This is a genomic window from Salinibacter altiplanensis (genome assembly GCF_002894645.1).
In the GTDB taxonomy this organism is placed as follows: Bacteria; Bacteroidota; Rhodothermia; order Rhodothermales; family Salinibacteraceae; genus Salinibacter; species Salinibacter altiplanensis.
The window spans coordinates 395676-511018 of sequence record NZ_NCQY01000009.1; the positions used below are offsets into that span (position 1 = coordinate 395676).

The 115343-nt window shown below is 65.3% G+C and carries 81 protein-coding genes, 1 pseudogene and 3 riboswitches; of the genes and pseudogenes, 40 read left to right on the forward strand and 42 right to left on the reverse strand.

Annotated features, from left to right (window positions below; genetic code table 11):
• A partial coding sequence (locus B7R93_RS04935; RefSeq protein WP_232798031.1) for an MFS transporter occupies positions 1–987 on the reverse strand: 987 nt, incomplete at its 3' end.
• 725 nt (positions 988–1712) lie between these two features.
• Between B7R93_RS04935 and B7R93_RS04940 the strand changes: the two genes are divergently transcribed.
• Entirely contained in the window at positions 1713–2168 is a 456-nt protein-coding gene (locus tag B7R93_RS04940) for a hypothetical protein (RefSeq protein WP_103019705.1), read from the forward strand.
• 264 nt (positions 2169–2432) lie between these two features.
• Here the strand turns inward: B7R93_RS04940 and B7R93_RS04945 are convergent, their stop codons facing one another.
• The 3 genes from B7R93_RS04945 to B7R93_RS04955 form a co-directional block, all read right to left on the reverse strand.
• Positions 2433–4022 carry a RagB/SusD family nutrient uptake outer membrane protein gene (locus B7R93_RS04945; RefSeq protein WP_232798033.1) on the reverse strand — a complete coding sequence of 530 codons (1590 nt, stop codon included), beginning with the start codon at positions 4020–4022 and terminating at the stop codon, positions 2433–2435.
• 53 nt (positions 4023–4075) lie between these two features.
• Positions 4076–7093 carry a SusC/RagA family TonB-linked outer membrane protein gene (locus tag B7R93_RS04950; RefSeq protein ID WP_232798035.1) on the reverse strand — a complete coding sequence of 1006 codons (3018 nt, stop codon included), beginning with the start codon at positions 7091–7093 and terminating at the stop codon, positions 4076–4078.
• Between the two features lie 133 nt (positions 7094–7226).
• Positions 7227–8309 (reverse strand): LacI family DNA-binding transcriptional regulator, encoded by a 1083-nt coding sequence (locus B7R93_RS04955; RefSeq protein WP_103019707.1) that lies wholly within the window; start codon positions 8307–8309, stop codon positions 7227–7229.
• Between the two features lie 716 nt (positions 8310–9025).
• On the opposite strand from B7R93_RS04955, the gene B7R93_RS04960 reads away from it, so the two are divergent.
• The gene (locus B7R93_RS04960; protein WP_232798036.1) at positions 9026–10603 is read left to right on the forward strand and encodes a sodium:solute symporter; all 1578 of its coding nucleotides are present in this window, start codon (positions 9026–9028) and stop codon (positions 10601–10603) included.
• A 262-nt stretch (positions 10604–10865) separates the two neighbouring features.
• Here B7R93_RS04960 and B7R93_RS04965 read toward each other — a convergent pair whose 3' ends face one another.
• From B7R93_RS04965 to B7R93_RS04980, 4 genes are all read right to left on the reverse strand, one after another.
• Positions 10866–15026 carry a PAS domain S-box protein gene (locus B7R93_RS04965; RefSeq protein WP_103019708.1) on the reverse strand — a complete coding sequence of 1387 codons (4161 nt, stop codon included), beginning with the start codon at positions 15024–15026 and terminating at the stop codon, positions 10866–10868.
• Between the two features lie 389 nt (positions 15027–15415).
• Complete coding sequence (locus B7R93_RS04970; protein ID WP_103019709.1) at positions 15416–17185, reverse strand: fibronectin type III domain-containing protein; 1770 nt, start codon at positions 17183–17185, stop codon at positions 15416–15418.
• Positions 17186–17290: 105 nt separating this feature from the next.
• Positions 17291–20221: a TonB-dependent receptor gene (locus tag B7R93_RS04975; protein WP_103019710.1), complete on the reverse strand. Its 2931-nt coding sequence runs from the start codon at positions 20219–20221 to the stop codon at positions 17291–17293.
• Between the two features lie 233 nt (positions 20222–20454).
• The gene (locus B7R93_RS04980; protein ID WP_232798037.1) at positions 20455–21564 is read right to left on the reverse strand and encodes an NHL repeat-containing protein; all 1110 of its coding nucleotides are present in this window, start codon (positions 21562–21564) and stop codon (positions 20455–20457) included.
• An 899-nt stretch (positions 21565–22463) separates the two neighbouring features.
• Here B7R93_RS04980 and B7R93_RS04985 point away from each other — a divergent pair.
• The 8 genes from B7R93_RS04985 (at position 22464) to B7R93_RS05020 (ending at position 32477) form a co-directional block, all read left to right on the forward strand.
• Entirely contained in the window at positions 22464–22988 is a 525-nt protein-coding gene (locus B7R93_RS04985) for a GbsR/MarR family transcriptional regulator (RefSeq protein WP_103019712.1), read from the forward strand.
• Between the two features lie 164 nt (positions 22989–23152).
• Positions 23153–25963 carry a zinc-dependent metalloprotease gene (locus tag B7R93_RS04990; RefSeq protein WP_103019713.1) on the forward strand — a complete coding sequence of 937 codons (2811 nt, stop codon included), beginning with the start codon at positions 23153–23155 and terminating at the stop codon, positions 25961–25963.
• A gap of 263 nt (positions 25964–26226) precedes the next feature.
• Positions 26227–27612, forward strand: a complete 1386-nt coding sequence (locus B7R93_RS04995; protein WP_103019714.1) for a nicotinate phosphoribosyltransferase — start codon at positions 26227–26229, stop codon at positions 27610–27612.
• 338 nt (positions 27613–27950) lie between these two features.
• Positions 27951–28637: a YiaD family glycine zipper/OmpA-like lipoprotein gene (locus tag B7R93_RS05000; RefSeq protein WP_103019715.1), complete on the forward strand. Its 687-nt coding sequence runs from the start codon at positions 27951–27953 to the stop codon at positions 28635–28637.
• Between the two features lie 90 nt (positions 28638–28727).
• On the forward strand, positions 28728–29843 hold the full coding sequence (locus B7R93_RS05005; protein ID WP_103019716.1) for an MlaE family ABC transporter permease: 1116 nt from the start codon (positions 28728–28730) through the stop codon (positions 29841–29843).
• Between the two features lie 89 nt (positions 29844–29932).
• Positions 29933–30700 carry an ABC transporter ATP-binding protein gene (locus B7R93_RS05010; protein ID WP_103019717.1) on the forward strand — a complete coding sequence of 256 codons (768 nt, stop codon included), beginning with the start codon at positions 29933–29935 and terminating at the stop codon, positions 30698–30700.
• Positions 30701–30733: 33 nt separating this feature from the next.
• Complete coding sequence (locus tag B7R93_RS05015; protein WP_103019718.1) at positions 30734–31768, forward strand: MlaD family protein; 1035 nt, start codon at positions 30734–30736, stop codon at positions 31766–31768.
• 4 nt (positions 31769–31772) lie between these two features.
• Positions 31773–32477, forward strand: a complete 705-nt coding sequence (locus tag B7R93_RS05020; RefSeq protein ID WP_103019719.1) for a PqiC family protein — start codon at positions 31773–31775, stop codon at positions 32475–32477.
• Positions 32478–32481: 4 nt separating this feature from the next.
• Here the strand turns inward: B7R93_RS05020 and B7R93_RS05025 are convergent, their stop codons facing one another.
• From B7R93_RS05025 to B7R93_RS05050, 6 genes are all read right to left on the reverse strand, one after another.
• The gene (locus B7R93_RS05025) at positions 32482–33255 is read right to left on the reverse strand and encodes a CDP-alcohol phosphatidyltransferase family protein (protein WP_103019720.1); all 774 of its coding nucleotides are present in this window, start codon (positions 33253–33255) and stop codon (positions 32482–32484) included.
• 173 nt (positions 33256–33428) lie between these two features.
• On the reverse strand, positions 33429–34727 hold the full coding sequence (gene der, locus B7R93_RS05030; RefSeq protein WP_103027150.1) for a ribosome biogenesis GTPase Der: 1299 nt from the start codon (positions 34725–34727) through the stop codon (positions 33429–33431).
• Positions 34728–34811: 84 nt separating this feature from the next.
• Positions 34812–35627, reverse strand: a complete 816-nt coding sequence (locus tag B7R93_RS05035) for an EcsC family protein (RefSeq protein ID WP_232798038.1) — start codon at positions 35625–35627, stop codon at positions 34812–34814.
• Positions 35628–35827: 200 nt separating this feature from the next.
• Positions 35828–37150 (reverse strand): MFS transporter, encoded by a 1323-nt coding sequence (locus B7R93_RS05040; RefSeq protein ID WP_103019722.1) that lies wholly within the window; start codon positions 37148–37150, stop codon positions 35828–35830.
• 71 nt (positions 37151–37221) lie between these two features.
• Positions 37222–38034 carry an undecaprenyl-diphosphate phosphatase gene (locus tag B7R93_RS05045; protein WP_103019723.1) on the reverse strand — a complete coding sequence of 271 codons (813 nt, stop codon included), beginning with the start codon at positions 38032–38034 and terminating at the stop codon, positions 37222–37224.
• A 584-nt stretch (positions 38035–38618) separates the two neighbouring features.
• Complete coding sequence (locus tag B7R93_RS05050; RefSeq protein WP_103019724.1) at positions 38619–42251, reverse strand: CheR family methyltransferase; 3633 nt, start codon at positions 42249–42251, stop codon at positions 38619–38621.
• A 243-nt stretch (positions 42252–42494) separates the two neighbouring features.
• On the opposite strand from B7R93_RS05050, the gene B7R93_RS05055 reads away from it, so the two are divergent.
• The 4 genes from B7R93_RS05055 to tenA all read left to right on the forward strand — a co-directional run bounded on the left by B7R93_RS05055 (position 42495) and on the right by tenA (position 50106).
• A complete protein-coding gene (locus B7R93_RS05055) occupies positions 42495–44867 on the forward strand; it encodes a heavy metal translocating P-type ATPase (RefSeq protein WP_103019725.1) in 2373 nt (790 codons plus the stop codon).
• A gap of 96 nt (positions 44868–44963) precedes the next feature.
• Positions 44964–45587, forward strand: coding sequence for a metallophosphoesterase family protein (locus B7R93_RS05060; protein ID WP_103019726.1), 624 nt, complete (start codon positions 44964–44966; stop codon positions 45585–45587).
• 181 nt (positions 45588–45768) lie between these two features.
• Positions 45769–49110, forward strand: coding sequence for a PAS domain S-box protein (locus tag B7R93_RS05065; RefSeq protein WP_103019727.1), 3342 nt, complete (start codon positions 45769–45771; stop codon positions 49108–49110).
• A gap of 107 nt (positions 49111–49217) precedes the next feature.
• Positions 49218–49321: riboswitch (TPP riboswitch) on the forward strand.
• A gap of 71 nt (positions 49322–49392) precedes the next feature.
• Positions 49393–50106 (forward strand): thiaminase II, encoded by a 714-nt coding sequence (tenA, locus tag B7R93_RS05070; protein WP_103019728.1) that lies wholly within the window; start codon positions 49393–49395, stop codon positions 50104–50106.
• A gap of 84 nt (positions 50107–50190) precedes the next feature.
• Here the strand turns inward: tenA and B7R93_RS05075 are convergent, their stop codons facing one another.
• From B7R93_RS05075 to B7R93_RS15460, 5 genes are all read right to left on the reverse strand, one after another.
• Entirely contained in the window at positions 50191–50799 is a 609-nt protein-coding gene (locus B7R93_RS05075) for a hypothetical protein (RefSeq protein ID WP_232798039.1), read from the reverse strand.
• Between the two features lie 126 nt (positions 50800–50925).
• Positions 50926–52599, reverse strand: a complete 1674-nt coding sequence (locus B7R93_RS05080) for a b(o/a)3-type cytochrome-c oxidase subunit 1 (RefSeq protein WP_103019729.1) — start codon at positions 52597–52599, stop codon at positions 50926–50928.
• Positions 52596–53117, reverse strand: a complete 522-nt coding sequence (locus tag B7R93_RS05085) for a cytochrome c oxidase subunit II (protein ID WP_103019730.1) — start codon at positions 53115–53117, stop codon at positions 52596–52598. The genes B7R93_RS05080 and B7R93_RS05085 overlap by 4 nt, the downstream gene beginning before the upstream one ends.
• 13 nt (positions 53118–53130) lie before the next feature.
• Positions 53131–53334: a cytochrome oxidase gene (locus tag B7R93_RS05090; RefSeq protein WP_103019731.1), complete on the reverse strand. Its 204-nt coding sequence runs from the start codon at positions 53332–53334 to the stop codon at positions 53131–53133.
• A gap of 176 nt (positions 53335–53510) precedes the next feature.
• Positions 53511–53780, reverse strand: a complete 270-nt coding sequence (locus B7R93_RS15460; protein WP_198598585.1) for a DUF2249 domain-containing protein — start codon at positions 53778–53780, stop codon at positions 53511–53513.
• Positions 53781–53950: 170 nt separating this feature from the next.
• On the opposite strand from B7R93_RS15460, the gene B7R93_RS05100 reads away from it, so the two are divergent.
• The gene (locus B7R93_RS05100) at positions 53951–57142 is read left to right on the forward strand and encodes a basic secretory protein-like protein (protein WP_103019733.1); all 3192 of its coding nucleotides are present in this window, start codon (positions 53951–53953) and stop codon (positions 57140–57142) included.
• 34 nt (positions 57143–57176) lie between these two features.
• Here B7R93_RS05100 and B7R93_RS05105 read toward each other — a convergent pair whose 3' ends face one another.
• The 5 genes from B7R93_RS05105 to B7R93_RS15710 all read right to left on the reverse strand — a co-directional run bounded on the left by B7R93_RS05105 (position 57177) and on the right by B7R93_RS15710 (position 60783).
• Entirely contained in the window at positions 57177–58823 is a 1647-nt protein-coding gene (locus B7R93_RS05105) for an Rqc2 family fibronectin-binding protein (protein WP_103019734.1), read from the reverse strand.
• A 145-nt stretch (positions 58824–58968) separates the two neighbouring features.
• Positions 58969–59229 carry a DUF4113 domain-containing protein gene (locus B7R93_RS16125; RefSeq protein ID WP_232798040.1) on the reverse strand — a complete coding sequence of 87 codons (261 nt, stop codon included), beginning with the start codon at positions 59227–59229 and terminating at the stop codon, positions 58969–58971.
• A gap of 109 nt (positions 59230–59338) precedes the next feature.
• Positions 59339–59584, reverse strand: coding sequence for a LexA family protein (locus tag B7R93_RS16130; protein ID WP_232798041.1), 246 nt, complete (start codon positions 59582–59584; stop codon positions 59339–59341).
• A 34-nt stretch (positions 59585–59618) separates the two neighbouring features.
• The gene (locus B7R93_RS05120; protein ID WP_103019735.1) at positions 59619–60386 is read right to left on the reverse strand and encodes a TIGR00266 family protein; all 768 of its coding nucleotides are present in this window, start codon (positions 60384–60386) and stop codon (positions 59619–59621) included.
• A gap of 109 nt (positions 60387–60495) precedes the next feature.
• Positions 60496–60783 carry a hypothetical protein gene (locus B7R93_RS15710; RefSeq protein ID WP_232798064.1) on the reverse strand — a complete coding sequence of 96 codons (288 nt, stop codon included), beginning with the start codon at positions 60781–60783 and terminating at the stop codon, positions 60496–60498.
• On the opposite strand from B7R93_RS15710, the gene B7R93_RS16200 reads away from it, so the two are divergent.
• Positions 60718–61476 carry a Uma2 family endonuclease gene (locus B7R93_RS16200; protein WP_232798060.1) on the forward strand — a complete coding sequence of 253 codons (759 nt, stop codon included), beginning with the start codon at positions 60718–60720 and terminating at the stop codon, positions 61474–61476. The two genes, B7R93_RS15710 and B7R93_RS16200, sit on opposite strands and share 66 nt — an antisense overlap.
• On the opposite strand, the gene B7R93_RS05130 is transcribed toward B7R93_RS16200, so the two are convergent.
• From B7R93_RS05130 to B7R93_RS05160, 7 genes are all read right to left on the reverse strand, one after another.
• Positions 61410–64031 (reverse strand): bifunctional aspartate kinase/diaminopimelate decarboxylase, encoded by a 2622-nt coding sequence (locus B7R93_RS05130; protein ID WP_103019736.1) that lies wholly within the window; start codon positions 64029–64031, stop codon positions 61410–61412. The two genes, B7R93_RS16200 and B7R93_RS05130, sit on opposite strands and share 67 nt — an antisense overlap.
• A 157-nt stretch (positions 64032–64188) precedes the next feature.
• The gene (locus B7R93_RS05135; RefSeq protein ID WP_103019737.1) at positions 64189–66918 is read right to left on the reverse strand and encodes an adenosylcobalamin-dependent ribonucleoside-diphosphate reductase; all 2730 of its coding nucleotides are present in this window, start codon (positions 66916–66918) and stop codon (positions 64189–64191) included.
• A 232-nt stretch (positions 66919–67150) separates the two neighbouring features.
• Positions 67151–67225, reverse strand: a riboswitch (adenosylcobalamin-variant (AdoCbl-variant) riboswitch).
• Between the two features lie 696 nt (positions 67226–67921).
• Positions 67922–69292, reverse strand: coding sequence for a hypothetical protein (locus B7R93_RS05140; RefSeq protein ID WP_103019738.1), 1371 nt, complete (start codon positions 69290–69292; stop codon positions 67922–67924).
• Positions 69293–69418: 126 nt separating this feature from the next.
• Positions 69419–71251 carry a DNA helicase RecQ gene (gene recQ / locus B7R93_RS05145; RefSeq protein ID WP_103019739.1) on the reverse strand — a complete coding sequence of 611 codons (1833 nt, stop codon included), beginning with the start codon at positions 71249–71251 and terminating at the stop codon, positions 69419–69421.
• Between the two features lie 416 nt (positions 71252–71667).
• The gene (locus B7R93_RS05150; protein WP_103019740.1) at positions 71668–72372 is read right to left on the reverse strand and encodes a TenA family protein; all 705 of its coding nucleotides are present in this window, start codon (positions 72370–72372) and stop codon (positions 71668–71670) included.
• 106 nt (positions 72373–72478) lie between these two features.
• The gene (locus B7R93_RS05155; protein WP_157942199.1) at positions 72479–73906 is read right to left on the reverse strand and encodes a sodium:solute symporter family transporter; all 1428 of its coding nucleotides are present in this window, start codon (positions 73904–73906) and stop codon (positions 72479–72481) included.
• An 89-nt stretch (positions 73907–73995) separates the two neighbouring features.
• Complete coding sequence (locus B7R93_RS05160) at positions 73996–76596, reverse strand: TonB-dependent receptor (RefSeq protein WP_103019742.1); 2601 nt, start codon at positions 76594–76596, stop codon at positions 73996–73998.
• A 139-nt stretch (positions 76597–76735) separates the two neighbouring features.
• Positions 76736–76843: riboswitch (TPP riboswitch) on the reverse strand.
• Between the two features lie 686 nt (positions 76844–77529).
• Between B7R93_RS05160 and B7R93_RS16205 the strand changes: the two are divergent.
• The 6 genes and pseudogenes from B7R93_RS16205 to B7R93_RS05190 form a co-directional block, all read left to right on the forward strand.
• A pseudogene (locus tag B7R93_RS16205) lies at positions 77530–77634 on the forward strand (hypothetical protein); the annotation flags it as partial.
• A 70-nt stretch (positions 77635–77704) separates the two neighbouring features.
• Positions 77705–77848: a hypothetical protein gene (locus B7R93_RS15725; RefSeq protein WP_232798065.1), complete on the forward strand. Its 144-nt coding sequence runs from the start codon at positions 77705–77707 to the stop codon at positions 77846–77848.
• Positions 77849–77999: 151 nt separating this feature from the next.
• Positions 78000–79037, forward strand: coding sequence for an NAD(P)/FAD-dependent oxidoreductase (locus B7R93_RS05175; protein ID WP_103019744.1), 1038 nt, complete (start codon positions 78000–78002; stop codon positions 79035–79037).
• A 115-nt stretch (positions 79038–79152) separates the two neighbouring features.
• Entirely contained in the window at positions 79153–79803 is a 651-nt protein-coding gene (locus B7R93_RS05180) for a CDGSH iron-sulfur domain-containing protein (RefSeq protein ID WP_103019745.1), read from the forward strand.
• 202 nt (positions 79804–80005) lie between these two features.
• Positions 80006–80995, forward strand: coding sequence for a cation diffusion facilitator family transporter (locus B7R93_RS05185; RefSeq protein WP_103019746.1), 990 nt, complete (start codon positions 80006–80008; stop codon positions 80993–80995).
• Positions 80996–81115: 120 nt separating this feature from the next.
• On the forward strand, positions 81116–82885 hold the full coding sequence (locus B7R93_RS05190) for a lytic transglycosylase domain-containing protein (protein ID WP_103019747.1): 1770 nt from the start codon (positions 81116–81118) through the stop codon (positions 82883–82885).
• A gap of 146 nt (positions 82886–83031) precedes the next feature.
• On the opposite strand, the gene B7R93_RS05195 is transcribed toward B7R93_RS05190, so the two are convergent.
• From B7R93_RS05195 to B7R93_RS05220, 6 genes are all read right to left on the reverse strand, one after another.
• Positions 83032–83412: a TM2 domain-containing protein gene (locus tag B7R93_RS05195; RefSeq protein WP_103019748.1), complete on the reverse strand. Its 381-nt coding sequence runs from the start codon at positions 83410–83412 to the stop codon at positions 83032–83034.
• A 37-nt stretch (positions 83413–83449) separates the two neighbouring features.
• A complete protein-coding gene (locus B7R93_RS05200) occupies positions 83450–83767 on the reverse strand; it encodes a DUF2752 domain-containing protein (RefSeq protein WP_103019749.1) in 318 nt (105 codons plus the stop codon).
• A gap of 66 nt (positions 83768–83833) precedes the next feature.
• A complete protein-coding gene (locus B7R93_RS05205; RefSeq protein ID WP_103019867.1) occupies positions 83834–84742 on the reverse strand; it encodes an alpha/beta fold hydrolase in 909 nt (302 codons plus the stop codon).
• Between the two features lie 34 nt (positions 84743–84776).
• Positions 84777–85241, reverse strand: coding sequence for a DUF4385 family protein (locus B7R93_RS05210; RefSeq protein WP_103019750.1), 465 nt, complete (start codon positions 85239–85241; stop codon positions 84777–84779).
• 39 nt (positions 85242–85280) lie between these two features.
• Positions 85281–86285 carry a glycosyltransferase family protein gene (locus tag B7R93_RS05215; RefSeq protein ID WP_103019751.1) on the reverse strand — a complete coding sequence of 335 codons (1005 nt, stop codon included), beginning with the start codon at positions 86283–86285 and terminating at the stop codon, positions 85281–85283.
• Positions 86286–86380: 95 nt separating this feature from the next.
• Positions 86381–86944, reverse strand: coding sequence for a DUF3047 domain-containing protein (locus B7R93_RS05220; protein ID WP_232798042.1), 564 nt, complete (start codon positions 86942–86944; stop codon positions 86381–86383).
• Positions 86945–87625: 681 nt separating this feature from the next.
• Here B7R93_RS05220 and B7R93_RS05225 point away from each other — a divergent pair.
• The 9 genes from B7R93_RS05225 (at position 87626) to B7R93_RS05265 (ending at position 96530) form a co-directional block, all read left to right on the forward strand.
• Positions 87626–88129 (forward strand): hypothetical protein, encoded by a 504-nt coding sequence (locus tag B7R93_RS05225; protein WP_103019752.1) that lies wholly within the window; start codon positions 87626–87628, stop codon positions 88127–88129.
• A gap of 53 nt (positions 88130–88182) precedes the next feature.
• A complete protein-coding gene (locus B7R93_RS05230) occupies positions 88183–89079 on the forward strand; it encodes a hypothetical protein (protein WP_232798043.1) in 897 nt (298 codons plus the stop codon).
• 45 nt (positions 89080–89124) lie between these two features.
• Positions 89125–90270 (forward strand): glycosyltransferase family 4 protein, encoded by a 1146-nt coding sequence (locus B7R93_RS05235; RefSeq protein ID WP_103019753.1) that lies wholly within the window; start codon positions 89125–89127, stop codon positions 90268–90270.
• Positions 90271–90455: 185 nt separating this feature from the next.
• Positions 90456–91679, forward strand: a complete 1224-nt coding sequence (locus B7R93_RS05240; RefSeq protein WP_232798044.1) for an arylsulfotransferase family protein — start codon at positions 90456–90458, stop codon at positions 91677–91679.
• 131 nt (positions 91680–91810) lie between these two features.
• The gene (locus tag B7R93_RS05245; RefSeq protein WP_103019754.1) at positions 91811–92083 is read left to right on the forward strand and encodes a hypothetical protein; all 273 of its coding nucleotides are present in this window, start codon (positions 91811–91813) and stop codon (positions 92081–92083) included.
• Positions 92080–92466, forward strand: a complete 387-nt coding sequence (locus B7R93_RS05250) for a hypothetical protein (RefSeq protein ID WP_103019755.1) — start codon at positions 92080–92082, stop codon at positions 92464–92466. Before B7R93_RS05245 ends, B7R93_RS05250 begins: the two co-directional genes overlap by 4 nt.
• Positions 92463–93545, forward strand: coding sequence for a sulfotransferase (locus B7R93_RS05255; RefSeq protein ID WP_103019756.1), 1083 nt, complete (start codon positions 92463–92465; stop codon positions 93543–93545). Before B7R93_RS05250 ends, B7R93_RS05255 begins: the two co-directional genes overlap by 4 nt.
• A 34-nt stretch (positions 93546–93579) precedes the next feature.
• Positions 93580–94569 carry a hypothetical protein gene (locus B7R93_RS05260; RefSeq protein WP_103019757.1) on the forward strand — a complete coding sequence of 330 codons (990 nt, stop codon included), beginning with the start codon at positions 93580–93582 and terminating at the stop codon, positions 94567–94569.
• 338 nt (positions 94570–94907) lie between these two features.
• Positions 94908–96530 (forward strand): sodium/sugar symporter, encoded by a 1623-nt coding sequence (locus B7R93_RS05265; protein WP_103019758.1) that lies wholly within the window; start codon positions 94908–94910, stop codon positions 96528–96530.
• A 117-nt stretch (positions 96531–96647) separates the two neighbouring features.
• On the opposite strand, the gene fsa is transcribed toward B7R93_RS05265, so the two are convergent.
• Both fsa and tkt read right to left on the reverse strand, forming a co-directional pair.
• Positions 96648–97328, reverse strand: coding sequence for a fructose-6-phosphate aldolase (gene fsa / locus B7R93_RS05270; RefSeq protein WP_103019759.1), 681 nt, complete (start codon positions 97326–97328; stop codon positions 96648–96650).
• Between the two features lie 115 nt (positions 97329–97443).
• A complete protein-coding gene (gene tkt / locus B7R93_RS05275) occupies positions 97444–99474 on the reverse strand; it encodes a transketolase (RefSeq protein WP_103019760.1) in 2031 nt (676 codons plus the stop codon).
• A 680-nt stretch (positions 99475–100154) separates the two neighbouring features.
• On the opposite strand from tkt, the gene B7R93_RS05280 reads away from it, so the two are divergent.
• Both B7R93_RS05280 and B7R93_RS05285 read left to right on the forward strand, forming a co-directional pair.
• Positions 100155–100748 (forward strand): SAM-dependent methyltransferase, encoded by a 594-nt coding sequence (locus B7R93_RS05280; RefSeq protein ID WP_232798045.1) that lies wholly within the window; start codon positions 100155–100157, stop codon positions 100746–100748.
• 136 nt (positions 100749–100884) lie between these two features.
• On the forward strand, positions 100885–101340 hold the full coding sequence (locus B7R93_RS05285) for a hypothetical protein (RefSeq protein ID WP_103019762.1): 456 nt from the start codon (positions 100885–100887) through the stop codon (positions 101338–101340).
• Here the strand turns inward: B7R93_RS05285 and B7R93_RS05290 are convergent.
• Both B7R93_RS05290 and B7R93_RS05295 read right to left on the reverse strand, forming a co-directional pair.
• Positions 101324–102439 (reverse strand): alkaline phosphatase D family protein, encoded by a 1116-nt coding sequence (locus B7R93_RS05290; RefSeq protein ID WP_103019763.1) that lies wholly within the window; start codon positions 102437–102439, stop codon positions 101324–101326. The genes B7R93_RS05285 and B7R93_RS05290 overlap by 17 nt on opposite strands.
• 54 nt (positions 102440–102493) lie before the next feature.
• Entirely contained in the window at positions 102494–104008 is a 1515-nt protein-coding gene (locus B7R93_RS05295; RefSeq protein ID WP_103019764.1) for a calcineurin-like phosphoesterase C-terminal domain-containing protein, read from the reverse strand.
• Positions 104009–104216: 208 nt separating this feature from the next.
• Here B7R93_RS05295 and recG point away from each other — a divergent pair, with 208 nt between their 5' ends.
• Together recG and B7R93_RS05305 are read left to right on the forward strand one after the other, a co-directional pair.
• On the forward strand, positions 104217–106319 hold the full coding sequence (gene recG, locus B7R93_RS05300; RefSeq protein WP_103019765.1) for an ATP-dependent DNA helicase RecG: 2103 nt from the start codon (positions 104217–104219) through the stop codon (positions 106317–106319).
• Positions 106320–106531: 212 nt separating this feature from the next.
• Positions 106532–106990 (forward strand): PEGA domain-containing protein, encoded by a 459-nt coding sequence (locus tag B7R93_RS05305; protein WP_232798046.1) that lies wholly within the window; start codon positions 106532–106534, stop codon positions 106988–106990.
• Between the two features lie 167 nt (positions 106991–107157).
• Here the strand turns inward: B7R93_RS05305 and B7R93_RS05310 are convergent, their stop codons facing one another.
• The gene (locus B7R93_RS05310; RefSeq protein WP_103019766.1) at positions 107158–108774 is read right to left on the reverse strand and encodes a T9SS type A sorting domain-containing protein; all 1617 of its coding nucleotides are present in this window, start codon (positions 108772–108774) and stop codon (positions 107158–107160) included.
• A gap of 675 nt (positions 108775–109449) precedes the next feature.
• Between B7R93_RS05310 and B7R93_RS05315 the strand changes: the two genes are divergently transcribed.
• Genes B7R93_RS05315 through B7R93_RS05330 form a run of 5 tightly spaced genes read left to right on the forward strand, consistent with a single transcriptional unit; the run spans position 109450 to position 115305 of the window.
• Positions 109450–110715, forward strand: coding sequence for an MraY family glycosyltransferase (locus B7R93_RS05315; protein WP_103019767.1), 1266 nt, complete (start codon positions 109450–109452; stop codon positions 110713–110715).
• Between the two features lie 39 nt (positions 110716–110754).
• Positions 110755–111933, forward strand: coding sequence for a nucleotidyltransferase domain-containing protein (locus B7R93_RS05320; RefSeq protein WP_103019768.1), 1179 nt, complete (start codon positions 110755–110757; stop codon positions 111931–111933).
• A 33-nt stretch (positions 111934–111966) separates the two neighbouring features.
• Positions 111967–112254, forward strand: coding sequence for a PqqD family peptide modification chaperone (locus B7R93_RS05325; RefSeq protein WP_103019769.1), 288 nt, complete (start codon positions 111967–111969; stop codon positions 112252–112254).
• Positions 112255–112312: 58 nt separating this feature from the next.
• Positions 112313–113227 (forward strand): phosphoenolpyruvate carboxykinase (ATP), encoded by a 915-nt coding sequence (locus tag B7R93_RS15200; protein WP_157942201.1) that lies wholly within the window; start codon positions 112313–112315, stop codon positions 113225–113227.
• Positions 113227–115305, forward strand: a complete 2079-nt coding sequence (locus tag B7R93_RS05330) for a lasso peptide isopeptide bond-forming cyclase (RefSeq protein ID WP_103019770.1) — start codon at positions 113227–113229, stop codon at positions 115303–115305. The genes B7R93_RS15200 and B7R93_RS05330 overlap by 1 nt, the downstream gene beginning before the upstream one ends.
• The last annotated feature ends 38 nt before the right edge of the window (positions 115306–115343 follow it).

Sequence of the window (115343 nt, forward strand, 5' to 3'; positions counted from 1 at the left end):
AAGGACGAAGCCGAGGCCGGCGCTCACCACGAGCAGCGCACCGGTCCCCCGTTCCGCCACCGGCAAAAAGACGGCGGCCAGCCCGGCCAGTGCGACCAGCGCGCCGGCAAGGACCCGCTCCGTGCCGTCCTGGTCGGAGAGGCGCCCCCCTACATACTGCCCCGCGATGCCCACCGCCAGCAGCCCAGCGTAAACGTACCGGCCCGTCGACACGTCGATGGGCAGGTCGACCGTTACCAGCGGCGTAAGCAGGTCCGGCAGGAAGGTCAGCACGCCGCGGTAGTAGAGCCCTGAGAGAGCCACGAGCACGAAGACCCCCGCAAACCCCGATGCGAAGAGGTGCCGGGTTTCCGCCCCCAGCGCAGCGAGCCCCTCCTTCTCGGAGGAAGGCGACGACGCGTCCTTCCCCGTGGCGCCGTGCGTTCCGACAGCCGCGGTCTCGTCGACGGAGGCCCGCCACGCCGCAACCGCCGCGACGAGGGCGGGCAGGCCGAGCAGCATCGCCACCGTCGCCCAGTCGAGCGCGAGCAGCAGGAGGGCCGTGACGAGCGGCCCCCCCGCGATGCCCACGTTGCCCGCGATCCCGTGGTAGGCCAGGGCCCGTCCCCGCCGTCGCACGCCCGTGCTGATGAGCGCAAGCCCCGCGGGGTGATACACGCTGGCCGCCGCCCCCCATGCCAGCAGCGCCGTCCCGAGCCCCCACACCCCTGGCAGAAGGCCCAACAGCACGAACGCGCCCCCCATCCCCACGAGCCCTCCGGCAATGAGCCGCCGCGCCCCGAAGCGGTCCACAAGAATACCGCCTGGCAGCGCCCCGGCCCCGAAGAGAAAATACCCGCTTCCCACGATGGCCCCCAGGGTTGCCTCCGCCATCCCCAACTCTGCGAGCCACACGGTCATGAAGATCGGGATCGACAGCTCGTAGGTGTGGACCAGCCCGTGGCCCGTCGTTACGAGTGCGATAATGGAGCGGTCGTTGGCGTTCATCGAGGCAGAAATGGGGCGGAGAGATTCAGTGGAGCTCTGCTCACCCGCCAAGGGGAGCGAGAGAGAGCGGGCGATTCGTGTTGCGTGGGACGTATTGCGTACAGGCGTCTCGCGATCCACGGTACAGAACACGAAAGGCGAACCACGCACCCTCCCCACAGCCCTCGCAGTACCGGCCTCGCGTCCCAGGTCTACGTCCGAGAGTACCCCCAGTCGATGCCCATCGGCAGGGCGGGCGGATCGGCCCCGGAACGCCTCCCCCCATGTCACGATCCGAGCGGGCGACTGATCGAACAGCCACTCGGCCGCGGCGGGAGCGCCCCAAAAATTCAGAAGGCGGCTGTGTGCAGGAAACGGAAAACGCCTCCTCCCTCTTTTTCGTCTAGCATCATTTACGTAAAACAACCCTTCTCTCGGTCCTGCGGTGTCGCTTTTGTCTTGGTGCCACGGAGACGAAGCGGCCACGACCACACGGGACGTCCTGGAAAGGGCCCCTTCGGCTCGCTCTCTCCTCCGGTCGTCGGTCACGTAGAATCACGCGTCCCCTGAGCCCTCATGCTTGTCGTGGAGAGCATCGCACAGCCCGGCCTGGGGCATACACTCCGGGTCCCGGGGCGTTCGTGGCCCCGCGGATCGCATGGAGGCGAACAGGGTACCATGAAAAGGAATCATGTTCGACCTGTGTGCTTCCCTCTACGTTTTTGTCCTCAACGCCAGTCCCCGTCATGCGACACCGTCTGCTCACTCTTCTCGTTGCCGGGGTGGTCGCCCTTTTCGCCCCCACGGCCGCCGCACAGTCTTCGAACATCGAAACGATCGAGGGCTCAAATCCCGGGGAGGAGATGACCCTTACCATCACGCCTCACGTTCTGAACGACGACGTATCGGCCCGCGCCGTCGGGATCGACAGTCCCGGCGGCACCCGCTGGGCCCTCACGCTCATCGGCATCCGCCGGGCGGACTCCGTCGGGCTTTCCTTGGGAGACGAGACGCTTCCCATCGAAGACATCAGCCGCCCCGGAGAGGACGAGGTGGGGCCCACCCGGGTGTACCTGTCGCAGAAGACGTTCCTCACGGCGGCCGAGCAGGATGGGGTACACCTCCACGTGGGCGACGCCACGCTGTCCCTCCCCGCCTCGATGCGCACCGACATGCAGCGAATCTTCGACGCCGTCCTCTGACGCCACGCTCGGGCGCTAAAGAGCCGGCCGGCCCTGAATCGGCGGTCGGGCGAATGCAGACTTTGCTGTAGGACTCGGGCATCGGGCCGGGATTGTGAACGGCTACCCATCGACGGCCTGAACGCCATCGACGCGTTCCGGATCGACGATCTGGAGGAGGCCTCAAAAACAAATGGAGGCGAGCCGACACCGGGCCGACTCGCCTCCATCACGTAGTTTCAAGACCGATGGAATGCTTCCCTCTCTACGACAGTGAGCCACCCATCAGCTCCCATCATATCCTGGATTCTGCTCCAGGTTGTCGTTGACCTGGAGTTGAGATTCTGGAATGGGATACAGGTCGCGGAAGCCCGGCGTGGTGGTTCCGTCAATGTCGCCTCCTTTGCCCGCCCACGTTCCGTTCTCCGTGAACTGGTTGGACCGAATTAGGTCGGAACGGCGGTGTCCCTCCCAGATCAGTTCGCGGCTTCGTTCATCCAAGACGAATTCGGGCGTGAGCTCACCGGAGGTAATGGTTCCGCTCTGATCCCCGTAGGCCCGCTCACGAAGGTCGTTCACGAGGCCCACTGCCTTGCTCATGCTCCCATTTCCGGCCCCGCGGGCCACGGCCTCGGCATACATCAAGTACGCGTCCGCGAGCCGAAACATCGGGTAGTCTGTGTCCGGGAAGGTACTGTTCGCCCCCGTCTCCCCCTCCGTAGTGATGTTTTGGTATTTCGGCAGGGCGTATCCGTCCGTGAATTCTGTGAGACTGCCAATCTCCTTGGATTGGCCCTGCGTGAAGAAGATGGCCCGGGCGTCCACGTCCGTCGAGTCCGTCGGGTAGCGTCCCACGACATTCGACGTCGTGCGAAGCCCCCACCACCCACCGCCGAAGCCGTATGTCCCAGCACTCATGGTTCCTCCGCCAATGGCGGCATGACCGAGGAAGGTCGTGCCCCCGAACGTGCGTGTTTGTTCTCCGTCCTGCGGCACAGCGAAGATGATTTCCGGCGACGTATGGTTGTCGGCCTTAAAGTTGTGCATGTACTCATCCGCAAGCTCGTAGCCGGAGCCGATAATTTTGTCGGTGTACGTGACCACGTCCTCGTAGCGGGCCTCTCCAACGTATACTTCGGCGTTGAGGTACAGCTTGGACAGCACCATCCATACCGCCGCCTGATCCGCTCGGCCGTACTCCGCGCTGCCGGGCGCGGGCAGCCGAGCCTCAATGTCCAGGAGCTCCTGTTCGACAAAGTTGAACACCTCTTCTCGCGTGTTCGACGTCGGGGACTGAAGCCCAATCTCGTCCTCCTCCGTCACGATGGGCATTCCGCCAAATAGGTCCACCCCGTGCCAGTAACTAAGCGCGCGCAGGAACCGTGCCTCGGCCCGGAATTGCTGTATACGCTGCCGCATGTCTTCCGCCACTCCCCGTTCGTTCAGCTTTGCCTCCGTCGTCTGCCGGAGAAACTCGTTGACCATCGAGGCCTGGAAGAAGATGCGGTTGTACATGGCCTCGACGAAGGGATTGTCCGGGGTCCACTGTTGTTCATTGAGGGGTTGGATTCCCTCGTCGCCCCAAGCGAGGACCGCTTCGTCCGTCGGGAGCTCTTGGAGTTGCCAGTACGCCCGAACGTACTGGGAAAACCCCTCATCGATGAGCTCAAGGTCCGGATTGCCCGCCGGACCGTCCTGTCCCGTCAGGACCAATCCCCCGTACAGCTTCCCGAGGAAGGCCCGGTACGAAGATTCATCTTGGAAGGCCGTCTCTGGAGAGGCGGAGCTTTGCGGCTCCACCCCGGCATCACATCCGATCAGCCCAACGGCCAGGACCATGAACAAAACGGCTCGAAGCGCTCGCTTGATAGACATAGTTTGATCGGTTTTGGGCATTTCGTACGGAGGATTTCAGTTCTGCGGAGAGACTAAAACTGGACATCCAGGCCTCCCGTGACGGTCCGTGTCCGGGGGAAGACATCGTTGTCAATCCCGACCCCACTCGTCTCTCCAATTTCGGGCTCCGGACCGCTGTAGCCGCTCAGCACGAAGACATTGCTCACACTTCCGTATAGACGGAGCCGATCGACGCCAGGAATCCGGTCGAAGCTATACCCCAGCGTGATGTTGTCCATCTTCAGGAAAGAGGCATCCTCCACGTAGTGGTCGGAAAAATACTGGGGCTGATCGAAATTCGTCTCCAACACCGACTCGTGGAGGTTCGAAGGCGCGAATTCGTCCGCACGATTGTACGTCCCTAGGTTGGACGCAATGTTGTTGTACACGTGGTTTCCGAGCTGAGCCCGGAGAGAGAAGCTCACATCAAAGCCATCGTACCGCACCTGGGAGGTATGCCCAAACGTCCAGTCGGGCTGGGGGCTCTTGTAGGCCGTGCGGTCTTCGGACGTGACCTCGCCGTCCCCGCTCGTGTCCTTGTACATGTCCGCCAAGTTGACCTCTCCGTCCCCGTTGTGGTCCACGTTGTCAGTCAGGGGGTCGCCATTCTCATCCGTCTTGTGACGGAATACGTAGAAGGAATTGACCGGCTCTCCCTCTTGGAGGATTTGGACCTGGTTCCCAACCCCTCCACTGATTCCTCCGGTCCGAACCCCGGAGCTGAAGTTCGTGAGCTTCGTGAGTTCGTTGTCGTTCGTGGAGGCGTTGAACCGCGCGTTGTAGGAGAAGTCCTCGGTTTCGTAGACGGCGGCGTCTACGCTGAACTCAATTCCTGTATTCCGGACGGATCCTACGTTCGTCAGCACCTGATCCGACAGGTTGGCGCCGGCCGGGACGATGCTCGAGAACAGCAGGTCGTTGGTCTCCTTTCTGTAATACTCGACCGACCCCGTAATGCGCCCCTCGAAGAGCCCGTAGTCGGCCCCAATGTTGTAGGAGGTCGTCTCCTCCCACTTCAGGTTCTGATCCACGGCGCTTGGACGGATGGTCGTGAGGAACTCATCGCCAAACTGGACCCGCGCTCGTTGATTGCTTAGCTCGAAGAGACGCGAATACTGGAAGTCGCCGATCTCCTGGTTTCCGGTAATGCCCCAGGACCCTCGAATTTTGAGGCTCGTGAGCGTTTCGGAGAACGGCTCCATGAAGTCCTCATTGTGAACGCGCCAGGCGACGGCCGCGGAGGGAAAGGTCCCCCACCGGTTTTCAGGGCTAAACCGGGACGATCCGTCTCGTCGGACCGTGGCCGTAAGCACGTACTTGTTGGCCAGCGTGTAATTGACGCGACCGAAGCCGGAGATCAGGCGGCTGGGGGTCTCACTAACGAAGGTATTCACCTCAGAGGCAGGGAGCGTGCTGTTCTCTCCGAGCAGATTCGAGGACAAACCAGACGCCGAGATCTCCGGAAATTTGTTCAGGTCGTCCTGATACGAATACCCTGCCGTGACGTCTACCTGACTGCTGAGACCCTCAAACTCGTTTTGGTAATTGAGCGTCGCGTCCAGCAGTCGCGTGAACCGGGTAAAGTTCGCCCGGTCCACCTGGCCCGGATTCGCGGCTTCGACCTGCCCTCGCTCGTTGGTCGGAATGAACCGCTGCCGCTCTCCCGTCGATACGTCGTAGCCCAGATTCACGTCGGCACTGATTCCGTCCACGAACGCCGGGTCGTAGGTAAACTTGAAGTTTCCGACGCTCCGGTACGTATCCCCCGTTTCGTCCTGCAGATCGAGTGTCGCGACGGGGTTGTTCTCTGCTTCGTTTGAGAATTCCCTCCACTCAAAGTACCCCGTCTGCTCGTTGCGTTCGGAAACCACCGGCTGCGTGGGGGCAAAAACGGCGGCCGTCTCAATGACGCTCGGCGCGTACTGATCGTCCGTTCTCGATCCCCGAACGTTGATGTCGAGGTCGAGCCGGTCGTCGAGAAACGGGCGATTGTACTTCACGGAGGCGTTTACCCGCTGGGTCTCAGACGTCCTCAACACGCCTTCCTCGTTCTGGTACCCGAGCGCGATTCGGTATCGATCCCCTTGTTCAGACCCTCCCGAAAAACTCAAAGAGTGCTGCTGACCGAGTGCTCGCTCGAAGATCTCGTCCTGCCAGTTTGTATTGGCGTCCCCAAGATCGCCCGTCAGATTCGGAAACTGCTCACTGATGACCTCGCGGTATTGCCGGGCGCCTAGAACGTTTCGGGTTCCCGTTGTATTGGTGGACGATACCGATCCACTGTAGGAGATTCGGGTCTGCTCACCGTCCCCCTGTTTGGTCGTGATCAGGACCACCCCATTTGCCCCACGGGCTCCGTAGATGGCCGCGGCGGATGCGTCCTTCAGAACCGTGATGTCCTGTATTTCATTCGGGTTCAGAAAATTGAGGGGGTTTCGCCCTTCCGAAAGGCCACCAGGGCTGTGTGGAGTGTCATTCAGCGGAACACCGTCGATCACGAAGAGGGGCCGGTTACTGGCGTTTATGGAGGTGCCTCCCCGAATCCGAATAAACGTCTGTCCGCCCGGCCGTCCCGAGTTGGACTTGATGTTCAGACCAGCAACCTTCCCCTGTAAGAGTCGGTCCGCGCTGACCGTGGGCACTTTGTTGAAGTCCTCACTACTGACCTTATTCACGACGCCCGTCACGTCGCCCTGCTCCTGCTGTCCATACCCGACGACCACCAGCTCGTCGATCTGCTGGGCGGCCGGGGCCAGGGCCACGTCAACCGTCGTGCGCCCCGCGATGGCGACGGCCCGTGACTGAAACCCGACAAATGAGAAGCGCAGCGAGTCCGTGTCAACGGGCACCGCCAGGCTGTACTGCCCCTGGGGCCCCGTGGCCGTCCCGACGGTGCTGCCCGGCACAGACACATTCGCGCCCGGCAGTGGCGAGTTGTCGTCCGCCGATGTGACAGTGCCACGAATCTGTTGCTCCTGCGCATGGGCCGTCCCCACACAGAGGGCCAGGCCCAAGACCGCGAGCGTCAGGATCGAGTGTCGGCATTTCATAAGTCGGATGTTGGGTCGGTGATTCAGGATCGGATCAGGGGGACAGCCGCCTCGTCGGTCCCTGGAAGTAAGCGCTTACACGAAAGCGCTTACATTGAAACAAAAAAGCCAGTGTCCTGGGGGGCATCGTTCCTCACGCCTCTCTCCACGTGAAGCCGGCCGATGCGGCTTCCTGTTCGGGATGGCCGCCGCACGTCCGCCGCACGACGAGTTCCGGGGAGAACACGGTGCTCGACACCGGTCCCGCGTCCGTATCGTCGATGCGTCGCAGGAGCGTTCGGGCCGCCCGGGCGCCCATCGTGCGGGCGGGCTGGCGGAGCGTCGTGAGCCCGGCACACCGGCTCAGCTCAAGATCGTCGAACCCGACGATCGCGAGGTCCTCCGGCACGCGGAGGCCCTGTTTCCGAACGGCTTCCATGGCCCCCAGTGCCTGCATGTCCGACGCGGCGAACACCGCGTCCGGCCGGGGATCGCGCTCAAGAAGGGTCTTCATGGCCCGGTAGCCGCCCTTTTCGGAAAACGCGAATGGCCGTTCGTTGCTCGCAGCGATCAGGTCGTCCCGCACCGTCCGGCCGTCGTCCCGCAGTGCCTGTTCGTAGCCTTTTCGTCGGGCACGGGCCGGAGGCGGGTCGTACTCTACGGTGATGTGCCCGATGCGCTCGTGCCCCAGGTCGATCAGGTGCTGCGTCGCCTTGTATCCTCCCTCTTGGCTGTCCACGACGAACGACTCGAACTGTGGATGGTCGCCATCCGCGAGAACGACCGCCCGGTTGGTCTCCGCCAGGCGATCGGCCCATTCGCCCGTCAGCGGCATCGAGAGCAAAAAAATACCGTCGTTTCGTCCAGGCTGGAGCGCCCGAGCCATGTACGTGTTGAGGGACTCCGGATCGGGCTGCTCATGAATGCGGTCCTGAGGGTTCGCGGGCGCATGAATCGTGAGATCCATGTCCCGGTCCGCGAGGGCGTGCTGGATGCCCCGCATCACGTGCATGTAGAAGTAGTTTGCCACGACCGGCGCCACGACCGCAATCTGGTTCGTGTGCTGTCGCGCCAGGTTCTGTGCCGAAGCATGGGGCCGGTAGTTTAGGGCCGTCGCGGCGTCGAGTACATGCTGCCGCGTGTCTTCACTGACCCCGGATTCGTCGTTGAAGACCCGAGACACCGTCGCCGTCGACACGTCCGCACGCTCCGCGATGTCGTAAATGGTTGTCGACACGGATGAACTGGACGGAACATGGTGCAAGGTTTGATTTCGTAAGCGCTTACACCGTAATACTTTCATAATGCAATGTCAAGTCGAAGCGCTTCTACAGTTTTGCGAGCCGCGTGTGGGCCGTCTCCGATTTGCGGTTTTCTAGGCGGGCGGGCAAAGCAATTTCTAAAAGCTGTCATTCCGAGCGGAACGCTGGGAGCAAGGGCGACCGCATGCTCCTGAGGGACGAAGCGAAGTCGAGGTACTGGGAGCGCAGTGCCCGAGTGCTCCTGGAGTGAATCTCTCAGTACACTGACAAAACCGGCCTCTACGGGCGGTTTCCGCCCGGTCCAACGAGATTTCCAGAGGATGACCCTGCGACGGAAGAGTCTCCTTGAAGAGCGCGGAATCTGCAGAAAAAGGCACGTTGTCCCGGGTCTTCTCTCCGCTGACACCAGAGAGCTCCTTCGACGTCGCTCCGCCCAGGATGACCTCTGCTCAGAAGTTTTGTCGTGTGGTGTGGCACTGCCTGCATCGGGGCGTGTGCTGTGGAGGCAAGGAGGACGCCGTTCTTTTTTCGTCTTGCGTCCCTTCGTCGCCCTTGCTACTTTTTCGAAACCGCTTACATCGGCAGCACAACCGCATGGGAGTTTCCTCGGCGGGTGACGGATCGCCCCTGCCGCAGCGTGTAGTGCCCCCCCAGACGCCTCCTCTGAGTTTCCCGACTCTCATCCCGTCCCATGTCCCCCGACTTTCCGCTTGCAACTCTGGACCTGGCCATCATCGTCGGGTATTTCGCCCTTGTTGCGATCATCGGGTACGTCGTGGCCCAGCGCGTGGAGAGCGGGGAGGACCTCTTTTTGGCCGGGCGCACGCTCGCATGGGGCACCATCGGGTTTTCGCTCTTCGCGTCGAACATTTCGAGCACCACGATGATCGGACTCGCGGGGGATGCCTACCGCACGGGCATCGCGGTGTCGAACTACGAGTGGATGGCCGGCGTGGTGCTCGTGTTTATCGCTGTCTTTTTCGTGCCTTTCTTCATCCGGTCGGGCCTTACCACCATTCCGGAATACCTGGAGAAGCGGTTTGACGTCCGCTCCCGGAAATACTTCTCGGGGCTTACGATCTTTACGAGCGTCATTATCGACGCGGCAGGGGGGGTGTACGCGGGGACCGTCGTACTGCGCACCTTCTTCCCGGAGTTGCCGTTCGTGCCCACAGCCCTCGGCCTCGCCCTCGTCGCGGGTGTGTACACGGCGGCGGGCGGCCTCGCCGCGGTCGTCTACACCGACATCCTGCAGGCCATCATCCTGCTGATCGGCTCCACGTTCATCGCCGGCATCACGTTCGCCGAGTTCAACTTCTCGTGGGCAAACGCCACGGCGCAGTTGCCGGAAAACCACCTGTCGCTCATGCGGCCGATGGACGCGGAGGGCCTGCCCTGGCTCGGCACGCTCGTGGGGGTGCCCATTCTCGGCTTCTACTACTGGGGCCTCAACCAGTACATCGTGCAGCGCATCCTGGGTGGGCGCGACCTGAATCATGCCCGGTGGGGGGCCATGCTCGGAGGGATTCTGAAGCTGCTGCCGCTCTTCATCATGGTGCTGCCCGGAGCGTTCGCGCTGCAGCTGTATCCCGACCTTGGCAACCCCGACCAGGTCTTTCCCACGCTCGTGACGGACCTGCTCCCGGTGGGCGTTGTGGGGATCGTGATGGCCGGCCTCATCGCCGCCATCATGTCCACCATCGACTCCACGCTCAACTCGGCCTCCACCCTGGTCACAATCGACTTCATCAAGCCCGGCCGCGAGGACGTGTCGCCCGAAGAAACGGGGCGCATCGGGCGTGTCACTACCCTCGTGCTTATGCTCGTGGCGGCGGCCTGGGCCCCCATGATCCGCTACTTCCCGGGCCTCTGGAGCTACATCCAGTCTGTCTTGTCGTACCTGGTCCCGCCCGTCGTGGCCGTCTTTTTGCTCGGCGTATTCTGGCCACGCACGAATGCGAACGGGGCGTTTGCCACCCTGGTTGGGGGCCACGCGCTTTCGCTCACCGCCTTCGTCCTGAGCCAAATAGGGGTCATCGACCTGCACTTCACGATCATCGCCGGCCTCCTCACAGCCCTCTGCGTTGGGCTCCTCGTGGTCACCTCGCTTGCCCTGGGCGACGCTCCCGCCGAGGCAAAGACCGACGGCCTCACCTGGGCACATCGTGCATTCGAGACGGGCCCGGCGATGACCTGGTACAAAAACTACCGGATCCACGCGGCCACGGTGCTCGGCCTGACGGCAGTCATGCTCGTCGTCTTCTGGTAGCGGCCGTCGTTCCGCGTCGCTTCTTGGCCGTCGGAGCAGACCGGTAGACACAACGCCGGCCCCTTTTTACGTCAGCGGCCGATTACGTCAGCGGCCGAAGCCCTGGGCCCAGTGGCCGGGGCTCCGGTCCCTTTGCCGAATCGGGCGCGCCTTTCATTGCGAGCCCGGTCGAAGCGCGTCCCCTCCCGAGCGATTGCCCATGGCCGCAACGGCCTGGGAGACGGACGGGCCGGCCGCCCCGTTTCCCGGTGCAGTGCGCACCTTATCCTCCCCGGGTGGTCGCTGGCAATCGGACGGTAAATCGGCTCCCCTCCCCCTTCTCGGTATCCACCTCAATCGTTCCGTTCATCTCTTCGGTCGTCTTTTTCGTCACCGCCAGCCCCACCCCCGTGCCCTCATATCGACGGCTGAACCCCTCGGACGCCTGTCGAAACGGGTCGAAGAGGACCTCGGCCACCTCCGGGTCCATTCCGATGCCGGTGTCTTCCACCTCCAGCCGGACCCCCTCTTCTCCCCGATCGGTCCGTACCCAAACGGTTCCGCCATCCTTCGTGTATTTGATCGCGTTGGAGAGCAGGTTCCGCATTATAATTTGCACCCCTCCCTCGTCGGCCTCCGCCCGAGCGCTTCTCGCCTCCACCCGCAGGTCAATGTCTTTCTCTCGGGCCTTCGGAGCAAGTTCCTCCACGGCCCGCCGGGCCTCGGTGGCCAGCGCAACCGGTTCGGCGTCGAGCTCTAACTGCCCCGACTCCAACTTTGAAAGGTTCAGCACCCGCTCGAGTGTGCCGAGCAGACGCTTCCCGCTTTGTTCAATCCGGTCGGCACAGTCGGGCAGCGGGCTGCCCATCGGCAGGTCAATCTCGGTGGCCTCCGTGCCGGCCACCTCGGCAAACCCGATGATCGAAGTCAAGGGGGTCCGGATCTCATGGCTCATGTTTGCGAGCAGGGCCGACTTCATGCGGCTCGCCTCCTCGGCCTCCTCCTTCGCGTCACGGAGGTCCGCCTCCCGCTCCAGACGATTAAGGACGAGGGAGGCGTACCCGGACAGCACCTCAATCAGGCGAAGATTGAACGGATCGAAGGCCTCGACCTTCGTCCTCCCGATGACCACGACGCCCCGTTGTCCGATGGGAACCGCAGCGGCAGTGCGAAGCTTTCCGTACTCAACGTCGTTGTCGAGGGCCCTCACGTCCTCCGCCACAACCGTATCGCCGGCACGTAGGGCCCGCGCCGAGAGGCTCCCTCCGCCCTTCGACCGACGCTCGGGCGAAGGCACCCCCAGCGCATACTCAGCCGTGGTCTGATCCGGGACGATGCTCTTCCCGTCCACGAATCCCGTGCTGCGGAGAGCGTAGTCGAAAATATTCCCAAGCAGCTCGTGAATGCGGGCAGACACCTCCTTCCGATCTTCGGCGGGGAGGAGACGGCGGGTGGCTTCGTAGAGGGCCTCAATCTTATCTCGACGCGCACGGAGGGCCTTCTCCTGCTCGAGCTCGTCGAGAACCACCGCCGCGTAGCTTCCAAGCACTTCTACCATGTGTCGGTCGAACGACCCGATTGCCTCGGGCTCCTGGGAGGCAACCGTGAGGGTGCCGTGCCGCCCCATCGGCACCACGACCCCGGATTGGAGGTTGCCGTAGTGGCTGGGGCGGGAATTCTGGGGGGCTTCGTCCTCGCGCCTCACCCCCACGTCCTCAATCAAAAGCGTCTCGCCGGACCGATACGCCTCGGCGACGGGGCTCCGGCCGTCCACACGGAACGCCGGACGCTCGGGCACAAACTCGAAGTTCGTCTCGGACACGTGGCCCACCACCAGGTCCCCGTCCTCCACGAAGCGCACCGATACGGCCTGGTAGCCAAGGGCCGTCCGGATGAGGCGAACGAGCACCTGCCCCACGGCCTCCTCGCTGGACGCCCGGATGAGGCGATCGGCCGTCTCGTACAGTGCCTCGATCTTGTCCTGCCGTTCGCGAAGGACCCGTTCGCGTCGCTTCTGCTCGGTCACATCGGTCGCGTGGCCGACGAGCTGCTGCACGTCTCCCTCCATCATCACCGGCGCAATCCGGGTCCTCCAGTAGGTGATGTTTCCTTCGAGGGGAATTTTCTCCTCGTATTGCAGGGCCTCGCCCCGACGCACGCACGTCTCACACTTCGCCTCCATAAACCCCCCGAACTTCTCTCCGAAGATCTCACGGGGAGATCGCCCGGTCACACTTTCCGCAACGCGCCCAAACTTCTCCTCGTAGGCCGGGTTGACGCGCTCAATACGAAACTCGCCGCCGTCCCCCTGAACGTCGAGTAGGAAGAGGGGCTCCTGCGCGTTTTGGAACAGCGTCTCGGTCTGTTGGAGGCGATGCTCCCGCTCCTTTCGCTCGGTGATGTCGCGGATCGTTCCCCGGACGCAGACCACCTCCCCTCCGTCTCGCTGCGGTTCCCCCCGATCACGCACCCACCGCTCCGTGCCCTCATCGGTCCGCAGGCGCAGCTCAAGGTCGTACGGCTCCCCCTCCTCCACGGCCCGGGTGACGGCCTCCTCGAGGGCGTTCTGGTCCTCGGGGTAATACTGTGCGAAGGCCTCTTCGGCCGTAAGCTCGTCCTCCACCGGGTGGTCGTGGATGCGGGAGGTCTGACGGGTGCCCCGGAAGTCGCCCGTCTTCGCGTCGTACTCCCACGCTCCAACATTGGCAATCTCTTGGGCCCGCTCGAACAGGTCGTTCTGGCGCTCCAGTTCCTCCTTGCGGCGCTTCCGCTCGGTGATGTCTGTCGCGTGGCCGACAATTTGTTGGACCTCCCCGTCCACGCGCACCGGTGCAATTCGTGTAAGCCAGTAGGTCGTTCCTCCGTCTAGGTCAATCTCTTCCTCGTACTCGAGGGATTTGGACTGCCGGGCGCACACCCGACACCGGGCCTCCATGAACTGCCCGGATTGTTCCCCGATGACCGATTGGGGCGAACGTCCCCGCACCTCTTCTGCGGTGCGTCCAAGCTGTTGCTCGTAGGCGGGGTTCACACGCCGGTACGCAACCCCAATTTCTTCCTCTGTCCGCTGGACATCGAGAAGAAAAAGCGCATCCTGTGCGTTCTGAAACAGGGCCTCGGTTTGCTGGAGCCGACGCTCCCGTTCTTTTCGGTCACTGACATCGCGGCCAATGCCCACCACCTGACGCCCCCCCTCCGGGTGCTCGATCGAGTTGCCGACAAACTCGTAGACGACGGTCGTCCCGTCCCGGCGCAGAAGCGGGACTTCAACCTGCGCACTGCCGGCCGCGAACACTTCCGAAATCGTGCGTGCCAATCGCTCCTGGTCGTCCTCGGGCACAAAGTCGAGGGCACTCATCTCTGCAATCTCTTCGTCCGAGTAGCCGGTCACCTCGGCGGCGCGCTGATTCCACCGCTGGGGCTGAGCCTCTTCGTCGAGCGCAAAGAAGAGGTCGTCGATGTCATCGAGCAGTCGGTCGGTGTACTCCCGATAACGTTCAAGCGTCTGTCGGCCTTGCTCTCGCTCGGTTACGTCGCGGGACGAGACGACCAGCGCTTCGACCTGTTCTTTGGCGGTTTGCCCCTCCCCAGTCATGGGTCGAATCGTCCCTTCCACCCAGTAGGCCCGCCCCTCCCCGTCTGTCGACCCTGCTTCGTACTCTACGTACTCTCCCTCGGCGGCTCGTTCCACCCACTCGCGCACGTCGTCCCGGTCCTCCTCGTCCCACCAGGGGGTTTCCCAGAACAGCTGCCCGATGACCTCGTCTTTTTCGGCCTCAACGTAGCGGAGCGACGTCTCGTTGGCCTCCAGCAGTGTCCCGTCGGTTCCGAGCACCCCCACCATCATGCTCGGGTCCTGCAGGATTGCCTCGAATCGGCGGGACATTTCTTGCCGCTCCAGGGCAAGACGCTCGTGCTGGTGGGCGCGGCGACGGCGCCCCAGCTTCTCACTGATCATCTGCCGCAGATCGTCCAGTTGACGCTTCTGCGTCTCGGAGAGCGACCGCGGCTCGCGATCCACGACGGAAAAAATGCCGATCGTCGTCCCCTCCGGCGTTCGAATCGGCATCCCGGCGTAAAAGCCCAATTCGCTCTCCTGGGGCAGTGCGCCCGGTCCCGCCTCATTTGCGGCGTCCTCCACCACGAAGAGGCCATCCGTTTCGAGTGCGCGGGTGCACCACGACGCCACGGCACGGCCCTCGGCGCGGCCAAAGCCGGTACGGTCCCTGAGCCACCGCCGGTCGCTGTTCAGAAAAGCCACAAACGCCGTCTCAACATCCAACAGGTCAGCGGCCAGCCGCATCATCCGGCCAAACGCCTCTTCCGCCCGGGCCCCACGAATGTCGTACTGACGGAGAGCCTCGTCTGTCTCTCCCTCCACAGTGTCTTCGAAGATGGGGGCCTCCCCGTTCTGCCCTAAACTCGGAGATGAGAAATCGGTCATGGGGACTCACCTGGAGTCGGAAGAAGCACCGGTGCATCCCCAACATATTGGTTCACGGAAAGTTTAACAACAGCCCTGACCGCCCCTCTCGGGAGGTAGCCTTCGTTTTGGGAGTTGGCTTGCTGATGAGGCTCCCCCCACGGACAGCGACGGAGTTGGGGCAGCCGGGCCCCGATTCTCTGTTGTCCCAGTCACGAGGTGCCTTTCCGGTTTCTGGTCGGTGCTCGACCAATGGACCCGGACGCCCCCAATCAACACGGCGGCGAGGCACGCCCCGGGCGTACGTTTTCGGTGCAATTCGGGGCAGTGCTCCTCGGGTCGGGACCCAGTGTGGTCGTCTCCGGGAATCATCCGTGAGGCCGCGTGGGGAACAGACATCAGGCCCCCAATCAGGGCCGTGCGTACTCGATCGTGTTCTCGTGGGTGCGCTCCGGCATGTCGGCCACGTCGCGTTCGATCATCTCGTTGGGCTCGCTGGGCCGCTTCACGAGGTCGAACGCGTCGTACGGTTCCCCCGTGGCGGTGTAGGACCGAAACGCCAAAGTGTCCCGACTGATGTGGACGACTTGGTAGAGCTGCGTATTCTCGGCGCCGCGCTCCATCTCGATTCCCTCGAACCGCTCCCAGCGGTCCGGCTTGATCTCGTACATCTTCGCCCCGCTCACGGAGTTGACGTAGACGGTCCCACCCTCGGGGGAGCGCGCGCTCACACCCTGCGTCAGGTTTTCCGCCTGGCCTCGGGCGTAGGTGTGGTCGTGGCCCTGCATCACGAGGTCGACGTTGTGCTCGTCGAAGATCGGCCGCCATTCTGTCCGGAGGGCTTCGTTGGTGCGTCCCTCGCCGGACGAAAACATCGGGTGGTGGAAGGTGGCAACGACCCAGCGGATCTCGTCGTCCTGCCGGGCATCCTTGAGCGTCGACCTCAGCCACTCGGTCTGCGTGGCGCGGACGTCCTCGTCGTTGCGGGCGGCCTCCGAGTTGAGGCCGAGGATGCGCATGCCCTGGTGGTCCAGGTAGTAGACCGTCTCCTTGAGGCCCCCCGGCCCGTTCTGCGGCAGTGTAAACTGCGGGCGCCAGTGGACGGACAGCTTCTCCGTGCTCTCCTTCTCCACCTCCATCAGGAACGCGCCGGTGAGCGTGGTGCCGTCCACCGACACGTCCCGGATCGGGTATTCAGTACCGTCCTCGCCGACCAGGGTGGCGGTGTAGTCGGGCGAGCCCTTCTCAATCGTGAGGGTGCCCACGTACTCCCCGTTGTCGACGTTGTAGGCCCAGGTGCCGACCAAGGACGCATCGCTGGACGACGAGGTGGCCTCACTGGTGGCCTCCAGCGGCTCGGGGTTGCCGTCCGGCTCCACGATGGTCCCCGTCATCTCTTGCCCAGAGGCCTCTACCTCCACGTCGAAGGTGTCCCGCGCCGTCCAGTGCTCGTAGCCCTCGTACTCGTGGTTGCCCGGCACGGCGATGTTGGGGATCATGCCCTGGATAAAGCCGCCCCCCTCGTTCCAGTGGCCCCACTCGACGTTGCGGTGGGCGTTGTTGACGAGGTCTCCGGCGTGGAGCATGAAGCTCACGCCGGAGGCATCCGCGTAGGCCTGCCGGACCAGGCGCGACCAGTGGGAGCGCACGTTGTTCTGCGCGTCCCCAAGGTAGATGAAGGAGAAGGGATCCGACCCGTCGGCGGCCGTCTCGGCGTGGATCCACTCGCTCCAGCGGGTGCCGTCGCCGACGCGGTAGGCGTAGAGGGAGTCGGCTTCTAGCCCCTCGAAGGTGACGGAGTGATACTTGGCCGGCACGTTGGCCTGATCCACCTGGTCGGCAGGGAGCGGGGTGGTCTGGGCGGGGACTGTGCGGGCCTCGGTGTAGAAGGAGGGCTCGGCGCGGGCCGGGGCAATCTGGGCCTTCGCGCCGGTGACCGTGGTGTCGGTACGCCAGGTCACGCTGAGGGTGGAGGCCGGGTTCTGGGCCCAGCTCAAGACGATCCGATCCGGGTAGGCACTGGGGGTCGCTGAGGGCAACTCGGAGTGCGAGTGGCCCGTGGCATGGCTGTGGGAATGAGAGGCAGTCCCCGACGTGGCGTCGGTGCACGACACCAGCCCGAAACACAGCGGGACGAGAAGAACGGCGAACACAATGAAGAACGAGGGAGCCTGGCGCATTTGAGAGTAAGGATGGGTCGGAAGAAAACAATCACGCCCCTCCATCCCCGAGACAGGAGGAGGGGCGCGTGACGGCGCGAATGGGCTACGGTGCCGAGGGCCGGGTTAGAACTCCGCCGAGAAGCCGATCGTGACGGTACGGCCACTCAGGAAGTGATAGCCAAGGTTTTCTTCCTGCCCTTCGTACTCCACCTCCGGCTCATTGGTGACGTTCTCGATCTGGACCATCAGGGTCGGCTGCGCCAACACATCGTTGAATTCGTAGCTGGCGTTGACGTCCACCGTGGTGCGCTCCTTCACGTACGTGTCCTCCACCGGGGTGTCGCCCAGGTCCAGCAGGTAGTCACCACGGTAATTTAGCGCGACGCGCGTCTCGAAGCCAGCCTTCTGAAAGTACGGAACGGCGTTGTACACCAGGTCCGCCTGCTCGAAGAACGGGAAGTCGCCCTCACGGCTGGGCACGTCGACCTCCGAGTCGGTCACCGTCAGGTTCGAGTTGAGCCCGAGGCCGTCGAAGGGCGCCGGCAGGAAGACGAACGGCTGCTGGTACGTGGCCTCCAGCCCGAGAATCGTGCCAAGGTCGGCGTTTCGCTCCTGCTCTCGCTGCACCCGATCGAAGGTGCGTCCGTCCCCAAAGGGGTCCTGGACGTTGCGCTCCTCACTCTCGAACTCGTAGATCGGGTTGTCAATCCGCTTGTAAAACCCAGCCACAGACGCCAGCCCGCCACCTTCGAAGTAGTATTCAGCAGTGAGATCGAAATTCATCGCCCGGTAGGGCTCCAGATCCGGGTTGCCCTCGTTGATGCTGGCCCTGAGCTGATTGCCCGTGTCGTTGATCTCCACCTCGCTAAACGACGCTAAGTCGTCGTAGTCCGGGCGGCCGATGGTGTTGGACCAGGCGCCCCGGAATTTGAGATTGTCGCGGGCGTCGAACGTGAGGTGCACGGACGGCAGCACGTCGGTGTAGGCGTTCTCGAAGGTCTCGCTACCAGTCTCGAACTCTCCACCTTCGTCGAACACCAGCTCGAATCGGGTCGAGGAGGTCGACGTATGTTCGAGGCGGACTCCTGCCAGTGCCGTCAGCGCCCCAAATTCGGCCGACGCCATCGCGTATCCCGCGTAGATGCTTTCCTCGTTTTTGGAGTCGTTCTCCGCGTCCTCTTGCGCAACCTCTTCCTCATTGAGGACGAAGGGGCTGTCTGAGTTCCGGCAAGAGCGGTCACCGGAAAAGCGCCGGTTCGACGGAGGGTTGCAGATTTCGTTGAGGAAGTCGCTGATAAAGGCATCGGTGTCGGCAAACGGCATGAGGGAGTTGTCGACCTGAACCGTTTGGACGCGGGGAGCTTGGTAGTCGCCCAGCGTGAGGCTTCCGTCGCCCTCGTAGATGTTTTCGATATCGGCCCCTTTCACTACCTTGTCCCGACGACTGAACTGCCCACCGACCTTGAGGTAGCCCGGGACCTCACTGAGGGTGAACGGCACCTGGACGTCGGTCTTGGCCGAGTAGGTGTTTTCCGTGTTCTCCTCGTATTCGAGGTCGATATCGTTGGCCGTGTAGTTGCTTCCGTCCCGTATGTATCTGGGATTCTCCGGGAAAAAGTCGAAGAGGAAATTAGACATGTCCGCGACGCCAGCGGCCTTTTCGGTTCCCTCTTCAAGCGCAAACTCCCCATCCGGCGAGAAGCCATCGAGCACCCCGCGGGAGTAGGTGCCACTGGCCGACCAGGCAATCGAGTTGTCGAAATCGTGCTCGAATCCGGCACTGGTGCCCCAGAGCGACTCTTCTTCTTCGGTAAAGCTGAGGTCGACCTCTGCGAAGCCCTTGGGAAACCGTGCGCCGTTCTCAAATCCTGCGCCTGCCTCCAGCTCCTCCGGCTGCCCGAGCAAGGCATACTCCATTTCATTGTCGAGCTTCTCTTCGTCGGTATACGTGTAGTAGGGCCGCACGTAGACCGATGTTTGTGCAGAAGGACGCCAGTCGACGCTTGCGTTCAGAGCATATCGGCTTCGCCGGTTGGACTCGACGATCTGTTCCTGGGCCTCCGGAACGTTAGTGGTCGGCAGGCCCTCCTCCAGTGCGTATTCCCAGCTTTCGGCCTTGAGCCCAGAGGTTGTGAAGTCTCGACGGGAGCCGCTCGCGGACACAAGGACGCCGAACTGATCGTCCGCCCCGAACTTGATACCACCAGTCAGGTTGGCGCGGAACGGAGATTTGTTGTCCCGCAGCCCGCTAACCTGCTGGTCGTGGCTGAGTCCACGCACCGAGCCGAAAGCAAACCTTCCGTCGCGGTCGAACGCCGAGAGCGTGGAGATATTGACCGACCCGCCGATGGCATTTCCCGGCATGTCCGGCGTCACCGCCTTCGTGACCTCGACGTTCGATACCATCTCGGCCGGCAGCAGGTCGAGCGCCGTGGCGCGCGACCCCGCAGTGGAAGCCATCGAGTTGCCGTTGAGCGTCACGTTGTTAAGGTTGGCGGCGCTTCCGCGAATCGAGACGAAGCGGCCCTCCGTGCGGTCGTTGCGCATCACGATGCCGGGCAGGCGCTGGACGGCCTCCGCCACGTTTTTCTCCGGCAGGTTGCCGATGTCGTCGGCCGAGAGGGCGTCGACCACGTTCGGGGCCTGTCGTTTCTGATTCACCGACCGCATCTGGCTCTCGCGGAGGCCAGTCACGACGACCTCCCCCGCCTCGGTGACTTCGCTCCGCAGCTCAAGGGTCCGGGTAGCCGTCCGGTCGCCGCGTACCTCCACCGTGACGGTGGTGTCCTGGTAGCTGACGTAGGAGACAACGAGGCGTCGCGTGCCGGTGGGAACCGCGCGAATCTTGAAGCGGCCCTCCGCACCCGTGGAGGCGCCGGTGGACGTGCCATCCACGATCACGTTCGCACCGGGCAGGGGCGTCCCGTCCCCCGCATCGACCACCCGGCCGGCCACGACGCCGGTGGACTGCGCCGCGGCGTTGGGCACGAGCAGCGAGGAGAGAGCAACGAAAAGGAGTGTTAGGAAGAGGATGTATCGACTTTGGTTGGGCATGCGTGGGGGGCGTTGCTGAGGCATGTGCGAGGGATAGGTCCACTGGGAGAACGAGCACCGACGAACAGGACTGAACACCGTTCATGTCCACCCACATAAGTACCAAGTCCAGATTACGCTTGTAGAACCCTCGTATTTCGATACATTGACGGTTCTGTTGTCGAAATGTAAACCCCTGAGCTCAGGCCCTCTTCCTTCCCAGATCTACTTCGAGAGGCCCCGACCGGACGACGTCACCCCGCGGACGACTGGACCGGGCAGTCCCTCGTCAGGCCCAGCGCCTCCGCAATGGCTGCCCAGGCGACGGCCACGGTGCTTCGGTCGTTGTGCACCGCGTAGACGGCCCCGTATTCGAAGTCGCCAAAGGCGCGCTCCGTTACGAAGATGCCGTCGGTGTTGGTGACCGTTTTGCCCTGAAACACCCCGATGTGCGACAGGTCGGTACGGTCGAAGACGTGAAAGGCGTTGCTCTCTTCGGACTGGTCGGTTGCGAGCCAGTACCCGCTATCCCCTCCGCACTCGTAGAGCATGAGGCCCTCCGCCTCGTGCCGAAAATAATCAGACGAGATCGTCGTCCCGGTGAAGGTACCCTCCAGGGTGTAGACCTTGATTTGGGCTTCCCCCTCTTTTTCCTCCGCGATCAGGAGCCGGTCGTGGGCGGGATCGGCCCAGATCGACTCCACCACCTTGAGCCGACCGGGGCCGGACGTGGCGCCGATGTTGCGCACGTGCTGGTGCCGCAGGGTGCCGTCCTCCACGGTAAAGCGAAACTGCTTGACGCGCTGGTCCAGTGCGGACGGTGGCGGGACGCTCCCATCCGGCTCGGAGAAGGCATCGGTGACGTATAGGATGTACGTCCCGTTGTCGCTTTCGTAAACCGTGAGCCCGTACGGCAGCCGAAGGCGATCCTCTCCTTCGCCTGCCGCTCGGTGCCAGTCGAGCGGTGCCCCGAAGGCCCCCAGCGGCTCGAACGAGGGCAACGAAACCACCTGTACGCGGCGGTTGTCACGCTCGACGACAATCATGAGGTCGTCGATCACCGCCACCCCATTGGGACGATCAAATTCACCCAGGTCGCTCCCGGAGCCGCCCACGCGTCGAAGGGGGGCCCCGGTGGTTGCGTCGTGCACCCGAATGACGTCGCCCGACTTTGCGGTCGAGAGCAGCCAGTGCTGGCCGTCCGGCCCGTGCCACACGGCCGGCGTGTCCACGTTGTCCCACGCGTCGCGCGGCGTCTCAAACGCCTCCGCCACCACCGCCGTGTCGCGCACTGCCGGCTGCCCCCTTGCGGCCCACGGAAGCCAGAGGAGCACAGCGAGGAGTAGGGCACCCAGTGCTCGCATACGAGAGGACGAGAAGAGGGCGGAACGCAACATTGGCCGAGAATGAATCACGACGGAGGGAGACAGTGCGAAAAAACCATTTCGCAATGTACGGGTCGGCCTCAGCGAGCGTCTTTTCCGTAGGATTATTTTTCGATTATAGAACCATAACCATAACCGTCAAGGAGACCTCCGTCCGTACGGATGGTCTCTCGTGGGTCGCTCCCTTCAGGTCAAGGAGCCTGTGCGGGCCTTCCTCGCAGGTCCTCGGCTTCGATACGGACGCATGACAATACAGTCATGCTTCGCGCAGGGGGGCTCGTGGGTGCCGCTACGTCACGGGCATGCGGGCCGGGAAGAGCCGGCCCCGCCTCGACCACAAGCGTTGAGTGAGTGCCCCCGCCACGATTGCGACGCCGGATGCGCTCAACGCCCGTGCACTCGACGCCCGCTCGGAGACCCCGAGACGGATCCGGATGTCCCTCCCTTCATCTGGGGGCGCCCACGCACGCGGTCGGACGCTAACGTGCCAGCGTTGAGGCCTTTTCCTCGGCGGTGCCCGGTCATCGCGGGCAGGGATTCGGGGCTGTCTGTGGCGCTGAGCCCGTGGCGGGCGGAGCTGTGCAGACAGGTCACGACCACGGAGGAAGCGGACGGGCCGTTTCACTGGACGGTGCGCAGAGGCGACAAGGCCCGCAAGACCCCTGGATGGTCTTGCTGCGTCGAGGCCGTTCGGGGGCTCGTGTCGCCGCGATGCCTCTCCACGGCACGACCGTTCCCCCAGCCTGCCCCCTAGAAAGCATTGCGCTCCGAAAAAATTGTCAACTTGCAAACCATTCGACGACTTTAACATCTAAACAAGGCCCCACCGACCGCCAGCTTCCAAGCTGGCATCTTTCATCACCGTTCCTACTGAAGACATGACCGAATCGAACGCCCCTTCCCCGATCGAGAAAGAGCTGATCGAAAAGTTCGGCAACATCTACGAGTCCTACGGCCTACGACGCCTGCAAGGGCTGATCGTCGGGCTCCTTCTCACAAAGAGCGAGCCGGTGTCCCTCGACGACATGGTCGAGATTCTCGACCGCTCAAAGGGCCCGATCTCCATTTCCGTGCGGCGACTCGACGACATGGACTACGTGCGCAAGGTGGAGGGCCCGAACAATCGGCGGAACTACTACGAGTCTCACCCCAACATTTTCTTCAACAACTTCAAGTTCAACATGAGGACGGTTCGGGAGAACCGTTCGCTCGCGGAGCGCTTCCTGACCCGGATTGACACCGACGGCGACGAGACCGAGAAGACCCGACGAAGCCTCGAACACATGGAGGCGTTCTACAACCTCATGGAGTCGTTCTTCGAGGACTTCGCCGAGCGCTGGTGGGAGGTAAAGCAGGAACAGCTCGATGCAGACTCCAACCAGGAAGCGGTGCCCCCTCGGTAGCGTCGTTTCAGGCGCGGTCCCGGCCTTCGGGGAACGGGCCCGTGGGGCTGTACGGGCATCCCCCCCCCGAGTAGCTCGTCCGTTCTTCGGGTCGCGAGCCCACCGGGACGGCACTGTCCCTGGCGGACGCGCCCTTCTTCCGTCCCTTCTATGCTTTTCCGTCCATGCGTAGCTCCCTCCTGCTTGTTCTTGGCATTCTCCTCTTCGCCGGGTGCACGACGGTGAACGTCCGCCCGGACGACACGGCCGACGAGCCGACCGCTCCTGCGGCCGAAGCGCCGTCGTCCGCCCCCGATGACGCGGCGACAGAGGGGGACGACGGAGACGACGATCCGTTTGCGTCGTGGGACGACACCCTGGAGGACACCCGGGAGATGGACGGCTTCCTTCCCCTGCACGAGAAAGACGACGGGACGCTCTACGCCGAGATTTCGTCGGAGCGGATGGGAACGCCATTTGGACTGACCCTCCACATCAGCCAGGGAGTAGGGGTGTTCAACCTGCACGACGGGCTGCCCCTCAGCGACACGCGCCTGATGCAGTTCCGCCGCGTGAATGAGACGGTGCATCTCGTCCACCGCAACGTGCGCTTCCGGGCGGACACGGGCCCGATGCGCACCTCCCTCGAAGACAACACGGCCCATTCCGTCGTGGAGGCCTTCGACATCGTCAGCCGCAACGACTCGACCGGGCACCTGCTGATTGAGGTGTCTGACTTCCTCGTGTCGGACTACCCCGAAATTGGCGACCGGCTCAAGCTGTACTTTGGCGGCGCCCCGGCCACGTTTCAGCGGGACAAGAGCCACGTGACGAAGGCCCGGGGCTTTCCCGAAAACACGGAGATCGACGTGTCGCTCACCTATCAGGGCTCGTCCGCGCCCCTGATTGGGGGGGAGGCCGTGCCCGACTACCGGGCCGTGCCCGTGGGGGTGCGGTACTCGCTGTTTGAGCTTCCGGAGACGAGGATGCAGCGGCGCCGCGCCGACGATCGGGTGGGCTACTTCGTCGAGGCGGTGAAGGACTTCTCCCGCGATCCGGCCACCGACCCTCATGTGCGCTACGTGCAGCGCTGGCGCCTGGCCCCCAGCGACACCGCCGCCTACAAGCGAGGCGAGCGCGTGGAGCCGGCCGAGCCGATCGTGTACTACGTGGATCGGACCGTGCCCGAACGGTACCGCAAGTACGTGCGGCAGGGCATTGAGGCCTGGAACGAGGCCTATCGCGCCGCCGGGTACAAGAACGCCGTCGAGGCCCGGATGGCCCCGGACGACTCCACGTGGAGCGCCGAGGACATTCGCTATTCCACGGTCCAGTGGACCGCGGCCCATCAGATGGGCTACGCCATCGGCCCCTCACAGACGGACCCCCGAACGGGCGAAATTCTAAACGCCGATGTCCTCATCTCTTCCTCGCTCGTCCGCGGCTGGCAGGACACCTACAGCCAGGTCACCCCGGGCCCGGAGGCGGAGACCAAGACGGTTCCCCACGGGCCCGTGTCGTCTCATACGCCCGAGGCCCTCCGCGAGATGCTCTCGCCGGAGCTGGCCCGACGGGCCTGTTGGGCAGAGCGGGGCATGGCGCAGCAGATCAACCTGCAGCGCACCCTCCTCCTCGCCCGGGGAACGATTGCGCCCGGAGAGTCCATGCCGACGGACTACCTCGGCGCCGCGATCAAGGATCTGGTGATGCACGAGGTGGGCCACACGCTCGGCCTGCGCCACAACTTCAAGGCCTCCTCGGGCATCCCCAGGGACGAGCTCCACGACGAGAGCTACACCGACGAGCACGGGGTGAGCCTCTCGGTGATGGACTACGCGCCGGTCAACGTGGCCCTCAACGAAGAGAAGCAGGGCCACTACTGGAACCCGACCGTGGGCCCCTACGACGAGTGGGCCATCCAGTACGGCTACATGCCCATCGCTGACCAGTCCGAGGACGGGCCCCTCACGCGAGACGCCCCGCTCGCCGACACAATGGCGGATGAGGTGGCGGGCCTCAGTAAAATCGCGGCCGAATCGAGCGATTCCATGCACCGCTACGGGACCGATGAGGACAACTGGCTGGGCGGCTACGCCGTGGATCCGCTGACGAACGCGTGGGAGCTGGGCAACGACCCGAAGGCCTTCGCCGCGACCCGTGCAGACCTCGTTCGGCAGGTGATGCCGACGCTCGAAGACCGCCTCGTCTCCGAAGGCGAGCGCTACCATCCCCTCCGTCGGGCCACGACCGCCCTCCTCATGGAACGGTACCGGTCGCTTCTTCCCGTCACGAAAACCGTGGGCGGCAGCTACGTGGCCCGCGACCACAAGGGGACCCCCGACGCCCGTCCCCCACTTCGGCCCGTCTCGGCGAAGGAGCAGCGCGCAGCCGTGCAGCTTCTCGTGGAGGAGGCCTTCGCCCCCGATGCCTTCCAGTTCGACCCGGACCGGCTCAACAAGCTGGCCCCGAACCGGCGCTCGCATTGGGGCACCTCCCCGAGCCTTCCCGTCGACTACCCCGTGCACCGCCGCGTGCACATCATACAGCGCAGCCTGCTCCGTGAGCTATTCCACCCGGCTCGGCTGCAGCGCATGATCGACGCCCAGGCCCGCACCCCGGACGGCGCGGGATACACACCGGGGCCCCTTTTTCAAACGATGACCGATGCCATCTGGAGCGAGCTTGGCACGGACGGGGCCCCACCTGCCCCCATCAATTCGTTCCGGCGCCCGCTGCAACGCACCTACGCCGATGTCCTGATCGAGCTCATGATGGGCACCACCAGCTGGATCACCATCACCACGGCCGGCATCGATCAGATCGATGCCCCCGAGGACGTCCGCTCGATGGCGCGGCTGGAACTCACCGAGTTGTCATCCCAGCTCGACGCGGCCCTGGAGGCGCCGGATCTTGAGACGGAGACGCGAGCCCACCTGGCCGAGACGCAGGCCCGGATTGATCGGGCCCTGAACGCATCGCTGACCCTGAGCCCCTGAGCCAACGTCGACGAGCAGTCCCCGTCGGCCCACACTCCGGCGGTTCTCACCTCCCCCCGCCAGTCATCGCCGCACCTTCCAGGAGCGGGGCCCCTGCCCGTCTCGGCGTCCCGTATGGGTCTCCACGCCCGAGCCCCCATCCAGGCCGAGAAAACCACGGGTCGAGGGCATCGTTACTACGTACGACTGGGGACCGAGGCCCGCCTCCCCCTACAGTGCACGGCACCGCCCATCTGTTCTGTTGTCAGGTCTCCCTCACGCTCATGTCGTTCGACTCGTTTCGCCCCGAGACGTCCGCGCTTCACACGGACCTCTATCAGCTCACCATGCTGCAGGCCTACTGGCGGGAGGACATGAAAGCGCCGGCGGTGTTCGACCTCTTCGTGCGCCGGCTGAAGGACCGAAATTACCTGCTGGCCTGTGGGCTGGAGCAGGCCCTCGAGTTTCTGGAGACGCTCTCGTTCTCGGAGAAGGCCCTCGACTACCTCGCCACGCACGACGCATTCGACCCCGCGTTCCTCGACTGGCTGGCCACCGTTGAGTTTACCGGCGACGTGTACGCCGTCCCGGAGGGCACACCAGTTTTTCCGAACGAGCCGCTCCTCGAAGTGGTGGCCCCCATCGGAGAAGCGCAGCTGGTGGAGACGTTTCTGCTGAACCAGCTCACCTTCCAGACGACGATTGCCTCGAAGGCAAGCCGGATCGTGGCGGCCGCCCGGGCCGATGGCACCGACCGGCTCGTGGCCGACTTCGGGATGCGCCGCACCCACGGCACCGACGCAGCGATGAAGGCGGCCCGGGCGGGGTACATCGCGGGGGTCGACGCCACCTCAAATGTGGCCGCCGGGCAGGCCTACGACCTGCCGATTACCGGCACAATGGCCCATAGCTACATCGAGGCCCACGACTCGGAGAAGGAGGCCTTCCGGGCCTTTTCGGACCTGTACCCGGAGACGATCGTGCTGGTCGACACCTACGACACGCTCGACGGCGTGCGCAAGGTGATCGACCTCATGGACGAGACGGACGACGACGTGCGGGTGCGCGGCATCCGGCTCGACTCCGGCGACCTCGGGGCGCTGGCCGAGGCGTCCCGCAGCCTGCTCGACGAGGCGGGCCTCACCGATGTCCTGATCTTCGTCAGCGGGGGGCTCAATGAACACAAGATTGCGGACCTCCTCGACCGCGGCGCCCCGATCGACGGCTTCGGGGTGGGCACCAAGATGGGCACCTCCGCCGACCAACCCGCGCTCGACACCGCCTACAAGCTGTCTGGCTACGCCGGCACGCCCCGGATGAAACTCGCCACTGACAAGTCGAACCTGCCGGGGCGGAAGCAGGTCTTTCGCCAATACGAAGAGGGAACGGCCGTGCGGGACGTCATCGCGACCGAGGACGGACAGGCGAGCGGGGCCCCGCTGCTGGAGCGGGTCATGGCCGATGGGACACGGACCGAGGCGGGTGCCCCCCGCCCCCTGGGGGCCGTCCGGGAGCACGCGTCGGTGCGGCGTGGCGAGCTGCCGCCGCGCCTTCACTCGCCCACCGCTTCGGCTCGGGACTACGACGTCGTCCTCAGCGATGCACTGAAGACCCGACTCGACGACACCCGCGAAACCTTGACGGAGGCGATGGCCGGGGAAGCCACATAGCGGCGGTCGGACGCTCTGTGCCTCCCATCGGCCTGCGTCCCCGCGGAGGCTGCTCCCCCGGACGTTCGGCCCTCTGACTCGGAAGCCCCCCCGAGCGCCTGCCGGTCCGGGGACGGCACTGGGACACGAAGGAGAGACGCCCTCCATGCGAATCGGGACACGACACATCCTCAAGAGCCGTCCGGGACCGCCTGTCTGCGGCCGTGCAGCCACCGACGCCCCTCGGCGGCAACTTCAGACTCGAACTGCCGTTGATAAGAAATCGCAGACGGACCCAGGCACCGCGGGTCCCTGCGTTCTTCTCTACCCTCTTCCCTTTCATTCTTCCTGCTATCACCATGCAGTCCATTCGTCCCTCCGCCCCGTTCCTTCTTCTCATCACGGCCCTCTTCCTCGGCGGGTGCTCGTCGCTGAGCAACACGCAGAAAGGGGCCATCATTGGCACGGGGGCCGGGGGCGCGGCCGGGGCCGCCGTGGGGAAGGCCGCCGGGGGGACCGCCGAGGGCGCCATCATTGGGGCGGCCGTGGGCGGAGCAGCAGGCGCCATCATCGGCAACCGCATGGACACCAAGGCCGAGGAGCTCGACGAGGAGCTCGAGAACGCCGACGTCGAACGGGTCGGCGAGGGCATTAAGGTGACGTTCGACAGCGGCCTCCTGTTTGACTTCGACTCGTCCGCCCTCCGCGACGAGGCCCGTCAGAACCTGACCGAGTTCGCAGAAAGCATGGAGGAGTTTGAGGAGACCAACATTCTCGTCGTGGGCCACACGGACGCCCAGGGCGCAGAGGATTACAACCGAGAGCTTTCGAACCGCCGTGCGGAATCGGCGACGAGCTATCTGGGGACCCTCGGCGTTGCCGCGAACCGCCTGACGTCCGTGGGACGGGGCGAGACCGAGCCCGTCGCCTCCAACGAGACAGAGGAGGGACGACAGCAAAACCGGCGCGTCGAGGTGGCCGTCTATGCCAACGAAGAGTACCGGGAGCGCGTGCAGGAACGGACGGACGCCAGCGATGGCCGGTAGCATCCTCGTCCTCCTCAACACCGGGTTCTCACCGCCGAGCGCCTCTTCCTCCGATCGCCCTCTTCCTTTCCGCGAACCGCATCCGCCGCGATGCAGGTCGAGACGCGCCATGCCGACGAGACACTGGTCCTCGCCCCCGTGGGCGACTGGACGCTCGCCTCGCCTCTGCCCGACGTGCAGGCCGTCGTGGTGAACGCCGCCCCATCGAGTCCCGTAACGGCGATTGCATTTGACACCTCCGAGCTGGGCGACTGGGACAGCAGCCTCGTCACCTTCCTCTTCGAGGTTGCCGACTACGGCCGGGCCCACGGCCTGGAGGTGCAGACCGGTACGCTCCCCGCTGCCCTCGAGCGGCTCGTTGCGCTCTCGCAGGCCGTGCCGGAGGAGGACACGACGCCGGAAGCGGAAGACACATCTCTGCTCGCCCGCCTCGGCCACTGGGGCCTAGCCGCGTACGATGAGGCACACGCACTCGTCACGTTTCTGGGGCGGGCCGTCCGCAGTGTGGGGGCCGTCCTCACGGGACAGGGACGGATGCGCTGGCGCGCCTTCGGGGAGGCCCTGCAGGCAAGCACCGCGTCGGCCCTGCCCATCGTCACGGTCATCAGCCTCCTCGTCGGCCTCATCGTCGCGTTTTTGGGGGCGGTGGTGCTCCAGCGGTTCGGGGCCGACTACTTTGTGTCCTACCTCGTCAGCTACGGCATGCTGCGGGAGCTGGGGGCCCTCATGACCGCCATCATCATGACGGGGCGCACCGGGGCCGCGTTCGCCGCCGAGCTCGGAAGCATGAAGGTGAACGAGGAGATCGACGCGCTGGAAACGTTCGGCATCTCGCCGATCGACTTTCTGGTGACCCCCCGCATTCTGGCGGTGGTGCTGGCCCTGCCCATGCTTACGCTCTACGCGGACGCACTGGGCATTCTCGGCGGCATGGGCGTGGCCGTAACGATGCTCGACCTCACGACCACGCAATTTCTCATGGGCCTTCTGGAACCGGTCGTGCTGTCCGATGCCCTCGTGGGCATCTTCAAAGCCGTCGTGTACGGGGGCATCATCGGCCTCGCCGGGTGCATGCGCGGCCTCCACACCGGAGACGACGCCTCCGCGGTGGGCCAGGCCACCACGTCCGCCGTCGTCACCGGCATCCTCCTCATCGTCTTCGCCAACGCCATCATTGACTGGGCCGCCGCCGTGCTCCAATTTTAAGGGGGGGTACGAACGGCCCGCCCGACGAGCGCGGCCGAGCACTCGCCCTCCAGGCCTCCCGTTCCCAACTCGCATTCTCCGGTTTCGCCGTGTCGTCTCCTCCGTCCCCTCCCGCCATTTCGGCCGAGGACCTCGTGCTCGCCTTCGGGTCCTTCGTGGTGATGGAAGACCTCACGTTTGACGTGGAGTCGGGGGAAGTTTTTGCCATCATGGGCGGGAGCGGGTCCGGCAAGAGCACGTTGCTCAAGCACCTGTTCGGGCAGATGCACCCGTCCGCGGGCACGATTCGGATTGAGGGGCGCGACCTATGGGCCATGAACGCCGACGAACGCGCGGCGATGCTCCGTGAGGTGGGCATCCTCTACCAGGCGGACGCGCTCTGGAGCACCATGACGCTCGCCGAGAACGTGGCCTTGCCCCTCGAAGAACACACGGCCCTCACGGCCCCGGACATCGACCGGATCGTGTCGCTTAAACTGGCCCTCGTCGGCCTGCGCGGCTTTGAGGACTTCCGTCCCCACGAAATCAGCGGGGGGATGCGGAAGCGCGCCGCCCTGGCCCGGGCCATCGCCCTCGACCCCGACCTGCTGTTCTTCGACGAGCCCACCTCCGGCCTCGACCCGATCAGCGCCCGGCGCCTCGACGACCTGATTCTGCAGCTGCGCGACAGCCTCAACACGACCGTCGTGGTGGTGAGCCACGACCTCGAAAGCATCTTTACGATCGCCGACCGCGCGCTCTACCTCGACATTGAAACCAAGACGATGACGGCCCTCGGCCCGCCCGAGGACCTGCGAAGCAACCCACCCAACGAGCGCGTGTACCAGTTTCTGACTCGGTCTCTCGACAATGAATAGTGCCGGGCCCCCGCCCGCTCGACGCTCCGATCTATGAGCCAACGTGTCAGCCCGACCCTTATCGGCCTCTTCGTCGTCGGCGCCCTGGCGCTGGGCGTCGTGGGGGTGGGGGCCTTCGGCTCCGGACACTTCTTCGAGCAGCGGACGACGTTCATCAGCTACTTCGATGAGTCGGTCAACGGGCTCGACGTGGGCGCCCCGGTCAAGTTCAAGGGCGTGCCCATCGGCGAGGTGACCGACATCAATCTGCGCGTCGACCTCGAAAACGAGACGTTTCAGGTGCCGGTGCAGTACGCGATCAACCTCGATCCCGTAACGGACACGACCGGGGCGCGCCTCAACCTTGACGACCCGGCCCTGCTCCGCGACCAAATCGAGGACGGACTGCGCGCCCAGCTGCAGCTTGAGAGCATCGTCACCGGCAAGCTGTACGTCGAGCTCACGTACATTTCCAACCCGGACTCGGCCGTGCTCGCTCAGGGGCCGCCGTCCCGACTCTCCATTCCGACCGAGCTCTCGCCCCTCGCCAAGCTCGGGGAGGGGGCGTCCGGCCTCGTCACGAACCTGCGCCAGTTCGACGTGACGCAGATCAACGAAAACCTGGTCACGTTCCTCGTCAACGCCAACGACAAGCTGGAGGCGCTCGACGCCGAGGCGATCAACCGCTCGGCACTCACCACCATCGAGTCGGTGCGGGAGGTGGTCGAGTCCGAGGAGGTGCGCACCACGCTGCAGGACATGCCGAAGGCCACCGAGCGGCTCCGGGCCACCATCAAGGACGCGCAGTCCCTCATCCAACGGCTCGACCGGGGCGTGGAGCCGACGGCCGACGAGCTCGAAACGACGAGCCGGCAGCTCCGCAAGACCCTGAAGCGCATGCGCCGCACGATGACCGAGGTGGACCAGACCCTGTCCACCGACTCCGGCATCGGCTACCAGATGAACGAGGCCCTCTCGAACCTGTCGGAGGCCACGGAGGCCCTGCGGGTGCTCATCCAGTCCCTGGAGCGAAACCCCAGCATGTTCCTCCGCGGCCGCGAAGAACCCCCTCCCTCGAACGAACAGTAGTCGCATGACCGTGTCTTCCGCTTCCGTTTTTCTGCGTCGGCTCGGGCTGGGGGTCTTGGCCATGGGCCTGGTCGGGCTCGCCGTGGCGGGGTGCGTGCGCCTGCTGGAGCCGCGCACCAGCGACGCCACCTATCATCTCCTCGACGGCGCCTCGTCTCCGGATACAGTCTCGGCAGAGGGATCTTCCCCGGACACAACGGGCCTACGCATCGGACTGCGCACCCCGCGCCTGGCCTCCTACCTCGACGAGACCCGCATCGTGACGCGCCACGACGCCAATACGATCGAATTTTCCGAGTTTCACCGGTGGGGCGAGGACCTGGACCAGGGCATTGGCCGCTCCGTGGCGCGCGCGCTGGAGGCCCGCCCGGGCGTCCGCTCCGTGGAGATGGTGCCATGGCCGCGCGGCGCAACGTTCGACTACCTTCTCCAGCTGCACGTTCTCCGCTTCGAGGGCGTCGGCCCGCGTCCCCCGGGGCCGGACGCCGACGACCAGGCGTCCCCCCCAGAAGGGCATGTCCGGACGCGTGTGCGCTGGACGATCCTCGACCCGGCGGACGAAACGATGCTGGCCCGCGACCGGACCGAGCACCGGACGGCCGACTGGCCGGTTACGGACTACCGCGCCCTCACCACTCGTCTCGGGGCTTCTCTTGGCGTACTGGCCGACAGCATCGGCGCCCGCCTGGAGGCCCTCGACCGTCGGTGACGACCTACGTGCTCTCCCAGTCCAGCCAGCCGGAGAGGCCAAAGTAGAAGGCCGGATAGAGGAACGACACCCACAGCACCCAGTCGCCCCCCCACGCCGGCAGCTCGGGAAAGGTGGGCAGCAGCGCCAGCAACAGCCCGAGCCACGCGAGCCCCCCCACCGTAACGATGGCGCGCCACGGGGACGGAGCCGCATTCGGGTAGACAAACCGGACCGGCACCAGCGTGAGGACCGTGAGCGCAAGCACCGACCCCAGCGACATGTAGGCCCCGACGACGCCGTACTCGACGGCGAGCAGGCCCACGTAGTACGCCACGACGTTCCAGTACGACGGAAAGCCGAGGAAGAAGCCCTCTTCGCTCTGCTTCGCCGCGGTGTTGGCGAACCCGAGGAGGCTGGCCACCATCGCAAGCGTGACCCACAGGCCGTCCCACCCCGGCAGCCAGTCCATCCGCCACACCAGAATGAGGGGGATGAACGTAAACGTCAGGTAGTCGACGATCAGGTCAATGGTCCGGCCGAGAATGCGGGAGGCGTAGAGCTTTACGTCCCAGAGGCGGGCCAGGGGCCCGTCGGCCGCATCGATGAAGACCGCCAGCGTGAGCCACCCGAAGACCCATCGCGGGTCCAGATCCACCCGCACGACCTCCCGCATGGCCAGAAACGCGAACGCCACCCCCGACGCCGTAAACAGGTGCACAAGGTAGGCGCGCACCTTGCGGCCCAGCCGGATCCGTTCGGACCGGTCCTTCAGATCGCTCAAATCGGTGGATCCCATGCGGATCGTGGCCTCTGCGGCGCCGGTCTTGGCGGCCGCACATGCGCAGGAGTGACGATGAATACACGTTATCTACAGATCAAGCCCCGCAGGTGTCCATGACGAACCCGCAACAATAAGCGCGATCTCTCCCCAATTCCGAAAGGGCTCGTGGCCACGACGGGTGCCGGCGCTTACTTCTCCTTGAAGACCAGCGTCAGCGGCACGCCTTCAAACCCGAGCGCGTCCCGCAGCGTGCCCTCCAGATACCGCTTGTAGTCCGTGCGGATGCCCTCGGGGTGGTTGGCGAAGAAGACGAACACGGGCGGGGCCGTGCGCACTTGCGTGGCATAGGTGATGTTCACGAATGCCCCACTGCTCGTGGTCGGAGGGTGCTTTTCGTCGAGGGCCGCCTGGACCACGTCGTTCAGATCACTCGTCTGCACGCGCCTCTCCCGCTCCTCCGCCACTTCCAGGGCCGTGTCGAGCAGCTTGTACACCCGCTGCTTGGTGACGGCCGACACGTACACGAGGGGCACATGGTCGAGCGTACCGAGGTACTGCCGAAGGTACTTTGTGTACTGCTTCATCGTCCCGTCGTCTTTGGGGACGAGGTCCCACTTGTTGACGGCCACCACCATGCCCTTCTTGTGCTCGTTGACCTCCGAGAGCACACTCAGGTCCTGCTTGTGCAGCTCCTCGGTCGCGTCGAGGACGAGCACGCACACGTCCCCCGCCCGGATGGCCCGCTCGCTGCGAACGGTAGCGTAGAAGTCCACGCCCTCAACCTTGGAGCGTTTCTGCATGCCGGCCGTGTCCACGAGCATCAGGTCGCGTCCCTCATACTGCACCACGGACTGCACCGTGTCGCGCGTGGTGCCGGGCGTCTCGGTGACGATGGCACGGTCGAACCCCAGCGTGGCATTCACGAGCGACGACTTGCCCGCATTGGGCTTGCCCACGAGTGAGACGCGCACCCGATCCGTATCCGCCTCCGCCTCGGTGCCCGGAAGCGCGTCGACGAGCGCGGCCATCATGTCGTCGACGCCCCGCTTGTTGGTGCTGCTCACGGGAAAGACCTCCCCAAGGCCGAACTGATAAAACTCGCTCGCCGCCCACTCACGCTCCTCGTTGTCGGCCTTGTTGGCGACGACCATCACGGGCGTTTCGGTCGGGCGGAGTATGGCCGCAATCTCTGTGTCCATCTCCGTGGTGCCGGTCGTCACGTCCACCACGAAGAGGATCACGTCGGCGTCCTCCAGCGCAATCTCGGCCTGCTCGCGGATCGCCCGCTCGTAGGGGTCGTCCGAGCGCGGGACGTAGCCGCCGGTGTCGACGAGGGGGACGGTGTGGCCCTGCCACTCGGCCTCCCCGTAGACGCGGTCGCGCGTAACACCGGGCGTGTCCTCGACGATGGCCTGGCGCGAGCCGGTGAGGCAATTGAAAAGGGTGGACTTGCCGACGTTCGGCCGTCCTACTATTGCTACAAGCACGAGCGTAGGGGAATGGGTGCGTGGGAGAATGGGGGCATGAATGATGGTTCTCCCCCTTTCGCCCATTTCTCCACGCTCCCACTCCTATCGTCGTTCCTTCCAGTCCAGATACAGCGCCCGGGTGCACATGAAGGCCGACTCGGCGGTCTGGGTCGTGAACCAGTAGTTGACGCCCGCCCCCACGGCCGCTCCCGCCAACGGAACCGTCTGTCCCAGCTTGCGCTCCAGGAGCGTCTTCGCAATCTCGCGCGGGAGGTGCCGGTTCTGGTCGCGGAAGGTGCCGGACACGCGCCCCGCGTAGTCGAGGTCGTCGGCAAACGCGGCCGCGGCGACGCTCACCTCGCGCAGCGCCTCGTTGCGGGCCTCCCGCCCCCCGGACGCGGCGACATTGAAGACCGACAGCACCAGCGGTCGAAACATGGGCCCCTCCAGCGAAAAGCCGTAGCTGGCCGCAATCTGCTGGATCAGGCGCAGGTTGATGGTGAAGAGGAGCGGAATGTCGGCGGCGACGAAGGCCGTGCCGGCGAGCCCCGTTCCGCCGCCCCCCAGGGCCGCGAGAATGGTGTTTTGCCGGAAGCGGCTGCGGGCCAGCGCGTCGAGGTCGTCGATGGGACGGTTGCGCAGGTCCTGAACGGCCTCGGCAGGCAGGCCCCGGTCCTCGGCGGCGGACAGGATATCCTCGGACGCGTGGGTCCACTCCGACGCGTCGCTGAGGGTGGACAAGAACTGCTCGATCCGCTCGGTCACCTGGTCCATCTGGTCGGGCGACACGACCTGCTCCACGGCCCAGTCCACCGGCCGCATGGCCCAGTCCATGGCCTGCGACGCCACGGAGGCGTCCGCGTGCTGCCACTCTTCAATCTCGCGGCGAACGGCCTTTTCGTCGTCGGTGAGTCGCATAGCGTTGGACATAGGGGGGAAGAGAGGCTAGCTGCTCCTATAACGGGAGGCGCCCTGAAAAGATGCAGGAGCCCCTCCGTGGAGTACCTCAGGGGGGACGAGAGGAGCACGGCGATTGTTACGAATCAGCCCCCTCCATCACCGGCGCATCTACACCAGCGCTTTCTCCTGAACGATGTTCGAGGAGCCCCCTCTCCCCCTTACCCCTCTTCTCCGCGTTCCAGGACCCCCGCGTCCCAGTCCATCCCCCACCCCACGAGCGCGGCGAGGGCCAGCACGAGCGGAATCGGCGTGACGATCCACAGGATCGGCGCAAAGCCGCCCAGAAAATCCGGCCCCAGCGCCAGCACCGCCGGGCCGATGGCCGTGCCGCCGATAAAGACCGTGTTGGCCAGGCCGCGGATGGTGCCGTGGTGCGCCCGCCCGAAGTAGTAGGCGTAGGCGCTCCCGAGGAGCGCCCCCTGCATGCCCTGCGCGACCCCAAAGACGCCGCCGTACGCCCACACCTCCGCCGTCGTGTCGACCGCCGGCAAGAGCGCCATCATCGCGCCGAAGAGCGTCAGCTGCCCCGCGAGCAGGAGGCGCGGCGGATAGCGGTCCACGAGCCACCCCGTGCCCACGTTGAGAAGGCCCGTCACGACGCCGAGCGGGACGAAGAACTGCGCGGCCCGGCCGCGCGCCACGCCCACCTCTTCCAGGATCGAGAAGTGGTGAAAGAGGAGGCCCGTCCCGAAGCCGGCCGTACAGACGCCCGCCCCCGTGAAGAGCCAAAACGTCCACGTCCGGTAGGCCACCGCCGGGCGAACGCCCCGAATCGCCGCGTCTTCGGCACCGGTCGTCTTCGAGGAGGCCGCACCGGAGGCCATCTCCTGGTTGGGGGACGCAACAGGCGGATCGGGCGAGAGGCCGTAGCGCTCCGGGGCATCGCGGTAGAGGAGCGCCCCGAGCGGCAGCATGATCACCACCAGAAGCCCGCCCATGATCAGATACGTCGTCTGCCACCCATAGGCCTGCAGCCCCATTTCCATGAGGGGCGGGAAGAGGGCCGTGGCCCCGGCCATGCCGACCCCCAGCACGCCCACCGCCAGCCCGCGGCGGCGCTCAAACCACAGGTTCACCGCGTGGTTGTTAACGAGACTGAGCGCCCCCTGCCCAAAGCCCCGCAGGCACATGAACCCCACGAACACGCCGACCCAGCCGCTTACCCAGCGCATCCCCACACAGCTTATCGCCAGCAGGGCAATGAGGGCGACGGCCACCCGGCGCGGGCCGTAGCGGTCCAGAAGCCGCCCCGCGAGCGGCAGGGCGAGGGAGCCAATCACCGTCGCGGCGGTGTAGAGCCACGAGACGACCGACCGGGACAGCCCCAGGTCCTCGATGAACGCGTCGATGAAGAGCGAGATGCCCGCCGTCTGTCCCGGCAGCGTGGCTGCCATCCCGAGGGTTGAGATGCTGAGCACCACCCACCCGTAGTACACCGGGCTCCGCTCCACGAGCACAGACGACACGTTCGAAGACGCCATACTTCAGACCCTACCGACACGACAGCGAGACGCTCTTGCCCGTTCCCTCTCCTCCCTTCTCTCATACCCTCCTAGAGCAGCCACAGCCCCACCCCGCCGACGAGGAAGCAGTAGTAGGCAAAGTACTGCAGATTCCCCCGCCGCACCACGTCGAGCACCACGTAGATGGCCCCGATGCCGGACCCGTACGCCGCCACGGTGCCCAGCAAAAGGGGCACTCCTGCCGTCCCGAGGCCCTGCTCCGCAAGCTCTAGGCCCTTGAGAAAGGTGGCCCCGAGGACCACCGGCAGCAGCATCAGAAACGAAAAATTCGCCGCCCGCTCCGGCTCGACATTCTGGTAGAGGGCCGTGCAGATCGTGGCGCCCGACCGTGAGATGCCCGGGATCATGGCAAACGACTGCGCCCCCCCCACGATGACCGCCTTGATGCCGCTCAGACCCCCGTCCGGGCGCGGCCCGATCCGCGTGAGCAGGAGCAGGACGCCCGTCACCAGCAGCATCGCACTCGTGAGCCAGGGACTGTTAAACGCCTGCTCCAGCGGCTCCCGAAAGAGCACATACGCCACCCCGGTGGGCACGAGCGTGACGAGGATGAAGACGCCGAGGCGGAAGGTGTCGTTCTCGGCGTAGCGCGTAGGAACGGCGCTCGGCGCCCGCAGCCCGGCCCAGGCCTCCCAGAGAAGCTCCGCCACCTCGTCCCAGTACACGGTGAGAATGCTGAGCACGGTGCCGAAGTGAACAAACACCTCGAACGTCACATCGGCGGTCCCCGTGTCGAGCCCCAGCAGGTACTGCCCCAACACGAGGTGGCCGGAGGAAGAGACGGGAATGAACTCGGTGAGGCCCTGGATGAGGCCGAGGAGCAATGCTTCCCACCAGGTCATCGTGGCGACTGGGAATCGGAGGAGAGACGACACTATTGCGAAGCCAACCTACAAAGCACGTGGGCTCCGCCCAAGCCCACGGCGTGAAGCCAGGATGAGGTTGTGGGGGGGTCCCTGTCTACGAGAGCCGGGGTCGTGTGGACATCGATGGTGAACGGCTGCCTGCGCCGCGATTTTCCAGCGTCTATGCCCCCATGCTCTTGGGTTAGATTGGGAGTTTGACCGAAGCGCGAGGCTCCTCTCTGAACGGCGAGACTTCCCACACGGACTGCCTCCGCGTTTCGGACCTTCCCCTCTCCGTGAAGTGAACCGTCTCCACGCCCCTTTCCTCCGTCAACACTCGGTCACACTTCAACACTGTGCGTTGAGCGCGGACGCAGCCACCTTCATGTGCGAAAACCGCAGTCGACGGACGGCAGACCGCCGAAGAACGCCGAGAAGCGGTCATCCGAGGTGGGCACACGCCGAAGACACGCGCCCGCAGGCCTGCAATGCTACCCAACGTTCACGGGTTGGGGGCATCCTCAGTCGCCTGCGACATCGCCCCTGATGGAATCTCGCTGCTCGCTCACCCGGGGCCACCACTACGAGAGCGGCAGGCGGCACTCCACCGCCGTCTCCCCGTTGCGGGTGGCGAGGGCAAGCGAGGCGCCGATGAGGTTCGCCCGGTAGCGCATGAGGTGGAGACCCAGCCCATCATCGGGCGGGTCGTCTTCGTCCCACCCCACCCCGTCATCGCGAACCGTGAGGACGAGATCCGAGTCCTCCCGTCGCAGGTCGACCGCAATGCGGGTGGGGTCGGCGTGCTCCCGGGCATTGGCCACCGCCTCGTGGGCGATGCGGTAGAGGTTCATCGCGGCGCTCTCGTCATCTAGGCGCATCTCCGTCTCGTCGCCCACAAAGTCGCACGTGAGGCCCGAGAAGTCTTCCTCGTCCTCCACCAGATTAACGAGGGCCCCCGCTAGGTGACCGTTCTGGAGCGCCTTGGGGACAAGCATATGGGAGAGGGACCGAATCTGGTCGGCGGCCTCTTTGGTTTTCTCCGTGATGGTGTGGAGGTCTTCCGCTTCCACCGCAGTCTCTTCTTCTTCGAGCTTGTGGGCAAGGGTCTCCGCGCGCATCGTCACGCCCGTCAGCCCCGAGCTGATCACGTCGTGCAGGTCTGCCCCGATGCGGTGGCGCTCCCGGTCGCTGATCTCGATGATTTCACGTTCGAGCTCGCGGTGCTCCGTGACGTCGGTACCGGTCACGATGAAGTGGCGCACCGCTCCGTCGGGCCGCGCCAGGGCCGTAATGGACCCCCGGATGATGCGGAGTTGGTCGCCCTCAGTGATCCACTCCATCTCCACGTCCACCCGCTCGGTGGCTCCGTTCCGGAGTGCCGTCAGGTGCTCCGTCACGGCGTCTCGGTCGGTCGGGGCCACGAGGAGGTCACGCAGGTCTTCCCCCTCCGCTGTCGCAGCCGCGTAGCCCATCTCCTGCTCACACGCGGTGTTGAAGCGGACGATGGACCCGTCTTCACTCAGCACCACGATCAGCGCGCCGGCGGTGTCGACGAGGGCCGACACGAGGTCGCGCTCCTCCCGGAGGCTCTCGGCGGCGTGCTTCTGGGCAGTGATGTCCACGAAGGTCACCACCACCCCGTCCACGTCCTCCATCGGGCTGCGGTACGGCCGGAGACGCATCAGGTACCACGCTCGGCCCTCCTCGACGGAAAGGCCCTCTTCACCCCGCACCTCGCGCTCGATCGGCGTCTGGTCGCCCAACACGCGCTTGGCATCGTCCACCAGCGAGTCGCATTGAATCTTGGGGGTGAAGTCGGTGATCGGGCGTCCCACATCCGACTCCCGGAGGCCGTAGATGTCCGTGATCGGTGGGGTGTAGCGCCGGATTTCCAGGTCCCGACCCAGGAACAGGGTCGCCACCTCCGTCGCCTCCATCAGGTTCTGGAGATCGTTTTTGGCCCGGTCTAGCGCCTCTACCTTCGCGTTGAGCTGCTGGTTGGTGGTCGTCAGCTCCTCGTTGACAGACTGCAGCTGCTCCTTGCTGGTCTGGAGCTCTTCGTTCTTGGCCTGCAGCTCCTCGTTCATCGACATGAGCTCCTCGTTGGCCGTTTCCATCTCCTCGGTGACCGTCTCGTACTTCTCGGTCGTCACTTGGAGCTGCTCCTTCGTGTCCTCCAGCTCCTCCTCGAGGTCCCACTCCCGCGTCGTCGGCCCGGCCTCCAGCTCCGGATCTGCCTCATCCTCCGCCAGGGCCGGCGAAGGCCCGTCGACCTCCTCGAAGCGCACCTGCACGAGGGAGCGGCTCCGGTCGGGATCGTCGACGGGATCTACCTGCACGCGAACAGGCCCCGGCGCGCCGGCCGAGCCGGACATCGGGAGAGTCCGCTCGGTCGTCTCGCCCTTCTGGAACGCCTGGTACAGGGCACTTCGCAGTTCCAACCGCAGCGACGGGGCCGCCTTGTCGAGGAGATTGTGGGTGGGCGTCCCGCCCTCCTGCTGCAAGAATGCCCCGGCGCGCTCCGTGAGGTGGACAATTTCGTGGGTCTCGTCGACGATGACGCTCGCCATCTGTTTCTTCAGCAGGCGCTGGTGGAGGCCCGCCAGGTCCTGCCCCGCGGCCCGAGAGGTCGTGGGCTGCGGGCTCGGCTCCACCACGGTCTCCGAGGGGGGGAAGAGGGGCATGGGCCGATTGCCGTCGGCCCCGGTCGTTCTCTTCAGAATGCTCCGCGTCTCATCGGTCACCGAAAAGAGCGACTGGGCCGGCCCGATCGCCTCCGACGGCCCGAGGAACAGAACGCCGTCGTCGTTCAGGGCATAGTGAAAGAGCCGGAAGACGTGCTCCTGCATCTCCTGGTCGAGATAAATGAGCAGGTTCCGGCAGCACACCAGGTCCAGGTTCGAAAAGGGCGGGTCTTGGGTCAGGTCGTGCTCGGCGAAGACCACCGAGTTGCGCAGCGACCGGGTCACGCGGTACTGATTGTCCTCGCGCAGAAAGAACCGATCGAGGCGGGGCTCCGACACGTCGGCCTCGATGGTGGGCGGATAGACCCCCGTCCGGGCCGTGTCGAGGCCCTCGGGGTCGACGTCGGTGGCAAAGACTTGAAGCTCGGGCGGCACGTCGAGCGTGCGGGCGTGCTCGCGGAGCAGCATGGCGAGGGAGTAGGCCTCCTCCCCCGTGGCACACCCGGCCACCCATACGCGAACCTCTTCGTCGGAAGATTTACCGTCGAACAGCGACGGAATGATGGTGCCGGCAAGCGTCTCGAAGGCCTCCGGCGTCCGGAAAAACCGCGTGACGCTGATGAGCAGTTCCTTGTAGAGGGCCCGGGCCTCCCCCGGCTGGTCCTGAAGAACCTGGAGATAGGCACCGAGGGTCTCCACGTTGGTGACCTGAAGCCGGCGTTCGAGCCGCCGTAGCACGGACGACCGCTTGTAGTGGCTGAAGTCGTGCCCGGTGTGGGCCTGCAGCTCTGTGAAAATCTTCTGGAGGGTGGTCTGATCGCCTGTGGGGAGGGCCTCCTCGGACTCCGGAAGCTGAATGGCATCGGCATTCTGCCGGTAGGCCACCAGGCGCTCCGCGAGCTCATCCGCAGGGGCCACGAGGTCGATGACCCCCGCGTCCAGCGCGTTGCGCGGCATCTCCTTGTGCTCGGCGTCGGCCGGCTCTTGGACCATGGCAATGCCCCCGTAGGTCTTCACCGAGCGGAGGCCGAGGGTCCCGTCCGCTCCGGTGCCCGACAGAATGATGCCGATGGCTTGGCCCTGGTAGTCCTCCGCCAGAGACCCCAGCAGGGCGTCGATGGTGTCGGGCCGGTGGTTCAACGAGCGGTCCGACAGCCGAAGCGTCGCCTCGTCCACTCGCATCTCGTGCTGGGGCGGAATGACGTAGACGTGACCCCGCTCCAGGGGACATTCGTCCGTAGCCGCCTGCACTGGCAGGTCCGTCTCGTGCTGGAGGATCTCGGTGAGGTTGCTCTCGTGGTCGGGCGAGAGGTGCAGCACGACGACGAAGGCCATGCCCCCCTCGCCCGAAAGGCTTTCCTCGCCGGGAAGATGACGGAAGAAGCGGCGGAGCGCCTCGACGCCCCCGGCCGAAGCACCGATGCCGACAACGGGGAAGTCCGGCTCTTCACGGGTCGCAGTGGGCACGGAGGAGGACTGTGGAACCTGATCGACCTCTTCAGGGGACCCTTCGGGAAACGAGGGACTCATGGGACAAATCTTTGATGGCTTTTGCGACGGAACGCCGAAGGCAATAATATGAAAAAACAATAATCCAATGTAGGATTTTTCTTTACCAGGACCGAGAGGGAATGTTGAGCGGCTCAGCCTGCTCTCCTCGATCTACAGGCAACGGGTCCAGGCTCCTACGATTCCTCTGTGACGCAGGCGAATCGAGAGGGGGCCACCGGCGTTGCATATACGGTCAAATTGTTCACCCTTTTACTTTTTCCCATGCCCGCCTGCACCTACTGCGACGCCCCGACCGACGCCCCCGTCACGGCCGACGACGTGGACGGCGTGTTCTGCTGCTCCGGCTGCCTGGAGGCGCACCGCGTCGCCGACGAGGCGGAGCACGAGGGCTGCTGCCACCACGGCGACGGCCACAATCACAACCACGAGGCACACGGGGCCGAGACGGAGACCGCCTTCCTCCACGTTCGGGGCATGCACTGCACCAGCTGCGAGGACTTTATCGAGACGGTCGCCGCGTCGACGGACGGCATCCACGAGGCGGAGGCGAGCTACGCCTCCGACATGGCAAAGGTGGCGTACGACCCGTCCCGGCATGACGAATCGGACCTGCCGGCCCTCCTCAGCCAGGCCGGCTACGAGGCGCACCTGGAGGCGCCGGCGGACGAGGCCGCCGACCAGAACACCGCCGCCCGTCTCATCTTCGGCGGCTTCTTCGGCATGATGGTGATGGCCGTGTACATCGTCCTGCTCTACCCCGTTCATCTCGGCGGCGAAGGCCTCGTCGACCTCGGCGCGGACGGTGGGACGTACATCCTGACGAACGTGTGGGCGTTTACCACCTTCGTCCTCTTCGTGACCGGCTGGCCCACGCTGCGGGGCGCCGCGGTCAGCCTGCGCGTGCTCCAGCCCAACATGGACCTGCTCGTGGGCCTGGCCGCCGTGAGCGCCTACCTCTACAGCACCGGGGCCGTGCTCACGGGACAGACGGACGTCTATTTCGACGTCACGGTTGTCATCATCATGGCCGTCTCGCTGGGCCACTACTACGAGGATCAGGTCAAGCGCCGCGCGACCGATCTGCTGAGCACGCTCACCCGCGAGCAGGTGGACGAGGCACGGCGCACCACCGAGGGCGGCGGGACGGAGACCGTTGCGGTCGACGCCCTGATGCCGGGCGACCGGGTGCAGGTGCGGGCCGGGGAGCGCATCCCGGTGGACGGCACCGTGGCGGAGGGCCGCGCCGCGGTGGACGAGTCGCTGGTGACCGGCGAGTCGCTGCCCGTGACGCGCACGGAGGGCGACGACGTGATTGGGGGCGCGGTGGTGACCAACAACGCCCTCACCATCGAGGTGGGCGACGCCGCCGAGAGCACGCTCGACCGCCTCGTCCACCTCATGTGGAACATCCAGTCGAGCCACCCCGGGGCCCAGCGCGTGGCCGACCGCATCGCGGCGGTGTTCGTGCCGCTCGTGCTGGTGCTGGCGGCCGTCGCGTTCGGGGGGCAGTGGATCAGTGGAACCTCCGCCACGACGGCCCTGCTCACGGGGCTGTCCGTCCTGATCGTCTCGTGCCCCTGCGCGCTCGGCCTCGCCACGCCCCTCGCCGTGGCCTCGGGGCTGCGCACCGCCCTGGAGCACGGCATCGTCATCCGGGACGTGTCGCTCTTCGAAACGGCCCCAGACATCGATACGCTGGCGGTGGACAAGACGGGCACCCTTACGACCGGCGCCATGCAGGTGGTCGACGCCGTCGCCGACGCGACGACGTGGCGGCGCGCCCGGGCCGTGGAACAGCACGCCGCCCACCCGGTCGCCCGCGCCATCGTGGAAAACGGAGAGGCGGTCCCCGCCGGCGACGGCGCCCCCATCGTGGCCACCGACGTGCGCAGCCACCCCCGGGGCGTAGAGGGTCGGATCGACGGGGACCGTGTGCGCGTGGGGCACCCCGAGTGGCTCGCCGCGGAAGGACTGGACATGGGCACCCAGCTGGTCGAGCGGGCGGAGGCGGCCCAGCAAAATGCACAGGTGCCCGTCGCCGTGGGATGGGACGGCGCGGTGGAGGGCCTCATCGTGGTGGGGGACACGCTGCGGGACGAGGGCCTCGACGTCCTGGCGGCGCTCCGGGGCAGTGAGCGCGAGGTCGTGGTCCTCACCGGGGACAGCGCCGCGGCGGCCCGTCCGCTCCGCACCCACGACGCCATCGACCGCGTGATCGCCGAGGTGCAGCCCGCCGAGAAGTCGGACCTCGTCCGCGGCCTGCGCGACGACGGGGCCGTCGCCATGATCGGGGACGGCAGCAACGACGCCCCCGCCCTCGCCGAGGCCGATGTGGGCGTCGCCTTCGGCCCCACGGCCCTCGCCGCCGACTCCGCCGACGTGGTGATCCTGCGCGGCGACCTGACCCATGTCTCGACGGTGTTCTCCCTGGCCCAGGCCGCACGGCGCCGCATCCGACAGAACCTGGCCTGGGCGTTTCTCTACAACGCCGTGGCCATTCCACTCGCCCTGGCCGGCCTCATCAATCCCCTCTTCGCCGCCCTCGCCATGGCCGCCAGCAGCCTCGGCGTCGTCGGCAACTCCGCCCGCCCCCTGCCAGTCCCGGCCCACTCCGCCGATCGGGACACCCCCTGACGGGCGTTCCCACACGACGACACAGGGGGCTCGGCATCGCGACACGACGCACAGCGCACACCGCCAGACGCCCTGTCCCCAACGCCCGCCTCAAACATGAAGCTTCTTCTCTTCAGCGACGTGCACGGCGACCTCGACGCCTGCCGCGAGCTCGTGGACCGCTCGTCCGAGGCGGACGTCGTCGTGGGCGCCGGGGATTTCTGCCAGATGCGCCAGAATCTCCAGGCCCCACTCGACGTCCTGTCCGCCATCACCACGCCGACGGTCCTCGTGCCGGGCAACGCTGAGACGGAGGACGAGATCGCCGGGCAGCTGTCCGCGATCGGCTGGCCCGAGGCCCACGTGCTCCATGGCACCGGCGTCACAATCGACGGCCAGCCGTTTTTCGGGATTGGGGGCGGCATTCCGGTGACGCCGTTCGGGCCCTGGAGCTACGACTTCAGCGAGGAAGAGGCCCGTCGGCTCCTGGCCGACTGCCCGGACGGCGCCGTGCTCGTCTCCCACTCGCCCCCCAAGAACGCCGTCGATCGTGACTCGAAAGGCCAGTCGCTGGGGAGCGTCGCAGTGCGCGAGGCCGTCGAAGCGACAGCGCCCCTCCTGACGGTCTGTGGCCACATCCACGGCAGCTGGGGACACACCGCGACCATCGGACCCACGTCGGTGTTCAACGCAGGCCCTGATGGGGCCATTTGGAACCTCCCTGGGGCGGACGAAACGTAGCTGGCCTGCACGCCTCGGAACGTTTATCTCCGACAAAATTTTAACAAGGTGTGGGTATACATCTATTTGAAGCACATTTATCTCTCTCAGGAAGGCCCGTCTCACATCTTAGGGGCCTGATGATCAGTACGAGGACACGGAGCGGAAACAGTTGTACCTCGACATAGCACCCTATCCCCGTATGGAAGACTTCGGCCAGCCTTCAGGGACGTTCTTTTCCGTACACGGAAACGGCGAGGCCCTGGCGGCCACACCTTCCAACCGGGCCTGTCGGGCCCGTCTCCGCAAGCTCCGGACCGACGAGACGCGGCGGCCCGCCGAAACACTGCGCGCCCTCCTTCGGCTCGGGACCGAATGGCTCGGCGTCGAACTTGGGTATCTCGCTCGCGTCGACGCGACCGCATCGACGCACGAGGTCGTAGAGGTGAGCGGGCCACACCCTGCTGTCACGAAGGGCGATACCACGCCCTTGGGACAGGCCTTCTGTCGGCACGTGATTGTGCGCAACGACGTCCTCGCCGTCGCAAACGCGCCGGAGCGGGGCTGGCGCGACGCCCCCGCACACGAGGGGCCTCAGTTGTCCGCGTATCTCGGGATGAAGGTAGTCGCACAGGGGACCCTGTACGGCACCCTTTGCCTCGTGGACCAGGCTCCACAGCAGCCGCCCTTCGACGAGTCGGACGCCGCGGCGCTCGCCCTCCTCGTGCAGGCCGTAGAACAGACGCTGGAGCGCCGCCAGCACAACAACCGGTCGTCGCAGGCCTCGCCCCGTCTCGAGGCGCTGTTTGAGGAAACGCCCGACATGATTGCCTTCCACGACGCCGAGGGACGGCTTCTCTCGCCCAATCCGCGGCTCTGCGAAATGACCGGGCACGGCACGGACGCTCTCACCGATATGTGCATGTGGGAGCTCGACGTCTCGCTGGACCCGGAAGCGACTCGCGACCGATGGGCCACCATGGCCCCTGGCGATCAGCATCAACGAGAAGGCCGGTACCGGCGAAAAGATGGATCGACGTTCCCGGTGGACGTAGACGTCCGATGTCTCGTCGTCGACGGGGCCCGACAGTTCATGGCGACGGGGCGGGACATTACCGGGCCCAAGCGGGCTGAAAACGCCCTCCACGAGAAGGAGGCCCGGCTGCGCGGGCTCGCCAACAGCCTGCCGGGCGTGCCCTACCAGTTTTACGCCCGCCCCAATGGGGAATGGGGGTACCACTTCGTCGGGGAGAAGGCCGAGTCCGTTCTGGGGCTCTCTTCCAACCCGGACGGGTTTTACGACCGGTTCGTGCAGTGCCTCCCGCCCGAGTACCGCGAGCGGTACGTGGCCAGCACGAGAGAGGCGATCACTGAGCACCGCCCCGCCCGCATCGAAATGCCGTTCGACCGGCCCGACGGCACACGCATCTGGCTGCTCTGTTCTGCGGTGCCCGAGCGCAGGGAGGACGAGACTCTCTTCAATGGAGTGCTTCTCGACATTACCGATCGGAAGGAGGCCGTGCAAGCCATGAAGGCCGAGCGCGACCGATTCGAAACGCTCTTCCACAACCTGCCCACGCCGGTCGTGCACGGCCGGCCCGACGAGGCGGGCCGCCTCCAGGTCCAGACCGTCAACGATACGTTTGAGGCGATCTTCGGGGTCGGCGAAGAGCAGAGTCGGATCGAGGACCTCCAGGCCCACATCGTGCCGCCCGATGCGCGGGACGAGGCGGACTCGACGCGTCGCCGGCTGCTGGCCGGCGAGCCGGTGGACCGGGAGGTGCGACGCGAGACGACCGACGGCGTCCGAGACTTTCGGGTCCAGGTGACTCTCCGGGATGACGGGCCGGGCCCGACGGAAGGATATGCCATCTATACCGACATTACCGAACGGAAGGCAAGGGAACGTGAACTCCGCGAGCGGGGCCGCCTGCTGGAGCAGCTCCGTGAGAACATCACGGACGTGGTGTGGGTGAGCCCGGCGGACAAGTCGGAGATTGAGTTTATCAGCGACGCCTACGAGGAGATCTGGGGCCGCCCGATCGACCAGCTACAGGATCACCCAAATGCCGTGGTGGAGGCGATTCATCCGGCCGACCGCAAACGCGTTCAGGCAGCCCTGCACACCCAGCGCGAAGACCCGGACGCCTACGAAGAGACGTATCGGATCGTCCAGCCCGATGGCGCCGTGCGGTGGGTTCACGACCGGGCCGCGGGGGTATACGACGAGAACGGACGGCTCGAACGCATCATCGGGGTCGCCACCGACATCACAGAGCGGAAGCGTCGCGAGGAGATCCTCCAAGAGCGACGGGAAAAGGTGGAGGCCCTTTACACCACCACGAGCCAGGTGCTTCGTGCCGAGAACAAGGCCGCGGTGGGCCGCTGCATTGTCGATCTCGTCAACGAGGTGTTTGGGGACCCCGTTGTCACCGTTCGTTTCCGCAAGAACGACCGGCTCGTCCCGATCCAGACCTCGCCGAACGCGTCCGACCACCTCCCCGAACCGTCGTCCGTCGGGATCGCGAGCGAGAACGTGGTGGCCGCGACATTTCGGGACGGGCACACGACGGCCTTCGACGACGTGCGTGCCGTCGACGACTCCTTTCACCACGAAGCGGTGCGGGCCACCATCGTCGTCCCCATCGGGACGCACGGCGCCATCTCCGTCGCGGCCCTGGAAACCGGGGCCATCGAGGACTTCGACCGCCGCCTGGTCGAAATCCTGTCGACCTACGCCGCCCTCGTGCTCGACCGCCTCGAATACGAAGGGGAGCTCGTCTCCGCCAAAGAGGAGGCCGAGCGCCTGAACCGGATGAAGAGTGCCTTCCTCGCGAACATGAGTCACGAAATTCGCACCCCACTGACGTCCATCATCGGATTCGCCGAGGTCATTGGGGACGAGGTCGCACCTCTATCGGAGCACTCCACACCGGAGGACTCTTCCGTTGCCACTCTGCATCAGTTTGCCACCCTCATCGAAGAAAGTGGCCACCGTCTACTGGGGACGCTCGATGCGGTGCTCAATCTCTCGCGACTGGAGGCGGGCGAGATGAAACTCGACTGCCTCCCCCTCAACCTCACGGAGGAGGTGCGGGGGGCCGCCGACCTGTTTGAGCCCCAGGGCCACACCGAAGACATTGACCTACGGGCAGAAATACCCGACACTCCGCTCTGGGCCTGCGTGGACGAGGGGGGCCTGCGGATCGTCCTGCAGAACCTGATCTCCAACGCGCTGAAGTACACCGAGGCGGGCGGCGCGGTCCACGTCCGGGCCGGCAGCGAGGGAAGCGATGTGGTCCTGGAGGTCGAGGACACCGGCGTCGGCATGGATCCGGACCGCGTGCCGGAGCTCTTCGAGCCGTTCCGCCAGGAGTCGGAAGGCCCCGGACGGACGTACGAGGGCACGGGCCTCGGCCTGGCCGTGACCAAGCAGGCAACCGAGCAGATGGGCGGCACCATCGCGGTCGAGACCGCCAAGGGAGAAGGCAGCTGCTTCACCGTGCGGTTTCCCGCAACGGAGTCTCCGGCCCAGGACTCGTGACACGTCCCCAGATCCTCCAGAGAAAAGGGTTGTGGAAAGTTCTTCGAAACCCCCCACCGGTTTTCACCAATAGGGTCGACGCTTTCCGCTCTCTTGCGTATCGTTTGAAACGAAGCTAGGGGTGTTCGGCGCCGCACGGCGGCCGGGCTGAGAGAGTCCCTCCGAACCTGATCCGGGTCATGCCGGCGCAGGAAAGCACACGTCTCTCCCGTCCGTCCCTGGGCCTCGGCGCCCCTGGCTTCGCGCCCGTTTCGTCCCTCCTCCCTTTGCGAAGCCACGCCCATGGACCTGACTGCTCCCCTCGACGCCCGCGCCTTCTCACTCCCGCCCTTTGCGAAGGCCTGCCTGGACCACGCCGACGAAACGTGGACGGCGGCCTTCGACCACCCGTTCGTCCACGCTCTCGCCGAGGGCACGCTGGACTCGGACACCTTCGGGTTTTATCAGATGCAGGACGCGCGCTACCTGGAGGCCTTTGCGGACGCCGCTTCCCTCCTCTCCACCCGCTGCACAGATCCGGACGACACGCTCTGGTTCATCGACGCGGCCCGCCTCGCGATCGTCGTCGAGGGGGAGCTCCACGAAGGCTACGGCGAGGCGCTCGGGTACGGGCCGGAGGACATCCGCCAGCTCCAGCTGACCCCAAACAACCGCGCCTACCAGAACCACATGATCGAGCGGGCCCAGCGCGGCACGCTCGTGGAGGGCACGGCCGCCCTCACCCCCTGCCCCTGGCTCTACGTCGAGCTCGGCCAGCGGCTGGAGCGCGAGATGGGCGAGATTCCTGAGGACCACCCCTACGCCGAGTGGCTCGCCATGTACCGCGACCCCGAGTTCAACGAGTACATGGACAACCTGCTCGAACTCCTGCAGCGGTTTGCCGACGCCGCCGACACAGCCGCCCGCACCCGGGCCAAGACGGCCTTCACCACCAGCGTCCGCTACGAGTGGATGTTCTGGGACCAGGCCTGGAATCAACAGGAGTGGCCGGTGTAGTGTCGATCGTCGGCGGACCGCAGACGGCGAACGGGCGCATCTATCTTTTTCTCTCGCCCCTCTTTCCCGCGTGCGCCACACCCACTAGCGCTCCATCTGCACCGGCACGTGCCCGAACGAAATGCGCCGGCGCACGGTGCGAGTGGAATCGCCGTCGTGCTGCAGCTCCGCCTCGGCGGTGAGGGACTGCGGGCGGGCGTTGGCCCCCATCGGCCAGGCGGCCCTAAGCTGCGTCGAGTCGCCAGCGGGCCATGCGGCCGTCTGCACATCGTCGAGCACCGTGCCGTCGTCCGTCTCCAGGGCCCGCAGGGTGAGGCGGTAGGGAGCCCCTGTGCGGTTGTCCACCGCGATGGCGAGGTGGAAGGTCCAGGGCCCCGACGAGTGGGCCCGGATCTGCATCTCCGCCACACGCTCCGTCACGGCGGTGGCCGGCAGGAGGTCGTCCCCGACCCGGAGGGGGCCGTCGGACCGGGCGCTCGGCGCACCCGCGCCCTCTTGCTCCGCGGCAACCGGTGCCGCCTCGTCCTCTCCGCTCAGCAGGTAGCCGCGGACCAGGGTCATCCCCTCAATCCCGAACGCCAGCCCGAACGCGAGGATGAGAAAGAGGCGCACCACCCAGGGACTGGCTGCATCGGCCTCGTCGGGAGCAGACGGGGACGAAGCATCGTCTGGCTTGGGAGAAGTGGAACTCATCGAATAGGGGACCAGGAATCGTCGCGGGTGCTACTGGATGGGGCGACTCCACGCCTCGGCCCCCGCCCTCTCTTCTCCAGAAGTAACGGGCGTCTCCTCCTCAGCGCTCACGCGCGCCTACAGCGCCTACATCGGCGCCGGGAAGGCGCCGGGGGAGAAGAGCCCATCCATGACCATCTCGGCCAGTGGCAGCGAGTAGGCGATGAGGACCAGCACCACGGCCACGCCCATCCACAGCGTCAGGTTGTCCAGGATCTTTGGCGAGTGCTCTGGGCCGGAGAGGGCGGGCGGGATCACGTCGTCCACGTCGGTGGCCGGAGCCCCCTTCCACCACGTGCCCCCGATCACCACGAGAAAGAGAACCATCGAGACGAAGAGGATGGTACCCCCGATGGCCACCTGCCAGTCCATCTCCGCCATCGTGCCGAACGGCACCTCGTAGTCGATGCCCGCATACTGGGGCTCCGCCACACGGCGCGGCACGCCCGCCAGGCCCTGCCGGTGGAGCGCATTGGACATCAGCGTCATCCCGATGAACCACGTGTAGGGCTGGGCCAGGGCGAGATTTTTGAACTTGAGCGCCTTCCCGGTCAGCTGCGGCAGCAGCCAGTAGGTGATGGCCATGAACGTGAGGGCCACCGCCGTGCCCACCGTGAGGTGGAAGTGGCCGGGAATCCAGGCCGTGTTGTGCACCAGCATGTCGATGTTGAGCGAGGCGTTGATCATGCCACTGAAGCCGCCCGCGGCGAACATGATGCCCGCCAGCGCACACCCCACGAACGCGGGCTGCCCCCACGGCAGCGCCCCCATCCAGGCAAAGTAGCCACTGCCCCCCCGCTGCCGGGCCCCGTGCTCCATCGAAGAGATCACCGTAAAGGCTGTCATGAGGCTCGGCAGCAGGATGACAAGCGTCATGATGAGCGCCCACATCTTGTAGACCAGGGTGATGCCCGGGTCCGCATACTGGTGGTGGTAGCCGATGGGGGTGGACAGGAGCAGGAAGAAGATGAACACAATTCGGGCCAGCGGATCGCTGAAGAGGCGCCCCCCCGAGAGCTTCGGCAAAATGGTGTACCACACGAAGTAGGCCGGCAGCAGCCAGAAGTAGACCACCGCGTGCCCGAAGTACCAGAAGAGCGTGCGGGGCAACAGTGGGTCAATCTTCTCGACGACCCCGAGCGACCACGGGATGAGAAGCACCACCACCTCCAGCGCCACGCCCAGCGAGCAGAGGTACCACATGAGCCACGTGAAGATGACCATGTAGGTCTGTAGCGGGATGCGGGCGTCGGGGTTGTCGGCCCGCCACTTGCGGTACGTCCAGAACCAGTCAGCCCCGGCCAGCCAGGAGCCGACGATGAGGAGCGCCGCGCCGATATAGAAGAGCGGATGGGCCTGTAGCGGCGGATAGAACGTGTAGAGGACCGCCGCGCTCATTCCACTGCCCGGCACGAGCCCGCCGAGGATGGCCGTGGCCGTCATGGTCGTCCCCCCCACCATCATCCAGAACCATGTCCACGAGAACGCAGAGCTCTCCGGCTCGCGCTCCAGGGTGCGCGTCACGCCCCACTGGTACAGCCCCGTGATGAAGAAGGTGGTGAACACGAGGCCCAACAGGACACCGTGGCCCGTGAGCACATCGTAGTATTGCACCGAGGACACGAAGCCCCGGAAGACATCCGTGCGGTGTAGGGCCTGAATGAGCCCGAAGAAGCCCCCAATGCCGAGGGCCACGAACGCCACGATCAGGTTGGCCTTGACGATACGCGCCGCTTTCGGGTAGTGGTCGACAAACGTCATTGTGCTATCAAGTTGCTCTCATCAAACTCGGATGGGGGGACGACCTCAATTTCAGCCTGCATGTTGTGGTGGGCCGAGCCACAGTACTGGTGGCAGAGGACGCCGTAGGTTTTCGCCTCCGGGAACCGGGTCGTGAGGGTCGCAACCTGCCCCGGAATGACCGTCGTGTTCAGGCCGCTTCCCGGCACTTCGAACCCGTGCATGACGTCCGGACTCGTCATGTGAAACGTAATCTTGGTCCTGGCCGGCAGGGTCAGGGGCTGGGCGCTTCCCGGTCGAAAGAGGAACTGCTGGGCGAGCATGTAGACCTCATAGTGGTCGTCGCTGATCTTCCGCACCCCCGGCTGGGCAAACGGCCCCTCCGACAGGACGGTCGCGGGATCGACCGTCTCCCCCGTCTCCACACCGGGCACCTTCAGGTCCATTACCGTGAACCCGAAGAGCACGATGCCGATGAAGGCGGCGATCAGGACGAGGGAAAGCCCGATCCAGAGCTTTTCAAAACGATGGACGTGCATGGTCGATCAGGACTTACTCAATGATGTGAGGGGCATGCGTGGCGAACTCGACAAAGTACAGCAGCGCGTACAGCACGAGCAGGAGGACGAAGTATGCCCCCGTGACCGCAAGGGTCCCGTAGGGCTGGAACTCGTCGAGGGGAAGGTCTCGGGCCTTCCCCGACGCTTCGTCCGTCGTGCCCCCCCCGGTCGAGGCCTCGGGTTCATCGGTCGGCATGAGAAGCAGGCACACAGTTCGGGAGAACAGCGAAGGGACGCAGCTCGCGTGGCTCCGGCGGGCATACGTACCGCATTTCTCACAATTATGGTACTACTCAGCGCTTCCGTCCACAACCCTGCCCACTTGAACGACTGGGTGGGGGGTTCCCCCACGTCCCCTTTGAGCACCTGTCTCTACGCCGCGGCCGGGCCCCGCTCGACGCGCACACACCACACACGGGGCCCCTTCGTGAGCGCCCTCCACCGGACCTCTCCTGGCCGCACCTGCTCGATTCGCAGAGACATCTCTCCAGGGTCCACGTCGTCCACGAGCACGAACGACTCCCCCACATCGAGTCCGTCGAAGACCGAGAGGACCGATTCGAGCTTCCGGTCCGCCCGCAACGGGCGAACATCGAGGGTCGTCCCCCCATCACAAGTACGGCTGTCCAGGCGGGCAGCCACGCCAGGAGGTCGGCCATCCACGCCGCCTCTCCGGGGGCCCACGAGGCCTTCCCGTAACGATGTGCCGCCCCGACCGTCCCCATAATACTGCTCTGGCCGCCCACGTTTGTTCTTTCCTCCCCCCCGAAGAAGTCCACACGGTCGCTCTGTCACACCTTCCCCCATCCGCCATGCGATCTTCTGCCCTGATTGCCTCCGTCCTCGCGGTCCTTTTTGGTGGCCTCTTGCCCGTCGGCGCGCCGAGTGCCCAGGCGCAGTACTTCGGGCAGAATAAAGTCCAGTACGACCGGTTCGACTTTCGGACCCTGGAGACGGAGCACTTCGTCTTCCATTTCTACCCGGAGGAAGAGCGGGCCGTGCGCGACGCCGCCCGGATGGCCGAGCGCTGGTACGACCGCCATACAGAGCTCTTCCTGCACCGCTTCGACGAGAAGAAGCCGATCATCTTTTACGCCAACGACGCGGACTTCCAGCAGACCAACGTGACGCCGCAGCCCATCAGCCAGGGCACCGGCGGGCTCACCGAGCCGCTGCGGGAGCGCGTCGTGATGCCCCTCTCAGCGTCGTACGGAGAGACGGACCACGTGCTGGGCCACGAGCTGGTGCACTCGTTCCAGTTTGACCTGGGCCTGAACCAGGACAGCCTCGGCATTCAGCTTCAGAACCTGCCGACGTGGCTCATCGAGGGCATGGCGGAGTACCTGTCGGTGGGCCGGCGGGACTCGCACACGGCGATGTGGATGCGGGACGCGGTGCGCCGGGACGACATGCCGTCGTTCGAGGACCTGTCCAACCCGCGGGAGTACTTTCCCTACCGCTACGGGCAGGCCTACCTCGCCTACCTTGGCGGCAAGTACGGGGACCCGGCCGTCACCGACCTGTTTAAGCGCGGCGGACAGGTGGGGCTCGACTCCGCCTACGTGGAGCTGTTCGGCGTCTCGCCGGACTCGCTGACGAAGGAGTGGGGCCGGGCCACCCGCGATGCCTATCGTCCGCTCATGGAGGACCGCACGCCGCCCGATTCCGCCGGCCAGACGGTGCTCGCCCCGGAGACGAATGGCGGGCGCATCAACATTGCCCCTTCGCTCAGCCCGGACGGGCGCTACGTGGCCTTCATCTCGGAGCGGGAGCTGTTCTCCTTTAACCTGTACGTGGCGGATGCCAAAACCGGAGAGGTGATTGCGGAGCTGGATCAGGCCGGCATGACCGGGCACTTCAACGCACTGCGCTTTATCGACTCGGCCGGCACCTGGTCGCCCGACGGCCGCCGCCTCGCCTTCGTCAGCTTCGAGGACGGGGACAACCAGATTACGATCTGGAACATCGTCGAGGAAGAGATCGAGCAGAGCTTCTCGGTCGACGGCGTCACGTCGATGAAGAACCCGGCGTGGTCCCCGGATGGATCAACGCTCGCTTTCGCGGGCACGGACGGCGGCATCAGCGACCTCTATGTGCTGGACCTGGAGACGGAGTCGGTGCGGCAGCTTACCGACGACCGCTACGCGGACCTCCAGCCGACGTGGGCCCCGGACGGTGAGACCCTCGCCTTTGCGACGGACCGCGCGGAGACGGACTTCGGAACGCTGGCCCCGTCGTCGAACATGGATCTGGGACTGGTCGACGTGTCGAGTGGGGAGATCACAGTGCGCGAGCCGTTCGGCGACGCCCTGCACCACAATCCGCAGTTCGCACCGGATGGGCAGAGCCTCTACTTCATCAGCGACCAAGATGGATTCAAGGACGTGTACCGCATGGACCTGTCGAGCGGGGCGCGCTTTCGTGTGACCCGCCTCAAGACGGGCGTAAGCGGCATCACGGCCCGCTCCCCGGCCCTGTCCGTGGCCGCCCAGAACGGCGACATGGTGATGTCGGTCTTTGCCGACGGCAACTACACCGGGGTCCGTCGTCCCGCCAGTGCGGTGCAGGGCACCCGCCTCCGCCCCCCCACAGCTCGCGCGGCCTCATCGGGGAAGAGCGGGCGGGCGCCAGGGGCCGACACGACAGACGACGGAGCGACCGGCCCCGCCGCCGACACGTTGCGCACCGCCGGTCTCTTGCCCTCTCCTACGGCTCCCACTGACGGCCTCGTCGCGGCGAACCTCCGCGATTCCGAGACCGGCCTTCCGGATGCGTCCACGGACTACGAGGCCGAAGATTACGACCCGACGCTGTCTCTGGAGTCCATCTCACGGGCCAGTGGCATCGGGGTCTCCGTCGGCGGGCCGTTCGGGGGCGGGCTGGCCGGCGGCATCGGGCTCCGATTTGGCGACATGCTGGGGCACCAGACCCTCGGGATTGCCGTGCAGGCCCAGGGCTCCTTCCGCGACATCGGGGGCGGGGTGTCGTACATGAACCAGCGCAACCAGCTCAACTGGGGCGGCTCTCTCAGCCACACCCCGCTCGTCTTTTCCGCAAACACCGTCCCGGTCAGCGATGAGTCGGGACGGCTGACCGGCGTTGCGAGCGTGGTGCAGCGGGCCTTCATCACGTCTGCGGCCGGGCGGGCCTCCTACCCCCTCAGCCAAACGCGGCGCCTCGAATTCTCCGTCTCCGGGACGCGCTACGGCTTCGGAACGAACGTGCGCACGGCGGGCCTCGTCGGCGACAACACGACCGATCAGATCGAGGAGGCCTTCGGGGACCGGGATCCGAAGTACCTCGCGAGCGGGAGCGCAGCGTACGTGCGCGACTTCACGACGAACGGCCTCACGGGGCCGCTGCAGGGCGGGCGGTGGCGGCTGGAGGTGTCTCCCACCCTCGGCTCGCAGAATTTCGTAACGGCCCGCGCCGACCTGCGCCGCTACTTTTACGCGGAGCCGTTTACGTTCGCCCTCCAGGCACTCCACGTTGGCAATTACGGGGCCACGTTCGACGATGAATTCGGCGTCGGCAACGAGTACATTGGGGATTCGTACAGCCAGGGCTTCGTGCGCGGCTACAGCGTCCAGAGCATCGCGAACGGCATTCGCGAAAACGGCGGCTGCACCCGGGTGTCCGACGCCTCGACGACGTCGCAGTGCGCCGAGATCGACCGGCTCTTCGGCACCCGCGCCCTCACGACACGGGCCGAGGTTCGGATTCCCCTCCTGGGGCCGGAGCGCCTCAGCCTGATCCCGTTCCAGTACCTGCCCACCACCCTGGCCCCATTCGTGGACGCGGGCGTCACGTGGACGAACGACCAAGGCCCGGATTTCACCTTCGACACGGACAGCGCCGACACCACGATTCCGGTGGTGAGCACCGGCGTGGCCGCCCGCTTCAACATCCTGGGCAACTTTCTGCTGGAGGCCTACTACGCCCGCCCCTTCCAGCGTCGCGACACCACCTGGGAGCTGGGCTTCCGCATCTCGCCCGGATTTTAGCGTTGACACGTTTGACGTTGGAACGTTCACCGCTTCACTCCGGAAGGCCCGGCTCCACCATGAGCACGTCCTCGCGGTCGACGCGCACCACGCCGGGGTCTGCGCCGGTCGGGCTGGTGACGTACTTGCGTTCGGTGATCATGACCGGGGCCACGGCACTGCCTTTCGACTTGCTGTAGTGGGCGGCAATGGCCGCGGCGACGTGGCGGCGGCGCGGGCCCGGCTCGGCGTCGCGGTTCGGACGGTGGAGCACGGTGTGGGCCCCTGGCACGCCGCGGGCGTGCAGCCACAGGTCGTACGGCTGGCTGGCGTGGAACGTGAGGTCGTGGTTCTGGCGGGCGTTCTTGCCGACCCACACCTCGAAGCCCTCCCCAAGGGCGAAGCGCCGGAACGGGAAGTCGTTCACGGCCGCATCGTCCCGCCCCACGAACGGCGCAAGCTCGGCCTCTCGCTCGCTCCGGAATTGCTTGATGCCGTCGAGCGTGTCGATCGCCCGGAGGTCTTCGAGGAGTGCCTCCGCCCGGTCGGCCCGGTCGATCGTGTCGTTCAGCCGCGCCTCCGCCTCTTCCCGCGACCGCCGCGTGCCCCGAGCGCGGTCGTAGTAGTGCTCCGCGTTCTCGACGGGCGACTTGGCGGGGTCGAGGGAGATGGTGACCGGGGTCCCGTCCTCGAACAGGTCCGGCAACTCCACCTCGTCGGCCCCGTCCGGCACCCGGTCCTGCTGGGCCATGAGCAGGTGGCCCCACCGCTCGTAGCGCCCGGCCCGGCTCTCGCTCTGAAGCTCCTCCATCATCCGCTCGGCGCTCCGGCGCGCGTGTTTCACGGCCGACTCGAGGGCCTCCTCCAGCGGGTCGTAGAGGCGGTGGAAGTGCTGCCCAGCCAGCGTACGCCGCACGAAGTCGGTCACCGCAGCGTCCACCGTCTCGAACTGCTCGGTGGGAGCGTCGGCGCGGTGGCGGAGCGGAAGCAGCGAGAACACGTCCGGAAACGGGCCCGTCCCGTAGATCGCGGGCTCGGGCATGTCGAGGGCCCCGCGGATCTTCAGGGAAGCGTCGAAGAGGGCCCGCCGCTCCACATCCGTGCAGTCCTCGGGCGCATCCGTCGCAACGCCGGCCCGGTGCAGGGTCTCTCGGGCCAGGTCGCCCCCAAAGAGCGACACGGCCGACTGGACCGCCTGACGGGTCTTGTTGCGGCTGTTTTTCCACCGCTCCTCAAACGCCTCGACCGTATCCGGCATCGGTGCCGGGTACGGCTCGGGCGCGTCGGTCCCCACGAGCTCGTCGTGACGCTGGAAGGCCGCGACAATCGTGCCGTCGGGCGCGACGTGAAAGGCGTTGGCCCGCGCGCCGAAGAGCTGCCACAGGATTCGCGCGCCGTCGTCTAGGACGAGCGACACCAGTCGGTCCCGCTCCGCAATCGCGACCCTGGCCACCGTCTGCCCGATCGCGTCCTCGAACAGGGTGGCCACGTTGCGCCGCGCCTTGTGGTACCCGGGGCGGCGGGAGAGGTAGAGAAACGGGCGCTGCACCGAGCCGCGCACCATCCAGTCCTGCTCCGCATCACTCAGCGCGACGGTCAGCTCGTTCTTCGCCTGCGAATAGACATCGCGGACCGTCGTGCCCTCGAGGTCGGGCTGCCACTCGCGGACGAGGGCACGGAGGGTGTAGTAGTTGTTGACCACGGGTGTCGTCGGCTCGTCGAGAAGTTTAGTCTGGCACGACCAGCTAGCGGCAACGGGCCCTCACCGTGCGTTCGTTCCTGCGCGCGGCTCTTCGCCTCCGTTCGTCACCCCACTTCGTGAGTGGCCCCCACGGGAGAGTGCGTTCCTACGCGGTGACCACCGGCAGTTCGTCCCACCGCGTGGTGTAGCGGGGGGAGGTGTGGTCGCGCGTCATCGTCCAGTCCCGCTCGCCCGGCAGGCCCGCCGCCGTAGTGACCCCGTGCTCGCGCAGCGTCTCCTCGCAGCTGACGTAGAAGGCCTGACAGTCGATGAGGGCGATGACGGGATCCACGGGCAGGAGGCAACACAATGGATGGGCCAGCACGAGGAGGCGTAGGGAGTAATACCAGTTGCGAGGGATCACCATGCACCGGACGTCTCGGAAGGCCCGTCGCGAGGCCCGCCTCGCGACGTTCTCTTCCCGTATCATCCACATGAATGTACACAATGACCGTCGGCATTTGGCATAAGTACCCTCACGACACCTCGTGGATCACGTGCCGCACGACGTCTCCATCCGCCGGCTCCACGGCCCGGTCGACCACCAGGACGTCCCCGTCGGGAATGCCCGCCCGTGTCATCGACGTTCCCGAGACCCGCAGGTAGTAGGTCGCCGCTTCGGGCAGGACCGTCGGGGCTGGAGGGAGACGACATGGGCACGGTGAGGTATGCTGAGTGGGGCGTTGCGTCGATGCCTCACCACAATACAAACCATGACACATACCTCAAACATGTATACGCCCCCTCCCGCACCCCTTAGTTGCCGGAGATGACGTCACCGAGGAAACCGGTTCCCCCCGGGCCCTTACTTTCCCCGCGGCTGGCAAACTCGCCGGCCACGATGCGGTCGGCGAGACGGGAGAAGGGGAGGCTCTGCAGATACACGGTGCCAGGGCCGGTGAGTGTGGTGAGGAACAGGCCCTCCCCGCCGAAGAGCGCATTCTTAAAGCCACCGACGAACTCGATGTCGTAGTCGACCCCACTGGAGAACGCCGCGAGACAGCCGGTGTCGATCCGCAGCGTCTCGCCGGCAGCGAGCGTGCGCTCGACGACGGTCCCGCCCGCGTGAATGAACGTCCAGCCCTGTCCCGTAAGGCGCTGTAGGATAAATCCTTCGCCCCCGAAGAGCCCCGCCCCCAGGCGCTTCGTAAAGGCCACCTCGATGTCAACGTTGGCGTCGGCACAGAGGAACGCGTCCTTCTGGCACAGGAACTCGCCGCCAAAGTCATCAAGCTGGATCGGGATGATCTTTCCCGGGTACGGAGCCGCAAACGCAACGTGACTCTTTCCCTGTCCTTCGTGGACGAACGTGGTGATAAAGAAGCTCTCTCCGGAAATCATCCGCTTGAATCCCTTGAAGAGGCCGCCCCCGGTATTGGTCTGCATGCGGATGCCGTCGTCCATCGAGATCATGGTGCCGGCCTCGGCGCGCACTCCTTCCTGAGGGTCGAGCTCCACCTCCACGAGTTGCATGTCGTCGCCCAGGATGTCGTAGTCGATGCCGTCGGTGCGGATGGTACTCATGAGATTGAGGAGTTGGTGTGTGGAAGATGAACGGTCGTGGCACCACGAGCCGCAGCTCGCTCGTTGCCCCAACATACGAACCGGCGGGCACGGAGAGAAGCGCCGACCCTCAGAGTATGGAGGGGCCGGCGCAGGTCTTCGGCTCGGGGGATCCTTCGTCTTCACCGTTTGCTTCACGAATGTTGACGCTTTCCAAGCCGCCCCGAATGCCATGCCCACCCCCAAAACGCGCGCGGAGGAGCACCAGCAGCAGTGGCAGGAGATCGTCGCCGATCCCACCCTTCGGGACCTTCCGTACAGCATCGAAACCAATCGTCGTGGCCAGATTGTCTTGCCCCCGCATAAGAATCGTCATTCTGCCCTCCAGGAAGAGACCCAGAACCTTTTGCGAGCCCACGCGCCCGAGGGACGTCAGCCCCCGGAGTTTGCAATTGCCACGTCGGAGGGCGTGAAGGCCCCAAATGTGGTCTGGTACAGTTCTGAGCGGCAGCACGAGATGCAGAAAACAGGTGATCCAACGACGCTCGCCCCGGAGGTCTGCATCGAAGTGATGAGTGCCTCGAACGACTGGGAAGAGATGGAGCACAAGAGGGCCCTGTACCGGACGGCTGGCGCCGAGGAGGTCTGGGGGGGTGGACGAGGAGGGCACGGTTCGGGTCTTCGGAGAGGAGGAACTGGAGCAGTCCGCTCTGGCCCCCAACTTCCCGGACACGCTTTAAGAGTCTGTTTTAATTTATCTCTCGGGCCCCCCGGGGAGTACTTCCTCGCCCTGCTCGGGGCGCTCCGAGCGGCCTTGACGGGCTGCAAATCGCCCCTTTATTCGGCCGGTAGCACTCTGAAAGCACTTCACTGCACGGCAGCACTAGCTTCGCGTCGCTTCGCTGGCGCTCAGGGCGCACCACTACAGGCCTCGTTCAGGGTGCGATTTTCGCTCCGTCGATTCTTGCTCTCGCGATCCGACCCAAAATCAAAACAGACTCCAAGGCAGACCCGACGTGTCCTCGGCACCACCTGTTTTCTCCATCACGAACCGGGTCCGTCTGTCTCAGCATCAAGTATCGTCTCGTCCGCAGGTGGGCGCAGGTTGTAGCGGTTGCTCATGCTCGCCCCGTAGGCGCCCGTCGTCGCCACGAGCAGCGTGTCGCCCGGCTCGGTCGGCGGCAGGCGGCGGTCGTGGCCCAGCACGTCGCCGGTTTCACAGACCGGCCCCACCACGTCTGCCGTCATGGTGGGCGGCTCGTCGAGGCGGCTGAGGTTGACAATCTCGTGGTGGGCGCCGTAGAGGGCCGGGCGCAGGAGGCTGTTCATGCCCGTGTCGAGCCCCACGTACGCCGCCGCGTCCTTCGTTTTCGTCTGCGTGACACGGGCCAGCAGCACGCCGGCCTCCGCCACCAGGTAGCGCCCCGGCTCCATCCAGAGGTCGTACTGCGGGTGCCGGGCGGCGGCCTCCGCCAGGGCGGCGTCGAGCGTGTCGAGAGCGAGCGGACGGCCGCCCGAGGCATTCGGCACGCCCAGCCCGCCCCCCACGTTGAGCGTACGGACGGCTGGGAACTCGGCGGCGAGGCTGGCCAGCAGGTCCACGAGGCCGGCCCATGTGCTTTCATCCGTAATGCCGCTCCCGACGTGCGCGTGCAGGCCCACGACCGTCGCCCCCGCCTGGTCGACGGCCGTGTGCAGCCGCTCCAGGTCGTCGGGGACGACCCCAAACTTCGACTGGGCGCCCGCCGTGCGTACCTTGCGGTGATGCCCTTCGCCCTGTCCCGGGTCCACCCGCACGAACAGCTCCTCCCCCGCAAACACGTCCGGGTGGTCAACCAGGGGCTGCACGTTGTCGACCGTCACGTGCACGCCCCGCTCGAAGGCGTCCGCGTACTCGGACGGGGCCGCAAAGTTGGGCTGGAACAGGACACGCGCCGGATCGACGCCCGGACACGCCTCGAAGACACGGTCCACCTCGCCGGGCGAGACACACTCGAAGCCGACCTCCTGCCGCTCCAGCAGGCGGAGCAGGTCGGGATGCGGATTGGCCTTCACCGCGTAAAAGGCTCGGTCGACCGAATCGACCCCCTGCACCTCGTCGCTACGGTCGATCACGACTTTCGGATCGTAGACGTAGCGGGGCGACTCGTCGTCGGCCAGGCGCAACAGGGCCTCGCGGCGCTCTCGCCACCACACGTCCGGCGGTTCTTCCGGCGCGCCGTCTTCAACCAGTTCTTGCCACCGCGGCCCAAAAACCGCGTCCGGCGCCCGGTGGCCGAAGAACTGCGCGTGCAGTTCGCGGACGAGACGCGAGGCCTGATCCTCGTCCACCACGAAGCTCATGTTGAGGTCGCTCGCCGCCTGGGTGACGAGGTGGACCTTCTGCTCCTCGAACACCTCGAATGCCGGGCCCAGCTCGCCGAGCAGGGAGCGGATGTGGCGCCCCACGAGGCTGACGATGGCGCACGGGTCGATCAGCTCGGCATCGCAGTACCGGTTCAGGTCGTGCAGCAGCCGGTCGAGGATGTCCGGGTCGAGGGCATTGGCCACCGGGTCGAGCGTCACCGTCACGTTCGACTCCGAGGTGGCCATCAGGTCGACGGACAGGCCGTGGTGCTTGAAGACCTGGAAGACGTCGGCCAGGAAGCCCACCTCCTGCCACATGCCCAGCGTGTCCATGCTAACGGCGGTGATGTCGGTCTTGGCCGAGATGGCCTTCACCTGGGGCCCTACGTCGGGCCCCTCGCCGCTCACGATCGTGCCGTCGAGGGAGGGGGCCTTCGTGCTGCGGACGTGGAGCGGGATCCGGTGGCGCCGGGCCGGGTCGAGGCACCGGGGATGAAGCACCCGCGCCCCCATCGTTGCCAGCTCCTGCGCCTCGTCGTAGTCCAGGCGGCGCAAGAGACGCCCCGACGGCACCTCGCTCGGGTTTGCCGTAAACAGGCCCGGCACGTCGGTCCACACCTCGATCCGTTCGGCCTCCAGCTTCGCCGCGAAGTGAGCCGCGGAGGTGTCCGAGCCGCCCCGGCCCAACAGGACCGTCTCGCCGAGGGCATTGCTCGCGATGAAGCCCTGTGTGAGATACACCGTCTCGGAGGTGTCCGCGAGGTGCGCCTGCAGCACAGGGTCGGCGTGGGACGTGCACGACGCCTGCAGGTACTGTCGGCGCGGGGGGGCGTGCGAATCGCCATTGGCCCGCAAGAACTCGCGGGCGTCGAGCCACTCGGTCGGCAGCCCCCGTGCCGACAAGCACGCGGCCCCGAGGCGGGTCGACAACAGCTCCCCGGTGGCCAGGAGGGCCGCCTGTTGCCGTGGCGACGGCCCCCCGGAGGCCTGAGCATCGTCGACCAGCCGCTGCAGCCGCGCAAGCTCGTCTGCCAGCACCGACTCGGCCTCCACGCCGAGCTCTTGTCCCAACGCCCGGTGCCGCTCCCGGATGGTGTCGAGCGTCGACTCCGGGGCACCCGGCTCGGCAGAGGCAAGCTGTGTACACAGCGTCTCCAGCTGATCGGAGATGCCCTGCAGGGCCGAACAGACCAGAAAGGGACGCCGTCCCTCCGCACGGTGCGTGCGCACCACGTCGGCAATCGTGTCCCACCGGGCCCGGCTTGACACACTCGTGCCCCCAAACTTACAGACGACCCACGGACGACCTGACGTTGCCATTGCACTCCAACTCTTTCCACAAAAAACGACGCGACGCCCTCCACACCGGAAGGGCGTCGCGAAAGACATGTTCGCATGTCCCGACTCCATGTGAGGAGCGCACTTCGGGCGGGGTTCGTTCCACCCGTGGCGTCCCTCTGCCGTCGGGGCGTACGGCTTAGCTGCACCGCGAGTGCCCGCAGTCCGCGCACTCCATGCAGCCCTCGACGTGCCGCACGTTCGCGGAGCTACACTTGTCGCAGGTCACCTCGTGGTCGGTGGCGTGGGCGCGCAGGGCCTTCGCCATCGACTGCCCGAAGGATGCGATCGAGCCCTCGGCCTTCTCCAGCTGCTCCACGAGGAAGTCGATCTTGGAGCCGTGGCGCAGGGCCGTCGACACGAGTCGCGTCTCCACACGCACGTTGTCGGACGGCATGTGGCTGGTGATGTCGCCGATGACGACCGTGCCGTTCGGGCCCAGGAGCGAGTAGTGGCGGCTCTCGTTCTTCCGGATGTAGCCCTCATCGACCCGCTCGCTGGTGTCGCCAAAGAGCGGCGCCTCTCCCTCCGACTTGAAGGCAAAGACTTCGTAGGGATGGTCTTCCAGGAAGCCGACCAGAATGGTCCAGTGGTCGCCCTGATACCGCACGCGGTGGATGGCGCACGGCAGCGTTTCCGGGCGGTCGGGCGCCTCAGTGCGGGGCACCGTCTGGTCGTCCTCGTCCTCGTCGCCGCCCCCGGAGAGCACGGCACTCATGGTGCCGGCCCGGTACGTCGTCACGCCCTTGATAACGCCCGTGTCGTGGGCCTTCTTGTAAAGCTCCTTGAAGTCCTCGAAGGGATAGTCGTTGGGGACATTCACCGTCTTGGACATTGCGGAGTCCACGAACGGCGCCAGGGCCTTCATCTGGGTGAGGTGATCGTCCACGTCCAGGTCGCGGGTCGTGACGGCCCAGTCAGCGTCCGGGTCCCAGGTGCCGTCTGTCTCCATGTGGCGGACGGCGTAGTCTTTGACCTCCTGGTCCTTACAGATGTCGCGCGTCGGGTGAATCTGCCAGTGGGTGTGGCCCGCTTCCTGGCAGCGGAGCACCGTCTCGTCACCCTGCTCCTCGGCGGTCCAGGCCGTCCCGTCGGCGTCGATGTCCTGGCCGACCTCGTAGGCGCCGGGGGACATCGGTGGGCGATTGATCCCCTCGGGCAAGGCCGGCTGCTCGGAGGTACGGATGTAGCTGTGCATGAACACCGGCTCGATGCCGCTCGACGGGGCGTTGCCCAGCGTGGACGTGTTGCCCGTCGGCTGAATCGAAAGCAGGTGGCTGTTTCGGAGCCCCAGGTCGCCGATCATCTCCTTCGTCTTGTCCGAGAGGCGCTGGACGAAGGGATTTGACAGGTACTCGTCCTTGTCGAAGAGCGGGAACGCGCCCTTCTCATCCGCGAGCCGCGCGCTGGCCTGATAGGCCTGGTTGGCAAGGCGCTCCTGGAATTCGCGCATCACGCGGGCCCCCTCCTCGGAGCCATAGCGCGTCTTCATCATCATGAGGGCCGAGCCGTCGCCGTAGTGGCCGAGGCCGATGCGGCGCTTCTGCTGGAGGTTCTGCTGCTGCTCCTCGAGCGGGACGTAGCTGAGGTCGTTGACGTTGTCGAGGAAGCGCACCGCAAGCGGCACCAGGTCGTCGACGAGGTCGTAGTCGATTGTGCCCGCCTCCCGGTCCACGAGCTGCGTCACGTTCAGGTTGCCCAGCAGACACACGCCGCCCACCGGCAGCACCTGCTCGCCGCAGGGATTGGTGGCGTTGATGTGCTCGATGTAGCCCAGGTTGTTTTCCTTGTTAATGGTGTCGACGAAAATGACACCGGGCTCGTTGCGGTTGTAGGTGGAGTCCATGATCCGATTCCAGATCTCCCGCGCCTCGTAGACCGCCGGCTCCCCGGTGGCCGGGTCTTTCCACGTCTTCACCGTGCCGCCCTTCTCCTGGTAGGCCTTCAGGTTGCCGTCCCAGTGCTCCTTGTAGAACTCCTTCTCGTTCTCGTAGTCGGGGAAGCGGAGCGCCCACGTGTCGTCGTTCTTGACCGCCTCCATGAACTCGTCGGTGATAAGAACCGACATGTTGAACTTGTGGAGGCGCCCGGGCTCCTGCTTCGCCTCGATAAACTCGATGATGTCGGGGTGCCAAATGCCCATTGTGACCATCTGGGCGCCCTTGCGGATCTTGTCCTTTACGTCGTCGCGGTCGGACGTCATGCCGGAGCCGGCGACAATCGTGGCGGCCTGCTTGTTCCAGACGTCCAGCATCTGCACTGCGCCCGGTGTCATCGAGCCAACGCCGCCGATGCGCGCCCCGCGGGGCCGCATGATGTGAGCGCAAAACCCGTAGCCGCCTTCACTGGCCAGGATCTTGGCCTGGCGGGTCAGCTCCGCCTGGATCTCATCCATCGAGTCCTGGTCGTGGCCCTGAAAGCCCGACACGAAACAGTTGATAAGCGTGGCCTTGCCGAGGCCCGTGCCCGCGTTGGCGAAGATGCGGCCGCCGGGGGTGAACGGAAACGGGCCGGTGCCCAGGCCCTTTCCGCTCAGGAGCTGGTAGAAGCGCTGGGTCCACACGTCCGTATCGTCTTCGACCTGGGCCATGGCCCGCGCGTTGCGGTACCAGGAGTCCGGCACCCGGTCGTCGGTGCCATACTGGTAGTTTTGCTCGTAGACCTCTTCGGAGATCTCGGTCTCGAAGATGTCGTCGCTCGTTCGGTCGTCGGTAATGAGGTCGCTGTTGGAAAGCTGGTACTGATGCGACCCGTTTCGTCCCGGCCGGGTCTTGACACGATGACCGTTGGAGGCGTGCCCGTTGGTCGATTCGGCCGGGGCGGCCACGTCGGCCGCTGAGGATTCTGCAGAGGAGGGGTTCTGGGACATATCTGAGCGCTCGGTTGGTAGAAAAAGGACCTCGGACGGTTGGCGCGCGTCACGAAGGTCGGGGCGCGCTGAGAGAGGCGGTTCAATGCAAGCCTGCTCCGCGCAGCAGGAGCGAATTGCCCGGAGCGGCCCTGGTCAATGCCATCAATCAACTCGTACGCCACGGACCACATGCCCTTAGGACGCGCAGGGCTCCCCCTCTGGCACAGCGTCCAAGGGGGACGTGATCGCTCTCCAAGCGGGCATTCGGGCTGGAACCGTTGCGCGACAGCACCGGACTTTCACCGGGCTTTCCCCGTAGCAAAAGCCCACCTGTTCGATGGGCTTTTGTCCCATGCCACGACAGCACGACCTTGCAGAGCGCGTGCCTACTAGACGTGCCTTACACGGTAGGTTTCTGGCACCAAAGTATCAAATGGCCGCTGCTCGCTTCTGTTATTGTCTCACTGCTAAACCCCTTCTTCAGCGTCGATGCGTGGAGGTATTACGGGAACGCAGCTTTGTGAATTCCTTGATCCGTATACACTCGGTCTGTGCCGCCGTGGAATCTCACGGAGCCTAGGTCTCCTCTTCGAACGGGCTCCACACACGAAAAATTCTCGTCTGGATCGGACGGGCATCTAGCTTCCGCGCAGGTGAGGAGATGCCCTCGATCCTGGACCTGTTCTTGGAGGCGGGCGAAAGGGGATGGGCATCGGTGGGCACCCCGAATTGGGGAGTCCCCCCACCACGCTCAACCGGGCACCGCACAGAATCGGCGGTCGCTTCTCCTTCTGCCCGGGTGGGAGTCAGGGCTCCCCTCTCTTCCGAAGGGCCACACCTCTCTTTGGCGGTGGAAGCGTCGGGACACCAGGAGACTGAGTGGCCGCTGCTTATTACTGTTATTGATCACTCTAGGAAGTTCTCTCTCGATGCTCGTCCGAACAGGGAGCATGCGGGGACGTCTCGTCGCGAATCATGAGCTGGCTGCCTCCTGTCTCTTGCCCTCTCGACGGCCCCTTTCTTACTTCTCTTTCCCGCCGCCGTACCGGAAGTTGTACGAGATGCCTACCTCGGGCGTCCCGTGCACCACGTCGACCCCGCCGTAGAGGATCACCCGTCCGAGGTTGCCCACGACGCCCGCCGAGACGACGGGGCCCCAGTCGCGCCCCTCCTGTGGATCGATGTGGGCGCCGAGCCCCAGCGCCGGCTGGACGCGCGACTCGAACACGTCGTAGAAGCCAAGGGCCCGAACGCTGAGCTTCTGGTCGGGGCCGTCCTCCAAGACGGCCCTGTTGACGGCCGCCTGGAGTTGGACGCCGCCCCGTGGGTGCGTATAGCCGGAGGCCAGTCCGACGGGGGTATCGCCCCGCCCGTAAAGGCCCACCGTCCCCCCCGCGAAGGCAAAAAGCCCCACGGCCGCCGCAGCCCCAAGTGCGGGAACGGCGAGGTCGGTCTCTTCGTCGTCATCCTCGTCGTCCCCATCGTCCGAGAAGATGTCTTCTGCCCGAGAGCGGCCCTCCGTGTCGGCCTCGTCCTCGCCGTTTTCTCCAGAATCATCCCCGTCCCCCCGTCGCTCCTCCGGTCGTTCGTCTCGGTCGGTGGTCCCGGCCCGCTCCCCATCGGTCGGCGAGCGGCCCACCGGTTCGCCTCGGGGCCGTCGGGTGCGGTCGTCGTCTTGTTCTCGCCCCCCGACGTAGTACGGCTGCGGCGTCCCCCGCCCGCCAACGTAGATGCGTGACCGGGGCGTGTAGATACTCGGCGATCGGGGCGGCTCCGGCCGACGCTCACGGGAATCTTCGTCTCCGGTACGGGGCCGACGTTCGGCGGCGTCGGACACAAAGCCCATGCGCTCCACGACGAGCCCCTCCAGCGTCGCCCCCTCCGAGAGAATGCGACGCGCCTCCGTCGGGGAGGCGTCGAGGAAGACGCGGTCGTGGGACACCGTCACGTTGAACGCAAACCGGTCGGGGACGGGGCGGAGCGCCATGCTGTCCACGCCGACGATCATCTCGGCGCGTTTTTCGCCGTCCACCCGCACGTTGGCCCGGAGCTCGACGTTCGTCATGCGGGTGCCCCTCGGCCGCTCCCGCCAGGGCAGCACCTCCCCCTCATAGAGCACCCGCTCGGCGGGGCGCCAGTTGACGACGAACGACCACCGCGACGTGGTGTCGGTCGCGGCGTACCGGTAGTCAAGGGCCATCGAGTCGACGCGGGGCAGTAGGTATGGCGCATCCGCCCCCATCTCGTCCAGGAGGGTGGGCAGGGAGCGGGGCCAGCCCTCAAGCGCCGCGGTGCCCTGCCCGGCCCTGTTCGGCGCCTGCGCGCGCCCTTGCCCCGACACGGTACACAACAGTACGCCGACGAGCAGCACGAGCCGATGGCCAACAGGCATGATCCGTTGCATGGGCCTCTGATGTCTAAATTTGAAAGCTGGCTCTGGACCTCGTATGGCCGCACAGAGCCATGCATTCGTCACACAGGTCCCGCTACGAGCTCTCCCCCGCGCAGCCCCGCCGCCCTACGCCTGGGTGTGCTCGCGGATCGTGTCGAGGAACGGAGGGCCGTACCGCTCCAGCTTCACGTCCCCCACGCCGTGGATCTCGTGGAAGGCGCTTCGGGTCTGGGGCCGATGCTCTACCATCGCCCGCAGGGTCTTGTCGTTGAAGATGACGTAGGGGGGGACCTCCTGATCCTTCGCCAGCTGGGTGCGCCGCTCACGGAGGGCCTCGAAGAGATCCCGCTCTGGCCCGTCGGCGGGGAGCGGGTCGTCGGAAGCCGTCTTCGGAGCACTGGACGACCCGGGCGAGGCCGCGGCCCCGTCGCGGAAGGCGATCGTCTCACGGCCCTTCAGCACCGGGCGACAATCTTCGGTAAGCGTAAGTGCGCCGTACCCCATCACGTCCACCTCCACCATCCCCTTCGCCACCAGCTGCCGAATCACAGAGCGCCACTCCGCCTTCGACCGGTCGGCCCCAATGCTGTACGTGGAAACGCCGTTGTGGTCGTGTCGCCGCACCTTTTCGGTGTCGTTGCCCAGCAGCACGTCGGTGACGTGGCCGCTGCCGAAGCGCTGGCCGGTGCGGGCGATGCACGAGAGAACCTTTTGCGCGGCCGTGGTGCCCTCCCACGTGTCGGGTGGGCGCAGGCAGTTGTCACAGTTGCCGCACGTGTCCCCCTCCATGTCCTGCCCAAAGTACTTCAGGAGCACCTTGCGGCGGCAGTCCGGGGCTTCGCAGTAGCCGAGCAGGGCGTTCAGCTTGTGGCGCTGGGTCCAGCGGTGCTCGTCGTTCTCGGCGGAGTCGTCGATGAGCTGGCGCATGCGCACCACGTCGCCGCGGCGGTACGCCATCCAGGCGGTCGCGGGGCGGCCGTCGCGCCCGGCGCGCCCGGTCTCCTGGTAGTAGGCCTCCAGCGTCTTCGGCACGTCGAGGTGGGCCACGAAGCGCACGTCGGGCTTGTCGATGCCCATCCCGAACGCTACGGTGGCCACCACGATGAGGCCGTCCTCACGCAGGAAGCGATCCTGGTGCTCGCTGCGCTCGTGGTCGGCCAGGCCGGCGTGGTAGGGAACGGCGGTGTGGCCGTGGTCGGTGAGCCAGTCGGCGGTCGTCTCCACGCCGTTTCGGCTGAGGCAGTAGACAATGCCGTTCTGGCCGGGATGCTCCCGCTCGATAAACTCGTGCAGCTGCCGGCGGGGCCGGTCCCCCTTCGGCTCCACCACGTAGCGGATGTTGGGACGGTCGAAGCCGGCCACGAACCGGTCCTCGTCCGTCATGCCGAGGCGGTCGAGGACGACCCGCTGCGTGGGCGGGTCGGCAGTGGCCGTGACGGCGATGCAGGGCACCCGCGGAAAGTCGGCGCGGAGGTCGGCCAGGGCCAGGTACTCGGGCCGAAAGTCGTGTCCCCATTGCGAAATGCAGTGCGCCTCGTCGATGGCGAGCAGGGACGGACGGGCCCGCGAGAGAAGGTTTTTGAAGCGGTCGCGGGTGGCCCGCTCGGGGGCTACGTAGCAGAGGTCGAGCTCGCCCGCCGTAAGCCGATGCTCCACCGCTTCTCGCTCACGGCGATTCAGGCTGGAGTTCAGAACGGCAGCCGCTACGCCGACCTGCTGCAGGGCGTCGACCTGGTCCTGCATGAGCGAGATGAGGGGGGAGACGACCACGCCGGGGCCGTCCCGCACCATCGCCGGGATTTGGTAGCAGAGCGACTTCCCCCCGCCCGTCGGCATCAGCACGAGCGCGTCCCCACCGTCCACGAGCCGCTGCACCACGGGCTCCTGGTACGGGCGGAACGTCTCGTACCCGAAGACGGACTGGAGGACGTGCGTGGGATCGGCGCTGGTGACGTCCATCGGGCGGAGGCGGCTGTGGTGAAGACGGAGGCGGAGGCGCAATCAGCCCCGCCCCGCGGCGGTGCACGGTGCGGAGGGGCCTGTGCTACTCAGGCGTCCCTAACGAGCGCCGCGTCCCGACGTGCCCGCCCGCAACTGAAAATCGCTTGCTCTTGGCGCCCTGCTGGCCTGGACGGGGAGCTCCACGGCTCCTCCAGGCTCGGGCGGTAGCCCCCACTACAGCCCTCGACCATGCGCCAATTTTTGGCTCATCGATGCTCGCTCTCCCCATCCGATCCAAAATCAACCTACCAGGTTCTTAGCCAAAATGAGCCAGCAAGCCCAAGAAATCGGGCTTGATCAGCGACTGCAGAATTATCAGGAGACAACCTGGAGGGGCTACCTGTCAATTGTGCGGTCCCTGCCCCCCTTCGTCTCTACACGGGCCATGCCTGCCGCGTCCAGGCCTGATCCCAGAACATCCATTCGTAGCGCACGCTCGTCCGGAAGGCCTCCATGGCACGCCCGCATGCGTCCTCCGACTGGCCTTGCGCCCACCGGTCGAGCCGCCCGAGCAGCTTGTCGAGGTCCATCGTCTCGTCGGGGTCCGGGTCGGCGTAGCGGCGGATCCAGTCGGCGTAGGGATGATCGTCGGCCACCGCGCCGCCGAGCTCGTCCCAGATTTCGGCGCCCAGCTCGCGGTAGAGCCACGGGCAGGGCGCGACAGCGGCCAGCGCCTCCAGCCTTGTGCCCCGCTGTGTTCGTTCCAGCATGTGGTTCTGATAGGCGCGATTGGTGGGGGTCAGTTCGAGGCTGCGTAGGTCTTCGGGGCCGTAGCCGAGACGGTCGCCATAGTGGAGATGAAGGGACCGCTCGGTCCGCAGGGCTCGCGTGGCGGCCTCCGTGAACCAAAGCTTGTCGTCCGGGTCTGCACAGCGGGTGCCGATGCGCACGAACGCGTCGGCGATGGCCTCCAGGTAGCGGGCGTCCTGCATCTGGTAGAATTTGAATTTGTCCGAGTCCAGAGAGCCGTCCACCAGCGCACGGACAAACGGGTGGTCGAACGAGGAACCCCAGGCACCAGCAGCATGGTCTAGACAGCGCTGGGGAAAATCGGGAATCCGGTCTACGAGATTGGACATAGGACGTTGTTGTTGAGAAGAAGAACCAGAACGCATCGTGGTTCGCAGCGCGCGAGGATGCTCTACTCTCGCAGATGACGCGTTATCCATCAATCACGTACCCGTCTCACTCGTCGATCGTCGTCACTTTCGCTTGGAGCGTGCTCAGGTCGAAGGCGTCGTGCGGAGCGAGCAGCAGAGAGGTCCCCATCACGAGGGTCGGGACTACGAGTGCAGTCGCAAAGGCTGGCAAGAGGTCGGGCTGGGACGCGCCCGGGGCGGGAAACAGAACGCCTCCCAAGACAAGCCCCGCACCGGTGGCGAGCACGGCTGCCCAGTTCGTGAGGCGGCCGCTTAGAAGCCCCCCGAACACAGGCGCGACGGCGGCGGCGCACACGAGGTCGGCCACGAGGAAGAGATAGAGCACGCTGATGCCCTGTGCGGCGATCCCGAACACCGGCACGGCGAGCGCAGCCGTTGCCCAGCGGGCCACCTGCATGAGAGTACCAGCGGAGACGGTAGGCACGGCTTGTCGCAGGTCCACGGCCACAAGGCTGGCGAGGGCGTTGAGGACCGTGTCGGCACTGCTCATGACGAGGACGAGGCCAAGGAAGACGAGCCCAAGGCCCCCCCCGGACGGGGCCGCGTCGAGCAACAGCCCAAAGAGGGCGGTCGAGGGCGGGTCGGCCACGCCCTTCCCCACCGCCGCCAGCCCGAGCAGGCCCGTCCCCAGCACGGTGATGGCCATGGTCCCGGCCACGGTCGCAAAGCTCACCCGCAGCGCCGCCATGCTGTCGGCCGCGTAGACGCGCTGCCATGTGCCCTGGTTGAAGAGGCTCGCCGCCGCGATCCCGATGACGAGGGCCAGGCCGCCCTTTACGCCGGGCGGGTGCGTCCAGCGTAGCAATTCAGGCGCCCGATCGGCCACGCCTGTCACGAGGGGCGACGTGCCCCCGACCGCCGCGACTGCCGCCACCGCGCCCCCTGCCAGCAGCGGCAGCAGGAGCAGCGATTGCACGCCGTCGGTCACGATGGAGGCGCGCAGCCCCCCGACCGCCGTATACGCGACGGTGGCCACAAGGACGATGCCCGCCGTGATCCACAGCGGCACGTCGGCCACGAGCTGCAGGATGAAGGCCATGCCCGTCACCTGTGCGGTCAGGGCGATGAACAGGTAAAACGTCATGATGCCGAGCGTGAAGACGTGCATAGCCCGCCCGTAGCGGTGCCGCACGAACTCGGTGAGGGAATGCCCCTCGGGCATGAAGGTCCGCAGGCGCTGCCCGAGGGGAATGTAGAGGAGGGGCGGCAGTGCCGACCCAAGGGCGTAGCCCACGATGGCGGGCAGGCCGCCCCACGTCGCCGCCTCCGGCGGGCCAAACAGGATCCACGAGCCCATTGCCGAGGCGAACAGAGTGGCCGTTGTCGCCGTGGTGCCAAACTGGCCTCGGGCCGTCACGTAGTCCTCCAGGCTCTGGCCCGCGCCTGTCCACAGGACGTACCCGAGGCCTACGGCGGCAAACAGTCCGGCACCGACGATCAAGGCAAGAAGCATGGATGTATGGACGGCTGTAGGCGTGGGGGTCTGGAAGTGACGGGGGGACATCTGCGCATCCGCCCCTCTACACGTCTATTCCCGAAGCGTCAACGAAGCGTGTACCGCAGTTCGACGAAGAGGCTGCGGGTCGCGGCGGGGTAGAAGCGCGGGCCGCCCGCTCCCCGAAAGCCGTGTTGAAGAACCTGAGCGTCGAGCAGGTTGTCGACGTTCGCTTGCACCTCTACTCCATCGAAGGCCGATGAGGAGGGGGCCTCGTAGCTCAGCGATACCCCGAGCAGAGCGTACGGGTCGATCGTGTGCTCGTCGCTCTCCTCCTCCACGACCGTTCCGTCCCGAACCGTCGCCGTCGTGCCCCCCGAGTTGTCCACGTACTGCCGCCCCACAGCCTGCACATGCGCCGACGCCGTGGCGCCACGCCACGTGTACGACGTGCGCAGATTGGCGAGCTCTTCGGGCGACGACGCAATGGGATTGCCGTCACGCTCCAGGACCACGGTCATGTCCCCGCGGGTTCGGAATTCTGTAAAGTCCACGAAGCGAGTGCGCGCCAGCATCGCGTTGCCCGACACCGTCCAGCCCGGGAGCACCTGCGCGGAGCCCTCCACCTCCAGCCCCACGTGCCGCGTGCGGTCGGCGTTGCCGGTGCGCGGCGCGCCGAACTGGTTGACGGCCCCGCTGGGCACAATCTCGTCCCAGAACTCCATCCAGAAGAGGTTGGCTGAGAGCCGGTACCGCGGCCGCTCCAGCCTGGCTCCCAGCTCCAGGTCCACGAGCTGCTCAGGCTCGATGAGCGGGTCGTCGTAGTCGAACGAGCCATCCGGGGTCTGCTTGAACTGCGGCGTGGCACCGGCCGGCCCCTCCTGCCCCTCGTACAGCTGCGTGCGCCGGGGCTCGCGGTGGGCCCAGGCAAGGCTCGCGTACGCGCTCAGCGGCCGGTCGGGGTTGAGGGTGACCCCGATCCGCGGGTTGACGAAGAAATACGGCGTTGTAAACTCGTGCGACCGCATGTCCTCCCGGTCGAACGTCTTCTCGTCGTAGAGGCGGTAGCGGCGCCACGTAAGCTGGAGGTCGGCCTGCACGGCCAGCCGATCGACCGGCCGAAACAGGTGGGCCCCGAAGGCTGAGGCGATGATCTTCTCGTTCCGGAACTGCCAGAGGCGCCGGTCGGCGCCTGCCCCCACGATCAGATCCGGAATCTGCGGCCCGGCCTCTTGAATGCGTCCCCATCGCAGCGACCGGTGCAGGCGCGCCTCCAGCCCGAGGGTCGTCTTCGTCGTTCCCTCCTCGTGGACCACCGTCGGAATCCAACCCACCTGATTCTGATCAAGATTCCCCCGGAGAATAACATCGCCCGGCGCGACGTCCCCCACAAGAAAGAGCGGCAGCTGGCGCTCATCGTCCGTAAGCGGATCGCCGCCGAGGCTGAAGTCGTCGGGCAGGCGGAGGAAGTCGGCGGAGCGGAAGGTGCCGTCGAAGTCGAAGTAGCCCTCGCCCTTGATCCAGAAGGCCGTCTGGTCCAGGGCCCAGTTCGGGGAGAACCGCCATTCGTGACGCAGGTGCACCTGCGGAGGATGGAAGCGCTCGGTGTCGCCTGAGGCCGCGCTTGGGTTCTGTCGGCGGGCCTCATCGTCCTCGTTGGCGTCTTTCGGGATGCCCTGAAACGCCAAGCCGTCGTTTTGAACGCCCGCAAAGGCCTGAATTTTGAACGTCGAGCGGTCGCCGTAGCGGGCGAGGCCGCCGAAGAAGCGGTTGAAGTCGGTCCACGCGTTCTCGCGGTAGCCGTCCGAGCTCACGCGGCTGTAGCGGGCGTTGACGACGTAGCGATCCCCCAGCAGGCCGCTGTTGGCCGCGACGGAAAGTCGTTGCGTACCGAAGGAGCCGGTGCCGACACGGGCCCGGGCGTAGGGCTCCGGCTCAAAAGGATCGGTGACGATGTTGATGGCGCCGCCGATGCCCACGGAGCCGTAGAGCGACGACCCGGCCCCGCGCTGCACCTGCACGTCCTCGATGGAGGATTGCAAACCGTAGAGGTTGACCCAGAAGACGTTGAAGTCCTCCGGATCATTCTGCGGAACGCCGTTGATGGAGACGGCGAGGCGGCGCTGGTCGAACCCCCGGATGCGCAGCGCGGAGTAGCCGATGCCGTTGCCGTTCTGGCTGTGGGACGTTACTGAAGGAGTCTCCGACAGGAGCGACGGCAGGTCCTGCACCCCAAGGCGCCGGTCGATCTCCTCGGTCGTGAGGTTGCTAATCGTGACGGGATTGACCCGGGGCTGGGCCCGCCGTGTGGTCACGACGACCTCGTTCCCCGACAGGGCGCGGCGCCGCAGCGCAATCGTGTCGCGCACCGTTTCGCCGGCGGGCAGCGTGAGGCGTTCGGTGTGGCGGGCGTATCCGACGAAGCGGACGACGAGGCGGTACCCACCGGGCTCTACGTCGCGGAACGCGAAGGCTCCGGACGAGTCGGTGGCCGTGCCGTATCGGCGCTCGCCAGACGCCGGATCTTGGAGAAGCACGGTGGCACTCGGCAGGGGATCGCCTGTAAGGTCCTCCCCTACAGGGGCTTGCTCTACGCGTCCGATGAGCGCGGCGCGGTCGTCAGGCTGGGCATGGACGGATTCCCCCCTCCCCATGCCGAAAAGAAGAACGAAAAGAGCAACGAAGAATCTGACGGGAAAGCGAGTCATCGGTCGCGCCCTGCATGTGTGAGCGAATGCATCAAACAGCGGGCGCCGACGGACGCAACAAAAGCAATAAAAAATGCCACCTCCATCGGCGCAGATGGGGGCGGCCCGGAAACTGGAACTGGACACAGGCGCACGACTGAAGGCGCGTGCCAGCATTCCCTACGCCGGTGTGAACCGGATCAGGTTCGAAGGGTACGGTCTCAGCCCCAGACGCGACATGCGCGTCGGGACGCCCCAATAGTAAACTACTCAAATGTGCTTGCCTAGTCACTTGAAGCGAAGCGAGGTGTTTCGGTCGTCGGGTGCCCGCCAGCACAATCGCATCTGATGTTCGGCAGTAAGCACCTTCAGCAGGCAGTCTGGACCCCGGCCTGCCTCCTTCCGCTTGAGTTCCAGCCCAACCGCTCGGCCCGTTTCCTGCTTCCGAAGACTGAGCGCCAGTCGGCACACAACGCCCAAGTTCTGCGCCGCGTATCCGGCTCGCACGCGGCTGTCGTTCTCCAGAAAAGCGACATCGAGCGTCCAACGGAGCTTATTTCAACATGCCAGTGATGGACGACAGACGGACTGCCGCAGGGGGCGCTCCAGATCGGCCTCGAAGCCGGACAGGAACAGCTGGTCTTCGGGTTCGGTCGTTCCGTCGGCGTGATGGTGCTCGGCGCGCACCGGCCGATGACGCGTCGACGGAGAAATTTCTCCAGACCCTACGCCGCATGGTCGCCCAACTGGAGGACAAGAAGCAGTACATCTCCGGCTCTCCGCAGTGGACGGAGGGTGGCGCACCGCGGCAGCTCAGGCGCGGGGAGCCGGACTCGACAGCTGCCCTTGCCGTTCGTCAAGCGGGAACAGAGAAAACGTGTGAGATGACCCGTCCCGACCGACGGATCCGGGCGCTGGACGCTTCCGCCTGAAAAGCCGCAGGTTCCCGGGGGCGTGGCGTTCCTGACCGGGGCGGGCGCCATCAGCTACGCCGAGAGCGTCATGGGCATCGTCGAACACCACGACCTGGGCACCATCGTCGGCCAGCCGACAGCGGGCACGAACGGAAACCTCAACCCCTTCGACCTTCCCGGAAGCCACACGATATCACACGATATACTGGACCGGCATGCGCGTCCGCAAGCACGGTGGGTCCCAGCACCACCTCCTCGGCATCCGGCCGGGCGTGCGGGCCGAACGCATGATTGAGGGCGTGCGGGCCGGGCAGGGCGAGGGGCTGGAGACGGCAGTGGAGGTGCTCCGGCAGAAGTAAGTTAAGCGGGCCCCTTCCGAAGTATTCCCGAACCGTCACGGCCAGGCCTTGACAATCGCACCCGCAGTCCCCTTGCTGTAGTTATCCCCGACGACCGCAGTGAACTGTTCCCGGCCTGCGTTTCTCCCAACCCCTCCTCCCCACACAAAATATGACCGCCAGACTGGGCATCGTCGGCGCCGGAGCCGGCGCCGCGGCCGCTACGTACGTCGTGGACCACGCGCTCCCGGACGCCGACCTCACCGTCTTCGAGAAATCACGCGGGGTCTGTGGCCGGGCTGCCGCGCGGCGGCGCAACGGGCTCGTGTACGAACACGGGGCCAACTACCTTACGGACGACGACGACCGCGTCAACAACCTCGTTACTGAGGAGTTTGACGACGGGCTCGTGGAGGTGAACGGCCCGATCTGGACGTTCGACGCTGCAGGAACCGTCTCGGAGGGCCGCGACAGCGACAAGCGACGGTGGACCTACGCAGACGGCATCACGCGGCTGGCCAAGCACCTCTTCGGGGCCACGGGCGCGACCGTCAAGCGGACAACACGCATCGTCGACGTTCACCACGACGGGGGCTGGCGGCTCACCGACGCCAACGAGTCTACGCACGGCCCCTTCGACACCCTCCTGCTGAACCCGCCGGCGCCCCAGACCGCCGCCCTCCTCGACGAAACCGGAATTGAGGCCGTCGACCAACTCGGCAACGCCGCGGCTGCGGTCGACTACCGAACGGTCTGGACCGCCGTCCTCGGATACGACTTCGAGATCGACGTGCCCTACTACGCGCTTGTAAATGCCGACAAGGAGCACGCGGTCGGCTGGATCGGGCGCGAGGAGTGCAAGCCCGGGCACGTGCCCGACGGCGAAACGGTTCTCGTCGTCCAGGCGAGCCCCGACTGGTCGACCGAGCGGTACGACGATCCGCCCGAGCAAAATATCGCTGTCCTTGCCCAGCACGCCGCGGAGATTGTTGGGGACGAGCGCCTGACCGATCCCGACTGGACCGACCATCAGGGCTGGCGGTACGCGTTGCCGGAGGCGGGCGTCCGGGCCGATGCGGTGCGGGCCGCTGCCCAGAAGGACGTGTACGTGACGGGCGACTGGGTGGCCGGCGAGGCGCGACTGCACGCTGCGGTCCGGAACGGCCTGGGGACCGGCGACGCCGTGGCCGAGGCCCTCCGAGGGAGGTAACGAAAGAAGGAAACGGGGCCGACGAGTCGGAAACGGATTCTCGCCGAACGCCTCCAGACATGGGTCGTATCAACGGCATCAGTTTTTCTTTTCTTCACGCCGATCCCGCTCTGCCATGGACACCAACGTCTACACCTACGAGGGCGACGACGTCACTGTCACTTGGGACCAGGAGCGCTGCATCCACGCCGCGGCCTGCGTGGAGGGCCTGCCGAGCGTCTTCGACCCAGAGCGCCGCCCCTGGGTTGAGCCCGACCAGGCTTCCCCCGACGCTTTGGAGGCCGTCGTGCCGCAGTGCCCCACCGGCGCGCTCCACCTCACCCGAGACGGCGAGGACCCTGAACCGGTGCCCGATGAAAACCGCATCTCGCTGTTTCCGAACGGTCCCCTCCTCGTCCACGGCGACGCGGAGCTCATCGACAGCGACGGGGAGACGCTGCTCACCGATACGCGCATGGCCCTCTGCCGCTGCGGCAAATCGGCCAACAAGCCGCTCTGCGACGGGAGCCACGACGAGGAATTCGAGGACGCCGGGCACATCGCAGTGGATCACCTCTCCCCGCCCGACGACAACGAGACCGACACTGCCCTCCGCGTCCGGGCCACCGAGGACGGGCCGTTCGTGGTCGAGGGGCCGGTTACCATCGAGGGCGCCGACAAGGACACGGTGTCGGGACACCGGGGGGCCCTCTGCCGCTGCGGCGCCTCCGGCAGCACACCCTTCTGCGACGGAAGCCACGCGGAGATCGGATTCGAGGCGGACTGACCCGGGCCCGATCGATTCCGCGGTCTTCGACAGAGATCGCCCCTCATGACTTAGAACGAGAGCGTGGGAGCATGGGAATCAAGCCCCTGTCTCCCTCACGCGCTGCTGGGGCTTCGTCTCCCCCCACTCGCCGGCCCCCGCCCTCCCTTCGCTCTCGCGCTTTCCCCTTCCGCGCGTTCTGCTTCCCCGTCCCTCCGCACGAATGGCCTCGTCGAAGAAGGCAATCTACGCCGCCATCCTCGGCAACTTTGCCATCGCCGTCACGAAGTTCCTGGGCGCCGTCGTGAGTGGCAGCTCCGCCATGCTGGCGGAGGGCATCCACTCGCTGGTGGACACCGGGAATGGCGGCCTGCTCCTGCTCGGCATCCGCCGCAGCAAGCGCCCACCCGACGAGCAGCACCCGTACGGCTACGGCAAGTCGCTCTACTTCTACACCCTCGTCGTGGCCGTCTTAATCTTTGGCCTCGGCGGCGGCGTCTCGCTCTACGAAGGCATCCTCCACACGCTCGCCCCCGGCCACGGCGGCGCCACCTCCGCCTCGATCTTCGGCGTCACGGTCGGCGGCCTCACCCTCAACACGATCGTCCTCGGCGCCGCCATTGTGTTTGAAGGACTTGCCCTTCGCACCGCCCTGCAGGAGTTCAATAAACAGCGTGGGGACACGCCGTTCTTCAAGGCCATCGTGACGAGCAAGGACCCGACGACCTTCACGGTCCTATTCGAGGACACCGCGGCCATCTCGGGGCTCGTGGTCGCTCTGGTTGGCATTCACCTTGCAAGTCTACTCCACATGCCCGTGATCGACGGGATTGCATCCATCATCATCGGGCTCATCCTCTGTGGCGTGGCCGCCTTCCTCATTTGGGAAAGCAAAAAACTCCTGATCGGCGAGGCGGCAGACCCCGAGATTCGGGACGACATCCGCCGGATGGCCCGCGAAGAGGCAGATGGTGCGTCGATCGAGCGCCTCCTCACGATGCACATGGGGCCTCGCACGTTGCTCCTCAACATAGACCTGCGGTTCCGTGACACCCTCGACGCCGACGCCGTGGAGGGCGCCGTCGACCGGCTCGAACGAGCCATTCGGGAGGCGCACCCTTCCATCCGGTACATTTTTGTGGAGGCGGGCTCGATTTCGCGCACCCCAGCCATGGGCCCGGACCCTCCTCCGTCCTCCGATCCCTCTTCGTAGACAATATTCACGGTCGGCGCCGAGGGAACTCATTGACGATGGGCCCTGAATTCCGTATTCATCATTTCTGGTCTCCATCGCCCCTCCTGTCCGCTGTTTCTCGTTTCTACCGCCATTTCTATGTTGACTGCCTTTCCCCGCGCCCTCGTTCGTGGAGCCTGCGCGGGCTTCGTCCTGCTGATCCTTACCGGCTGCGGGGGCCTGCTCTCTTCGCTGGCCCCTCCTCCCGCGCCGGAGCGCGTCCCTCAGGACACGATTCTGGTGGCGGACCAGGACACGACCGCCCTCAATCCGGAGGTCGCCCGGCTGTACGCCCTGGAGTCGGAGCTGCTGGCCGCGGAAGACAGCGTGCGCCGGGCGCATCTGCTCAACCAGGCCATGGCGGAGCTGGCCACCCTGCTCCGTACCCGGCCGGAGGCCCTCGAACGGGGCGTCGTCCGGTCGGTCTACGGGGGCCTCACGGCCGAATATCGGCGCTTCCACGGCTACCCCAGCGACCCGGACTCGACACTCTTGGCCCGGGGGCAGATTTTCTCCGTCCGCGCTCGCCTGTTTGCCTCCCTCGATGACGTGAAAAACCCGCTTCTGGAGGTGGAGCCCGCTCGCCCAGAGGCCACGGTGCAGGACGCCGACATTCCGATGACCTCGAACCGGCTGGTGAAGCAGAGCACGACCGCCCTCGAAGAAGACCCCAGCCAGCACGTCGATCACTGGCGGCGGCGCGTGCAGGTGTACGGCCCCATGATCGAGCACATCCTGGCGGAGGAGGACGTGCCCCAAGAGCTCGTGTACCTCGCCATGATTGAGAGCGGCCTCAACCCCGACGCCCGGAGCTGGGCCGGCGCTGTGGGCATGTGGCAGTTCATGGCCAGCACCGGTCGGCGGTACGGCCTCACCGTCAACGCGTGGGTCGACGAGCGGCGCGACCCAGAGAAGGCCACCCGGGCGGCCGCCCGTCACCTGCGCGACCTGCACGACGAGTTCGGCGACTGGCACCTGGCACTGGCCGGCTTCAACTGCGGGGCCGGCTGCGTGCGCTCCGCCCTGCGCCGGGCCGACGCCGAGGCCCCGTCGTACTGGGACGCCCACGAGTACCTGCCGCGCGAGACGCAGGGCTACGTGCCGATGTTCATCGCCGCGGCCCGCGTGATGGAGAACCCCGAGGCGTTCAACCTCGACCCGGCCGAGCCGGCCTCGCCGCTCGCCTACGACTATGTGCCGGTGCACGGAAGCCGTCTGTCCCTCCACACCGTGGCCCGCCTCGCCGACACGACGCACAGCGCCATCGAGTCGCTCAATCCCGAGCTGCGGCGGGGCCGCGTGCCGCCGTCGAAGGAGCGGTACTACGTACGCATTCCGCTGGGCAGCTACCCGCGCTTCGCCTGGAACTACGCCGAGCTGCCGGACGCGAAGAAGCAGCCCGCCACCACGTACGCCGTGCGCCGGGGCGATACCCTCTCCGAGATCGCCGTGCGCTTCGGCACCTCCACCGCCACACTGAAGCGCCTCAACGGAATCGACGGCGCCATCATCCGCCCGGGCGACCGGCTGGTCGTGCCCGTCCAGGAGTATGCAAGCGCCCTGAGTGCCGCCGAGCAGCAACGGCCCCTGCGCGTGCAGTACGACACCTCGCCCCCCACCCGCCCGCTCGACGCGATTGAGACGGCCCAGGCCCCGCCGGACACGGCATCCGATCCTGCCGACGCGCCTGCTGCCTCTGACGGTCCCGAGACGGCCGCCTCCGCCCCCCGAACCTACCGCGTCACCCGGGGCGACACGCTCGGCGAGATTGCCCAGCGGTTCGGCGTGTCGATCCGCGAGCTCCAGGCCTGGAATAGCCTCGACGGCACCCGCATCCGGCCCGGCCAGCGCCTCCAAATCCGAGATTAGCGCGCCGGAGACGAGACGGCCGAACGTTGGCCCATTGACTCAGCCCCCTTCTCCTGCCCACCGTTCGCGGACGTAGCTCCGTCACGACCACGGTCGGCGGGCCGCCGTCGGCCATTCCTGAACGCCCCAGCCCACAGCTTGGAGGCCTACACGTCCCCCGACTCGGAGGCGCCGTCGTACACCTGCCGGACCGTCTCGGCCGTCTCCAGCGCCACATCCCGATTGTAGCGGAGGGCGAGGTCTTTGTACTTGATGACGTCGTAGATCGTCCCGATGACGCAGAGCCCGCCCGTAAAGAGGTAAACGAGCCCCAGGGCAAACTCTTCCAGGTAGAGCCGGTGCAGCCCGCCGGCCCCAACGAACCCGATGGCCGCAAGGAGTAGGATGTGCACGGGCTCGCGGCGGCGCGAGCGGTAGATGCGAGCGAAGTGCCCGGCCTGCGCGTCGCTCATGTCGTTCAGCAGGCGCGCGACTTCGACCTGTTCGTCGCCGTCGAGTTCGGGGAGGTGGCGAAGCACTTTGGACATGGGGCAGGGGCAATCGGTGCAAAAGAAGACGGACGCCTCAGCGAGCCGGGCGACGCGCCGCCCGGCACAGCGACACGACATGTGCTACGAGCACACCGACGACGGGCCCCGCCAGCGGATGGGCGTTCCACGACGCCGCCCAGTGGCCGCGGGCCAGGTGCGCGATGGCCGTCCCGAGGCCGTCGCCCGGGCACGGCAGGCCCAGGTGCTCGATCAGGCACAGGTTGATGCTACCGGGGGCCTTCGGGGCGATGCTAGCCGCGGCGAGGAGGGCCGCCGCCCAAAAGACCGCTTCGAGCGGGACGGCCCGGAGCCGCTGAATGACGGGCCCGATTGGGTCCTGAGCGGTCGGCATAAAAGCAGAACGGATCGAAGGAGCATTCCAAGGTCTGTCCCTGTCACGCATCGGGCGCCTCAACTGTTACGCACCGCTGCTCTCTCCCCGCTCCAAGTGATCGATGAGCAGCCGATTGACAATCATCGGGGCGTCGTGCTGGACCCAGTGGGTCGCGTCGCCGAGCACCCGGAGGCGACCGTCGGTGGACATCGCCGCGCTAGGGGCCGCCATCTGCCGGCTGAGGGCCACGTCCCGTGCGCCCCACACCACGAGCGTCGGCACATCGATCGGAGCCGAGGGCGGAGTGCTCCGCAGGGCGCGGCGGGCCGCGGCGCGGTACCAGTGCAGCATGCCACGGAGCCGGCCCGGCCGCCGCCACGCCTGCCGGTAGATCGCGAGGTCGGTCTCGTCGAACGTGCCGGGCCGCCCACTCCACCGCAACATCGTGGCGAGTCCCTGCCCGTCATTGCGGCCAAGCAGCCACTCGGGCACGCCAGGCACCTGGAAGAAGAGGGCGTACGTGCTCCGCAGCAGTTGCGTGGGGCTCGTCCGGAGCGTCTTCCGAAAGACGTGGGGATGGGGCACGTTGAGGATCGCGAGGCGCCGCAGGCGTTCCGGATGGGCGTGGGCGAGGTGCCAGGCCACCATCGCTCCCCAGTCGTGCCCCACGACGGCGGCCCGGGCGCGTCCCATCGCGTCGATGACGGCACAGACGTCGTCCACGAGCACGTCCAGGTCGTAGGCGGCCACGGCCCGCGGCGCGTCGCTTCGGTTGTAGCCGCGCTGATCCGGCACGACGACGCGGTAGCCCGCCTCGACGAGGGCGGGAATCTGGTGGCGCCACCCGTACCAGAACTCCGGGAACCCGTGGAGGAGCACCACGAGTGGCCCGTCCTCGGGCCCCGCCACCGACACGTGCAGCCGCACGCCACGTCCCTGAACCCAGCGACGATCGAGGGAGGCTGGAATTTGTTCGACGGGACTCTGCGGCATCATGGAGGCATTCGGAAACAGGCACCGCGGATGTCTACTCAGCCATCGGACTCGCGTCCGGGGCGTACACCTCGTTCTGATGGTGCTCCTTCAGGCACTGGTACGCAGGGTCGTCCGTGAGGGCCCGCCACGCGTCGCGGAAGACGACGGCCGCCGCCCGCTTTTCGGGGGCGGCCCACTGCTCGGGGTCCCGCTTGGTACCGTCATCTTCGTACTTCCGCCCGCCCGAATACTTCGCGTACCGCATGGCCCGCGTGAAGCCCATCCGTAGGTACTTCCGCACCATGTCCATCCCCACGAAGTCGTCCTGGGACCGATACGTCTCGTACCGCGCCCGGAGCGCCTCCACCGACGCCTCCGCGGCGGCCTCGTCTTTGAAGCCCCAGTCTGGGAGCAGCTCGTCCTTGTACGGCTGCACCTTGAACACGCCCTTCTCACTGGAGTCGTACCGGTAGGCCTCCGGATGGGCCCGAAAGTCGGTCTCGTACGCACCCGCCATGGATCAGACGACTGGTTTAGGGGAGTGCCGCGCGGCCCCTCACTCTGCAGATGCTGAGCTCGGGTTGGGAGACGTCACCTGTCGGGGGTGCGTGCGCTCGGCGACGAGGCGGGACCACGTGCGCTCGGCAAACTGCTGGAAGGCGTGCTTCTGGTGAAGCCACCCAAAGTGAAGCGCATACGGCGTCAGTTCCATGTACTCCCCAACGCCGGGAAGCGACTCCGCGAGCCCCAGGAGGGCACTGCGAAGCCGCGTGCTCGAGATCCCCCGGAGGCTGTATACAAACCGGTTGGTGTACAGGCGATACGACACCTCCTGGAAGTCCGGATCGTGGGTGGTCAGGCTGTCAATGTAGTCGAGCTGCGGGCTGTTGCGGCCCTGCAGCCACGGAAAGACGTGCAGGTCGAGCTTGCTCATGGCGAGGGCCAGGCTCCACTCGCAGGTTTCTTCGCTGCGCCCCTCGTCGAGCCGACTTCGGAAGTGCGTCTCATCCACCCGCTCGAGGAAGGCCGCGGCGGCCTCGTCCACCTCTCGGGTGCAGGCCTCGTCCTGGGCGTAGATCACCCCCGCCTGCACGCGCGGAAGCCGGGTCAGGCCGAGCCGACGCAGCGTGCGACGGCGGCGCCCCAGCAGCACATCCGCGACGACCCCAAGTCCCTTTGGCCCCCCGAAGAAGTGATCGGCGTTCTGCAGGCCCGTGGCGGTGAAGGGAAAGGCCGCAAACTGCCGCCAGAGGGGATCCGGGTTGCGGCACCACACGATGTCCGCGTCCACGAAGAGCGACCGCTCGAAGGCCTTAAACCGGTGGAGGTGATGCTTGAACCCGACGATCGACCGGTACTCACGGGGCAGGTCTTCGAGCACGTCGAAGTGGGCGTCCAGTCCCCGCCGCTCCAGCAGGTCTCGGTGGTGCTGCGGGCAGAACAGGGCCACGGGCCGGTCGGGGTCGTGTCGGCGGAGCGTGTGGACCGACGCCACGACGTGCTTGACGTACCGGTCGGGGCCGTAGCTGTGAAGGACGTAGCCTTCGCGGGGAGAGGACATGAAGACGAAACGGGCAGACTCACTCGATGGGGCATACTCTTCAAACCACAGGCCCCTTAATTGGTTCATTCCCCGTGGGGCGGCCATACGAGGCGTCACAGGGGCGGAAGCAGTTCGATGTCGTCAATGTCGACCTGTGCCTCGTCGCCAGTGGTGTCCGAGTCACTCCACAGGGTGATCGACACGGGGCGGTCGGGGGGGGACCCGCCGAACACCTGCCGGTAGTCGTCCCGGATGCGCCGCTGGACCGTCTTCCACGCGCCCGTGTCCGGTTCGCGGGCCGAGTCGACCACGATGACCTTCAGCGGGCCGAAGGACACCGTCGTGCCCACCGGAAGCGAGGAGCTGTAGGTGTATTTGATGCTTTTCGGCCGCCCCAGCCAGTCCGACCCGAACGTCACGTACACGGCGCCCCCCGCGTCGTTCTGGTCCTTCTCGCTGGCCTCCTCGGGCAGTGTGTGGGCCCGCCAGTGCCACCTCAGGCGCGGGTGGTCCTGCAGGTTCCACTCGAAATCGACGCCGTTGCGTTTTGTGTAGCGGAGCGCCTCGCCCTTCGTGATCAGGCGCACAAAACGATTTCCGTCCGCTTCCCGCACCTCCATGGTTTCGCCGTCGTCCCGGGTCTCTTCGTAGGACCGCACTTCTTCGTCCTCGTCCACGAATACCCATCCGTTGGGGAAGGCCCGGGGGGGGTCGTCTTCAAAGTTATCGACGACGATCGCACCCGTAGACCCGCTCTGGGCGATTCCGGGAAGCGGGACACATAAGGCCAGCCCCAGCACCGCCCCGATCCAAATTCCGGGATGGTGAACAGTCCCTCTTCGCAGGGCAGAACAGACAGACAAAACAAGGCAGACCATAAAAAAGAAATGTTTGGAAAACGAAATGGGATGCACCCCCGTGCATGCTTTCGAAGGGATTCTTTTTGACACACCATCCGAGACGCCGCGCTTTCCCGACCGAAAGTAACCGTTCTCGCCTCCTCGTCCTTCTGCCTTCGTCCCTCCGTACACTTCTCTATTTTTCTTTGCTCTCCTCATAGCACAATCAACACACCAACCTCGCAACCAGCCCCCCTACCCCCATAGGGTTTGCACCAAATTCCAAGACCAATCGGGGGCTCTCGTCATAAGCACCTATCCATACGGGTTCAGGCAGGACGAAATATTTGCGTTCCGGACGTCGTTCTGTCTACTTTCGAAGACGCTCCGTGGTTTGCTTACCAGGCAGTCCGTCCTCACAGTGGATCCGTCTCGTGCGTCTCTGGGAATGCACTTTGTTGTCCCAGCGACGTACGACGGTCTCTTACAGGTCTTGTCATACGATCAACGCTCTGTCCCATGCAGTTTCCGAGCCGTGCCCTTCGGGTCGTCGGCGGGATACTGGTGGCCTACGCCCTGCTCGTAGCCACTCATCTCGGCGAGTTCTGGCCCTTCAGCATTTACCCGATGTTCTCGCAGGCCGGCAATCCCTGGACCCGCGCCGTCGTCCGTAAGCTGCCGTCCCAGGCCGACCCCGACACGCTCTCCTGGGACGCCGTATCGCTCCAGGATCTTCCCGGCACCTCCTACCCGGTCGCCCCGAAGGGCATTAACCAGAACGACGTCGCCAACTACGTGTCCAAGACCGACCGGTGGACCGACGAGCGCGTGCAGGGACTGCGCAGCCTCTTCACCAAGGGCCGAACGCTCTCGTCGCCCCTGTTCGTCTTTCGGGTGCGGGGGACACTAGAGACGGATTCTGTGGCGGTCACCGCAACCCCAGTGCTCCTCTTTGCCCCCGACACCACCCGCCTCCACCCGTCCTCAACGGCCCGCACGGTCGCCTCGGCGCCTCCATCGTAAGCCGTGCTCGCATGTGATCGCCCCTGCTCTCGTGACCTTGCCCTGTCGTTCTCATGTCTGCACTTTCTCGTTTCTCCCACACCCTCCGTCGCGAGCTTTTCAGTGACTTCGCCGCGGACACAACGGGCACGCATGTGTATTTTCGGGGCCTAGAGCTCTTCCTCCTGGTCTATACTGTGTACTTCTGCTGGACCTGGGGCGGCTACATCCAGCAGAACATCAGTTCAGTCCTGCTTCCCTTGGGCCTGGCTAATTATATCGACGTGTCGTTCATGTTCGCTCACAACGTGGCGCTCCTCAATGCCGCCCTGATCGGCGTTCTCGGCCTCGTCGGCTTTTTTCGGCTCTGGCGGCCAGCCTACCTGCTGGCCCTATTCGCCTTTCACCTGCAGTATGTTGCCCGGTACAGCCTCGGCGAGATCTCGCACGGATCGAACCTCGTCGGGATGGGGGTGCTTGGACTGGGTCTCGCCCTCCTGTTCTTCCGAGATGAAGAGCACCGGCGTCGCTTTACCTTCGGGTTCCTCTACTTCTTTATTGGCCTCGGCTACACGTCCGCCGCCGTCTGCAAGCTCATCGGAACCGGCATCACGTGGCCCGACGGCCGTCACCTCCTGATGTGGATTGCCGAGCGCAAGGTCGACACCCTCTCTAAGTTCGGGGCCTTCGAGCCCTCACTCTTACAGGAGATGACCCTGCAAGATTACCGGTTCGGCACCCTGTTTCTGGTGTTCGGCCTCCTCACCGAAGCGATCAGCTTCCTGATGTGGTGGCGGAAACTCCGGTACGTGGTCGTTCTCCTCGTGATCGGAATGCACATCGGCATCTTCCTTACGATGAACATCTTCTTCCACGCCTCCACGTACTTGCTCCTTCTGCTTGGCCTGCCGTGGCACCGCATCATCGACGCCGTGCTGGAACGGTCCCGGACACTCGCTTTTTCGGGGTAGTCGGAAGAGGCCGCGCCCGTTTTCCTTTCTGCCCTGTCCCCCTGTATGCGGTTGTTGTTTGTGACCCAGGACTTCCCCCCCGACGTGGGAGGCATCCAGACGTATTCCTGGGAGGTGGCGACCCGGCTCGCCAAATGGGTCGAGGCCCTCGAAGTGATTGCCCCCCACCGCCCGTCCGCCGCGGAAATCGACCAGGCCGCCCCTGTCTCCATCATCCGCGTGCCGGGCCGGCCCGACTGGCTGCCGGCTACTTCCCTCCCCACCGTCGTTCGGCGGTCGGCTCGTCTGCGGCCCGACGTGGCCGTGCATGCCCAGTGGCAAACTGTGGGCGCCTCCGTGCTTGCCCGCCAGCTCACCGGTTTTCCACGGCGCATCGCCTGTGCCGCCCATGGGCGCGAGTTGCTCTTCAACCCGCTGTCGAGCCTGCCGGGGCTTGGGGCTGCCTACGATCGGCTCCGGCGATGGGCCTTGGCCCAGCCCGATGTCCTGCTGCCTGTAAGCCGGTACACGGCCCGCCTTCTTCGGGACCGAGGCGTTCCGCCAAACCGCCTTCACGTGGTTCCCAACGGCACGAACCCGACCCGCTTTCGGCCCCACGGTGGAACAGCCGTTCGGGACCGCCTCGGGGTCGGGGAACGCCCCATGCTGCTCACGGTGGGGCGCCTGGTGCCCCGCAAGGGCGTCGATACCGTCCTTCGGGCCCTTCCTCGACTCGCCGCCTCCGTGCCGACGGTGCAGTACGTGGTGGCCGGCACTGGCCCTGATCGGGACCGCCTGGAGCGGCTGGCCCTGCGGCAGGGTGTGCGCGACTGGGTCCACTTCGTCGGGCACGTGGCCGACGAGACCCTCCCCCTCTACTACAGTGCCGCCGACCTTTTCGTAATGCCGGCCCGTGAGGCCCCGCCCAACGTTGAAGGATTCGGCCTCGTCTTCCTTGAGGCCAACGCCTGCGGAACGGCGGTGGTTGGGGCCCGATCTGGGGGCGTTCCCGACGCGATCGTGAACGGGGAGACGGGCCTGCTCGTCCCTCCATCCGACCCGAGAGCCCTCGCCGGAGCCCTCACCGACCTTCTTCAAGACCCGGCGCGGCGCAACAGGCTGTCCCGTCAGGGCCGCACGCGTACCGTCCGCACGGCCAACTGGAATCGCGTAGCGCAGAGCATCTACGCCCTGTTATCGAACGAGGCCTAGCGCTGGTCGCCGCTCATGTGCAGTCCTTGGGCTCAAGATTGGCGAGTCGCATTCAGACTTCGTTCCCTCACACGGTCGTAACGTTTCAGAGAAGATGATTGCGTTCGTGTCTAAATTCTGCCTACTTTTGTTCCAGAACTACTAAGCTTCAGCCAAGCGTTTTTCTTTCCTCTGTCTCTTTCTGGATGCGAGCAGCTTCGAAGATCTGGTTCGTCGTTTCAGTTGCACTGCTGGCCTTTCTGGTCGGATTCGCGATCCGGGCGACCCGGGTGCCCCCGAATGATTTCTTGAAGCAGGCGTGGATGCAGGCCCGGTCGACGGTCGAGCCTCCTACCTTCTTGAAGCCGAGGGTGCACGATCGCAGCGGCGTCCGGTTCAAACAGCCAGACGCGATGCAGGACGGCACAACTCTGCTTACCTCCACCTGGAAGGGACCGGAGGGATGGTCCCCGCGGATTCGCCTCATCAATCGGACCGGCGACGTCCTCCACGAGTGGCGGGTTGACGAGACGGCTCTCTTCGCCGACTCCCTCGCCGTGGGTCGGAAGCATTACCTTCACGGATCCCACCTGCTTCCCAACGGCGATGTGCTGTTCAACGTGGAGCACGGGGGGACGGCACGCGCAGACGCCTGTGGAGACGTGAAGTGGCGATTGCCCATCGGCACCCACCACTCGATCGACCGGGCTGCGGATGGATCGTTTTGGATATCCGACATCACTCAGTCTCCCCGTCAGACGGACCGCGCCGTTCCTGGCGAGGCCCCAGGCCTCAAGACGGCGTATCTCGACCGGCTCACGCGCGTTTCCGCGGACGGACAGGTGCTCCGCACCATCAACGTACTCGAGGTGCTCTACGCCAACGATTTGGCCCGCTACATCAGCAAGTCTTTCATCGGTGGTCAGGTGGAAGACTCTGCGGCTCGCCTGCCGGGAACAGACCCAACGCACCTTAACGATGTGGAGCCGTTGTCCCCTTCCATGGCCGACGCGTACCCGCTGTTCGAGGCAGGCGACCTGCTGGTCTCCCTCCGCAACGTCCATCTCGTGTTCGTCCTTGACCCCGAGACGGAGACGGTGAAGTGGCACGCCTCGGATCCGTTCATCATGCAGCACGACCCTGACTTTATCGGCGACGGCTGGATTGGGGTCTTTGATAACAACCGAGACCTCACGACCCGGGGCACCATGCAGGGGGGAAGCCGCGTCTGGGCCATTCAGCCCCATACGGACTCCACAGAGGTGCTCTTCCCAACCCCGAAGTCCGATGCCTTCTACACAGAAGCTGGGGGGGAAATGGCAGATGCTGAGCAACGGGAATTTGCTTTTAACCGAAAGCCACACGGGACGAATAGTGGAGGCTGCCCCGGATGGCCGTACGGTTTGGGAATGGACCCATCCTCCTCATAACGAATCGATGGTCCCGGCGGTACAGGAGGGCACCCGGTACGACCTGTCCCCCAACGAGATTAACGACTGGCCCTGCTCTTCGGAAGACTTCGTTCGAACCCCAACACCAGAATAGCTCAACCGACATTGCTATGACCCTAGCATCGACGGCCCGATTTCTCGTCGCCCTTGTTGGCTTCACGGTCCTGTGCCTGGCGATTCCGGAAAGCGCGTACGCTTACGGAGGCCCGGGGAGCGTCATCTCAGGCATCGGGGCCCTGCTCGCAGCGATTGTGGCTCTTCTCGCCTCCCTCTTCGGCTTCATCTGGTTTCCGCTGAAGCGTCTTTTCCTGAGCACGACCGACGAGGAAGAGCAGACGGCCTCCGCAACTTCCCCTTCGGACAAGCATTCGTCGACCGAATGAATATCGTCCTCGCCGCTGGTGTCGTGGTCGGCTTTGCCGCCATCCTCGAACGCCTCGGGCTGCCCACCTGTGCCCGTGAAGTAGGAGAACACAGCACCACCTGCCTCGAGGTGCTGCGGGACGACTCCTTGAGCGACGCGGCGAAGGAGACCGCCCTGCAGGACCGTGCCCGGCAGCTGTTCGGCCTTTTCGGCCGCTTGACAGGGGGGAGTGTCTTGGCCCTCGGCCTTCCCTTGGGAGGAGTATGGCTTCTCGGCTCCGCCGGTGTGGGGTCGTTTGGCGAGACCCTCGCCACCCTACAGCGGGTCGATTTTCTCATCGTCACGACGGCCGTGGGGCTGCTCGCATACGTCCTCGCTCCGTACGCTCGCGCATCATCATGACCTTCGAGGACCGCTACGGATGGCTCGATCGGCTCCTCCACCGCACGGCCTTCCGGGCCGGCACGGCCCAGCACGCCCTCTCCGACGTAGAGGAGATTCTATACCGGGACACCCTCGACGGCATTTCCATCGACGACCCGGTCTTCATTACGGCGCTCCCCCGCTCAGGCACGACCATTCTGCTGCGTCTGTTGTGGAATACGGGTCGGTTTGCGGCGCACACGTACCAGGACATGCCGTTTCTGCTGTGCCCCTTGTTCTGGGACCGGTTCTCCGACCAGTTCGACGGGGGCACCGAAACGACCGAACGGGCCCACGGCGACGGACTTGAGGTCTCGGGCAAAAGCCCAGAGGCCTTCGAGGAGATGATCTGGAAGCACTTCTGGCCGGACGCGTACCGCGGAGACCACATCCAGCCCTGGTCGGCCGACGACCACGAGCCTGCGTTCGACGCGTTTTACGAGTCCCACATGTGCAAGGTCGTGGCAGTCCGGCGGGACTCTCCCTCGGCCGATCTGCGCTACCTCTCGAAGAACAACCTCAACATCGCCCGCCTCGGGGCGCTGCCCCGGCCGCTCCAGAGCGGCACGGTTCTGGTTCCTTTTCGTGCCCCCCTCCAGCAGGCGGCCTCCATGCTCCGGCAGCACGAGCGCTTCCTCCAGCTTCACGACGACGATGATTTCGTGCGGGAATACATGGAGGCCATCGGGCACCATGAATTTGGGAAGGGCCTCTGCCCCATCAATTTCGGCGGCTGGGTCGACGACGCCCCCGAGCCCACACGTCTTGCCTTCTGGGTCCAGTACTGGATCGCTGCCTACCAGCATGTGCTGGCTCACACTGACGAAGATACGATCCTTCTCTCGTACGACCGTCTCGTTGACGAACCGCACACCGCGCTTTCTCGTTTGTCCGGCCTCTTGTCTCTCAAGACGCCCTTTCTTTCCGACCAGGCTGACCAGTTGCGTCCGCCCCGCTCTCATTCTGTCGACACCACCACACTCTCTCCCGAGACGCGCCAGCGCGCCTCCGCGCTGCACGAGAAGCTAAAGCAGCGTGCACTCTCTCAATCTCGGTAGCCCTCTCCTCTTTCGTTCGGCTCTTCGGGCCTTCATGCTCCAACGGTTTTCCGATGCCCTCTTTTCCCTCCGTGCCCGTTGGACTCGGTTTGCCAATAGCAGGATAGGAACGTGGATCTTGACCGGCCTCCGCTGGCTGTTCGTGGGCGGGATCGTGGCGTATCTGGGCTACGAGCTCACGACCATCGGATGGGGCACGGTGGCACGGTCCCTCCCCACGACGCCCTGGTTCTACATCCTGCTGCTTCTCATGTACGGCACCCTACCGCTCACGGAGGCGGTCCTTTACGGCACGGCCTGGGGGGCCCGCTCCCGTGATCTCCTGCCGGTCCTCTTCCGAAAGCGGGTGCTCAACAACGATGTGCTCGGCTACTCCGGCGAGGCCTACTTCTACCTATGGGCCCGCCGCGAGACCAACCTGGGCACCGGCACGGTGCTCCGGACCGTGAAGGACAACGTCGTCATCTCCTCGGTCGCATCCACCAGCGTGGCCTTTGGGCTACTGGCCGTGTTTTTCCTCACCGGCCAGATCGAGCTGCTCCGGCAGTACCTGCCGTCGGAGGCCTATACGCTCGGGGCCAGCGCTGCAGTGCTGATCATCCTTGCAAGCGTCGTCGTGGCCTTTCGGCGCTCCCTCCTGTCTCTCCCCTCGTCGTTGCTCTGGCTCTTCGCCGCCGGCCACTTCGCCCGCTTCGTCCTCAACAATGGCCTTCAGGTCACGCAGTGGGCCGTGGTGATCCCCGAGGTGTCGGCCGGCACCTGGATCACACTACTCGCGCTGTACATCGTGGTCCAGCAGGTTCCGTTCGTGCCCTCCCGGAGCCTCGTGTTCGTAAGTGCCGGGGTAGGCCTGTCCGGCCCCCTCCAGATTCCAGAGGCGCCCCTCGCCAGCATGCTCCTTGCCCAGAGCCTGCTCGACCGTGGACTCAACTTTCTCGTCTACACGGGCACGACCGCCGCCGAGGCGGTGGGGGACGATGCGGAAACCCTCGACGACCTGTCGATCCCCAAAGAGATCCGCTGACGCCTCCAGGTCCAGGCATTCGAGGCCACAGGCGCTTTCCCACCGCCCGCCCACATCATCGAGGCGCCGTACGGGGACTGGGGGCGAGGCGATCGCTCGAAGGCAGGCCGCCGCTCCACGCACCAACGGTCGGGGGGGCAACCTCCTCGCCTGCAACTGTCAACGGGGCGTCTCCACCGTGCACCTGGCATCTGGGGCTGCACCGCTGTTTCGTCCGCCCCAACAGAAGGGGGGCTCCTTGCGCCTGCGCCTCGGAAGCACTTTTTTGGAGGCGCTCGCCCGCAGTCGAAAGCACGCGCCCACGTCTCGCCCCCCGTTCCACGACCGAACACGGATGCATGGACTCCGCCGCCGTCGCGTTTACGACGCTGGATTACCTCATCTTCGGCGTCTACCTCGTCGTCATCGTCGGGCTCGGCCTCTGGGTCTCTCAGGAAGAGGAGGGCGAGGAAAAGGACAGTGCCGACTACTTCCTGGCCGGCAAGGCACTTCCGTTCTGGGCGATTGGGTCTTCGCTAATCGCGGCCAACATTTCCGCCGAGCAGTTTATCGGCATGAGCGGATCGGGCTTTCGGGTGGGCCTGGCCATCGCGTCCTACGAGTGGATGGCCGCGGTCACCCTGCTGGTAATCGCCTGGTTCTTTCTTCCCATTTACCTGGAGAAGGGAATCTACACGATGCCGCAGTTTCTAGAGCAGCGCTACGACGGACGGGTGCGGATGCTGCTTGCCATCTTCTGGCTGCTGGTGTACGTGTTCGTGAACCTCACCTCGGTGCTCTACATGGGCGGCCTCTCGATCAACGTGATCATGGGCTTACCACTCTGGGCATCGGTCCTCGGGCTCGCCCTCGTCGCCACCGCCTACAGCCTGTACGGCGGCCTGAAGGCCGTGGCCTGGACCGACGTGGTGCAGGTGGTGGTGCTGGTCGGCGGGGGGCTCCTCACGACCTGGGTCGCGCTCGACGCCTACGGCGGGAGTGATGCCGGGGTCATCGGGGGGCTCACTCAGCTCATGGGCGACGCCTCAAGTCGGTTCAACATGATTCTGTTCGAGGGGGAACTGATGTACCGCAACGACGAGGGCCAGCTGCAGGACGCCTATCAGCTTCTTCCCGGCCTGAGCGTGCTGTTCGGAGGCCTCTGGGTGGCCAACCTGTTCTACTGGGGCTGCAATCAGTACATCATCCAGCGCGCCCTGGCGGCCAAGAGCCTGAGGGAGGCGCAGCGCGGGCTGGCATTTGCCGGCTACCTGAAGCTGCTCCTTCCCCTGATTGTGGTGGTGCCGGGCATCGTGGCCTACGCGCTGGACGCGCCGATCCAGCGGGGCGACGAGGCCTACCCGTGGCTGCTGGGCGAGTACGTGGGCTCAGGCTTCCGCGGGCTGGCCTTCGCGGCCCTGGTGGCGGCGATCATCTCCTCGCTGGCCTCGATGATGAACAGCGCCTCTACGATCTTCACGATGGACCTCTACCGCAACTACACCGGCCGGGAGGCGGTGTCCGAGCGGCGCCTGGTGCGGATCGGGCGGATCGTGGCGCTGGTGTGCATCGTGGTGGCCACGGCCCTGGCCCCACAGCTGGCCGACCTCGACCAGGTCTTCCAGTACATTCAGGAGTACACCGGGTTTGTGAGCCCGGGAGTGCTGGCCATCTTCGTGCTGGGGCTGTTTTGGAGCAAGGCAACCCCGAACGCGGCCCTGGTCTCGGCGGTCCTGAGCATTCCCCTCTCGGCGGCTTTCAAGGTCTGGACGCCAGGAATTGCGTTCCTGAACCGGATGCTGATCGTGTTCTTCGTCTCGGGGGCCTTGATCGTCGCGATCTCCCTACTGGAAAACAAAGGCGAGGACCACCCGAAGGCGATCGACGTCGGGGACATCGAGCGCGGACGGGATCCAGTCTACAACGTGGCGGCCTTCGGCATCCTCGCCATTGCCGCCGCCCTCTATGCCTTCTTCTGGTAGGCCCCTCGCTCCTGCATGGCGCGTGCGCGGAAGAGAATTGTCCCAAGATGTCCCCGCGGGCCCGCAGCGCGGTCGTAAGCGTATCGGCGGGCCGTCGGGGACGTGCGGGATCGTCCTCTATGCCGTCGTGGTCGCGGGCTCCTCTTCCTGGGTTTCCTTGTAGTCCTCCCAGTCCGCCAGGAAGCGCTCCAGCCCGCGGTCCGTCAGCGGGTGCTCCAGCAGCTTCGTCATCGTCTCGAACGGCATCGTCGCCACGTCCGCCCCGGCCAGGGCCGCGCGCTTCACGTGGGTCGGGTGCCGAATCGACGCGGCGAGGATGTCGGTCTCGAAGGCGTAGTTGTCATAAATCGCTGCGATCTCCTCGATCAGGCCCATCCCGTCGGACGAAATGTCGTCGATGCGCCCGATGAAGGGACTGATGTAGTCGGCCCCGGCCTTCGCCGCCACCAGCGCCTGCGTCGGCGAGAAGCAGAGCGTGCAGTTGGTCCGGATGCCCTCCTCGTCGAGGGCACGCAGCGCCTTGATCCCGTCTTTGATCAGCGGAATTTTGACGACGACGTTGTCGTGGATCTGGGCCAGGGTGTGGGCCTCCTCCATCATGCCGTCGAAGTCGGTCGCCGTCACCTCCGCGGAGATGTCTCCGTCGACGGTCTGGCAGATCTCCAGCACGCGCTCGTGGAAGTCGACGTTGCCCTCTTCTTTGACGAGCGAGGGGTTTGTGGTCACCCCGTCGAGCACGCCCATGTCGTTCGCTTCGCGGATCTCTTCTAGGTTGGCGGTGTCGACAAAAAATTTCATACTGGGTCGGGTGTTGTTGATGTAGAAACGTGTCGTTCTGCGAACTCGGGCAACGGAACGTGGACAGGAGGCCGGCCCTCGCTCCACCGGGGGGCAGCCGGGCGGCCTCGTGCCCCTACCCCTTCACCAACGAACGGGCCTCCTCGGCGACCCGCTCGGCGGTTAGGCCGTATTTTTCCATGACGGTCTCGCCGGGCGCCGACGCCCCGAACCGGTCCACCCCAATTGCTCCCCCCTCGGGGCCGACATACCGGGCCCACCCCTGGGTAACTCCTGCCTCGATCGAGACGCGCGCCCCCACCGACGGCGGAAGCACCTTCCGCCGATACGTCTCCGACTGGGCCTCGAACAGCTCCCACGAGGGCATCGACACCACTCGCGCCCCAATGCCGTCCTCCTCCAGCTGTCGAGCCGCCTGGAGGGCGTGCTGCACCTCGCTCCCCGTCCCGATCAGCACCACGTCCGGCTGCCCCGTCGCCTCCCGCAAAATGTAGGCGCCCCGGTGCAGCCCTTCCGCCGTCGTCAGCTCCGCCCGGTCCACAGTCGGGAGCGTCTGCCGCGTCAGGACCAGCGCCGTCGGCCCGTCCGTGCGGGCCACCGCCGCGGCCCACGCCTGCACCGCCTCGTTTGCGTCGGCCGGCCGGATGACCGTCACGCCCGGGATTGCCCGCAGCGCCATCAGGTGCTCCACCGGCTGGTGCGTCGGCCCGTCTTCACCGAGCCCAATCGAGTCGTGGGTAAACACGTACACGACCGGCTGCTCCATCAGGGCACTCAGCCGAAGGGACGGCCGCAGGTAGTCGCTGAAGATCAGGAAGGTCCCGGCGTAGGGCTGGATGCCCCCGTGCAGGGCCATTCCATTGGAGATGCCCGCCATCGCGTGCTCCCGCACCCCGAACCGGAAGTAGCGCCCCTCCGGACGGTCCTTCTGGAAGTCCGCCCGGCCCTCCACGTCGGTCTTGTTCGACCCGGTCAGGTCCGCCGACCCCCCGATCAGGTAGCCCACCTCCGGGGCCAGTTCCTCGAGGGTGAGGCCGCTGGCCTTGCGGGTGGCCATCTGCTCCCCCGTCTCGGCCGTGGCCTCGAAGGTGGGCAGCGCCTCTTCCCACCCCTCCGGCAACCCCCGGTTCATCCACCGCTCCAGCCGGGCGGCCTGCTCGGGGTAGGCCTCCTCGTACTCTTCGAGACGCCCCTCCCACTCCTCCTGAAGCGCCGCCCCCTCTGCAACCGCCTCCCGCATGTGCTCACGGGCCGCGTCGGGAACGTAGAACCGCTCGTCGGTCGGCCAGCCGAGGGCCTCCTTCGCCAGGCGCACCTCCTCCTCCCCCAACGGGGCCCCGTGGGCCGCGGCGGTGTCCTGCTTGTTCGGGCTTCCGTAGCCGATGTGGGACTTGACCCCGATCAGGGACGGCTTCTCGGAGACGGCATTGGCCTCTTCAATTGCGGCGTCGACCGCCGAGAGGTCGTTGGCATCTTCAACGTAGGTGACGTGCCAGCCGTACGCCTCAAACCGACCGGCCACGTCCTCGGTGAAGGCCAGGTCGGTGGACCCGTCGATCGTGATGTCGTTGTCGTCGAAGAAATAGGTCAGCGTGCCCAGCCCGAGGTGGCCCGCCAGGGAGGCCGCCTCCTGGGAGATGCCCTCCATCAGATCCCCATCGGAGCAGATTGCATAGGTCCGGTGGTCAAAAAGCGGGAAGCCCTCCTCGTTGAACTCGTCGGCCAGGAGCCGCTCGGCGATCGCCATCCCAACCCCATTGGCAAAGCCCTGCCCAAGGGGACCGGTCGTCGTCTCCACCCCGTCTGTCAGATGGGCCTCCGGGTGGCCCGGCGTCTGGCTCCCCCACTGCCGGAAGTTTTTGAGCTCCTCCATCGGCAGGTCGTAGCCGGTCAGGTGGAGGAGGCTGTACAGAAGCATCGAGGCGTGGCCCGCCGACAGCACGAACCGGTCCCGCCCCGGCCATTCCGGATCGGACGGATTGTGCCGCAGGTGGCGTTTCCACAAGACGTAGGCCACCGGCGCCAGCCCCATCGGCGTCCCGGGGTGCCCACTCTCGGCCCGCTGCACCGCATCGGCCGACAGAAACCGGATGGTGTTGATCGTTTGGGTTTCGATGTCTGTCTCTTCAAGAAGGTCCGTGGCCATGAAGTGCTATGCTGTGTATCAGGGTGTGTCGTCAAACGATGCCTCCGGAGAACGCGCTGTGCCTCGACGTGTGCTGCCTGGGTGTGTGCTGCCTGGGTGCGGGGAGACCGCCTCCTCTTTTCACTGCGGACACGCGTACGGGAATGCACTCCGTTCTGTCCCGTTCGGCCTGGAGAGGTTACAAAAGACGAGCGCTCCCGTTCTCCGATAAGACCGGGCAGTCGCCCGATTCCGCCCCGGAAAAACATCTCCGGGGGCGAATGGGCCTCAGCCCGTCCCTGCCGGCATGCGGCTCACCATGCCGTTCGCGGTCCGCATCGGGCCCCCAGGGCATCCCGGACGTGGCTTCGTGCCGACGTTTGTTTGCACGGGACAGGCATTGGACCGGTGGTATGATACGGGTCGGACCCGTGGAATTCGATTACTTTTCCGTGATCCGTCCGTCCGCGGGCATCTCTCGCAGGGCCTCTGGGGCTCGGGACCTGCCATCCCCTTGCCTCGTTTGTGGACAGTGAGACCCAGGCAGACTGCCCGACGCATCCGGTCTCCACATCCACGTGCGCCTCTCTTCCGCCCGGTTCTCTTCCCCAATGCCCTGCTTTCGTCCCGCAACACTCTCTCTCCTCACGGGCCTGTTCGTCCTTTGGGCTGCTCTGCCTCAGCATGGAGCCGCCCAGACGGTGGATCCCCTTCCCCCGAGCCTGCAGGAGGAGTCTCTGGCCGAGTCGGCCGTCATCTCGGACTCGGACACCGTTGAGAAGGACGCCCCGTACGTCTCCACATCACAGCGCGTCGTCAACCAGATGCTTGAGGCGGCCAACGTAACCAGCGACGACGTGGTGTTCGACCTCGGAAGCGGCGACGGACGCATCCCGATTGCCGCCGCCCAGCAGCACGGGGCCCGTGGCGTCGGGGTCGAGATCGATCCGGACCTGATCGCCAAGGCGCGTGAAAACGCAGAGACGGCCGGGGTGTCCGACCGGGTCGAGTTTCGGCAGGGGGACCTGTTCGAGGCCGACCTGAGCGACGCGACGGTCGTGGCCCTGTATCTGTGGCCGGAGATCAACGTGAAGCTGCGCCCGAAGCTGCTTCGGGCGCTCGACCCTGGGGACCGGATCGTCTCACACGACTTCCGGATGGGGGACTGGGAGCCGGACCGCGTGGTCGACCTCGGGCCGGGCAAGATCGGGCAGGAGACGGTCTACCTCTGGGTCGTCCCGGAGTCGATTCCGGAGGACCTGCTGGACATCAGCGACGAGGTGGAGGTGCAATAGCCGACAAAGTGGCGCGGCCGACGACGGCACCACGGCCCCGCACGTTCGTCCCTCCGCGTTCCTTCATCCTGTTTGCCCGTACGGCGCTATGGGGCTACACTCGTTTTCGCCTGCCGTCCCCCTTCTGCCCGCTCCCATGCTGCCTCGCCTCGCACTCCTAGCCGCACTGCTCGTCGGGCCCGGTCTCCTCGGGGGTGGGGCGAGCTGTGGGGCCACCGCTTCTTCTTCCCCTCCATCGGCCGTCACAGGCGATGCGTCCGCCCTCGACACGGCCCGGGTTGGCCGGGTCGACGTGCCCGCCCGGATCGCGCCCTCCGACACCCTGCAGGTTCACCTCTCCGGCACCGTCGGCCCCAACGGCTGCTACGCGCTCGCCCGCATCGAGACGGTCCGCACGCCGGGCCAGGTGACCGTGACGCCGCTGGTGCAGCCCCCGACGGCGGACGACCAGGCGTGCACGATGGCGGTCGTGCCGCTCGACACGACGTACGCGGCCAATCCGCCGTTCGAGCCGGGCCGCCTCTCCATAACAGTGCCTCAGAGAGACCGCTCCCCCGTAACGGACACGATTACGGTCACGGATCAGCCGTGACCGTGCCGGCACCCTGCCCGGTCGACGGCCGCAGCGCCGAGAGCTGGAGAGTATGGTCGAGCAGCGTCTCGTTGCCAATGCCGCGCACCTCAAACCGAAGAGAGACGGGCTCGGCCTCCCAGCCGATTGTCACGAGCCCGTAGTTGAGCGCCGCGACGAGCGGCCCCACCCGATGGGGGTTCGGCTCGTCGCCGGGAGAAGCATGGTGCGTAAGCCCGCTGGAGGTGAATTCGTAGAGGGGGTAGTCGAGCGCCTTGTCGTGGCGGGAGAGCTCGGCGTGGTGACGATCCCCGCTCAGCAGGACAACGCCCGGCACGTCCGCACGGTCGAGGACCCGGAAAAGCCGCTCCCGGGCCCGAGGGAAGTTGGCCCACTTCTCCCACGGATGCTGGTCGGACACGGCCTGGATGCTGGTCCCGATGAGGTGCACTTGCGCGGTGCTCCCGCGGAGCTCCTCCTCCAGCCACGCCCACTGCTCATCCCCCAGGACATCGCCCCCCTCGTTCGGAAAGTAGCGCTGCTCGGTGAGCGGGTCTCGCGTGAGCGGGGCCCGGTGGTAGCGCGTGTCGAGCAGGATGACCTTCACGCGCTTCCCGGGCGGCCCGTAGGTATGGGCGCTGTAGACGCCCTCCCGCTTTCGGCGCGGGTGGTCCTCCGGCACACCCATGAAATCGAGGAAGTGTGCCTGACTGCGGTTCCGCTTCGGGTAGGAGCGGCCCGCGTCGTTGGCGCCGTAGTCGTGGTCGTCCCACGTGCCGATGACTCGCGTCGACTCGCGGAGCGCCCGGTAGCCGGGCTGGCGGCGCTGGCGGGCATACATCGAATCGAGGGCAGCCATGTCGGCCGTGTCCCCGTAGATGTTGTCGCCCATCCAGACCCAGAGGTCGGGCTCGACGGCCTGGATGGGCTCCCAGAGGGATTGCGGGCGGGCCTGGTCATTGCACGACCCGAAGGCAATGCGCGTGATCGGCGTCTGGGTCTTCACCTCATCGGTGGACGAGGAGGGCTCCGACTCGGTGCACCCAACCCCGACCAGTCCCCACCCCAGGAGGATGAGAACTCCGACGAAATGCGCCCGTGAGATCGATCGTCCGTACATGCGAGGAAGGGGGGGTCGAGAACACGGCGAGAGTTCTTTCGAAGAGTGGAGCGCTCATCCCCTGTCCGAGGAAAGGCGGGCCACGTAGGTGCGCCCGAAGGGGTCGGTGGCCTCCACGCGGACCCGATTGGCGTCCGGGTTGGCGGGGGCGTAGTACAGATGGGCAGTCGGCTCGGGCTCCACCCACGTGTGGGGGGTCGGCTGGTCGTCGCCCGCATGGAGGCGTCGGCTCATCGGGTCGAGCCCCACGCGGCGGGCCATGGGGCCGGTGCGAATGCCATCCTCGTACCAGACGACCGTCCAGTCCTCGGTGGCATCCCAGACGTTGGCGACCCACTCGTCGGGCGCCTCGGGGTCGGCCCCAACCGGGTACGTCCGCATCTGGTAATCGGCGGCCCCGCCGGTGGTCTTGTAGCGCCACTCGACGGAATCGCCGTTTACCTCGTACACCGCGTAGCCTTTGGGCGTGCCGTCGTAGCAAATCGGGCCGGTCCACCACGCGCCACACACCGTGCCCACCACGTGCTCGTGCGGCCCGTCGGCAGAGCGGTGTTCGTTCTCGTGGACGTGCCCGCTGATGATGTGGGCGTCGAAGGGGGCGAGCAGGTCATAAAGCGCGGCCCGGTTCCCGATCCGCCCCCGGACCGACGGGCTCGCCTCCCCGCGCCGCTGGTAGGTGGTGCTCAGCGGCGGAATGTGCGTAAGCACCACCACCGGCCGGCCCTCCTCGACGAGCCCGAGGTCCTGCTCCAGCCACGCAAGCTGGACGGCGTCGAGGTGGCCGTGGTAGTCGTCCGTCTTGCGCCCGAAGCCGTCGCTCCCCGGCCAGTACACGTCGTCGAGCACGACGTAGTGGACGGCCCCGCGGTCGAACGAGTAGTACTCGGGGCCGAAGTGCCGGCGGAAGGTGGCCGTGGAGCCCGGATCGCCCGGCGCGTCGAAGTTGAGGTCGTGGTTGCCTACCGCCTGGACGAACGGGAGGCCCATCTGCCGAACCGCCTGTTCGTAGCCGGAGAAGAGCGACAGGTCGTCGAACACGAGGTCCCCCCCGCCCACCCCGAAGACCGGGCGGTCGCCGAGCGCCTGCACAGTGTCGCGCACGTCCGGCACCGTCTCGTCCCGAAACTGCTGCATCTCCGCCTCCGTCCGGGCCTGCGGGTCGGCCAGAAAGAGAAACGCGTGCTGCGTGTCGTCGCGCTCCAGCGGCGCAAGCCGAAACGACGCCGTCGCCGTGTCCCCGCTCGCTGCGTCGAGCGGTTCGTAGAAGCGCGCGGTCCCGGTCTCGTGGGTGGGCAGCCGGTACCCGCTCGGCACCGACAGGTACACGAACGGGCGACGGGGCGAGGCCGCCAGTTCGTAGCGCCCGTCGCCGTCGGTCTGCGTGACCGTGACGCCGTCGGTGACAGGCACCCCCTCGATGCCGCCCTCCGGCCCCGTCACGCGGCCGGTGACCGTCACGGCCCGTCGGTCGGGGCCCAGGCGGGGCGAGGCGGCGGCCACGCCGGGCACGCTGAGGGCGGCGCCGGTGAGGCTCAGGTACTTGAGGAAGTCGCGGCGGGACGGAGGCATAACCGTGGAGGTGAGGCTAGACAGCAATGTGCTCACAGAGTGATGCCTGTAAAAGGCACTTACAAAATGTAGGCTCGCGGCGGGAAAATCATTATCGCAGCGTTATCGTCTGCCCTGTGGTTGCCGTGTGCCGTGCTCTCGGGAACGCCGCCCTACGATCAGTGTGAGAAGGAACGCACACATCATTTGCACACCTGCCCGCTCCTGAATGAGTGAAGAGTTTCTACAGCAGGACGTCCGCTACGTCAAGGGCGTCGGCGAGAAGCGGGCCGACGTGTGGGCCGAGCAGCACGGCGTGCGCACCGTGCACGACCTGCTGCGCTTCTACCCCCGCCGCTACCTCGACCGCACGACCGTAACCCCGGTGCGGCGACTCCAGGAAGGCCCCAACCCGATCACCGTCGTCGGCACCGTGCAGTCCGTCAACGTGGTGCCCAGCAACAATCAGAAACGCCTCGAGATCATCCTAGAGGGGGAGCAAGGCGGGCGCATGAAGGGCACCTGGTTTCAGGGCGTCTGGTGGGTGCGGAAGGCGTTCGACGAGGGCGACCGCGTGGCCTTCCACGGCACGGTGGAGAAGTACGGCCGCTGGCACTCGATGACCCACCCCGACTTCGACCGTCTGAACGACGAGGGCCCGCTGCTCGACACCGGCCGCATCGTGCCGCTCTACCCGGGCGGAGAGGCAATGAGCAACGTCGGCCTCACGAGCCGAACCGTGCGGCGCGTCCTGTACAACCTGTTCAAGGAGCACGGCCTGAAGCTCTCCGAGACGATGCCCGACTGGATCGTCGACGGGCACGACCTGATGGAGGGCCGCGTGGCGCTGCGCGCAATCCACTTCCCGAAGAGCCAGCAGGAGCTCTCGCGGGCGCGGCGGCGGCTCAAGTTTGAGGAGCTCTTTTTCATTCAGCTCCTGCTGGCCCAGATGCACGAGCGGCAGGACGAGGTGGCCGGCCCCGCGTTCGACGATCCCGGCGAATACACGGAGGGATTTGTCCGCGAGGTGCTGCCCTTTGAGCTGACCGGCGCCCAGAAGCGCGTCCTGCGCGACATCATCGGCGACGTGCAGACGGGCACCCAGATGAACCGCCTCCTCCAGGGCGACGTGGGCAGCGGCAAGACGGTCGTCGCCGTGGCGGCCATGATGCACGCCTACGACAACGGCTACCAGAGCGCCTTCATGGCCCCCACCGAGATCCTCGCCGAGCAGCACCACGCCAACCTGCAGGACTACCTCCGCCCGCTGGGACTGGAGCCGCGCCTGCTCATTGGGAGCCAGACGAAGGCGGAGCGGGAGGCAGCGCTCCGGGCCGTCCGCAGCGGCGAGAGCCCCATCGCCGTCGGCACGCACGCCCTCATCCAGGACGCGGTCGCGTTCGACCGGCTCGGCCTCGCGGTGGTCGACGAGCAGCACCGCTTCGGGGTGGCCCAGCGGGCCGAGATGTTCGAGAAGGGCGAGCGGCCCCACATGCTCCTTATGACCGCGACGCCCATCCCCCGCTCCCTCGCGCTCACGCTGTACGGCGACCTCGACGTGTCGAAGATCGACGAGATGCCCCCGGGGCGCAAGCCGGTCGAAACGCGCCTGCGGGCCGAGAAGCGACGAGGAGAGGTGTACGCCTTTCTGCGGGACCGGCTGGAGCAGGGCGAGCAGGCATTCGTGGTGTACCCGCTCGTGGAGGAGAGCGAGAAAATGGACCTCAAAGACGCGGAGAGCGGCGCGGAGGAGTTGGGAGAAAAATTTCCGGACTACACGGTCGGCCTTGTCCACGGCCAGCTCTCGGCCGACGACAAGGACGCGACGATGCGCCGCTTCAAGGCGGGCGAGATCGACCTCCTCGTGGCCACAACGGTGATCGAGGTGGGCGTCGACGTGCCGAACGCCACCGTGATGCTCGTGGAGCACGCCGAGCGCTTTGGCCTCAGCCAGCTGCATCAGCTGCGCGGCCGGGTGGGGCGGTCCGACCAACAGAGCTACTGCGTCCTCATGGCCAGCTACAAGCGGAGCCAGGAGGCGAAGCAGCGCCTGGAGGCGATGGCACGCACGAACGACGGCTTCGAGATCAGCGAGACGGACCTCCAGATCCGCGGGGCGGGGGACTTCTTCGGCACCCGCCAGAGCGGCATGCCCGACCTCAAGATCGCCGACCTCACCGAGGACGATGAGATCCTCGAGGATGCCCGCGAGGCGGCCTTCGCCCTCATCGAGAGGGACCCGCACCTCCGGGCCGACGACCACGACCGGCTGCGCCGACGCTACGAAGAGGACTACGCCGAACACGGCCTCGGCTTTGCGCGGGTGGGATAAGGAGCGCCCAAGGACCAAACGCCGAGCCCCGCCTCCGCCGTTACGCGAACTTGGGGCTCATCTGCCCCGTCCCCGATTGCACAAACAGGCCTCGGTCTCCGGTGTCCCATTTGGCAGATCGCTTCCCCAAAGTGTCCTTCAGGGACCCTTCGTCCACGTACGAGGTAGGACCCGAAAACATCTCTTGAACGAATGTCGCAGTTGGCACACGGATGGCTGGTGACGCACCGTCCTCGGAGGAGCCGTCTTCTCCTCGATCGGGCCAGGGCTCTCCATCTTGGGAACCGTACCGGCCGCCCCAGAAAGGTGGGGGCAGCGTCCTGCGCCGGTACGCGTTCTCGATTACAGTGGGGATCGCGGCCCTCGCGGCTGGGGCTCTCATCTATTTCGCCCCCACGCGCCTCGCCCCCGAACAAAGCGCGTCTTTACCGACCAGCGACGAGCGCCGGGCGACCCTGTCGGTGTCCTCCGAGCCCCCCGGCGCCGTGGTGATCGTCGGGGCCGATACCGTTGGCACGACCCCCGTCAACAATCATCGCCTCTCACCGGGCGCCTACCTGGTGACGGTCGACCAGCAGAACTCCGGGAGCCGCGATACGGTCGTCACGCTGTCCCCCGGCGAGTCCACGGCGTTTACGTCCCGCTTCTCTCAGGGAGAGCCGTCCCCGTGACCCGACGTGTGGGGGTCGCATGTGTGGGGGTGAGCCGCGGGAGGCTCTGCCTGCGCCGACATCGCAGCCCGGGACGCCCAGGCGGTCGTCTTGCATCTGCATAAGCAGCAGCGCGCTCGCACAATAATCAGCAGCGCGCTCGTACAGGGGCCTCATCGGGACGTCTCCTACCGAACGACCGTCAGTTGTCGCGTCTGCCGGAACGGCCCGGCCCGCATGCGCACAAAGTACTTGCCGCTCGGCAGCGTGCCCGCGCCCACCCGGGCTCGATGAACTCCGGTCTCGTGCTTCGCGTCCACCAGCTGCGCAACGCGTCGCCCGAGCACATCATAGACGACAATTGAGACGTCCGACTGCTCTGGGAGCGTATACTCCAGCTCGGCGCTTCTGCGAACCGGATTGGGGCTGGCCTTCCCAAGCCGAAACTCTTCCGGGGCTGGGGCGGCCGTGACGCCGATCCGACCCGTCGACTGCTGAATCTGGGCGGTGGGCTGTGCCGCCGACAACACGTGGCGCTGCGTCCCGGCCGAAATCTCGAGCCGTCGGTCGCCCCCGTCGGTCTCCAACTGCACCTCTACCGGGAAGGCCGCGCCCTGAATCTGTACGGCGTGCTCCGTCGACGACGCCTTGCCCGACGCAAGCGGTGCCGCCGCGTGCCCGCTCGCAAACCGTACGTCGAACACCTCGCCCGGGGGAACGGGAGGCAGCTCCGATCGGCGGCGCTGCGGGTCGGTCAGTCCTTCCCTCAACCGAAGCGTAGACTGCCGTCCCCCAGCGTCTACGATCGAGAGGCGCGTCACGTCCGCCGGACCGTCGCCGGAGGTCTCCGGACCATCCACCAGCGTCCCTTTGGCCCCCGAGACGTCGATCGTCCCGGCCTCGGCGGCCTTGACCCAGTACCCCTCCCCCGGCCGCAGCACCGGCGTGGACGTGTACCCCTCCCCAGCCGGAAGACGAAAGACCTCCGACGTCAGAATGGCGGCGGGAGACGTAGCCACCGCCGCCACGGACACCGTGTCGTCGAGCCCCCCAATCAGGTTCCAGCCCGCCTTCACCTCGATGGAGGAGGACGCCACCTCTCCCGTCACAGTGGTGCTATCCGGCTGGCATTCCACCGCGGCCCCGGTGCCCGCAGCCAAAGACTCCCCGCCCGCAATGGACGTGTATCCTTCCCCAGGGACATACAGAAACCCCCCCGAGCATTCTGGAAAGAGGGTGTCGAACGACGCATCCGACGCCACCGGGACCGAGACAAAGTTCCACCCTTCCGCCAGCGTGATTGCCCGCGTCACTGTCTCAACGGGATCGGGCTGAAAGCTCGTCACCGTGTGGTACGTCCCGTCCGCGTAGTCTCCCTCGGCACAGACCGACACGCCGACGTCCTCACACGCGGCAAAGGCGGCCGGGCCCAGGTCGACGGCGGTTTCCTCCGAGACATCAAACACCTCGAACTGCAGCGACGCCCCGGACGCGTAGCCGTCCGGGGAGACGTCAATCGAATCCGACCCCGCAGCAGCGAGCGTGGCCCCCTCTCCGTCCATCCACACCCCGTAGCCCGCACATGTCCCCTCATCCGTGTACACCGCGATGGTGTCCCCCGCCGCCACCGGCTTTTCATCCGGAAGAGACGGAGCGGGCTCCGCCGGAACGTGGACCGTCGCGTTGTCCACGTTCGTGACGCACTCCACGGCGTAGGTGAACGACTGGCCCAGAACCATGTCGGGCAGCAAGGCACCGGCCCCGAGAAGGACCACCAACGCCGAGACAAACGGACGAGCAGGCATCTCTTGTTGTGAGCCTATGGATTACTTGTTTTGCTCTTTAGACTCACAATATTCGTTCCCAATGCTCTCTTGTAGGTGAGAAAAGCTCTGTGATCGCGGGGTAGGCGGACCGTTCCAGGATCCCAGACGCCCTACTGATCAGCGCTTACCGGCCCGAAAAGCCCCCTGCGCCGACGAGAGCACGCCTGTGGGACACGTCGAAGCCTACGCTTCTGACACCGAAATTTTAATCTTTAGGAGTATCTATTTCACGATTCTCGTTTCCTATTGCCCGACGTGCTTTCGTTTCGAAATTCCGCCCTCGTCGGAGCGACGCCTCGGCGGGGGAGCAGGCCTCTAGGAACGGCCGGCAGGGCGACACGCCGTCCCCTTGCGCCGCCCCCTTCGTCTTTTCACCGCCCTTTTTTGCTCTTTGGGCTGATTTTGTTGCCGTTGACAATCCAGATGTACCCCACTTGAGGTAGTATTTTGATACTCTTCGTGCTCCAAAGATAGGCGCACGTCCCCTCTGGATGCTTATCTGCTCTCGCGCGTGGCTCCCTATTCTTGTAGGTGCTTGTTTCAAGCGAACCTCGACCGGACAGGCAACACTGGGACGCGGGTGCGTCCCGAAGCACACGTCTTCGTTGCCGTCGGTCGTCCGCCTCGCCTCTCCGAGTTCGCGCCACGCGATTCATGGCCACACCTCTGGTTTTTGGACTTGTCGGAAGCATGGTCGCCGGGGGGCTGGTGACGGTGTTTCTCACCGGCTTCGTGTCCGAGCAGGCCCCTCGCCTTGGCCTGCTGGACCGCCCGACGCAGGCCCGAAAGGTCCACACCCGCACCACGCCGACGGGCGGCGGGCTCGCAATCGCAGTGGGACTGACGACGGGGCTCGGGCTGCTCTGGGGCTTCTGGGGGGCGTTTCCCGAGGCCGTTCAGTCCCTCTCGTTCTGGGGCGGGGCGGCGGTGATGCTCGCCACAGGATTCTGGGACGACCGGCACGCTCTCGACGCAAAGGGCAAGTTTGCCCTCCAGCTCGGGGCCGCCTACCTGCTCCTCCACTCCGGCACGGTCCTGCCGCTTCCAGGCGGGGGGCCCGACTCGCTCACAACCGGCGTGGCTGCCAGAGCGCTTCCTTTCACCGAGGCCCTTTACGTGATCCCACTGTCGATGCTCTGGGTCGTGGGCATCATCAACGCCATCAACCTGATAGATGGCCTCGACGGCCTGGCGACGGGCATTCTCGGCATTGCGTTCTTGTCGTGCGCCGTTCTCTTCGGGTTCAAAGGAGAGGTCGGACTCATGGCCGTCGGCGTCGTGACCGCGGGGGCCCTGGTCGGCTTCCTGCCGCACAACTTCAAGCCTGCCTCCATCTTCATGGGGGACGCCGGGAGCCTCTTCCTCGGCTACCTGCTGGCCGGGTACACGCTTCAGGGCCCCCTTCATCCCGATCCCGCCCTCGCACTCCTCATCCTTCCCATTCTTCTGGGCGTCCCCATCCTGGACACCGGAACGGCGATTGTCCGCCGCGCCCTCTCGACCCGTACCATTTTTGCCCCGGATCGTCGCCACGTCCACCACTGCCTGGTCGACCAGGGCTCGGAGCGAAGCGCCGTGCTCACGCTGTACGGCGTTGGGGGCTGGTTTGGGAGCGCGGCCGTGCTGATGGGCGTGCTGCCTGCGGTGTGGGGGTACCTGTTGGCAAGCAGCACCGCAGTAGTCGCCCTCGTGTGGGCCTGGCATCTCGGCTGCCTTACCCCCATGCCGGCCGCCAGCGACGAGCGCACCCCCCCACGTCCCACCGGCGTGCTTGCCGAGAAGCCGCTTTCCATGCCGGCCGACATCATGGACCCGGAGCACGCGGCGTCGATGGGGGACGATGCCCCCTCATCGGACACCGACCACGCCCCGCCGGCCCGTGAGCGGGATGCGGAGGCAGCCCCCACCACCGTCCCGTAGGCGGCCCCAACTCCTTCTCACCTTCTCACTGCAGGGCGTATGGCGACTTCCCTGTTGTCTCCCTCGACCAAGACCGCTATTCTAGAGGATCCATCCTCCTCTAGTGCCCAGGCCGTTGCGTCTACGGAGATGTCCGATTCCGACGCCTACGCACTTGTTCGGACCTGTCTTTCGCACCGGTGCAGTGCAGCACGGCGCGAGACGGCCCAGTCGCTCCTCGAGTCTGGTGTGGATTGGGGGGCCGCCCAGCGCCTGGCGCGTTGGCACCGCGTGCTCCCCCTTTTCCTTCACAACGTGACGGAGCTGCTCGGCCCCGAGCTTCCTTCTGCGATGCGTGAGCAGATTCGGGACCATCGACGGGGCGTTCGCATCCGCAACACATTTTTGGCCCAGGAGCTCAGCCGCGTATGTCAGCGGTTCGACGACGCAGGGCTCCCGCTTCTGGTCATGAAAGGCCCCGTGCTTGCCCAGGCCGCGTACGGCGACATTGCCCTGCGGCACTCCGTGGACGCGGACGTGGCGATTCCCAGCGATCAGTTTTCCGAGGCCGACCGTCTCCTGAAAGACCTCGGGTACGAGCACGCGTCGAAGCGCACCGGAATGTGGGAATGGCAGGCGTCTCTGTCTCGCTACCTCGACGGCCAGTGGGAATTTACGCGGGGGGACACATTTACCCTGGACGTGCACACGCGGCTGATGCCGCCGGGGTACTCATTCCCCCCCGACTTTCAGTCCTTCTGGGAGCGAGCACGGCCCGTTCAGCTCGGCGATACGGGTTCGGTTCCGGGCTTCTCCCCGGAGGATCGGCTCCTGGTGCTGGTCCACCACGGGATCAAAAATCAGTGGCGGGCCCTGCGCCACGTTGCCGACATTGCCGCCGTTGTCCAGCGAGAAGACGATCTACAATGGGAACGGCTGCTCGCCCGGGCAGAACGGATGGACGCCGCCCGTGCCCTGAAGCTGGGTCTGTACATGGCCCACGACCTCTTGGGGGGGATGCTCCCGGACCGGGTCCACGACTGGGCCTCAGGGCCACCGGTGCAGAACGTCGCCGCTCCTCTACAAGAGTACCTGGCGAACCGGCCCGAACGACAATCCCTCCCATACGGGGCGCGCGTGCAGATGCAGCTCGCGACGAAAGACACCCTTGCGGGCCAGGTCCGCTACGGCGCCCACTCGCTTCTGCAACATTTGTGGTCCGCAGTGCTTAGGTCTTAAGCCCATTCTTTGCTTCACAAATTGTACACACTCATGGAGAGCACGACACTGACCGAGTCGTCCATCGTCGTCGCGGCGGAGCACCTCACCTCCACCGAGGTAGATGGAGAAAGCGTCATACTCGACCTTGAAGGGGGCATCTATTACGGACTCAATCCGACTGGAGCTCGGATCTGGAGTGAGATTCAAGAGCCAGTGACAGTTCAGGAGATCGTCTCGGCAATTACCTCTGAATATGACGTGAGAGAAGAAAAGTGTCTGGAAGATATCACCTCTCTGCTCACTGATTTGCGAAAAAATGAACTTATTAAAATTAATTGAAATTAGAAAGAATTATTCATTTTTTAATTCTTATGTATGAACATCTAAATGATACATTATGTGTAGCAAAAGGCACAATTTTTACCTATCCAATGGTCTTACCATAAGATCAAACCTAGCTCTACCGGAACTACATGAGCATGTAGAAACAGAGAACCCAGACATAAAGGTAAAGGTTAAAAAAGGAAAGGACTACGTAGAACTAAGTAAAAAGGAAAGTTTAGAGGCCCAACGTGAAGAAAAAAAGTTAATATATGCTGTACCGGATGTAGCTTATATAAGAGTCAAAAATGGAAAAAGTATAGATGTATACCCCAGAAAAGAAGCCGAAGAAAAAGTATTAAGACTTTTCGTACTAGGAATTGCCTATGGTGCACTTCTCCACCAAAGAGGAAACCTTGTTCTTCACTCCAGCGCTATATCGACATCTGATAGAGCATGTCTATTCATGGGAGAGAAAGGGGCTGGAAAATCAACAACAGCCTCCATTTTTGTTAGAAGTGGATATTCCCTTCTGTCAGACGACTTAGTCGCTATCAAGGACGGCATTTCACCTACTGTACAACCAACCACGAGACACCTTAAGCTATGGGATGACGTAAATTCTATTGCGGAAGACATATCGGATAGGTGCTACCAGTCTCACCCCGATGTAAAAAAATTTACTTCTCTTTTGAAAGGCAAAAATAACTCGTATAACTTCAATATTTGTTCTTCTTTTGTTCTAGAAAAGAGTAGGTCGCTGAGAATACGCCGGCTACGCCCATCGGAGTCCTTTCAAGAAATAATAAGGCATTCTTACATTTCTCCAAAAGTTATGGAATGCAAAAAAAGAAAGACAGAGCACTTCAGAATATCAGCCAACTTTGTGGAATCAGTTCCTATGTATAAGCTTTATCGCCCCAACGACTTTTCAAAGTCATCTGCTCTGGTCAAGCTAGTCGAAAGTACCCTAAATGGCAAGAAATTATAATGAGCGGAATTGCTGGAATTGTAAGCCTGGGGGGGCGAGGGTCTGTTCGCCGAGACATAGAGACTATGATTCAGGGAATCCGTCACAGGGGTCCCGATGCCCATGGTAGCTGGGTCAACTCGAAAGAGACGGTTGGTTTGGGACATTCGCTACTGGAAACAACTCCACAAGCAGAACTCGAAGACCAGCCCTGGCGCGGTAGGAACAAGAGAGTATATCTCGTGGCTGATGCTCGACTTGATAACCGAGACAAGCTGACCCAAATACTGGACTGTAAAAACCGCCGTATCTCATCCGTCACCGACCCCGAAATTATTACCCTTTCGTACCTCAAATGGGGAAGAGATTGTGTAAATTACCTGATTGGCGATTTTTCGTTCTCGGTGTGGGATGAGTCCAATCACTCATTTTTCTGTGCCCGAGACCCCATGGGCGTGAAGCCGTTTTATTACGCGAAAACCAGTTCTTCATTTGCATTTGCATCGGAATCTCGCCCGATTCTTTCTCTTCCTTTTGTAACAGACAGCATCAATGAGAAGCATGTAATTACATTTCTTTCTGGGGGATACGGGTCCCGCGCAGAAACGTCCTTTAAAGAGATTCAGAAGCTAAAACCGGGACACACACTACATGTAACACATGAGCTATCAATGACCTCCAGAAGATACTGGAACCCGGCAGACCATATTGAGAGGGCAGATCGTTGGAATGATCATGAATACGAGCAAGGATTCAAAGACGTATTGAATGAAGCTGTACAGGCACACCTCCGAAGTAATACCGGAGTTGGAATTCGACTCAGCGGTGGGATGGACTCTTCATCAATTGCGTCGCTCGCGAATGCCTCTAGTCCTGGCTCCTCTTCTTCAATCTATACCTTTTCCGGCATCTTTCCCTCGCTTCCTGAAGAAAAGAAGCACCGAGTCGACGAGCAAAAGTACATCGATGCCGTCCTAAAAGGAGCTCAATTTAAGTCTTTCTTCATTGATGCCTCCAAGTTGAGTCCTTTTCTCGGACTGGATGAAATGGTTGAGATGCGCGGGGAGCCATTCAATTTACATGCCCATTATCTGCTATACAAAACCCTGGGCATAGCTCAGCAACACAACGTTCGGAACCTTCTGGACGGCTCAGAAGGGGATGCGGTCGTTGGATATGGACATGACTTCTTCATTGAGTTGGCTCGGGCTGGCGAATGGGAGAGATTCACCGAGCTCGCTGTTCGGTACTCCGAAAACTGTCGTCAGGCAGGTAGACATTATCCACCCGAGAAAGCGTTTTGGGACCACGGACTTGAGCCGCTTCTGGAGTATCTTCGTTCAGGACAACCGGGCAAATATTATGGAAATGTCTGCCGTGTCACAGATCTCTTCGACATACCCCTTTCAAAAGTCCTAAAACGATCTATGTACTGGGTCTGGCCCAGCCAGTGGAGAAAGCGAATAGATCGTTTTCGAGGAAAGAGTGCTCTCGATGTCATTTCAAGCCAAAAGCTGCGTAGACTCGGTGTTGATGGAGAAGAAAATCGTACGTCGACCGCTCCCACACACGTTCGGCACGCGCGCACCTTGCAGAAAAGTGCTGTGCTCACGAGTGCAATGGAGGCAGTAGATCCGATTTTTGCGGCTCACCATGCCGAAGCACGACATCCTTTCTTCGATCGCCGAGTTATCGAATACTGTCTTTCACTCCCTGCCGAACAGCGCATGAAGGGAGGATGGAGCCGCAGCATTTTGCGCAGGGCATTACGCGATGTGCTTCCGGATAAGGTGCAAAATCGCCTGGGAAAGGCGATGCTCGGGATTAATATCAAGCACAACTTACTTCATCACGAACAGAACAGGCTCTCTGAATTGGCTCGGGATGAGATACTTCAACCATTTGTAGACCGAGACGTAGTCGAAGGCCTCTTGAATCGATTTCAGGAGTCGCCCTCCAAACCATACTCATACGCTGTTGGACCTCTGCTGAGGGTCGCTGTTCTTGCGATTTGGCTCCGAAAAAGGAGGAATGGGAAGCTTGAAGGACCTTTGGAAACAACTCATGCTCCAAAAGAGAAAGAGGAGCAAAACCAATAGTGCTTGATAGTCTGCCTGAGTTACCCTCCTTTTAAGGT

Coding starts and splice junctions, on each gene's coding strand:
- B7R93_RS05135 (WP_103019737.1), bottom strand. CDS start 66,918: ATGTCCCAGAACCCCTCCTCTGCAGAATCCTCAGCGGCCGACGTGGCC.
- B7R93_RS04945 (WP_232798033.1), bottom strand. CDS start 4,022: ATGTCTATCAAGCGAGCGCTTCGAGCCGTTTTGTTCATGGTCCTGGCC.
- B7R93_RS05325 (WP_103019769.1), top strand. CDS start 111,967: ATGGAGAGCACGACACTGACCGAGTCGTCCATCGTCGTCGCGGCGGAG.
- B7R93_RS05080 (WP_103019729.1), bottom strand. CDS start 52,599: ATGACGTTTGTCGACCACTACCCGAAAGCGGCGCGTATCGTCAAGGCC.
- B7R93_RS05225 (WP_103019752.1), top strand. CDS start 87,626: ATGCAGTTTCCGAGCCGTGCCCTTCGGGTCGTCGGCGGGATACTGGTG.
- B7R93_RS04940 (WP_103019705.1), top strand. CDS start 1,713: ATGCGACACCGTCTGCTCACTCTTCTCGTTGCCGGGGTGGTCGCCCTT.
- B7R93_RS05205 (WP_103019867.1), bottom strand. CDS start 84,742: ATGCCGCAGAGTCCCGTCGAACAAATTCCAGCCTCCCTCGATCGTCGC.
- B7R93_RS05210 (WP_103019750.1), bottom strand. CDS start 85,241: ATGGCGGGTGCGTACGAGACCGACTTTCGGGCCCATCCGGAGGCCTAC.
- B7R93_RS05215 (WP_103019751.1), bottom strand. CDS start 86,285: ATGTCCTCTCCCCGCGAAGGCTACGTCCTTCACAGCTACGGCCCCGAC.
- B7R93_RS05045 (WP_103019723.1), bottom strand. CDS start 38,034: ATGACCTGGTGGGAAGCATTGCTCCTCGGCCTCATCCAGGGCCTCACC.
- B7R93_RS05190 (WP_103019747.1), top strand. CDS start 81,116: ATGTTGACTGCCTTTCCCCGCGCCCTCGTTCGTGGAGCCTGCGCGGGC.
- B7R93_RS05200 (WP_103019749.1), bottom strand. CDS start 83,767: ATGCCGACCGCTCAGGACCCAATCGGGCCCGTCATTCAGCGGCTCCGG.
- B7R93_RS05265 (WP_103019758.1), top strand. CDS start 94,908: ATGGACTCCGCCGCCGTCGCGTTTACGACGCTGGATTACCTCATCTTC.
- B7R93_RS05140 (WP_103019738.1), bottom strand. CDS start 69,292: ATGCCTGTTGGCCATCGGCTCGTGCTGCTCGTCGGCGTACTGTTGTGT.
- B7R93_RS05150 (WP_103019740.1), bottom strand. CDS start 72,372: ATGTCCAATCTCGTAGACCGGATTCCCGATTTTCCCCAGCGCTGTCTA.
- B7R93_RS05065 (WP_103019727.1), top strand. CDS start 45,769: ATGGAAGACTTCGGCCAGCCTTCAGGGACGTTCTTTTCCGTACACGGA.
- B7R93_RS15200 (WP_157942201.1), top strand. CDS start 112,313: ATGTGTAGCAAAAGGCACAATTTTTACCTATCCAATGGTCTTACCATA.
- B7R93_RS05315 (WP_103019767.1), top strand. CDS start 109,450: ATGGCCACACCTCTGGTTTTTGGACTTGTCGGAAGCATGGTCGCCGGG.
- B7R93_RS05085 (WP_103019730.1), bottom strand. CDS start 53,117: ATGCACGTCCATCGTTTTGAAAAGCTCTGGATCGGGCTTTCCCTCGTC.
- B7R93_RS04985 (WP_103019712.1), top strand. CDS start 22,464: ATGACCGAATCGAACGCCCCTTCCCCGATCGAGAAAGAGCTGATCGAA.
- B7R93_RS05120 (WP_103019735.1), bottom strand. CDS start 60,386: ATGAGTACCATCCGCACCGACGGCATCGACTACGACATCCTGGGCGAC.
- B7R93_RS04960 (WP_232798036.1), top strand. CDS start 9,026: ATGTCCCCCGACTTTCCGCTTGCAACTCTGGACCTGGCCATCATCGTC.
- B7R93_RS05330 (WP_103019770.1), top strand. CDS start 113,227: ATGAGCGGAATTGCTGGAATTGTAAGCCTGGGGGGGCGAGGGTCTGTT.
- B7R93_RS16130 (WP_232798041.1), bottom strand. CDS start 59,584: ATGTGTCATGGTTTGTATTGTGGTGAGGCATCGACGCAACGCCCCACT.
- B7R93_RS05285 (WP_103019762.1), top strand. CDS start 100,885: ATGCTGCCTCGCCTCGCACTCCTAGCCGCACTGCTCGTCGGGCCCGGT.
- B7R93_RS05320 (WP_103019768.1), top strand. CDS start 110,755: ATGGCGACTTCCCTGTTGTCTCCCTCGACCAAGACCGCTATTCTAGAG.
- B7R93_RS05005 (WP_103019716.1), top strand. CDS start 28,728: ATGCAGGTCGAGACGCGCCATGCCGACGAGACACTGGTCCTCGCCCCC.
- B7R93_RS05015 (WP_103019718.1), top strand. CDS start 30,734: ATGAGCCAACGTGTCAGCCCGACCCTTATCGGCCTCTTCGTCGTCGGC.
- tkt (WP_103019760.1), bottom strand. CDS start 99,474: ATGGCCACGGACCTTCTTGAAGAGACAGACATCGAAACCCAAACGATC.
- B7R93_RS05295 (WP_103019764.1), bottom strand. CDS start 104,008: ATGCCTCCGTCCCGCCGCGACTTCCTCAAGTACCTGAGCCTCACCGGC.
- B7R93_RS05000 (WP_103019715.1), top strand. CDS start 27,951: ATGCAGTCCATTCGTCCCTCCGCCCCGTTCCTTCTTCTCATCACGGCC.
- B7R93_RS05185 (WP_103019746.1), top strand. CDS start 80,006: ATGGCCTCGTCGAAGAAGGCAATCTACGCCGCCATCCTCGGCAACTTT.
- B7R93_RS05050 (WP_103019724.1), bottom strand. CDS start 42,251: ATGAGTCCCTCGTTTCCCGAAGGGTCCCCTGAAGAGGTCGATCAGGTT.
- B7R93_RS05245 (WP_103019754.1), top strand. CDS start 91,811: ATGACCCTAGCATCGACGGCCCGATTTCTCGTCGCCCTTGTTGGCTTC.
- B7R93_RS05290 (WP_103019763.1), bottom strand. CDS start 102,439: ATGTACGGACGATCGATCTCACGGGCGCATTTCGTCGGAGTTCTCATC.
- B7R93_RS04950 (WP_232798035.1), bottom strand. CDS start 7,093: ATGAAATGCCGACACTCGATCCTGACGCTCGCGGTCTTGGGCCTGGCC.
- B7R93_RS04990 (WP_103019713.1), top strand. CDS start 23,153: ATGCGTAGCTCCCTCCTGCTTGTTCTTGGCATTCTCCTCTTCGCCGGG.
- B7R93_RS05180 (WP_103019745.1), top strand. CDS start 79,153: ATGGACACCAACGTCTACACCTACGAGGGCGACGACGTCACTGTCACT.
- tenA (WP_103019728.1), top strand. CDS start 49,393: ATGGACCTGACTGCTCCCCTCGACGCCCGCGCCTTCTCACTCCCGCCC.
- B7R93_RS04970 (WP_103019709.1), bottom strand. CDS start 17,185: ATGCGCCAGGCTCCCTCGTTCTTCATTGTGTTCGCCGTTCTTCTCGTC.
- B7R93_RS05175 (WP_103019744.1), top strand. CDS start 78,000: ATGACCGCCAGACTGGGCATCGTCGGCGCCGGAGCCGGCGCCGCGGCC.
- B7R93_RS05250 (WP_103019755.1), top strand. CDS start 92,080: ATGAATATCGTCCTCGCCGCTGGTGTCGTGGTCGGCTTTGCCGCCATC.
- B7R93_RS04980 (WP_232798037.1), bottom strand. CDS start 21,564: ATGCGAGCACTGGGTGCCCTACTCCTCGCTGTGCTCCTCTGGCTTCCG.
- recG (WP_103019765.1), top strand. CDS start 104,217: ATGAGTGAAGAGTTTCTACAGCAGGACGTCCGCTACGTCAAGGGCGTC.
- B7R93_RS05075 (WP_232798039.1), bottom strand. CDS start 50,799: ATGAGTTCCACTTCTCCCAAGCCAGACGATGCTTCGTCCCCGTCTGCT.
- B7R93_RS05310 (WP_103019766.1), bottom strand. CDS start 108,774: ATGCCTGCTCGTCCGTTTGTCTCGGCGTTGGTGGTCCTTCTCGGGGCC.
- B7R93_RS16125 (WP_232798040.1), bottom strand. CDS start 59,229: ATGGTGATCCCTCGCAACTGGTATTACTCCCTACGCCTCCTCGTGCTG.
- fsa (WP_103019759.1), bottom strand. CDS start 97,328: ATGAAATTTTTTGTCGACACCGCCAACCTAGAAGAGATCCGCGAAGCG.
- B7R93_RS05020 (WP_103019719.1), top strand. CDS start 31,773: ATGACCGTGTCTTCCGCTTCCGTTTTTCTGCGTCGGCTCGGGCTGGGG.
- B7R93_RS05060 (WP_103019726.1), top strand. CDS start 44,964: ATGAAGCTTCTTCTCTTCAGCGACGTGCACGGCGACCTCGACGCCTGC.
- B7R93_RS05155 (WP_157942199.1), bottom strand. CDS start 73,906: ATGCTTCTTGCCTTGATCGTCGGTGCCGGACTGTTTGCCGCCGTAGGC.
- B7R93_RS05255 (WP_103019756.1), top strand. CDS start 92,463: ATGACCTTCGAGGACCGCTACGGATGGCTCGATCGGCTCCTCCACCGC.
- B7R93_RS04975 (WP_103019710.1), bottom strand. CDS start 20,221: ATGCCCAACCAAAGTCGATACATCCTCTTCCTAACACTCCTTTTCGTT.
- B7R93_RS05305 (WP_232798046.1), top strand. CDS start 106,532: ATGGCTGGTGACGCACCGTCCTCGGAGGAGCCGTCTTCTCCTCGATCG.
- B7R93_RS05240 (WP_232798044.1), top strand. CDS start 90,456: ATGCGAGCAGCTTCGAAGATCTGGTTCGTCGTTTCAGTTGCACTGCTG.
- B7R93_RS05035 (WP_232798038.1), bottom strand. CDS start 35,627: ATGCGACTCACCGACGACGAAAAGGCCGTTCGCCGCGAGATTGAAGAG.
- B7R93_RS05235 (WP_103019753.1), top strand. CDS start 89,125: ATGCGGTTGTTGTTTGTGACCCAGGACTTCCCCCCCGACGTGGGAGGC.
- B7R93_RS15725 (WP_232798065.1), top strand. CDS start 77,705: ATGCGCGTCCGCAAGCACGGTGGGTCCCAGCACCACCTCCTCGGCATC.
- B7R93_RS05130 (WP_103019736.1), bottom strand. CDS start 64,031: ATGGCAACGTCAGGTCGTCCGTGGGTCGTCTGTAAGTTTGGGGGCACG.
- B7R93_RS05100 (WP_103019733.1), top strand. CDS start 53,951: ATGCGATCTTCTGCCCTGATTGCCTCCGTCCTCGCGGTCCTTTTTGGT.
- B7R93_RS05055 (WP_103019725.1), top strand. CDS start 42,495: ATGCCCGCCTGCACCTACTGCGACGCCCCGACCGACGCCCCCGTCACG.
- B7R93_RS05025 (WP_103019720.1), bottom strand. CDS start 33,255: ATGGGATCCACCGATTTGAGCGATCTGAAGGACCGGTCCGAACGGATC.
- recQ (WP_103019739.1), bottom strand. CDS start 71,251: ATGGACGTCACCAGCGCCGATCCCACGCACGTCCTCCAGTCCGTCTTC.
- B7R93_RS05090 (WP_103019731.1), bottom strand. CDS start 53,334: ATGCCGACCGATGAACCCGAGGCCTCGACCGGGGGGGGCACGACGGAC.
- B7R93_RS05040 (WP_103019722.1), bottom strand. CDS start 37,150: ATGGCGTCTTCGAACGTGTCGTCTGTGCTCGTGGAGCGGAGCCCGGTG.
- B7R93_RS05160 (WP_103019742.1), bottom strand. CDS start 76,596: ATGACTCGCTTTCCCGTCAGATTCTTCGTTGCTCTTTTCGTTCTTCTT.
- B7R93_RS05195 (WP_103019748.1), bottom strand. CDS start 83,412: ATGTCCAAAGTGCTTCGCCACCTCCCCGAACTCGACGGCGACGAACAG.
- B7R93_RS05260 (WP_103019757.1), top strand. CDS start 93,580: ATGCTCCAACGGTTTTCCGATGCCCTCTTTTCCCTCCGTGCCCGTTGG.
- B7R93_RS04965 (WP_103019708.1), bottom strand. CDS start 15,026: ATGACCGATTTCTCATCTCCGAGTTTAGGGCAGAACGGGGAGGCCCCC.
- B7R93_RS05230 (WP_232798043.1), top strand. CDS start 88,183: ATGTCTGCACTTTCTCGTTTCTCCCACACCCTCCGTCGCGAGCTTTTC.
- B7R93_RS04995 (WP_103019714.1), top strand. CDS start 26,227: ATGTCGTTCGACTCGTTTCGCCCCGAGACGTCCGCGCTTCACACGGAC.